Origin of the sequence: Yersinia alsatica (assembly GCF_025133195.1) — a bacterium.
Lineage (GTDB): Bacteria > Pseudomonadota > Gammaproteobacteria > Enterobacterales > Enterobacteriaceae > Yersinia > Yersinia alsatica.
In genome coordinates this window covers 2133844-2249186 of record NZ_CP104006.1, presented here as the reverse complement: position 1 = coordinate 2249186, position 115343 = coordinate 2133844, and the positions used below count along the sequence as shown (strand labels likewise).

Sequence of the window (115343 nt, the reverse complement as noted above, 5' to 3'; positions counted from 1 at the left end):
AGTGTTTCATGGTAGAGGTTCTTGATATCAATTAATTTGCGCCACTCTTCCGCTGACTGTATCCGCCCCCAAGCCACATCTTTTGCCGGGAAACCTTCATAATATTGCAGCATGAAAGCATCAGAGGCACCGGTACCCAATTTCAGTGGGCCAGTAATACCCGGTTCTTTATTCTGCACTAATACAATCTCAGTCGGCTGGGTGCTCCAATCACATTTTTTATCGACCAGACATGCCGGTGAGTTTTTATAATCCAGAATCTTAGAGAGTAAATCATAATTAGGCTGTAGCCGTTTATTTAAACCCTCGACCCCGCCCGGCCCTGCATGCTGGTTAATAGAGGCCAATGCTTTTTCTTTAAATTCAGGCGTCACATCCAAGGTGATAATCGGGTTAAAGACCGGATCCATCTTGCCGATCTCTTTTTGGTGAGCAACAGGGACATTACAACCTGGGAAAGCGCCGAAGAGGAAATGCTGTGCGGTATCAATCGTTCTTGGCAAGCTGTTGGCATAAGTAAACACGGTGGTCGGTGCCGGGCATCCTTTTGATTTCAGTAACTTGGTCTCTGCCAACCACTGGCGGAAATACCCGCCCATCATCGACTCAAGCTCCGCGCCTTTTGGCGTCAAGTAGCCTCCTGGAGTGCTCCATTCTGGCCATTTATCCGGGGTTGCACTGGAAAGCATATCGCCATAATTCACCAGAGGTGCACGTATACCGTGCCGGCTCATCACTAAAACCTGTTCAAGCTTATAATTGCCGCTTTTATCCTGAGCCACTACCTTATCTTGAGCCGCAATATTGGCCGAAGCAGGTAAGAGTATTGCCAATAAGGTCAGGGTATAGGCCGTCTTTACTTTTATCATCCCAAACTCCATCATCCGTTGGTGGCATAAGTAGTAAATAGACTTTCGATTGCTACAGATTTGTTACAACAGAGATAATAGACGCAAGGGAGAGGTAAAAGTGGAGTCATATCACAGTTCCACTTATTATTTTATGCAGATGAATCTTGATATTACCGCAGATTTGGATGGTTATCCCCGGTCAGCACTGACTCTTGTGGAGTGCCAAGTTCAGTGCTAACGCTATTGTCTGTTAAGCGATTTTTATCCAATGAATTAAATTCTGACAACTCAGTGATTATTTCCTGCCCGGCATATCAGGAATGATCAGATCCCCGCGCAGTGCATATGAACCAAGCACACTTTCGGTTTTCTGATTGAGCCACGTCACTATTTTTGCCGCCATCGCATCCATAGAATATTCAATTGCTGGAATTGTCGGGATCCCCGGATAATGTAATGAGCCGGCAAGACTGAATACCATGATGTCATCTGGAACCGATTTATTAAATGCCTGTAGCTGCGGAATGACACTCTGGGCTTCCTGCTCATCAGCCACCAGCAGAGCATTAAAATTGAGTGTTGCGCTGCTATTGAGCAAAACTTGTAATGCAACCGACGAAGAGGATGAATCCATAAAAATCAGATCGCGGTTAAAGGGCAAAAAGTTATTTTCCAGCGCACGCTTATACCCTAACAATACATCATCCACATAACCGCTGGTGTCAGGATTAATTAAAGCAATTTTCCTTCTACCCTGCTTTATCAAATAATTACAGGCAGTCTCTGCGGCAAATGCATGGTCGAACTGGATACTGTTAGTGGCATCGGCGTCCATACAGTCAACCAGAATAATACTGTCGTCCGCGAGATTAAGAGGAAAACGGGCACCAATAATCAACACGTCATCGCACAGCCCGCAAGTTAATTCATCAAGCGCCTGCATAACTTCAGCTCTGTTGTTGGCAAAGCGCAATAACAAATGTTTTTGATGCTGGCTCAGGTGCTTTTCAAGGGCATATAAATAACCCGTTGTTTGGTTAATATTCTCTTGTGCACAGATAACACCAATACAGCCAGTTGACTGGCTTAATAGTGATTGCGCGATAACATTTGGCCGATAATTCAGCTCTTCTACCGCTTTTAGTACGGCAAGACGGCTAGCTTCCTTAACGCCGCGCGAACCACTCAACACCCGTGATACTGTGGCTTTAGAAACCCCAGCTAAACGTGATACATCGTTGATTGTAGACATGATTCTCTCCTAGCAGGCTTTAGTCCTTGCCTGTCGTTCCTCAATACAGCTTAGGCCCATCTATTGCAGCCTCCTTGAGTATAATCGTTTCCATTTGGCATGGAAACCGAATTTCCATCCTTATCCGAAATAGTTATCCAATCATCAAACCTGTGATGTCCATCAAATAAATAATCCCTATATATACTGGACTTTGATGGCTATCACAGTTCCACTCACTACGGATGGAAAACGGTTTCCGTATGATATCCAATAATCGCCGAAACAGCCGCTTTGATAAAATGGAAAACGGTTTCCGTGCAGTATCAAAACGTGATGAGCAAGGTATCAAAACGTTATTCGCCATGATTTTTTTATTCTGAGGATGGTTGTAGATGTTCAAGATTATGTTGTGTTGTTCCGCCGGTATGTCAACCAGCATGCTGGTTAGGAAAATGCGGACCGTTGCCGAAGAAAAAGGCATACCGGTAGAGATTGATGCGTTTGGTGTATCTGAATTTGATATTCAGTTTCCGCGCTATCAGGTCGTTCTGCTCGGGCCGCAGGTGAAATACATGTTAGGTATGCTCGCAGAGAAGGCTGCGGTTCACGGTATTCCCGTTCAGCCCATCGATATGATGGACTACGGCATGCAGCGTGCCGATAAAGTCCTGGACTATGCACTGTCGCTCATTGACGCGACCCACTAAGAAGGTATTCACATGAGTTCTTTATATCAATCAATGGTTGCTGTTATTGAACAATCAATTACGCCGCTAGCCGGGCGTCTGGGACAGCAAAAATACGTTATTGCTATTCGTGATGGTTTTACCGCTGCACTGCCTTTCATGATCATCGGCTCATTTATGTTGGTGTTTATTTTCCCTCCCTTCTCGGCCGAAACCACCGTAGGATTCGCCCGAGCCTGGCTGGATTTCTCTCAGACCTACCGCGCACAACTGATGTTGCCTTTTAACTTGAGTATGGGAGTGATGACATTATTCATTTCTGTCGGGGTTGGGGCGAGTCTGGGGCGACAGTTTAATCTCGATCCCGTGATGACTGGCCTGCTGGCATTCATGGCATTTATGCTTGTCGCCGCGCCTTATGCTGATGGCAAAATCTCTACCCAGTATCTTTCTGGTCAAGGGATCTTTACCGCGCTGATTACCGCGATTTATTCCACCCGTGTTTATGCCGCACTGAAACAACACAATATTACGATTCGCTTGCCGAAAGAGGTTCCGACGGGTGTCGCACGCTCTTTTGAAATACTGATCCCGGTATTAGTCATCATTGGTACCCTGCATCCACTCAATTTATTTATTGAGTCACAAACTGGCATGATCATTCCAGAAGCCATTATGCATTTACTGGCACCATTGGTATCTGCATCAGACTCTCTGCCGGCGATGTTACTGTCAATATTGCTGTGCCAGATTTTCTGGTTCTCAGGCATTCACGGTTCAATGATTGTCACTGGCATTATGAGCCCGTTCTGGATGACCAACCTGGCAGCAAACCAGGCAGCATTAGCTGCTGGAGCCGCCTTACCACATATCTATCTACAAGGTTTCTGGGATCACTATCTGCTGATTGGCGGCGTGGGTTCTACATTGCCACTGGCTTTCCTGCTGCTACGGAGCAAAGTTACTCACCTACGTACCATTGGTAAATTAGGCATTGTGCCGAGCTTCTTCAACATTAACGAACCTATTTTGTTTGGCGCACCAATCATTATGAACCCAATCATGTTCATACCTTTTATTGGGGTGCCAATGGTTAATGCCATTCTGGCTTACACCGCCACCAAATTTGGCTGGTTGGCGCAAGTGGTTTCCTTAACACCATGGACAACACCAGCACCTATCGGTGCTTCCTGGGCGGCAAACTGGGCCTTTAGCCCGGTGGTTATGTGCCTGATATGTATGGTGGTTTCCGCTCTTATCTATCTGCCATTCCTGCGTGCTTATGAGCATTCCCTATTAAAAATTGAAGGGGAAAAAAGCCTCAATAACGCCCCATCGCTTTCAGATACCGTCCGTAGCAACTGATAACGACAAGAGAAAAAACGAATGAAATACCAATTTCCAGAAAACTTCTGGTGGGGGAGTGCCAGTTCGGCACTGCAAACCGAAGGCGAAAGTCTGCAAGGTGGCAAGAGCCCCACCACTTGGGATGCCTGGTACGCCAGCCAACCTTCGCGCTTCCACCAGCAGATTGGCCCGAATAACACCTCAACATTCTATCGCAACTGGCGACAGGATATTGCGTTGCTCAAGCAACTTAACCATAACAGTTTTCGCACCTCGCTAAGCTGGGCACGGTTAATCCCAAATGGGGTCGGTGAAGTCAATCCAGAGGCTGTTAGCTTTTATAACAATGTGATAGACGAACTTTTGGCGCAAGGTATTACGCCATTCATTACCCTATTCCACTTCGATATGCCGATGGCGATGCAGGAGATTGGCGGCTGGGAAAACCGTGCAGTGATCGATGCCTGGAAGCACTATGCCGAAGTGTGCTTTGAACTGTTCGGCGATCGAGTTGAACATTGGTTTACCTTCAATGAGCCAATCGTGCCAGTAGAAGGCGGTTATCTGTATGACTTCCATTATCCTAATGTAGTGGATTTCAGACGCGCGGCCACCGTGGCCTACCATACCGTGTTGGCACATGCGACGGCGGTGAAAGCCTATCGTGCGGGTCGGTATAAAGGCGAGATTGGTATTGTGCTTAACCTGACACCATCTTACCCGCGTTCGCAAAACCCGGCGGATCTGCAGGCGGCGGAATATGCAGATTTACTGTTTAACCGCAGCTTCCTTGATCCGGCATTGCGCGGTGAATATCCGCAAGAGTTAATTGATTTATTGTGTGATTACGACCAAATGCCAGTGCGCCAACCAGGGGATAAAGCGCTGATTGCGGAAGGTAAAATTGACCTTTTGGGGATTAATTACTATCAACCGCGCCGAGTAAAATGTCGTGACGCTGCAGTCAATCCACAAGCTCCTTTTATGCCCGAATGGCTGTTCGATGCTTACGAAATGCCCGGAAGGAAAATGAACCCTTACCGTGGTTGGGAAATTTATGAAGCAGGGATTTACGACATCCTCACTAATTTACGTCTTAATTATGATAACCCGCGCTGTTTTATTTCCGAGAATGGTATGGGTGTTGAAAATGAAGAACGTTTTTTACAGGATGGAATAATTAACGATCAGTATCGAATAGATTTTGTTTCTGACCATTTAAAATGGCTACATAAAGGTATTAGTGAGGGTTGTCATTGCCTTGGTTACCATATGTGGACGTTTATCGATAATTGGTCATGGTGTAATGGCTATAAAAATCGTTATGGTTTTGTTCAATTAGATTTAACCAGCCAGAAACGTACCATCAAGAAAAGCGGCGAATGGTTTACCACGACTGCGGCTAATAATGGCTTTGATTAACGTCAATGGTTTTAATTAATGTAGGAATAAATAATGGTTGAGTTAGAAGAAGCAGTAATGGAAATTATTGTTAATGCTGGGCAATCTCGTAGTCTTTGTTTTGAAGCACTTCAGGCGGCACGCAAAGGCGACATTGACCGAGCCAAAGGCTTGCTGTTAGAGGCTGACGACTTTGCCCGCCAGGCACACCATATGCAAACCAAGCTGATTGAGCAAGATGCCGGTGAGGCCAGACAACCGATGACATTAATTATGGTGCATGCTCAGGATCATTTAATGACATCTTTATTGGCTCGAGAATTATCGGAAGAAATTATTCATCTTTATCAGCGTTAATATTAGAGAAAATAAATATAGCAATATTATCCATTTTCAACGGAGAGATTATTACGCAAAAATTTAAATGACACTCAATAAAATACATTATAAAAACAACCTTACTTTGGTGATGGCATAATTATCCTGTCTATACCCAATAGATTTCGAGTTGCAGGTAGGCGGCAACGGAATGAACTCAAGCAGTTGAGATAACTCAATGGCTTGGGTGAATGATGGTAGCCAATACCCCTGCGGCTGGAAAGATGACGGGTATAATTCGAACGGGATAATTATTATCTAAATAATACCTTATTAAATTGAGATAGCGATGAAAATACTTAAGCAGCTTCCATTAACAATGGCGGTTATCGCCGCGCTTTGCCCTATTTCTGTATTTGCTCAAGGAGCGACACAAACAACACAGGAATTAATTACACCTGAACAATTAAATAAAATTGTTGCACAGGCTGTGGAAAAAGCACTGGCAGAGCGCCAGGAAAAAATAGACTCGGCACTGGTTAAAAAGAAAAATATCGATATCGTTGATACCTCAGCAATCAAACCATCGCCAGAGACGGAAATTCCTTATGGCCTAAAATTTAATGCTTATGCCCGTTACGGTGCGCATTTCCAAGCGGGCGACCAAAAATATATTGGCGTGGATGGCTCCTATAATGGTTCTTCAGCCATTGGTCGTCTGGGTAATGAAGGTAATGGCGGGGAATTCCAACTGTCCAAAGCCTTTAAAGGCAGCAACGGCGCACTATGGGATGTGGTGGTCATGCTTGACCACTGGGGTGATGAAGTTAACCTGAAAAAAGCCTATGCCGGTGTCACTAACCTGTTTGAATCTCAGCCGAATGCCTATTTATGGGCCGGTCGTGATTTCCACCAGCGTCCACAGCAAGGTATTAACGACTACTTCTGGATGACCCATGATGGACAAGGTGCCGGGATTAAAAACCTGGATCTTGGTGTTCTGCAACTCGATGCAGCAGCTGTAGGTTCAGTACAATCCTGTAGCCCGCAAGTGGTTGCAGACCAAACTAACCCATCACGCATTACCTGCACCGGCGGTTCTGGAACAGGCGACAGCGGCCACTATGCCCTGACATCAAAAATCCATGGCGTGAAGATGGGGCCGATCGATTTTGAACTGTATACCAACTATGGTTTTGATTCTAAAGCTATTGAGAGTGAAGAAAAACTGAAAGCCTGGCAGACCGCTGTGGTGCTAAGCCACAAGGGTACCAATATCGAAAACAAATGGGTTACCCGTTATTCAGACAACTCAGATAATAGCGTCTACAACAAAACCAGCGACCTTCGCACGGTTTATACCAGCCTTGAAGGCACCTATAAATTCACACCACAGACATCTGTCACTTATCTCGCGGCGTTCCATGATTACGACCGAAGCAATCATAATGAAGACAACCGCCGCAACTATGGCGTAATTGTTCGTCCGATGCACTTCTGGAACGATGTCCACTCGACCTGGCTTGAGGCGGGTTATCAACGGGTAGATTACGATACAGGCGGTGACAACAAAGGTTGGAAACTGACGCTATCTCAGAATATCTCTATCGATATGGGTGCCGATTTCAGACCAATGCTGCGCTTCTATGTCACTGGCGGCGAAGTCGACAACAAACATACCGCCACCACCACCGACACAGAAGATACCCGTCTGGATTCCTTCAACATTGGGGCCATGTGGGAAGCCTGGTTCTAGTCCTGCTCGCTCAGGGTAGCCGCTTCGGCGGTTATCCTGAGGCAATATCACCTCAAAGAAATCCTATCCAGTCGTTATAAGCCTTGGTTGTCTTACTGCATATCTGGCTGTTATCTTGATATTCACATGAAATAATTCGCCCATCAGCAAACGACACTGGATAGGAATAATAATGAAAATTTTGGGTCTTATTGGCGGAATGAGCTGGGAATCAACTATCCCTTATTACCGAATGATTAATCAGCAGGTTAAAGAGCAATTAGGGGGATTACACAGCGCCAAAATTATCCTCTACAGTGTCGATTTTCATGATATTGAACAGCTGCAAGCTAAAGGTGATTGGCCAACCGCTGCACAGCTGTTGTCTGATGCTGCCGTGTCACTAAAACGTGCTGGGGCTGAGGTTATCGTGGTATGTACCAATACAATGCATAAAGTGGCAGACGAGATTGAAGCTGCCAGTGGACTACCTTTGTTGCATATTGCCGATGCTACTGCGGCACGAATTAAGCAGCAAGGGATCAGTAAAATCGGTCTGCTGGGTACCCGCTATACCATGGAACAAGATTTCTACCGTGGCCGCTTAACAGAGAAACATAATATTGAAGTGATTACGCCAGACAGTGCTGATCGCGAAATCATTAATCGTATTATTTATGAAGAGCTTTGCCTCGGTATCATCAATGAAACTTCTCGCCAGGAATACCGCCGTATTATGGGTAAATTAGAGCAACAGGGCGTGCAAGGCATTATTTTCGGTTGCACCGAGATTACCTTGTTGGTTAATGCGCAAGATGCCAATGTACCAGTGTTCGATACCACGGCGATACATGCCAAAGCAGCTGCCGAATATGCACTGAAATTCCAATAACTTTGTCCAAAATGATTGCCGCTGCAACCTGGCGGCACAAACGAAGAATATTAGCCGCTAATAATATTCTTGCCGGCGGCTTTCGAGCTATAGAGCATTCTGTCTGCACGAAGTAATAATTGCTCCTGTGCCTCATTCGCCTCTAACTCAACTACGCCCAAACTCATTGTCACATTTATATTGCCATCCACCGGCATTATCTCAATGAGCTGCCTAATTTTCTCAGCAATATTTTTAGCCTCAGCTAATTGCGTATTTGGTAAGACAATCATAAATTCATCGCCTCCCCAGCGGCCTAAAATGTCAACCTCTCTAATATTATTCCTAATCACATCAACAATATGTGTCAGGGCTAAATCACCAACGGAATGGCCGTATCTGTCATTGATTGATTTAAAGTCATCTAAATCCAGGGAGAGTAATGATAATGGCTGACAAAAACGCTTAGCACGGTGATATTCATGCTTAAGTACTTTCTCCAGCAAATAACGATTTGCGGCTGAAGTTAATACATCCGTCTCTGAAAGAATCTTTTTGATATCTAATTGCTGCTTCAACTGAAAGTTGGTTTCACGTAGCTCAGCGGTTCGCTCCTCGACTAATGCCTCTAACGATTTATTCTTTAATTCTAATTTTTCAAGAAGATGCTTTCTATCATGAATATTCCGGTGAGCGCCGATCATCCTTGATACCGAACCATCACGGTTACGTTCGACCACCTTGCCACGATCCTCAATCCAGATATAACTGCCGTCATGGGTGCGGCAACGATATTCTGTTTGGTATCTCTCGGCCTGATTACTAATATAAGCATCAAACTGAAACATTACCCTTTCAAAATCCTCCGGATGGATAATTTTCTCCCAGGTATGTACAGTATTTTCAAAAGCATGGGCCGGATAGCCCAGCATTTCATACCAACCGGTATTACGGTAAACAAATCCAGTGTTTGCATTCCAATCCCAGATACCATCACTTATCACTTCGAGAATTTCATGAACAACGCGCTCGTTTAAATCGGCAATCTTAATTTTCTGATCACTTTGATTATGGCTCATTGAACTACCCTGCTGTGTAGTAAATTAAAAGGTAGAAATAAATTTGTTTAATTATTGTTTTAATATTGTGAATTAACGTTTTTGGGCAGGCAAGGGTTTTTTAGCTTTAAATTTGACTTTAAAAGAATATAAATGCATTAAAAACAGAATGAATTTGCGTTAATGCGTTAGCATTCAATCACCTACTTTCTATGCCGTTATTTACTTGGGTTATTTAGTATAAGATATTTTTATGAATAACAAGTGATCAACTAACACTCTTTTATAGAAAGAGATGAAATTAACAAAAAAGAGATGATTCTCTGATGATTGCACTATTTTTTCGCAATTGTGTTTATTTTATAGCGAATAAAAAAGCCCGCGATCACTCGCGGGCCTTATTATTAAGCATCAACTAGCACAAATAGCTGCTTATGATCTTATTTCTGGTATTTACGCATAACCAAAGTGGCGTTAGTCCCACCGAAACCGAAGCTGTTAGACATAACAGTTGTCAGTTCACGTTTAGTTGGCTCAGTGATGATATTCATCCCCTCAGCCTGCTCATCCAGTTTTTCAATATTGATGCTTGGTGCGATAAAGCCGTGTTCAACCATTAACAGGCTAAAGATAGCTTCGTGCACACCTGCGGCACCCAGAGAGTGACCGGTCATAGCTTTAGTTGAAGAGATAGCTGGGGTGTTATTACCAAACACTTCACGAATCGCGCCCAACTCTTTCACATCACCAACCGGGGTAGAAGTGCCGTGTACGTTCATGTAGTCGATTGGGGTATCAACGCCCTGCATAGCCATCTGCATGCAACGCACTGCGCCTTCACCTGATGGAGCCACCATATCAGCACCATCTGAGGTCGCGCCGTAGCCAACAATCTCAGCATAGATATGTGCACCACGAGCCAGAGCATGCTCAAGCTCTTCAACCACGACCATACCGCCACCGCCTGCAATTACAAAACCATCACGGTCTTGATCGTAGGTACGGGAAGCTTTAGTCGGGGTTTCATTGTATTTGGTAGACAATGCGCCCATAGCGTCAAACTCACAGGCCATTTCCCAGCATAGCTCTTCACCGCCGCCTGCAAACACAACGTCTTGCTTGCCCAGTTGGATCAGTTCCACAGCATGGCCAATACAATGTGCGGAAGTGGCACAAGCAGAGCTGATGGAGTAGTTAACACCTTTGATTTTAAACGGTGTTGCCAGACAAGCGGATACACCGGATGCCATGGCTTTAGTCACCATATAAGGGCCAACGCCTTTCAGGCCGCGCGGAGTACGCATAGCATCGGAGCCAGCAACCTGGTTGCGAGGTGAACCACCACCGGAACCAACAACCAGCCCACTGCGGAAATTAGAGACTTGATCTGGAGCCAATTTAGAGTCTTCAATCGCTTCTTGCATCGCAAGATAAGCATAAATTGAGGCGTCGCTCATAAAACGCAGCACTTTGCGGTCAATAAGGTCTTTTGGCTCTTCCGCCAGCTTTACATCGCCCCATACATGGCTGCGCATACCTGCGTCTTTAAATTCCTGAGCGAAAGTAATGCCAGAGCGGCCTTCCTGCAAAGATGCCAGAACTTCCTGCTGGTTATTACCAATGCTGGAGACAATACCCAAGCCAGTAATTACTGCACGCTTCATTCAATACCTCTTCCACTTATTTTACATTCGGGATTTTGCAACGCACTTTAGCGTACAGTTGTACGCCGAACAAGTCCGATCAGCGTAATATACCCAGATAATTTTACGATTTGCACGCGGCGGGTCACATAGTTAGAATCGCCCCACCCCTTGAGATACGAGTCTTTAAACGTGAGTAATCCCCCAATCCAAACGGCAACCTTGAGCTGGAATGAACAGGGTACACCTGTATCGGAACAGTTTGATGACGTCTATTTTTCCAATGAAGATGGGCTGGAAGAGACTCACTACGTTTTTCTTAAGGGCAATGGCTTCCCCGAGCGCTTTGTTCAACATCCGCGCGAAAACTGCATTTTTGCCGAAACCGGCTTCGGTACCGGATTGAATTTCCTGACATTATGGCGTGACTTCGCCCATTTCAGACAACAGAATCCAGCAGCAAAACTTCAGCGATTACATTATATTAGCTTTGAAAAATACCCACTTCAGGTCGCCGATTTAGCCGCTGCCCATGACCGCTGGCCGGAATTGGCCGTTTTTGCTGAGCAGTTACGGGCGCAGTGGTCATTACCGCTTGCGGGATGCCATCGTATTTTGCTGGCCGAGGGCGCCATCACTCTGGATTTGTGGTTTGGCGATGTCAACACTCTGCTGCCACAGTTGGATGCCAGTTTGAACCATCAAGTCGATGCCTGGTTCCTTGATGGTTTTGCTCCGGCTAAAAACCCGGATATGTGGAATGACACGCTGTTCAATGCCATGGCGCGCATGGCAAGAACCGGGGGAACATTTGCCACCTTTACTGCCGCCGGATTTGTGCGTCGTGGATTGCAGCAAGCTGGATTTGAAGTGGCGAAAGTCAAAGGTTTCGGGCAAAAACGTGAAATGCTGACCGGTATTTTACCGCAAAGTCTCGCAACCCAATCTGCGCCTTGGTATCACCGGCCGGCTGCAGCCCATTGCAATGACATTGCGATTATTGGTGGTGGAATAGTCAGTGCGTTAACCGCTTTGGCCCTGCTACGCCGTGGTGCCAAGGTGACACTTTATTGTGCTGATGCACAACCGGCACAAGGGGCTTCAGGTAACCGACAAGGGGCACTCTACCCGCTGCTGAATGGTAAAAAAGATGCACTAGAGACCTTTTTCACCAGTGCCTTTACCTTTGCTCGCCGGCAATATGATCAGTTAATTGAGCAAGGAATCCACTTTGACCATCAGTGGTGCGGCGTCAGCCAATTGGCGTTTGATGATAAAAGCCGCGGCAAGATTGATAAGATGCTGCAAATAGACTGGCCACCACAACTCGCCGAAGCCATGAGCCGTGAACAACTCAGTTCACTAGCAGGGTTGGATTGTGCTCACGACGGCATTCACTATCCGGCGGGTGGCTGGCTTTGTCCATCAGACCTCACCACCGCGCTCATCGCTCTGGCACAGCAAAATGGCATGACCTGCCATTATCAACACGAGCTGCGCCAGCTAGAGCACATTGACGGACGATGGCAGTTAGTTTTCCAGCAACCACTGCCCGCCCAACAGCATGCCACTGTCGTGCTTGCCACCGGCCACCGTTTGCCGGAGTGGGAGCAAACTCGCCATCTGCCGCTGTCTGCAGTGCGTGGGCAGGTTTCGCACATCCCCACCACGCCAGAACTCAGCCAGTTGCGTCAGGTGCTGTGTTATGACGGCTATCTGACCCCCGTCAACCCTGCCAATCAACATCATTGTATTGGTGCCAGCTATCAGCGCGGTGATGTCGCCACCGATTTTCGCGCCGAAGAACAGCAAGAGAATCGGGATCGTCTGCTGCGTTGCCTGCCAGAAGTGAGTTGGCCGCAGCAAGTTGATATCAGTGATAATCAGGCGCGTTGTGGGGTGCGATGTGCTATCCGCGACCATTTACCGATGGTGGGTGCGGTGCCAAACTATGCCGCTACGTTAGAGCAATATCAGGATTTGCCGCGTAAAATTCAGCAAGGCGAAGAAATAGCACTCGCCCCAGTGTGGCCGGAGTTGTTTATGGCGGGGGCACTAGGCTCACGCGGGTTATGCAGCGCACCACTGGTGGCTGAAATTCTGGCGGCACAAATGTTTAGCGAACCGTTGCCATTGGATGCAACAACACTGGCAGCACTCAATCCTAACCGCTTTTGGGTACGAAAATTACTGAAAGGTAAGCCGGTGCAACATCGTGCTCCGGCAGCTTCTGAGGCAAATATCAGTCAGTGATTCGAGTAAGTGAACGCCGCTAACAACTCTGTGATTTCAAGGACAAAATAAATGCCCAAAGTCATTGGAGTTGCAGGTAGGCAGCAAGCGAACGCATCCCGATGAGCTTACACTAGTAAGTGATTCGGGTAAGTGAACACCGCTAACAACCCTGTGGTTTCAAGGACCAAAGAAATGCCCAAAGTCATTGGAGTTGCAGGTAGGCAGCAAGCGAACGCATCCCGATGAGCTTACATTAGTAAGTGATTCGGGTAAGTGAACGCCGCTAACAACCCTGTGATTTCAAGGACCAAAGAAATGCCCAAAGTCATTGGAGCTGCAGGTAGGCAGCAAGCGAACGCATCCCGATGAGCTTACATCAGTAAGTGATTCGAGTAAGTGAACGCCGCTAACAACTCTGTGGTTTCAAGGACAAAATAAATGCCCAAAGTCATTGGAGTTGCAGGTAGGCAGCAGGCGAACGCATCCCGATGAGCTTACATTAGTAAGTGATTCGGGTAAGTGAGCGCCGCTAACAACCCTGCGGCTTCAAGGACGAAGGGGATTTTGGGCTTGTTCGAGCAAGCGATCCCACAACCCCAAAACTAACACCTGATCTGGCGGCGACAATTCACCCGCCTTGATGGCCTTGTCTAAACTATGCTGGACACGCGCATGTAGCTGCTCGGCGGACGTTTCACCGTGCTCTTCGGATTCCGCCACTGCTAGCGTCAAATGGCCGCGTAGATAGCCACCCGCAAAGAGATCATCATCACTGGCGTGCTCTACCATGTCGTCAATTTGCGCTAAAATATGCGTTTCGAAATCTGCGATCATTACTTTTCCTCAATAACCCGTTATCTTTCAAACCACAGCGTATTGGCTGCTTTCGCTCATCCGAATCACTGACATATGTAAGCTCATCGGGATAAACTCTTTCGCCGCCTGTCTGTGGTCTGAAATTTATCGGGTATATATTCTATGTTCTGCATCCGAAGCCATTGCTCTCGAAGGATAGCAACCCTGCGGCTTCAAGTTCCAAGGATGGGGTTAAACTCAATCTTCCGGGTAAGGGAAAAGTTCGGCTGCCAGCGGCGGCGTATTGTAGAACGATTGTAGCGCCTGAATAAAGCCCGCAGGTCGTGGGGATATTCCGTTTTCCAGATGCCACAGCACCTGTTCACGTACTTTACGCTGGAAGGTTATCCGGTCTGGTTCACAATCGCCTTCCAAATTGTCGCAACTGACATTGAAAGGAAAACCGGCCGCAACACAAAACATCCACTCCAGTGCCTGGGGTTTTATCTCGACAACTTCAAACTGGCTCTGAGTTAATGCATCGCGCCCATCAGGGCAATACCAATAACCAAAATCCACCAGCTTGCGCCGCTCTTCACCAGCGATACACCAATGAGAAATTTCATGCATGCCGCTGGCATAATAGCCATGAGCAAAAATGACCCGATGATAAGCAAACTGGTCGTCGGCGGGCAGATAGATAGGTTCGTCGTCACCTTTTACCAATCGCGTATTATATTCATCACTGAAACAAGTATTAAAAATGTCGATTAACTGCTGGTAGTCATGAGTCATGCTGGGGTCCGTAAGAGCGGTATCGGCAAGGAGGCAACTTCACTATTGCCCCAGATACCTTAAGTTATGCGAAAACGTGTAATCCTAGCCAGGAGGAGATCTCGACACCGTGGCTGTCGTACAGTAGCTTGCAGCTCATTACGAATGACACCACGACAATCATTGGGCGAATTAACTTCTGGCCTTTGGTCAATACCATATGCGCGCCCAACCGAGCGCCTAAAACTTGCCCCACCAGCATCACCAGCCCAATGCCCCACACCACTTTGCCGCCAACGATAAAGAAAATCAGGCTGCCTAAATTAGAGGTGAAATTGAGCACTTTGGCATGAGCAGTGGATTTAGCCAGATTGAAGCCGCATAGCGTCACAAAAGCCAATGCATAGAATGAACCGGCACCTGGGCCAAAGAAACCATCGTAAAAACCGACACCACCGCCAGCAATCAAGGCAAAGGGTAAAGCCGACAAACGCCGCTGCTGATCAACTTCGCCGAGCTTGGGAGTGACCAGAAAATAGACGCCGATCCCAATCACCAGCAGCGGCAGTATCTGCCGTAACAGGTCCGCGCGCATATGCTGGACCAAAATAGCCCCCAACATCGACCCCACCACAGTTAGCGCAATGGTTAGCCGTTGCTCCTTTAGATTCACCGCGCCGCGCCGAATAAAATAGAGGCTGGCGGAGAATGATCCGCCAACGGATTGCAATTTATTGGTGGCTAACACCTGTGCGGGAGGGAGCCCTACAGCCAATAGCGCCGGAACAGTCAGTAACCCGCCGCCGCCAGCAATAGAATCAATAAAACCGGCCAGCAGAGCAACTAAAAACAGTATCCCCAAAACCGCAGGACCAAGGGCAAACCAATCCATGATTTATTCCGCAGCGAAATGATTGTCCAGCAAAGCCTGACAGGAAGGTGGCAATGGTGGCGGTAAGGTTTTGCCCGGCTTAGCACTTGGCTGATGAGGCTGGAACCAACTTTCTAACTCTGCACCACAACCATCACCGGGTGGCGGTGTATCTTGATCCAAACATTCCAGACTATCTGCTGGGCAACGTAAACGCACATGCATATGGGCACGATGACCAAACCATGGGCGCACTTTATGCAGCCAATTGCGATCTGCGCCAGCATCCAGACAAAGCTGCTTTTTAATCGCTGGATTGACAAAGATGCGTGTCACTTCATTATCATTTGCCGCCAGTTTTATCAAACTTTCAACTTGCGGTTGCCACAATGCAGGAACCACTCGTTTACCGTCGGCTGCAACCAAATCAATCGGTTGCGGTTTTAGCAATTGTTGCTGACTCCAGCGCTGTGATGGCAGTTGCAGCCAAATATCCACATCCAGCCCCGACTGATGGCTGGCATGACCGCTACTAAAGCGCCCGCCAGCAGGCATTGCCATATCGCCAATCAGCACCGTTCCTAACTTATTTTGCTGGGCTTTAGCACTGAGACGATGAATAAAATTCAATAAATCAGGATGACCAAAATAGCGGCGCTGATCCGCTCGCATTACCTGATAGTCGGCTGACTCAAGCGGTAAAGGCATGGCACCAATCACACAACCATTGGCGAAACCACCAATGGCCTGCGGAGCACCCGTCACCGGGTGGGTAATTTGCTGCCAAGGGGTCGCTGCCATGGCCGGGCCAACAGCAATCAGTGCCGCCAAGGTCATGACCCCTGCAATCCATTTGTTCATTGTGTCTACCAACGCGGAACGTCAGAAACCACATCACCACACTGGGCGCGTTGGCGCAGCAAGTGATCCATTAATACAATCGCCATCATGGCTTCAGCAATCGGGACGGCACGAATACCAACGCAAGGATCATGACGGCCACGGGTAATCATCTCAACCGCTTCACCCTGCCGGTTAATAGTTTGCCCCGGCACTGTAATACTGGAAGTAGGTTTTAGCGCAATATGCGCCACAATCGGCTGCCCGCTGCTGATCCCACCCAAGATGCCACCGGCATGATTGCTTTGGAAACCTTGCGGGGTAATTTCATCGCGATTTTCGCTGCCCCGTTTGGTTATCACCGCAAAACCATCACCGATTTCCACCCCTTTCACCGCGTTGATACTCATCAGCGCATGGGCTAAATCAGCATCTAAACGGTCAAATACCGGCTCACCTAACCCCACTGGCACATGCTCAGCCACCACGGTGATTTTGGCACCAATCGAGTCACCGGCCTTTTTCAGCTCACGCATCAAGGCATCCAGTGATTCTAATTTACTGGCATCTGGGCAGAAGAATGGGTTTTGCTCAACCAAATCCCAGTCGATTAACTCACAGCTGATATCACCGATTTGTGCCAGATAGCCACGCACCTGCACGCCAAATTTCTGAGCCAGATATTTTTTAGCAATGGCACCAGCAGCAACCCGCATTGCGGTTTCACGGGCAGAAGAGCGGCCACCACCACGGTAATCACGCACACCATACTTCTGTTCGTAGGTGTAATCAGCATGCCCTGGGCGAAACACATCTTTTATGGCGCTGTAATCTTGTGAACGCTGGTCGGTATTTTCAATCATCAACCCAATACTGGTACCGGTGGTCACGCCTTCAAACACACCAGATAGAATCCGCACCTGATCCGGCTCACGACGTTGAGTGGTATAGCGCGAGGTGCCGGGGCGACGTCTGTCGAGATCCAATTGAATATCGGCTTCAGTGATAGGGATGCCCGGTGGGACGCCATCGATAATACACCCCAAGGCAATGCCGTGAGATTCACCAAAAGTGGTGACGCGGAAAAACTGCCCAATACTGTTCCCAGCCATCACGGTTCCTCTAAGTCATTAAGTTCGCTGCCAGCATAATATTAACCGGTTGGCAGTTTTAAAAGTGATGATTAATCACGATACATGCTGAAATGTGATGAGCAGTCAATAAGTTGCTGTTTAGTCAGCATAAAGACGCCATCACCACCATTGTCAAACTCCAGCCAAGTGAAGGGTACGTCGGGATACTCATCCATCAAATGCACCATGCTGTTGCCCACTTCGCAAATCAGCACGCCGTCATCCTGTAAGAAATCAGGTGCACAAGCCAGAATTCGGCGCGCCAGCTTCAGGCCATCACTGCCCGCAGCCAGCCCCAGCTCAGGTTCAAAGCGGAACTCTTGCGGCAAGTCAGCCATGTCTTCGGCATCAACATATGGCGGGTTAGTGACAATCAGGTCATATTTGATTGGCGGTAAATCACGGAACAGATCAGAACGAATTGGCGTGACCTGATGCTCCATCCCGTGCTGTTGGATATTATGCTCAGTCACTGCCAGCACATCGTTAGAGATATCAACGGCATCCACTTCGGCTTCTGGGAAGGCATAGGCGCAAGCAATCGCAATACAGCCACTGCCGGTACACATGTCCAAAATATGCTTAGGTTGATAACGAATAACGCCATCAAAGCGGTTGTTGATCAACTCACCAATCGGTGAACGTGGCACCAGCACGCGCTCATCGACATAATATTCCATGCCGCAGAACCAAGCTTTATTGGTCAGATAAGCCACTGGAATACGTTCATTAACACGGCGAATAACCCGCTCAACAATGCGGTGACGCTCACTGGAAGTCAGCCGCGCATTGCGCATATCTTCTGGAATATCAATCGGCAAGAATAGGCTTGGGAAAACCAACTGCACCGCTTCGTCCCACGGATTATCAGTACCGTGACCATAAAAAATATTGGCCGCATTAAAACGGCTGACTGCCCAGCGCAGCATATCCTGAATGGTGTGCAGCTCATTTACTGCTTCATCGACGAAAATCTTGTCCAAAATATTCTCCAGCGGGTACGTAAAATCATTATCTATCTGCCTAGTTTGCCATGAAGCCCGCCACAAATCAGCAGCAATACATCAGTTGCATGATAACCAAATAATGAAAGACACATTTAAGACAGATTAAAGTGGTTAATCTCCGCGGGACATTAGGTAAACTGGGGAAAATGAATAAGCACGATGAATAGACAATGAAAAATAAATATCACCTGACAACTGATGAATTACAGCTGTTTAAAGAGTCGATCGCTGGGGCGAAAAAGCTGAAACAAGACACGATTGTTCACCATGCGCCGCCTAAGCTGGGTAAAAAAATTGCGCCAGAACGATTGCTGCAAGAACAGGTCGATGCCAGTTATTATTTTTCCGATGAATTCCAGCCGCAATTGGATACCGAAGGCCCGACGCGCTATGTGCGACCCGGCGTTGACCATTTTGAAGTTAAAAAGCTGCGTCGTGGCGACTACTCGCCCGATATGTTTTTGGATTTGCACGGATTAACGCAAAAACAAGCCAAGCAAGAATTGGGCGCGCTAATTGCGGCCTGCAAACGTGAGCATGTGCACTGTGCCTGCGTCATGCATGGTCACGGCAAACATGTGTTAAAACAACAAACCCCGCTATGGTTGGCGCAACATCCTGATGTGCTGGCATTCCATCAAGCCCCTAAAGAGTGGGGTGGCACGGCTGCATTACTCGTGTTAATTGAGCTAGCTGAATAAGTAAGATTTATTTTTTTGTATTTTAGGCTACAGCTTTATTTTGTTAGTGCCTCTTAGTCCTGCTTAGCGTTGCGCGATTATCTCTGTTCATTGATCTAGCTTGAATGTGGAATTACTCGTACTGCTAAACTGACTAAGGAGCTATCAATATGATGAAAAATACCCCTATATCAAGCCAAAATACTTATCTAGACGCGGTATCAAACACCCGCGGTGGTAATGATTACACTTATAATCTGGGGGATGGTAACAAAGAGCTCAAACTCCCCCGAGGGTCTCGCGATAATACCCTAATATTGGGTGCTGGCATTGCTCCAGAAATGCTGCATTTCGAAGTCATTAGAGGCGGTTTCATCCCTCAAACGAAAATCACCATTAAGGGCGCCAACCCTAGCAACAGCTTAATTATTAATGAAAATCTTAACTCGAAATTCTCAGGCTTTAATTCGCTGAAAAATATAGAAGTTGGTGGTGTAAGTCTGTCAATGCGGGATATCCATGCAGCTCTGTTCCAACAGCAGCAACCTGTATTCCCGAAGATCCCGACAGAGGCAACCAAAAGGGAAAATATAAAACAAGAGTCTCTGTACTCCTTAGAGATTACTCCCGTCACACCGGATGCAATAGTATCATTCGGTGCTGAAAATGAGCTACAACCAACTTCCTGCCATTGCAATCCTGCAATAACTGTCAGGCCGTTGGGTCATGGTATCATTGCGGCGGCATAGTCTTAATCAGACTTCGTAAGATTCTCAGTAATAACATTTGATAATGGCAGCTTGCTTCAATACGGGCAAATCAAAAAGGGCGCAATAACAATTGCGCCCTTATCGGTTCATATTTATATGTTATAAATCAACCGTGGCAAGCCTTCGCCAGAAGCTGTGTTGGACTCACCTGCCAGTCAAAAGTCCCCTTGCCTGTCTCGCCATTCAAATCAACACAGGCGATTGCCGAAGTTGCAAACATCGGCGGGCATTGCCCCGGACAAAGTTCAGCCACCAGATACCCAACCAGTGGCAAGTGCGAGATAACCAGCACCGCCGCACAATCTTCTTTTGCCAGCGCCTGCAAATAACAGCTGACAAAAGCGGCATCCCCACCGGGCGTTAATTCTGGCATCACTTCTTGTTGTGGCGGCAGTGTCAACACTTCGCGCACCACTTCCAATGTTTGCCCTGCACGTAAATAAGGGCTGACCAGAACCTGATCAACATCGACTGACTGGTCATTTAGCCAGCTTGCTATCTGACGTGATTCATCCTGACCACACAGAGTTAGAGGCCTTTGCGCATCACTTGCTGCATCAAGAGCCGCGTCACCGTGACGCATAATGAAAACTTGCATATTGCACCGTTTTTGTTAACAAAATAACGCTATACAGAAACGCTTTGCGTGCTGTACCGCCGAAACCTTTGCTCATTAGCAAAGAAACTTCATAACGATAACGCGCCGTCTCTCTATGGCGGCCGGGCATTTTGCCTGAAACTTAAGGTAAAGAAAATGGCTGTTTTTTACACCGAGGTATCAACAGCCGCCCCTGATTGGTTACAAATTAACCATATCAATAGCTTAATCTAAATTCTATCACCTGCACAATAAGTGGCTATGAACTCATTCTGGCACGAATAGTCACTTAACGTGATTCTGATTTAAGGTAGCGCGGCTTGTTCCCGCTGTACAGCCACCTTATCCCTTAGAGTTGCAGGCGGTGATCCTGCTCACACTGTTAATTATAGAGTGTTGACCTGCACAAAAATGGGTGAAAAAACACGCTGAAAGCATTTTAGTGCCTCTAGCTGCTGGCACTATCCTTGCTCTGATCTTCGTTCACTTGGCTTTCCTGCGGGTAAAATTTCTGCTGTTGTTCCGCCATCGTAACCAGCCGTTGGCAAGGAGCAAAACGCTCACCGTATTTCTGTGCCAGCAAATTAAGTGTTTTCACCACTTTTTCAGCCCCCAAGCTATCCATATAGCGGAATGGTCCACCAAGGAATGGCGGAAAACCTATGCCGAACACCGCGCCAATGTCACCATCTCGTGGTTGACGAATAATAGATTCATCGAGGCAGCGAGCGGCTTCATTCAACATCATCATCGTGCAGCGCTGTGCGATTACCGCTGATTGAAGGTGGGCCTTGGGTGTGACGCCAAGCAAGGTATAAACACTGGTATCAACTTGCTTACCCGAGTCTCTTTTCCACTTAAAACCGGTACTTTTAGCCGGATACAAATAGAAACCACGGCCATTTTTACGCCCTTTACGCCCATCCTTCAAGATGACATCAAATGAAGCGGGTGCCGCGAAACGTGGCCCTAACTGCTCCACCAGAATTGGCATTATCTTGGTACCGACGTCAATTCCTACTTCGTCCAGCAAGGTAATCGGGCCAACTGGGAAGCCGAAATCTACTAAAGCTTTATCGATAGAATCAATAGGTTCACCATCCAGTAAGCAGCGCGCAGCTTCATTGATATAAGGTGCTAGAATGCGGTTTACATAGAACCCGGCACAATCCGCTACCACAATAGCTGTTTTCCCTTGTTTACGGGCTAAAGCAACTGTGGTGGCAATGGTTTCTTCACTGGTTTTGGCATGAGGGATAACTTCAACCAACGGCATTTTATCCACCGGGCTGAAATAGTGCAGGCCGATAACATTCTCTGGCCGTTGTGCCTGTGCCGCAATCTGACTTATTGGCAGCGATGATGTATTCGAGGCAAAAATAGTGTGCTCGGTAGCAAAGTTCTCAATATCGGCAACCATTTGTTGCTTCAGGGATAAATCTTCAAATACCGCTTCCACAACAATATCAACATTGCTGAAACCACAATAATCCGTGCTGCCGGAAATCAACATCATCTGCCGCTGCCGTTCAGCTGGACGCATGCGTTTACTGCGCACCCGCTTGCCTAAAACATCCCAGGTATATTTCAGTGCCTGATTAATGCCCTGTGGATTGATATCTTTGATACGCACAGGCAGGCCCGCACGGGTCGCGGTGACATTAGCAATGCCGCCGCCCATTAAGCCGCCGCCTAATACCCCGACACGATGAATAGCACGAGGTTGCGCGGCACCACCGGTCTCTTTTTTCAGTGAGGTGGTCGCAAAAAACAGACTGCGCAAAGCCGCCGACTGAGGAGACATCGCCAGCTCACCGAAAGCTCTGGCCTCGGCTTCATAACCGGCAGGGCCGCCGTGATCCAGCCCTTTGCGTACCACGTCAATAATGCGCTCAGCTGCGGGATAATGGCCTTTGGTCTTCGCCAGCGTTTTTTTGCGCACAATGCTAAACAACAGTGCCTTACCTAGCGGGCCGCTGAGTAAGCGCTCCTGCCATGGCAATGTCGGCCTATCAAGCCATCCTGCTTTTGCCCGTTGGAGAGCCACATCCAACAAGATATCCTGCGGTACGATATCGTCCACCAGCCCCATTTTAAGCGCCTGACGCGCACGAACCTGTCTGCCGGTCAATATCATATCCAGCGCCTTGCTCACCCCTACCAAACGCGGTAGGCGCTGTGTCCCGCCCGATCCTGGCAATAAGCCAAGCTGTACCTCCGGCAGACCCAGGACAGTTTTATCATCCAGAGAACAAATGCGGCTATGACAGGCCAGTGCCAATTCCAGACCGCCGCCCAGACATGCGCCATGAATAGCCGCCACCACTGGCACCGGAAATGCGGCAATTTGCGCCAAAATAGCCTGCCCTTTTTGCGCCAAAACGCGAGCATCCTGTGCAGTACAGCAAGCCGCTATCATGGTGATATCAGCACCGGCAATAAAAGAGTCTGGCTTGCCAGAAATAATCACCAGCCCCTGCAATTGGGCCAAAGCCTGTGCTTGTTGCAGTATCTCGGCAATTTGTTCTGCGAATTCAGCCTTTAGGGTATTCACCTTATCACCCACAACATCAATGGTGATAACGCCGATATTGTCGGGCCGAACACTGAGGGTAAATACCGAATGGGCTGGAGCAATCATATCCACGATCACTGTTTCGTCACTGCTCTTGATGACCTTCTCCTGATTCATTACTCCACCTCCAAAATCATTGCGGCACCCAAGCCTCCCGCCGCACATGCCGTGGTTAACCCTAGTCCACCACCACGGCGACGCAATTCATTAAGTGTTTGAGTAATCATACGCGCCCCGGTTGCAGCAAAGGGGTGCCCATAAGCAATAGAGCCACCTAATACGTTGAATTTACTCATGTCGACTTCACCAATTGCCTGGCTTCGGCCCAGTTTTTCACGTGCAAAACTGTCGCTGGCAAACATTTTCAGGTTAGCTAATGTTTGCGCGGCAAATGCTTCATGCATATCGATAAGAGTCAGGTCAGCTAAGGTAATTCCAGCGCGATCCAGCGCCAGTGGCGTGGCATAAGATGGGCCTAACAGCATATCTTGCCAGACATCAATGGCAGAAAATGCAAAACTGCGCAGATAGCCCAGAGGCGGTAAACCCAACTCTTTGGCCCTTGATTCACTCATCATCATGACTGCGGCGGCACCATCAGTCAGTGGTGTGCTGTTCGCCGCCGTAACGCTGCCATGTTTGCGATCAAACGCGGGGCGTAATTTGGCATATTGCGCCATTGTGGAGTCTTTACGAATATTGTTATCTTCGACGATAGTCTCACGATAAGGTGGAATATAGGCAGTCATTACCTCATCTTGCAATAACCCCTGCTGCCAGGCTTGCGCCGCCATTTGATGGGAACGCAGTGCTAAAGCATCTTGATCCTCACGGCTGATACCATAGGTTTTTGCCATCTGCTCCGCGGTATCGCCCATGCGCAGACCGGTTGAGTATTCGGCTACCGCGGGCGCAACAGGGAGTAAATCGCGCAATTTCAACCGACTGAATAACTTCAATCGCTGGGATAACGTGCGAGCTTTGTTCACGTCAACCAAGGTTCGCGCCAGTGCTTTACTGACGCCAATGGGCAAGACGGAAGAAGAGTCAGCGCCGCCGGCGATCACCACAGTCACCGAACCGGCAATAATACTTTCCGCGACATTGGCTACGGCCTGAAAGCTGGTCGCACATGCGCGGGAGACACTGTAAGCATCGGTATGCACACTCATGCCGGTTCCCAGCACGATTTCGCGGGCTATATTGGGTGCTTCAGGCATTTGTACCACCTGACCAAACACCAGTTGGTCAATTAATTCAGGAGCAACACCACTTCTGGCCAATAACTCACTGACCACAATTTTGCCCAAATCGACAGCGGGCACGCCATGATAAGCAGTTGCCTGCTTGGCAAAAGGGGTCCGCAGGCCGCTTACGATTGCAATGCGATCGCCCTGACGCGTCACTAGCGGTAATGGCTTACTCATAAACGCTCCTGATAAATAAAATGGCTTCTATTAAAGCATAACAAATAACAGGTCAGACCTGATCTAATGATTGTTAACCAAACATTTACATTTGGTAAACCTATAGAGCAGGAAAGTGAGAGCAGGAGCAACTTTTAAGAATAAAAAAAATGGGCGGCAGAGTTGAAGAGTGAAGAACCGGTGTGGGGATGATTAATCTAAGGTAATAAATTTACAGAGGAAATAGTACCAAAAGAAACGCGAAGCAAAAAGCTCCGCGTTTGATAGTGATTTAGCTTACCTGAGTAACTCAACAGCAAGGCGCAAATTAACGCAGACCTAACTGGAAAATCATGGTCTCTGCCTGGCAAGCAAAGGTGAAATCGATAGTCAGGCGTACACCGCCTTCAGTTTCTTCCAGCTTATGTTCGATAAGGCAAGGTTCGGACTCAACAGCGCGCGCTTTTTCAGTCAGCATTTTCAGCATGGCTTCAGCTTCAGCACGATTTTCGAATACGCAACTGTAGGATGCGGTGCAGTCAGTATTGTCCATGACGGTGCCAACATCTACACAACAGCAAGCCGCAGTTTCTTCAGCACTACAGCGATTAATTGCATCTGACATCTTCAATTCTCCTCAACGGATATTTCAAAATAGGTGCAAATTGCCTATCTGGTAGCGCAAACAGCACAAAAATAAGACATAAAACAAAAATAATTTCTCTACCCCTTATTTTACTCTCGTCGGTCACTTGGAACTAGAACTTACTGTTTAAAGGCCTATTAAGTGATGGAAATCACAGTCAAATTGATTGTTCGCTCATCAATATTGTATCAATTGCTATTAAATTGTGAGTTTTTTGTTAACTACGTCTATTTTTTGCAATCAAAACTGAACAATTTCTAAAACATGCTTGCAACACTGATACAGGTCGGACCTATACTTCAGCCACTGGTCTGCTTTGTCTGACCGATAACGGACCCTACAATCCCGCATTCTCTTGTTACGGTATGTAACATTAATTAAAACAATGAGGTTTTGGTCATGAACCAGAAAAACCTGTTTACCCGATCAGCTCTGGCAGCTGCAGTAGCATTAATTTCATCAAACGTTTCTGCGGCCGGTTTTCAGCTGAATGAATATTCAGCAGCTGCATTGGGCCGCTCTTTCTCTGGTGAAGGCGCTGTTGCTGACAATGCTTCTGTTGGTAGCCGCAACCCCGCCGCAATGACTATGTTCGACCGCCCGTCTTTCTCTGGTGGCTTCGTCTATGTCGATCCAAACGTTGATATCAGTGGAACATCTCCCGTTAGCGGGAGAAGTACTAGTGCCAAGAACATCGCGCCATCAGAGTGGATTCCCAATATCCACTTTATTATGCCGCTGAATGAGCAATGGGCAATTGGTGCTTCTGGTACCTCAAACTACGGTTTGGCGACCGAGTTTAATGACGACTATATTGCGGGTTCTTTGGGTGGTGAGACTGATCTGAAAACCGCTAACCTGAATCTGAGCACTGCTTATCGTCTGAATGAAAACTTCAGCTTCGGTCTGGGCTTTAATGCTGTTTATGCTGATGCGAAAATTATACGACATATCGGTGAAGCCGGTCGTGGGGTTATACCAAACAGCACCGAAGTCACCCGTATGGAAGGGACCAAGTGGGGCTATGGTTGGAATGCCGGTGTCCTGTATGAAGTGGATAAAGAAAACCGTTACAGCTTCACTTACCGTTCAAAAGTAAAAATCGACTTTGATGGTGACTTCAGCAGCCAACTGCCACCACCAAGCGGTACCGGTGGCACAGTTATTCCAGGTGCGTTGACCCTGAATCTGCCAGAAGTATGGGAAGTGTCCGGCTACAACCGCGTGGCACCACAGTGGGCGATTCACTACAGCATGGCCTACACCAGTTGGAGTCAGTTTAAAGAGCTGAAAGCCACCGGAACCAACGGCCAAACACTGTTCGAGAAGCAAGAAGGCTTCAAAGACGCTTACCGTATCGCGTTGGGTACCACCTATTATTATGATGATAACTGGACATTCCGTACCGGTATCGCCTTCGATGATAGCCCGGTTCCTGCGGATAACCGTACCATCTCAATCCCAGACCAAGACCGTTTCTGGATCAGTGCTGGTACCACTTACGCCTTCAACAAAGATGCCTCTGTTGACGTTGGTATTTCCTATATGCACGGCCAGAACGTTCATATTACTGAAAAAACCCCAGCAGCATTGGGTGGTACGACCTATGAGTTCGACTCTAAAGGGACTGCACTGCTGTACGGCGTGAACTTCAACTACGCGTTCTAATCACCAGTTTGGCAAGACTTTTGCCCACAAAAAAAGCGCCTTGCGGCGCTTTTTTTATATGGCTATCGGAGGTCAACTATCAGTTAGCTGAATCGATGCTTTCCAAATCGCCTTGTATGGCTTGAGCATTGGAATTCACTTCTGGTTTCAGCTGACCGCCGCTTGCCAGGAAGTCATTACGTTGGAAGTAAGCCTCGCGCACCATCAGATACGGGTCAGAAGAGTTACGTAACAAACCATCGGAATCCAACAGCTGTGCACGGGTTTCAACCCCTTCAAGCGCCCATTTACCTGCTGACATCCAGAAGGTCAGATAGCTCAACACTGGATAGACGTAATCAGCCGCATTACCCCCATCTTCACGAATCGTAAAGCTGCCATAAGCAGGTAGAACCACATATGGCCCGTAGCCCACATTATAGTGACCAAGTGTAGAACCAAAACGATGAGGAACTTGCTTCGCCAGTTTCGGGTTCGCCATGCTGGCCACATCAATTAACCCCCCCATCCCCAGAATCGTGTTCAGGAAGAAACGGTTAAAGTGCTTCATCGCATTGTACGGGTCACCCACCAAGAAGCTGTTAAGCATGCTGGCCGGCTCTTCAAGGTTACTTAAGAAGTTGCTCGTCCCATTACGTGCTGGCTGTGGCACGTAATCGCGCCAGACAACCGCAACCGGGCGCACAATATAAGGGTCAAGAACCTCATAGTTGAAATTGAACATTGCCCGGTTAAAACCTTCCAGTGGATCTGAGCGGCCCTGCTCCATGTGATCCGGTGAGCTACTGGCGCACCCTACTAACAGTACGGTTGCAAAAGTTAGCCCAATCAGGCGGTAGTTCATATTTTTCTCCATGAAATTCTTTCCAGTCCCTTATATTTAAGGGATCTGTTTGTTTATCTGAACATGAATAGTCTGAGGTTGCTCTTTCCCGCCAAAATCCTGCACATCGCTTTCACCAAACCAGTCACCCGGTTGCGAATTGGCGGTGCCATCCAGCGAGATACGTGCGCGCACCTTCACCTGCTGCAAAGATGAGAGCAACCGCTCGGGCATCATTGCATTACTGTCATCCAGCATCACGGATAGCGGGAATCGGCTCAACGGCAGTTGTTTTACCGCAACCGGTATCGGATTTGCCCCATCAGTTACCGATATAATCAGCATTCCCTGTTGCGGCAACTTCTGGGCGGCATCAGATGAGAGTGAAACCTCTATTCCCAGTGTAGCTGTTTCCTGCCCTGCCTGTGATTTAGCTTGTGCAATACTGCGTTTTATCACTTCTATCCGAGAATCACCAGCAGGCAGCAATTTTAGCATAACTTCCCACGCGCCAATGGCTTGTTTAAAATCGCCCTGCTCAAAAGCATTAAAAGCTAATAAACTCATCGCGCGCAAATTGCTGTGATCCTGACCCACCATCGTGCGCAGCATCCGAGCACCCAGCTGATTATCCTGTGGATCATTGGAACGTGTCAGCACTTCAGCATAGCCAAACCTGACATCGTCATTATCGGGTGCCAGCTGGTAAGCTTTAGCAAAAGCTTGGGTGGCCGTGGTGGCATTATTGAGTGCCATTCCGACTCGGCCCAACATCATCCAGTCATTAACGTTGCCGGGGTCTTGCTGTAAGGATGTGCGTAATCCCAACCCCAGACGCGCAACTTCCTCCATAGTCAGAGGCTCTGCCCGCTCATTGGCAACACGAGCGCGTAGTTCCGGCATTTGTGCCTCAACTTGATGCCACGCCTGTACTTGAGATAATCCGCCGGTTTTCAGATATAGCCCCACCGAGACCACAACCAGAATCACCACTCCGGGTAATAACACCCAACGGTTGATCGGGCTGGCATTTTCAGATGATTGCTGCGGGATATCTGTTAGCAGGTTCTGTTGCAGCTCCTGAATCAATTCAGGTCGCTGCTCGACCACGCCCTGCGCTTCATCTTCTGCCAATTCAGATAGACGATCTTGATAAATAGCCTTATTCAGCTCATCACGCGTCGTCGCCTGGAGGTTGGTCTTTTGTCGCATGGCCGGAATGACCAACAAGGCACCCGCAACCACCAGTAAAATAATCACTACTAGCCAAAAAGCCATTATGGTTGTTTCCTGTTAGTCTTTGCTTGTTGATTCAGCAGAGTTTTATCCTCTGAAGCCAATAGGCTTTGTAACCTTTGCTGCTCCTGAGCTGAAAGCGGGGCTTCTTTCTCTACCCGCCGCCGGGCGCGCAATATCACCACCGCTGCACCTATCAAGACAAACAATGCTGGTCCAACCCATAGAATTAACGTGGCAGGGGTGACCGGCGGCTCATAAGTGACGAAGTTGCCGTATCGGGCCACCATATAATCAATAATTTGCTGTTTGGATTTACCCTGCTGTTGCAGTTCATACACTTTGCCGCGCATATCAGCGGCAATAATGGCATTAGAATCCGCGATGCTATTATTTTGGCACTTAGGGCAACGTAGCTGCTCGGTCAATTCACGATATTGCTGTTCTTGCGCCACGGAGCTAAAAGTGTAGGTATCGATGGAGGCAAATGCACTCCAGCTTAATATCAGGCCGAGCGCCAAACTAAAGAGCCTCATGCGCCCCCCTGATACTTTTTATAGAGCGGCAGGATTTCTTGCTGCCACACCCGATCATTGAGATCACCGGCATGGCGGTAACGGATAATGCCCTGACCGTCGATCAAGAAGGTTTCCGGTGCGCCATACACGCCAAGATCCAGGCCCAGCATGCCATCGCCATCATACAAACTGAGGGCATAAGGGTTGCCTAGCGAGTTGAGCCACTGCACCGCTTTGCTACGATCGTCTTTGTAATTTAAGCCAACCACGCGGATGCCCTGTGCCGCCAACGTATTCAAATATTGGTGCTCAGCACGGCACGTGGGGCACCAAGTCGCCCAGACGTTAAGCAGCATCGGCTGACCATCATGCAATACCGCCTGATCAAAGGTTTTCCCCGGTTGTTCCAGCGATTCCAATTTAAAGGTTGGCACCGGTTTGCCAATCAGCGCCGACTCCAACATCGTGGGATCGTCACCATTGGCATTACGGGTTAATTGCACTAAAAAGGCGATAACCAGCAGTAAAAACAGCACCAACGGAATAAACATCAACTTATTAAATGAGGATTGAGGTTTCATTATTCAGCCTCCGATGCAGCGCCGCGTTTTAACTTCTTACTCATCCGATACCGCGGATCGAACATACAGAAGATGCCGCCAATGGCCATAAACACCCCGCCATACCAGATCCAGCGGACAAATGGCTTGTAATACAAACGCACAGCCCATGAACCGTCATCTAATTCTTCACCTAAGGCGGCATACAAATCACGGGTCAAACCGCCGTCAATAGCTGCTTCGGTCATCATCGAGCGGGCCACCGCGTAGTAGCGTTTTTCTGCATGTAAAGTGGCTTCTGGCTTACCATTGCGAGTGACATCAATAATGCCGACACCGCCGGTATAGTTTGGCCCTTTAATATCGTGAACATCGCGGAATATGAAGTGATAATCATGGATATCAATGCTATCACCGGCCTTCATGCGCACATCGCGCTCCACACTGTAATTCTGGCTAAAGGCGATGCCAATCACGGTCACGGCCACCCCAAGGTGCCCCAGCACCATGCCCCAATGGCTACGGGAAAGGTGCTGCAAACCTCGCCAGAAACCATGGCGATGGGTAGCACGCTCGTGCAACTCCATCAGAGTCAGGATAATCACCCAGATAGCCATCATCAGCCCCACCACCGTCATACCGGCAATGGTATCTTGCAGCAACCACGGCACCAATATTGACAATAGCAAGGTAACTACCAGCGCGACGCCCAAACGCTTCCACAATTTGCTCGGCTCATCACGACGCCAACGCACCAGCGGCCCAATCCCCATTAATAGCGCCATTGGAGCCATCAACCAGGTAAACATAGTATTAAAGAAGGGTTCGCCGATAGAGATACTGCCCAGCCCCAACTGTTTGTGTACCAGTGGCAGCAATGTCCCCAGTAGCACCACCAGCATGGCGGCAATCAACAACACATTGTTGCCGAGCAAGAAAGTCTCGCGCGAGAAAACCTCATGTTGAGTACGGCTGCGCACCTGCGCACCTTTGACGGCATACAGCAGCAAAGAGCCGCCGATAACAATCACCAGATAAGCCAGAATAAACATGCCGCGTGCCGGGTCAGAGGCAAAGGAGTGCACCGAAACCAGCACGCCAGAGCGCACCAGGAAGGTGCCCATCAAGCATAAAGAGAATGCAGTGATCGCCAGCAATACTGTCCAGGCCTTAAAAGTCCCGCGTTTTTCAGTCACCGCCAGTGAGTGAATCAACGCCGTACCTGCCAGCCAAGGCATAAAGGAAGCATTTTCGACTGGGTCCCAGAACCACCAGCCGCCCCAACCGAGTTCATAATAGGCCCATGCCGAACCAAGCACGATGCCCATAGTCAGGAACACCCATGCTGCTTGAGTCCACGGGCGTGACCAGCGCGCCCAGGCACTGTCGAGTCGCCCAGCCATTAAGGAAGCAATAGCAAAAGCAAATGCCACCGAGAACCCGACATATCCCATATAGAGCAGCGGTGGATGGAAAATCAGCCCCACATCCTGCAACAGTGGGTTCAAATCGTTGCCATCAATCGGGAAGTCCGGCAAGGTGCGGTTGAATGGATTTGAGGTCAGGATAATAAACAGCAGGAAGCCGCCAGTAATCATTCCCAGCACAGATAACACGCGAGCTACCGCATCATCCGGCATAGAACGACTAAACAATGCCACCGCCAATGACCAGCAACTGAGCAGTAATACCCACAACAGCAGTGACCCTTCGTGTGCCCCCCAGCTTGCGGCAATCCGGTAGTAAACCGGCAAATGTGAATTCGAGTTTGCCGCCACATAAGAGACAGTAAAATCATTTACCACAAACGCATATATAAGACATATAAATGACAGCGCGATAGTGGCAAACATTCCGTAGGTCAATGGTCTGCCGGTCGCCATCATCCGGGCATCCTGACGCGCGGCTCCCCACTGCGGGTACAGGCTCAGCAATAGCGAGATGGCCAGCGCCAGACACAATAAAAAACTGCCGATTTCAGGCATCATGAGGCATTGCCTCCGCCATTGGCACTACTGTAGGCCTCTGCCGGGCGGGTATGGTTTTCTTTCATTGCCTCTTTCACTTCCGGTGGTGTGTAATTCTCATCATGCTTTGCCAACACTTCTTTCGCGTTGATGGTATTGCCTGCGGCAAATACCCCTTGTGCGACTACGCCCTGCCCTTCGCGGAACAGGTCAGGCAGAATGCCGGTGTAGGTCACGGTGACAGCACCGCGTGCATCGTAAACTTTGAAGCTCATTTCCAGTGTTTTATCATCGCGTTTCACTGAACCCGGCATCACCATGCCGCCAATACGTAAACGCTGGCCGATTTCCGGCTTCTCATGGCGCTCACCTTTGCCCTGCAAAATTTCACCTGGGGTATAGAACAGATCAATATTTGAACGCAGTGCATACAACACCAGTGTGACGGTCAGACCGATACCGATCAGCACCACAATCGCCAGATAGAGTCGGCTTTTTCTACGTGGATTCACTGTTGTTTCTCCTGCGGACGGGCAACACTTTTGACGTAATCTGATTGGGAATGATTTGCCTGCTGAATGCGTTTTTCTCGAGCCTCACGACGCTGAATATCCGCAAGTAATTGCTTATGCTGCCACCTGGTATGGGCCCATAAGCCCAGCAGTGATAATAATGTCGCCGCAACCGCCAGCCAGACATAAAAGGCATAACCGCCCATGGCAAAAAATTCTGCCCAAGAGTTAAAGGCCGGATTCATACGCGTGGCTCCTTACGCAATAGAGCAGCAACCCACGGACGATGGCGCTCTTGCTGCAAAATCAGATTGCGCAGTCGCATTAATGTCAGTGTGGCGAAGAAGAACAGATAACCAAAAATCGCCCAACGAAGCGGGGAACGCATACTCGGATCAATGCTTTGCTGCATATTGGTCGAACCTTGATGCAAGGTATTCCACCAAACAACAGAGAAATGAATGATGGGGATGTTGACCACGCCGACCAGCACCAGAATGCCCGCTGCGCGCCCAGCCAACTTACGGTCTTCGAAGGCATTATACAGAGCGATAACCCCCAGATAGAGGAATAACAACACTAACTCAGAGGTCAAGCGTGCATCCCAAATCCACCAGGTTCCCCACATAGGCTTACCCCACGCCGAGCCGGTAACCAACGCGATAAAGGTAAACACTGCCCCCACCGGAGCCATGGCAGCCAAGACGTTATCGGACATTTTCATTTGCCAGACTAAACCGACAAATGCCGCGATAGCCATCGACATATAGATACCCATCGACCAGATCGCTGCCGGGACATGCAAATATATGATACGGAAACTGTCACCCTGTTGGTAATCTGATGGAGCGAAGCCAAAACCCCATACCCAGCCCACGCTCAAGCAGATAACTGCCGCCAAGCCCAGCCACGGAATAAATCGCCCACACAGCTGATAGAGCCGTTCGGGTTTAGCGAATTGATGAAACCATTTCCACATTTTTCATTGCTCACGTTGAAATTGGACCGGTATCACCCTATGGGTTACCTCGGTGCAGGGACGGCGCACAATCTGCTGTAATCTGCGTTGGCTACCGCGCTTAAGCTTATGAAAATCTTTACTCTTTTGACTGATATTTTTTACACGCACTTTTTAACGGATAGCCTATTGTGGCCTGCGATAATGAGCTAGTGCACACTCACTCTCAATGCCGCCGCGGTAGCAAAAGGTGCCAGTGTGGCACTCCCTGCCAACATCGCCCCCAGAATAGCCAGATAACCATCAATCGGCAGCGCCATCGACGCCGCATCAATAGCCGCAGTGGCAAATATCAACACCGGGATATACAGCGGCAGAACCAATAAACTCAGTAGCACCCCACCTTTGCGCAAACCCACAGTCAACGCGACACCAATAGCCCCGATAAAACTTAAGGTCGGCGTCCCCAGCAGCAGTGTCAGCGCCATCGCCATCGCCGTATTACTGTCGAGAGACAGCAACAATGCCACCAATGGCGATAAGATCAGTAAAGGCAACCCGGTAACAACCCAGTGAGCGCACACTTTGCCTAACACCGTGAGTGCTAGCGGGCTGGGTAATAACAGCAACTGCTCCAGAGAGCCATCGTGGAAATCATCACGGAATAGCCGCTCCAGCGATAATAACGACGCGAGCAATGCGGCAACCCAGACGATACCTGGCGCAATACGCGCCAACAGTTGCGGTTCCGGGCCAATACCCAACGGAAACAAGGTGATAACAATCAGAAAAAACCAGAGTGGGTTAACGATTTCTGCGCCTTTTCTGAAGGCTATTTTTAATTCACGGCGCAACACGCTGATAAACATTAATTCTCCTGCGTGTTGGTTAAGCGGATTTTACGCACCTGCTGGCTGACGCCATCTAAATCCTGATGCGTGGTGAGCAACACCATGCCCCCCTTGGCGGCATGTTCCACAAATAGGGCCAACAATGTGCTGACGCCCTGCTTATCAATTGCGGTCAGAGGTTCATCCAGAATCCATAACGGTGCCCGACTTAGCCACAATCGGGCTAAAGCTACCCGCCGTTGCTGACCGGCAGATAACTGCGATACCGGCAAATCTTCATAGCCCACCAGCCCAACCAGCGACAAAGCCTGCCAAATGGCGGCGCTATCCACTGGCTGAAATACCGACTGGTAGAAGGCCAGATTTTCAAAAGGTGTCAGTACCGATTTGATCCCCGGCTGATGGCCTAAAAACAGTAAATCCTGATGATAACGGGCGCGATCACGGCGAATATTCTCACCCAGCCAGTTCACCTGCCCAACATCGGCATCAGCAAGCCCAGCTAAAATGCGCAGCAAACTGGTTTTACCCGCCCCGTTTTGCCCCTCAATCTGCACAATCTCCCCCGCAGCCACACAGAAACTGAGCTGTTGAAACAAGCTTCGTTCATCTCGGACGCAAGTTAGATTTATAGCTTCCAGCATGAGGGATTGCCTTCCATAGGAGGATTGCCAGTTCGTGAAGACTAAATGATAACATAAGGCTTAATCCTTACGTAGCATGGGTCTAATGCGATCTCTACCCTTATCGAGGTAATATTCGGGTTAAGATCAAATTTCTGAAGAAAAAACCAGCAACATTAGAATTGGATAACCTCGTGGCTGCAATTCTCACCGACAAAAAAATCGCGGACAGTCATTAACGACTAAGCTTATTACTTTGTTATTTTCCTGCACCCAGCCAAAACAACCATTTAATCGACCAACCAGGAAATCCCCTATGAGTGATGAAAAAATGTCCCCAGATAAGGATGAACTGAAAGTGGAAAGTGATGAGCAGCATGAGGGAAAAGAGATTGAAGTAAATGAAAAGAACCTGCCTTCCAAAGCGGCGGCAATTCATGAAATTATCCGCCTCGACGGGGAAAAGGAGTTAGAACGCGATAGCTTTGCATTATTATGGTCGGCTATTGCGGCTGGCCTTTCCATCGGAGCATCACTGATTGCCAAAGGTATCTTTCACGCAAAATTACCTGATACCCCGGCCAGTTTTCTGCTGGAAAATATCGGTTATACATTCGGTTTTATTATTGTCATTATGGCCCGCCAACAGTTATTTACTGAGAATACAGTCACGCCGGTGCTGTCAATCATGCAGAAACCTAGCCGCCAAAACTTCATTCTATTATTTCGTCTTTGGGGGCTGGTGCTACTAGGCAACCTGATCGGCACGGCTATCGCGGCCTATTCCTTTATTCATATGCCGGTATTTGATGATGCTACACGAGCAGCATTTGTCAGTATTGGACAAAGCGTGATGGATAACTCATCAGGTGAGATGTTTGCTAACGGTATATTTTCTGGCTGGATCATTGCCACCATGGTATGGATGATGCCTTCTGCGGGAGGCGCCAAGATTTGGGTGATCTTTCTGATGACCTACTTAGTGGCATTATGCGACCTGACTCATATCGTGGTCGGCTCAGTAGAAATCTTCTATCTGGTGTTTAACGGCTCACTACCTTGGCAGCAATTTATTTACCCCTTCGCCATCCCAACACTCGCAGGCAACATTATCGGCGGTACTTTTATTTTCGCCCTGATAAGCCATGCACAGATCCGCAGCGATATGCCCCACCGACCGAGAAAAAACCGCTAAGTGGAGAACCGCTCATCACCAGCACACCGATAGCCGCCTTCATCTGATTGCGGTGTGCTGGTGTTTTTGCACATAGAGAGCACTTATTCACTGCACATTGGTGACAGAGTAACCAAACAGACAGCTAACTGCTTATTATTTGGGTCAAAATGCGTATAATGCTCCGGCAGTCCACTTTATCGGCAGTAACCCTGCCAATAAAAAAGGTCCCCGTAGTTAAACGGATATAACAAGCCCCTCCTAAGGGCTAGTTACTGGTTCGATTCCAGTCGGGGACACCATTAGCACTTCTCAGTAAGTCTAATAAAGTCTAAAAATCCTTTTAAAACAAATACATTAAAAAACTCACATCCAAAGAAATCTCAAAAACACCCATAACAGCCACGCAAAACTTGTATAGAAAGTTGTATAACGCTAGGTTCGATCTTACGGTTATACAAAAATGCGGCTAAATGATTTCAAAATCTGCTCCGCCAAGCCGTCAGACAAAACTTATACACATCAATGATGGCAAAGGCTTATCCCTTATCATTTCCCCTAATGGGGTGAAAGGCTGGCGTTTCCGTTATCAATTTGGCGGCAAGGCCTTAGCGATCCTTGAAAAACTCGAGGTGCTGACAGGGAATTATAAATTGGTGTTCCCCGGCCGCAATGATGCCAGTAAGCCAATGAGTGAGGCGAGTATCAATAAGGTGATCAAGATGCTGGGTTATCACGGCAGGGCCACCGGTAACGGCTTCCGGCACACCATGAGCACTATCTTGCATGAGAAAGGCTATAACAGTACATGGATTGAAACCCAGCTTGCGCCCGTTGATAAAAATTCCATCCGTGGAACTTATAACCATGCGCAATATCTTGAAGGACGTAGGGAAATGTTGCAGTGGTATGGGGATTACACCATAAATGTGAAGAATTATAAAAATCAGACCTCTTATAATTGAGTAAAATAGAAACCCCACGGAAACGGCACTACACCGCACCCACCTGCACACTTTGCTTTATAAACTTATTTCAGTGTTAAATTTCTACAAACCCTAGTGCCGGCCGCGCCGTGGCTGGGGTTCTGGCTGAAAATTCCAACTGAAAAGATTGAAAAGAATTTCACTAAATTTCAGTTTCTCTTTTTCTAACCTTGCCACCAAAAGTTTTAATTATATGATTTAAAATAAGTATTCTATTTTACGTGGTGAGGATGGGGAAAATTAGGTGAGAGAATAGCGTGACGGAAATGTTGAAACCCTTGCCGGGCGCGGCTTCGCGGGGCAAGGTTATTTTGGCTAACAGAAAAACACAGCACAAGAGCGGGAAGAAAATCGAGCGCCGCAGTGGTAACACCGGGCTAACGGTTGGCATTTTCTCATGATAAAGAGCGAATATCCCTTCACCTGCACCTATTAAATAGCGCTACTTATCCGCTATTTTAAACTCCGAGGACAATATAATGAGAAAAACATTAAGGGTTAAGATTATTCAGATTTGCGATGAGAAAATCGAAAGAAAGGGAGATAACGTCGGGCTCTCTTTTTATGCCTTTTTTGCGAACAAAAATAATGATCCGGACCTGTTAATGGAAGCTGCCAGTTGGTGGATTAAAGAAATGAAATTAGATCATTTTGAGAAGGCGACCAAAATAAAAGCACTGGTTGAATCTATGAGTTGCTCATACTAATTTGGTAAATCCCCCAATAAAACCACTTAGCTAAGTTAATCTCTCTTGCATCCATCAAAGTGCGGGAAAGCATATTTTATCGCAGATAAGAATGATAGTTTCGAGCTAAAAAACCTGTCTTTAGTGGCCTGAATACTGCACCTGACTATCATTTAATACAATAAAAAGTGTAAAATATGTGGTTATCAGTATAGCAGTCTTCTATTTGTCATTTTTTTAATTTATTTAGATTAATTTCAAGAGGTTAACATAATGAATTTACCAAACTGTCCAAAATGTAGTTCTGAATACACATGGCAGGAAGGGGAAAAACTCAATTGCCCAGAATGTGGTCATGAGTGGTTGGAAAACAGTGATTCAGCAACTGCCGAAGAGGGATTAGTGGTACGTGATGCCAATGGCAATCTGCTCGCGGATGGCGACGCAGTGACAGTCGTTAAGGATCTGAAAGTAAAAGGCAGCTCTTCAACACTGAAAATCGGTACTAAAGTAAAAAGCATCCGCTTGGTTGAAGGTGACCACAATATTGATTGTAAAATCGACGGATTTGGTCCGATGAAGCTGAAATCTGAATTTGTTAAGAAAAGCTAACGGCTTAAGCGGTAATTCCCCCTCCCAGCAAAGACACTGACACTATAGGCTTGTTCGCATAGTCCACGGTATAAGCTTAGGGAGGGTACTCATCACTCCCTCTTTTTATCTCTTCCCTTTATCTCTCCTTTTTCACCGTCTGCCTCTCATCAACAGATTCTGTCGCTGTGTTCATTTAGATATATCTTTTTTTTGCACCACCCTCTTGCAAACTTCGATATATCGATTTAGATTAGATATATCGAAATTGTTTCGATATATCTAAAGGAGAGTTCTATGTTTGATTTTTCAAAACGTGGTCACCGCTGTGGTGATGGGCACCATGAAGGGCAGCGCGGTTGTGGTGAGAGAATGCATCGTGGCGGTCGCCACCATATGGCAACTGAAGGTGCCGATGCACCAAGAGGCGGTAGACGTGGGCGCGGTGATAAAATGCATCGCTTGTTTGAACATGGTGATTTACGCGTCGTTCTGCTGGCGCTGCTGGATAAAAAACCCAGCCATGGCTATGAGTTAATTAAGGCTATTGAAGAAGCATCTTCAGGCCTGTATGTACCCAGCCCGGGGGTTATCTACCCAACGCTCACACTGTTGGAAGAGCAAGATTTTGTTACGCCAGTGGCAACCGGTAATGGCCGCAAAAGCTACCAGATAACTGAAACCGGTAAAGCTGAATTACAACAAAATCAGCAAATGGTCGATATTATTTTCTCCCGATTGGCACAGGTAAATCGCCGTCCTGAGGGGAATTTGGCTGAAGGCATTTCTGACGCAATGCACCGCTTACGTCATATTTTGCGCAGTAATATGGTGCGTTCAGATGTCACTCCTGAGCAGGTAGTACGCATTAATGCCGCCTTACTAACAGCGGTAGAGGCCATCGAGAAAGAGTTAACACCGCCATCGGCAACTCCTGATGCAAATGAGCAGGAGAAAAAATAATGCCCGGTTACCGTTATCGTATCACCATTGAACCGCTGACCGATCGCAAGGGTGAAGCCATTGATAAAGCACCGGTAACTTTCGAAGCCGAGAATCATGACGATATTCTCGGCATCATCGAACGGTTGCAGGCACGTGAAGATTTGGGCTTCGGTAAAGAGAAAACGGCGGCATTCGCATTGGGCTTAAAACTGTTTTCAGAAACGATGATGGAGAATCGTAAGCACCCAGTGTTTGCCCCTTTGCGTACGGCATTTATGGATTTCATGACCAATTTAAAGAAGGGTTCGCCCCGCGATCGTAGCGACAATGCCGAGTAATAACTGATAACTATAAAATTAAAATAACCCATATCCGTATTACATTACTCGCTGGGAATATCAGCAATAACCGCTATTCCCAGCGAATTATTTAACTTAAATCAGCGCCATTGCTGGCAATCACTTTTTTATACCAATAGAAAGATTTCTTCTTCTTACGCGCTAAAGACCCCTTCCCTTGATCATCGCGATCTACATAAATAAAACCGTAGCGTTTACTCATTTCACCAGTCGAGGCGGAGACTAAATCAATACATCCCCATGAGGTATAGCCCATAACTGGAATACCATCATCAATGGCCTCTGCCATTGCTTTAATATGTTCACGCAAATAGCTGATGCGATAGTCGTCCTCAATCTCCCCTTGGGAATTAATTTCATCCTTCGCGCCCAATCCATTTTCAACCAAAAATAGCGGTTTTTGATAACGGTCATACATCATATTCATGGTGATACGTAGACCTAAAGGATCAATCCCCCAGCCCCATTCACTGGCCTGAATATGCGGGTTTTTCAGCGATTTTACGATATTGGCCGCGCTGCTATTCTGTTCATTCATATCCGCCGAGGCACAACGAGAGGCATAATAACTAAAGGAAACAAAATCCACGGTATGTTTGAGAATATCGTCATCTCCCGTTTCAGTCGTAATTGAAATACCTTTCTCTCTGAACAGCCGTCTGGTGTAGGCCGGATAAGCCCCGCGCGCCTGCACATCAATGAAAAACAGATTTTCGCGGTCTTTTTCCAACGCCGCCCAGACATCTTCAGGTTTGCAGGTTCGAGGGTAGAAATTCCCTCCCGCCAGCATGCAACCCACCTGATTCTGCGGATTCACCTCATGCGCAATTTTTGTTGCCAGTGCGCTGGCGAGCAGCTCGTGATGCGCCGCCTGATATTTTACCTGCTCCTGATTCTCATGTGGTTCAAATACTAAACCCGCACCAGAAAACGGACTGTGTAGCAGGATATTAATCTCGTTAAATGTGAGCCAGTATTTCACCAACCCATCAAATTCCTCAAAGCATGTCCGGGCATAGCGAGTAAAGAACTCCACCATTTTGCGGTTGCGCCACGAGCCATATTCAGCAACCAGATACATGGGAACATCAAAATGGCATAGCGTCACCAGCGGCTCAATGTTGTGCTTTTTACATTCGTTGAAGAGGTCGCGGTAAAAGGCAATCCCCTCGGCGTTAGGGGTTATTTCATCACCCTTGGGGTATATCCGACTCCAGGCAATTGATGTGCGAAATACCGTGAAACCCATTTCAGCCATTAGCGCGATGTCATCTTTATAGCGATGATAAAAATCGATTGCCTGATGGCTGGGGTAAAACTCATCATCTCTTAGGGCAAAGCGCTTCTCCTGCCCTAACTTCACTGCCAAACGATGGGGTCCATGAGGAATCATATCCACCGTTGTCAGCCCTTTCCCACCTTCAAAGCACGCACCTTCGGCCTGGTTTGCGGCTAATGCGCCGCCCCATAAGAAACCGTCGGGAAATGTTGTTGCTGGCATTAAGTACCTCTTTATCTAGTTAATTTTTACTGCGCTGTGCGGAGTAACCGAGTCAGTCGAATGGTTACTGGCACTTTCATTATCTTCAACAGGAATATCTTCAAATCCCAACAGTAATGTCATGACGAATGAGATAACTATCGCCAAAACCATGACGCCAAATACCCAAACAATGCTCATTGGATTTGCTGGGTCGAAGAACTGAACACTGGTAAATAGCCCGGGAGAAGCCATTGAGTGACTGGCTAGCCCGCCAATTCCCGCCACTGCACCACAAATAAATCCACTGATAAGGCTGGCAATCAATGGGCGCTTGAGACGCAAGGCAACACCATAAAGTGCTGGCTCAGAAATACCGGCAACAATGGCGGAGGCCGCAGCGGCCAATGCTGTTTGGCGTAATTCAGGATTTTTGGTTCGCCAGGCGACCGCCAGTGAGGAACCGCCAAGAGAAAGGTTGGCACCAATTTCTGACGGCATAACCATGCCCTCTTTCCCAGTTTCTGCAATGGTTTGAATGATAGTGGGCGTAAATACGCGGTGCATGCCGGTCATAACCAGTAGCGGCCAAAGTGCGCCCATAATCGCCACAGAGAGCCAGCCCAGATAATCATGAACGGTATAGACCAGAGAGGATATTCCGCTACCGATCCAGATCCCCAGAGGGCCAATGAACATAATCGCAATAGGCGCTGAAATCAGCACAATCAACATGGGCTTAAGGAAGTTTTTAGTGACCGCCGGCGTAATACGGTCAACCCATCGTTCAATATAAGAGAGCAGCCAGGTCATGCACAGTGCCGGAATCACGGTATACGTGTATTTCACCGCTGTCACGGATACACCCATAAAATCAACCTGTTGGCCTTGCGCGGCCTTAGCCATCAAGTCAATAAAAGCTGGATGAACCAACACCCCGGCAATAGCAATGGCCAGCGACATATTGGTTTTGAATTTTATCGCTGCAGAAGCGGCCACCATCACCGGCAGGAAGAAGAAAGCACCGTCACCAATAACATTAAGGATAATAAGAGTTGATGAGCCTTTCTCAAAGATACCGGTCATATCCAGTATCATCGCCAGCAATTTCACCATCGAACCACCGATAATGGCTGGAATCAAAGGTGACATCGTGCCAATCAGCGCATCCAGTATCCCTGCGCCAATGCGTTTTAAGGTGATTTTGTTTTTCTGCGGCAATGCATCGGCAGGTAATACCCCCTCAGGGAGCAATTTGATCACTTCGGCATAGGCAGAGGAAACATTATTGCCAATGATAACCTGACACTGATTTTCACTGCGCACGACACCCAACACACCAGTGATGGATTTCAATTTAGCCAGTTCAACCGCACTGTCGTCCTGGAGCACAAAACGTAAACGCGTCATGCAATGGGTTACTGCCACCACATTACCCGCCCCACCAATGGCATCGACTATTTGTCGAGATACTGCGGCAAAATTTTTTGACATGAGTAGCAACTCCCCGTAATCGCACGCCGAGCTATGCGAACTCTTTGCGGTTTAAGGAAACTGCCCTCACCAGCATAAATTCACAATTAGCTATTAAATTCATATTGTTATAATTTGATTGCCTACGAAAAACCATTCTATCTTGTCATTTTCAACTGCGTAGGTAACCGGTTCCACATGAGAATCTTAAAAAACGGCATGGAATTCAATAGATGAGTTTATTCAATTTTGATTATGTGACAATGATCGCCATTGATGAAGAAATTGATCTTATGTGACAGTCACAAAGTGACATATCAAGCCAATCATGGAGCTTTGGGAGATTTCCTACACAGAAAAAGGCATTTCCTAAATAAAACCGGGAAGAATCATTCCATTATATATTCACTAGGGTCAACCTGACGCATATTAGGGATAATCACAAATGCATAACCATTTATGGAAGAAATTATTCAAGACACCCAATGACCAGCGGTTACTGTCTCACATTCACATTCCGTTGCTAAAAACAAAACCCATGAACTTAATTAAAATCCTGCACAGAACATTTACTCCTTTAAAATTCTCTTTTAACAGCACTCACCACAATCTAATTTACTAAAGTTAATTAATCAGTATGGCGATTATATTTTTAGCATCAAAAAATAACATTATATTGACAATATAAAACGCAATGCATTTCAAGAAAAATAAATATTACATCAAGAAAAACAATACAATTAAAATACTGGTGTTTTTGTAATTCTTTATCATTAAATATTTTACAGTATCACTTACCTTCTTAGAGAATAAGCAACTCATAAATTTTCCTGACTTAGGAAATAAAAATCACTATGAGAAAATTTAAAACATTAGCGGTGTTAAGTTATCAACCCGCTTTGCATTATGGAATTTCGGGGCTTATTTTTCTATTGAGTCTCGCTGTCGCACAAGCGGCTCCTATTATCATTGATGGAGGAGCAACCCGTAACGAAGTGGGTAGCTCACCTCCGTCGATCAACAACGATATGGTAGATGGACAGAATTTAGCAATTGAAGAATATAAATCAAAAGGGATAACAGCATCAGTAGAAAGCGGCTATACCTTTAAGATAGGAGAGAATACAGCGAAAAATGCGACGTACTTTATCCAGCCTAAAGGGCAGGTTACTTGGATGGACATCAAAGCAGACGACCACATAGAAGCTAATGGAACTCACGTGTCTGGCAAAGGTAATGGCAATATCCAGACCCGTCTGGGTGTGAAAACCTTTATGAGCGGCGATGCCGATCAAGATAGAGATATCCAACCATTTATGGAGACTAACTGGGTCCATAACACCAAAAACTTTGGTACCACAATGGATGGTATCAGAGCATTCTCTTTCTGACTGAATTAGGTTGTTGCCAGCTAACTCCTCACAGGAAGCAACACACAGTGGAGAATATGATGTGATACAGCCGGCGTTTAGAAATGGCAATGCTTTACGCGTTAAATAAAATGATGCAGCAAGTCCTCATGTAGTCGACATACCGTTCAGCAATGGACAAGATTTTTCATCAATTCAGTGAGAATACCATGAGAGAATTACCTAAAATAAACCAACTGAAAAACCTGAGGGCAATTATTCAGTATGGCAGTATCCGAACGGCTGCTCTGGCGTTACACCAGACACAGCCAGCGATGACAAGAAGTATTCAAGAATTGGAGAAAATACTCGGCGTTTCACTATTAGTCCGCGGGGTTCACGGTGCTGAATTAACAGAGATGGGAAGAGTATTTGAACCCAGGATGAATCTGGTACTAAACGAATTAGAGCGGGCATTAGATGAATTAGAACAAATTGAACGCTCTTCTGAAGGTTTAGTCACATTTGGTTGTTCTCATTTACCTGCATTAACTTTTGTGCCAGGGGTCATAAAAAATTTTCAAGAGTCTTACTCTACTGCGCGAATTACTGTCGCTGAAGGTCAACTTTCCGAATTACTGGCCTCGCTACGCCTTGGTCGATTGGATTTTTTTATTGGTATAATTTCTCCTGATATATCACTACGCGAGTTCGTTAATGAACATTTAGATGTGACTCAATTTGCGGTCATTGCCAGAAAAGGACATCCACTAGCAAACAGTACTTCATTAAGTGAGCTACGGGGAGCTAAATGGTATTTACCAACAGCCAGAGCTGGATTCTATAATGATATAGAATCGTTAATATTTCCTTATGGTAGAGAGCCTGAGTCTTCGGTTATTTTTGGCAATTCAGCAACTATCGCAGAGCACCTTATTTTAAAAGAAGATTATCTATTTGTTGGGCCAAAAATGATGGTGACTGTACCCTACTTACAGCAGGTCGTATCTATTATTCCAATAAAAGAAAAATTACCGGATGGCCATTACAGCTTAATCTACCGAAGGCAACAGTCATTAACACCCATGGCAAAAAAGTTAATGGACGATATTCGTTTTGCCTATTTAGAGTTAGTCAATCGACAGGTAATCTAAGCAACTGACGGGGGAACGTCGACTACTGGAAAGCCACTTAATGCAGCAGAGAAAACACCTTGTAGAGTTAATTATCACATAAACTTATCTTGATGATTTTTATCCTTATGTTTTATATGGCTTTTTGTTGGGGGTATGATATTTAAGCATCATATGAAAATAAAAGTGACTTTTCAACCGCAATAGTTTTTTTTATAGTGCGATCAGAGTGAAAGAATAGCGAAATGGGTCGCAAAAATGTATTCCCAGTAAACAGTATTTATTAAGGTTAAAGTTAACATACAAACTGTTATTCCTTTACTTTTCACATACAATTAACCCTTTTAATATGAATTTATTTTCCCTTTGCATTAGCTTCATTCCTGCTAGTCGCCGCATAAAAACGTGATTATTTCAGGGTTAATATAAGGTGTTAATGAAAGAGACCGCTATGAATAACGTTATTATTTTCAGCAATTATGACTTAGTTCGCTTTTTTTTAAAGCGAACAATAGAAAATATTACCATTATGCGGCCTAAACGAGGCAATGTCGCTATTAGCGTCTGTTACTCCTTATCTGAATTAGAAAACAGCATTCTAACTTTAGATAATCCAACAATTATATTTGATATTGATGACGTGTCGAAATTTGAACAGTTCCGACTCTTTAAAATTGCTAAAGGTAAAGTAAAACAAGATCGCCTTTTTCTATTTACTTCTGAGCATGAAAAGTCCGGAAGCTATACAATGTTAATGCAAATATCATCATTTCTACTCAGTAAAACTGCGCTACAAAGTCAAATTGAGGCCATGTTTTATCACTTGATTTTTCGCTCTAATAATCCTCCTAAAGCAAAAGTGCTAATGCAGGCAAGCTCAAGCTCTTCTGATAGAAGAGAAAGAATAGGGCTGACCCAACGAGAAAGTGAAGTGTGTCGCCATCTGCTGTCTGGGCTATCAAATAAAGATATTAGTATATTGCTCGGCATCAGTAACAAAACCGTCAGCTCCCATCGAACAAACATATACAGCAAGTATCAATCCAAGAATCTGCTTGAGCTTTACTCACGATTAAAGGTTTAACTTTAAATAACAACAAGTTGGTCTGATACCACCAAAATAGTAAAGTGACCAAGATGGCAACGGTCTGCCTGCTATCCTCTTGGACACCGGACAACATCAGTGAGATTCACCCTACTTCAACCTCGCTCCCCCTGCATTTTCAACGACGAAGAGTATAGAATAGCAATAATTTTCAATGAGTCAGGAAAGGCCTATGTCTACAATGCAAGAAGTGGCAAAGAAAGCTGGGGTGTCGAAAGCCACTGTTTCGCGCGTGTTGTCAGGCAAAGGCTACGTCAGCGAAGCGACTAAAGAGCAGGTATTTAAGGCTATTGAAGAAACGGGATACCGTCCTAATCTACTAGCGAGAAATCTGGCAACAAACAAATCGGAATGTATCGGTCTGGTCGTCACCAACACCCTATATAACGGTAGCTACTTTAATGAAATTCTTTCTCAGGCAGCGCAAAAATTAGAGAGTAATGGCCGTCAATTGGTGTTGGTTGATGGGAAACACAGCGCCGAAGAGGAGCAAGAAGCCATTCAATTTCTGCTCGATTTACGCTGCGATGCAATAATAATCTATCCCCGTTTTTTAACCGTGGATGACATGGATATTATTATTGATAGATATAAACAGCCCATTATGGTGGTCAACAGAAAGCTTAGAAAAAATCATAGCCATTGTATTTTCTGCGATCATAAAGGGTCTAGCTATAATGCAACTAAATATCTTATTGAGCGGGGCCATCAAGATATTGCATTTATTACTGGCTCACTTGACTCACCGACAGCAATAGAACGCCTTGCAGGGTACAAAGCTGCATTAGAAGCATCTTCGCTACCGGTTAGAGATAAGCTGATTGCACAGGGAAAATGGACACCGGCCAGTGGCGCATCGGCAATCGAATATCTGTTAAACAGTCAGTTACCTTTCAGTGCGATAATCGCCAGTAATGATGACATGGCCATCGGTGCAATGAAAAAGTTAAATGAAGCTGGTATGAAAGTCCCGGAGAATATCTCTATTATTGGCTTTGACAATATTCCTATCGCACCTTTCCTGCTGCCGCCACTATCCAGTATAAAAGATCCCGTCAGCGGGATGATAAATGAAGTTATTAATCGCCTGATATCAATGTTGGATGGCGGATATTTATCAAATGAGAACCTATTTCAATCCGATCTGATCATTAGGGACTCGGTTGCTGATGGGCCTTTTTTAGCCCGATGAAAGCTCACTAACCTGTGGTAAATATCCAGTAAAAAAGGAGCCAAGGCTCCTTTCCATCAAACTGTTAGTCGTGCTAGTAAATAAAAGCTATTTAGCTCGCACACCTTCGACCGACAGAATCAATTCAACGTCCTGTGACGCTGGACCTAAGTCGGTGGTGATATTAAAATCTTTCAGCTTAATATTACCATTGGCCTCAAAACCTGCACGATAACCACCCCATGGATCATTGCCCTGGCCGGTTAGTTTGCTTTCTAGCGTCACCGGTTTAGTCACACCATTTAATGTCAGGTTGCCAACTACGGTATACCCTTCGCCATTCTTCTTCACTTCAGTAGACTCAAATGTCGCCTGCGGGAATTTACCGACATTCAAGAACTCTTTGCTGCGCAAATGCTTATCACGCTCTGCATGGTTAGTGTCTACGCTGTTGGTGTTGATCACGACGTTAACTTTGTCGGCAGCCGGATTCTTCTCATCAAAAGTGAAAGAACCATCGAAATCTTTAAAACTGCCGTATAACCAGCTATAGCCTAAGTGTTTAATCCGGAATTCGATAAAGGCATGCTGACCTTCTTTATCGATTTTATAGTCGGCGGCTACGGCGCTGCCTGCGGTAAACATCAGTGCGCCTACAGTCAGGCCCAATAGGGTCTTATTAAACATACTTAATTCTCCATAATTCAGTTGGTTAATCGGTGCTACGTCCCAGCATCCGTTTAAGGGTAATATCACCATCAATAAAGTGGTGCTTAATCGCGGCCAAGCCATGTAATAGCGAAAGAACTACAACCGCCCAAGCCAGATAAAGATGCACAGCACCGGCGGTATCAGCCTGATCGGGTAAACCGGTAAATGTTGCCGGTAAGGAAAACCAGCCAAATACATTGATTGGTTGCCCATCAGCTGTTGAGATCAAATAGCCGCTGAACATAATGCAAAATAAAACAATATATAAAACCAGATGGGCCAATAGTGCACTTAATCGAGTAAAACGACTATAACTTGATAATGGTTTAGGTGGTGGTGAAATAAAGCGCCATACCACCCGAAATAACATCACAGCAAAGAGTATGCATCCGATACTCTTATGTATTTCAGGAGCCTGATGATACCAACCATCGTAATAGCCAAGAGTCACCATCCACAGCCCTAAAGCAAACAGTGCATATACAGTTAATGCTACCAACCAGTGGACACTAATAGTGATGCTGCCAAACTTCTCCCTGGTATTTTTCCAAAGCATAATGATTCCCTTTTGCTCAATTCATAGAACAATAGTCAAACATTATGAAACATAAAATCAACACTTATTTGATATAAGATATATTTCAACCTTTGCGGTCAGTTATTTTGCAAAAGTTTATAATTACTCAATCAGTATAATTGTTGGACTTTACTTAACCTGACATAAGTACAGTAAGCAAGCAGATGGATATGACAAAAAACAATGCCATTATAAAATCTATAATGGCATTAGAGGAGGTCGGTGTGAGCTACTTTTATCTGACAGAAATACCCAATACTATGACGTTATACTGAAAAACCGAGATAGAGATAAATGGCCAAGACAATACTCGCGGTGGCAATAGCATAGGGCATCTGTGTTCGAATATGCTCAATATGGTCACAATCAGTAGCCATAGATGCCACGATAGCATCACCCGAAATAGGCGATGTCATGTCCCCGAAAATAGACCCCGCAATGGCTGCACCAATCATATATTCTACAGGTATCCCGACCGAGACTCCCAGTTGAACCCCGATTGGAATCATGATGGCAAACGTCCCCCATGATGTTCCCGTAGCAAGCGACATAATGGCACTGATAATAAATATAAAGCCAATAGAGAAGCCCGGGGAAATTACACCGGAGGTTATCGTTGCAATATATTGCCCTGTATTAAGATCAGCCGAGACATTCCCCATCAAAAATGCCAATACCATAATTGAGCTGATCTTTACCATGCTGGCATAGCCGACATACAGTTCTTTAAAGAAAGATTCTATATTCAGAATTCGCCGACCACAGAACCAAACAAAAGATACGGTGGTGCCAAACATCACGGCACTATAGACCGACATAGAACCGCTACCTTTAGTAAAATCACCGTCTCCTGTGACATACAATGCAACCGGAACAGCAATGACGGTCGATAGAATGGGGATTAGGAAGTTAAGCAATGAATGACATGCCGGATGATCAATAACTTCATCTTCTTCTTTCTCAACATGTAAGTCTTGCTTGCTGACGAAATTCACTTCAGCTTTCTTCATTGGCCCCCAAGATGCGCCTGAGAAAATATAGAACAGCACCGAAGCTAACGAGAACCACGCCATCAAATTCCACACCATTGATCTGGCCAGAATTTCAAATGGCTGACCATCGATGTATCCTTTGGCTATCTGCACACCGATAACCCCCATCATTGCCGCCCCCCAGCCATTAATCATGGCCGAGGAACAGACAGATACACATGAAGTTTGCACAATGTAAGACATTTTTTCCGGTGACAGACCGTATCTTTTGGCCAGATCTTTGGTTGATGCCCCGGCAATAAGTTGGTTAATCGAACTTTCAATGAAAATAATTGAAGTAATTACCATTGCTAACAGCTGAACAGCTTTTTTATTAGTCACAAATTGGGTCTTTTCTGTTAAGGCCCGAACTAAACTTCTTACGCCACCGGTAACAACAATTAAACGCATTATCCCGCCAATCATTACCATAAAGATAACGGTGCGTGTATTCCCAGGAGAGGAGAAGGTGTCAATAATGCCATTTAAAGTACCACTAATACCATGAATAATATTGTGATCATTGATCACCGTAAATCCAACAACTATCCCCATTAACAATGACAATATTACCTGCCGGGTAAATATTGCCAAACAAATAGTCACTAAAGGAGTAATAATTGTCCAAACGCCATAATCATGCATATGACTACCCTATTTAATTATTGTATAAAGGAAAGGGCTTGCTCTGCGTCTTCTATTAAATCATTAATATCTTCGATGCCTATTGAAAGGCGTAGTGTTGTATCGTATATGCCAATATTCTCCTTCTCTTCTTTAGACATAGAACCATGAGACATTGAGGCCGAATGGTTAACCATACTTTCAACCCCTCCCAGTGATTCGGCCAGGACAAAATAATTTAACTTGGCAATAAAAGTTTTTACCTCTGTTATATCGCCTTTCAGCCGGATACTGACTACCGCACCACCTGAGCGCATCTGCTTTTTACATAACTGATGTTGTGGATGCGACTCCAGCCCTGGGTAATGAACATCGAGTACCTTAGGATGTTGTTCTAAGAACTGAGCGATTTTTAACGCATTACTGCATTGGCGCTCTATACGTACATCAAGCGTTTTCATGCCACGCAGTGCCAGATAGGCATCAAATGGAGAGGCGATAGCACCAACAGTGGTTTTACAAAAATCCAATTGCTCTGCAATATCCTGAACATTAGTAATAACTGCACCGCCAATCAAATCAGAATGTCCGCCAATATATTTACTGGTAGATAGCATGACGATATCAGCACCCAAGGTGAGAGGACGTTGGTTCCAGGCGCTGGCAAAGGTGTTATCCACGCAGGTCATAATCCCTTTGCTTTTGGCAACCTGACATACAGCTTCAATATCAACTAATTCCAATAGCGGATTAGTTGGAGTTTCAATCCAGATTAGGCGGGTATTTTCTTGAATATGATTATTTGCTGCCGCGAGGTCATTCAGATCGACATAGCTGAAAGTGGTCCCTGATGTTTGTTTTCGTAACCGTTCAAACAACCGATAAGTACCACCGTAAACCCCTTTCATCACTAAGACATGAGAGTCTTTAGGGAGTAACTCCAAGATGAGCGCTGTGGCGGCCATCCCAGAAGCTGTTGCCGTCGCATAGACTCCACCTTCTAATTCAGCCAAGGCGGTTTCATAGGCATACCTAGTTGGGTTACTGCATCGGGAATAACAAAACTCCCCTTCTTCACCTAAATTTGGCTGAATGAAAGAACTGGCGGTGGTAATAGGTGGAAAAATAGCATTATTACCACGGTCAACTTGATCTCCCGCGTGGATCACCAGAGTCGCAATTGATTTTGTCTTTTTCATTATTTGTTCCCTTAAATTTTAACGATAGCTAGCCGTTCATTATAAATAATGATGCTCGGCCCCACTGTTAAACAGTAATGCTTATTTTATTTACGCGTCATTATACTGATAATTTCTTTATCTGTTTGCCTCATTGGCAATAACACTAATTTACATAAATTATTGATAGAGCCCTCTACGTCGCAGGACACAATACCATCACGCTCTCCAGCAACACTATTCTGTTGTGCCATTAAAACTGATTTAAATGCACAGGCTGTTGCGGTAGAAACTTTCATGGCACAACTGTTTGATGCTCCATCGCAAATAATGCCACTGATATCGCTTATCATGTTACTAATAGCATAAGAAATAGTCTGATAGTTCTTGGTCAATAACCAACTCATTCCCGCCGCCGCCCCCATTGCCGCCGTAGAAGCCGCACACAATGCCGATAACCGGGTATAACGCATATGGATTGAAATAGCGGCCAAATGAGCTAACGCTAATGCCCGGGCCAGTGTTTCATCATTAACGGCCAGATGTCGGGCAAGAGTCACTACCGGCATTGTCACAGTAATTCCCTGGTTACCCGACCCATAATTGGACATAGCCGGTAAGGGTGCGCCCCCCATACGGGCATCTGACGCCGCAGTCGTATTAATTAGCATTTGACTCAGTAAATCTTGGCTAATAAAGCCATTTTTTCTCGCCTGAGACAGCGCGCCGCTGACGTTTAAGCCATAACTTTTCCTCTGCCCCTCGTTAGAGAGGGCTGAATTAATTTCGGCACTTTTCAACATAAAAATGATATCTTTTGCCGCGACATGCGTAATAAATTCAAATGCGTCATTAAGAGAAAATTCGGGTAATTTGGTCCCCGGTTCATTACCTGCAATTAAGTTTTCAGTTACAACTTGCTTAATATTATTAATATAAACATCAGTCACATTTGTATGACTACCTTGAATAACAACCCGACACTGATCACCAGGGCCATGCAGTGTAATATCAAGATAAATAAAATCGACTGACTCAACTGCCGCTAAACATACTTGGCCTGATTCATTGAGCTGATAAGCTTCATTAATTTGTTCAGCCGTAATATCTTTTAACACTTCCAATTCAGCATCGGCATTACCCGCAATAGCGCCTATTGCCGCGGCTAACGTAACCCCAGAATAATTTGTCCCTGGGATAGTGACCCCCATCGCATTCTTATACAGGTTCTCAGATATATTTCCCGTAATCTTCACTATTGGTGCATTAAGATATTTTGCTGCCACCGCAGCAGCGTATGCAATAGCAATAGGTTCCGTGCAACCTAATGAAACTTTAACTTCTGCTTTCAACCAACCAAGCAATTGTTGATGAGTAATTTTTGGCATTTTTAATCATTATTCAGTGATGTTATTTATTTTTATCTTATGGTTTTGTAGGGAGAAATACTTTTCATTATTTCCTGTTGTTTTTGATGTGTAGAGAATTTCGTTCTCTTTGCTAAAAAGTACAAATACAGATTTAAATTAATAAAAACAGTTTAAATACATAGAGATATGCAATCAAATATCTATTATTAGGATACTCAATGAGATACTAGTCACAAAACAATAAAGAGAATAATTTCCCCCACGCCTCAATTTTTCATTAAAATTACTCGGCAGCCCTGTTTTAGCGCTCCTTAGAGGTGATGAGCAATACTGTCTGTAGCGATGCCAATCTGTGCCCAAATGGACGAACAGTGGGAGAAAATTAATACAGATAGGAAAAACATTTAACTGAAGATTCATTTGAGCTTTTCTTGATAAGAAAAAAGCTTGCGCGGGTTCCACAAGAAATTATCTATTTGAGTTAAAAACCAATAAAATAGAGCGCCAGCCACACCTGAATCAACAAGGCGAGAATGCCTGAGCAATCTCGCCTAAATATAAAAACGGCATCAAATATAACCTACCCGGCTATTTAAATAGCCCACGTAAGTTATGTGGTTCACAACGTAAATACTGAGGGGCAACTTTAATTGTGGCACCTAATTTAGCTGCGGCATGCCATGGCCAGCGTGGGTCATAGAGAATACCGCGAGCCAGTGCAATAAAATCAGCCTGACCTGTCGCAATAATGGCTTCTGCCTGTTCTGGCTCCGTAATCAGCCCAACCGCCATCACCGGAGTTTTAACCGCCTCTCGGACTTTCTGCGCCAGTGGCACCTGATAGTTAGGGCTGACCGGGATTTGTTGCTCTGGCGATAATCCACCACTGGAGACATGAATATAATCGCACCCTAACATTTCCAACTGTTTTGCCAGCACAATGGACTGCTCGGTATCCCAACCCCCATTGACCCAATCAGTGGCAGAAATTCGCACCCCGACGGCAATCTTTTTATCAATGGCAGCACGTATTTCACTGAATATTTCAAGCACCAGCCGCAGGCGATTTTCAAGCGAACCACCATAATTATCATCACGCTGATTTGATAACGGCGATAAGAATTGATGCAATAAATAGCCGTGCGCGGCATGAACTTCAATAAGCTCGAATCCCGACGCAACAGCACGTTTGGCCGCAGCAACAAATGCGGATTTTATCTCGCTGATACGTTCAAGAGAGAGAGCCTGCGGAGGATGGCGATCGCCGAAAGGCAATGCTGATGGCGCAACAGTTTGCCAACCACCTTGTTCAGCGCCGAGTTCATCGCCACCTAACCAAGGCAAGTTAGAGGAGGCTTTGCGCCCTGCATGCCCTAACTGAATGCCCAGTTTTACCGGTGAGTAACGGCGGATAGCTTCAACGACTGGCCGAAGTGCCTGTGCATGCTCATCGTCCCAAATACCCAAGTCTTTATCGCTGATGCGCCCTTCTGGCTCGACCGCCGTGGCCTCAAGGATCAGCAAGCTGGCCCCCGATAACCCCAGATTACCCAAGTGAATCATATGCCAGTCGGTCGGAAAACCCCATTGTGCCGAATACTGGCACATCGGGGCCACTACAATCCGGTTTTCCAAGGTTAACTCACCCAGTTTTGCCGGGGAAAATAATTGGCTCATACCTTTTACCTCTAGATTAGCAATCCCCTGCGCTTACTGAGGAGACTGTTGCAGTGTCCAGTTCAGTACTTGTGTGGCCAACTGATTGCTCGCTAAGCCAAAAGCGTCAACCACTTGATTCATCTCTGAGCCCTTAATCGGCTGGCGGATTTCAAAATGACGCGTCGCAATAATTCTACGGTCTGAAATCCTGACCAAACGGGCATCAAAGCGAATTAGCACCTCACTGCTCCCCGCCTGATATACCCCTTGGAACGCCGACAAATCGCCGCTCAACTCAACATCCGCCTGAAGGCTATCATCGTCACTGCTGACCGCCGGGATGCGGCCATCGGTGCGGAATTCCTGAATCAGACGATTACGCAGCAAAATAGGTGCCGGGTCAGTCCAACGTGAGTTTTTATAGACCGCAATTTCTTGCCCTTCGGGCTGAACCGCAATTCGTGAACTATTAATGAACTGATTAGTCGCCGGTTGTGAAACCCGCAGTGACCAGTTGACTGTCTGTGCGCGCGGCGCATTCGCCGCTGGCGGCACCGGCAGCAAATAGACCTGTGATACTGGCGCACTAGGCAAAATAGTACAGGCTGACAGCAACATAACCAGCAGTGATGCCGTCAATAGCCGCCCTTGGCGGCCTACAGCGTGCATTAGCTTAAGAGATATCATCGAGGCGTAAACTCCTGTGTTCTTTCACGGCCACGCAGCAGAGCCGCAGGGTTTTCTTCTAAACGAGAAACAGCGGCACGCAATGTCGCTAATGTTCTGCGCAACTCATCAACCGCTGGCCCCAGTTCATTCATCCCTTGCATGCCATTATTGAGTGAGGTTTTGTTTTCATTGACTAATTTATTCAGGATTATGCTGGTATTTTGTAGCGATGCCATGGTCTTCGCTGCATCACTCATTAATTGTTTCCCCTGCCCATCCATTAAGCCATTAGCATTGCGTAGCAGATGATTAGTCTGCGCCAGTGTCTCATTGGCTTGCTTACTGGCCTGCGCCAGCTGCTGCAACATGGTTCGAATATCCTGACGTTGATCAGCCACGGTTTGGGTAACTAACGCAAGGTTATCCAAGGTGGTGATCAGGCGCTGCTGGTTATCGGGAGCCAAGAGTTGGTTCAGGCGCACCAATACTTCATTGGCATTGGTCATAAAGTTCTCACCGTTCGCCAGCAACTGACTCATCGGCGATGGTGTGGCGATAATCACCGGCACTTCGCCATCTTTACTTTCCAGTAACGGGCTTGATTGGCTGCTACTACTGAATTGAATATTTGACGTTCCGGTAATTCCGGCGACAGTCAGTCGGGCTTGCGTGTCCTCGCGGATTGGCGTGGATGCCGACACACGAATACGCGCCCAGACCTTACTAGGATTATCCCGGTCCAAGCGCAATTGTGTAACTTCACCGACACGGATACCGCTGTATTGCACGGTACTCCCCTGCGACAAGCCGCTGACCGGCTCATTGAAGACGATATCGTACAACCTAAACTGCCGGTCAGATCCAGCCCCTGTTAGCCACAGGCAGAATAACAATGCGGCGCTGACCACAATGAGAGTGAACAAACCAATGACAACATGGTGAGCACGGGTTTCCATTTACAACCTCTCTTCACTATTAGTAGTCGTTGCCGCTTGATAAGCAGCCCGGCCACGTGGGCCATGGAAATAGGCTTGAATCCAGTCATCATCCGTCGCGGCGACCTTATCCAAGCTATCAACCACCAGCACTTTTTTCTGTGAAAGCACCGCCACACGATCACAAAGGGTATAGAGCGTATCCAGATCGTGTGTCACGAGAAATACCGTCAGATTCAGCGCATCACGCAAGGTGCGGATCAAACTGTCAAACGCTGCTGCCCCAATGGGATCGAGGCCCGCCGTCGGTTCATCAAGGAATAGAATATCAGGGTCTAATGCCAGCGCGCGCGCCAGAGCAACACGTTTTACCATGCCGCCTGATAACGAAGCTGGATATTTACTGCCCGCCCCCGGCGGCAACCCCGACAGCGCCAGTTTAACCTGTGCCAGATGCTCGGCCTCTGCCCGTGGCAAACCCGCATTCTCGATTAACGGCAAAGCCACGTTCTCAGTCACGGTCAGGGAACTGAATAATGCGCCACGCTGGAACAACACGCCAAATCGCCGTTCTACCATTGAGCGAGCGTTGCCCGTTAGCGTCATTAAGTCCTGACCAAAAACGTGGATCTGCCCATCCGTTGGGCGACGCAACCCGACGATACTGCGCAATAACACTGATTTGCCCGTGCCTGAACCGCCCACAACACCCAGAATCTCGCCGCGCTGAACATCAAGATTCAGGTCTTGGTGCACACATTGTTTACCAAAGCAGTTAACCAGATTACGAATTTGAATAATTGGCTCTTGCGTCATGTGGCTTACCATCCCATTTCCATGAAAAACAGCGCCGCAACGGCATCAAGCAGGATCACCACAAAGATAGAGTGCACCACACTGGTGGTAGTATGCACCCCCACCGATTCTGCACTGCCGGTCACTTTAAACCCCTCCAGACAGCCAATGATGGCAATCAGGAAGGCAAAAATCGGGGCTTTACTTATCCCCACCAGAAAATGCTGTAATCCGTTACTGTTTTGCATAATCGACAAAAACATCGTCGGCGAAATATTGAGTGTCAAAGCACACACCACCATCCCGCCGAAAATACCGCAAACCATGCCAATAAAGGTCAGCATCGGCAATGAAATCAATAGCGCCAGTACCCGTGGCAAGACTAACAATTCAACCGGGTTTAAACCTAATGTTTGAATAGCATCAATTTCTTCATTAGCTTTCATCAGACCAATTTCGGCGGTGAAGGCACTGGCGGTACGCCCGGCCATCAAAATGGCTGTCAACAGGACGGCAAATTCGCGCAGAAAAGAGAATACGACCAGGTCGACGGTAAAAATACCCGCGCCAAAGGTGGTTAATACGGTAGCACCGAGGAAAGCAATGACAGCCCCGACCAAGAAAGTCAGCAGCATAATGATGGGTACGGCATTCAGGCCAATTTGCTGAATATTGGCGATCAGCGAGGTCATGCGCCAGCGGGAGGGGCGAAATACCGTGCCAAATAGAGCCTCAAGTGTCAGCCCGACAAAACCCAGTAACGATTTGAAATCTTGCCATAAATTGTCCATAGAACGGCCGGTATTCGCCAGTAACTCCAGCCAAAACGACGGCGGTTTTTCTGATGATTCGGGTTCTACGTCAGGCAAAACATGGCTAACTGTTTCCAGTAAGACTCGGCGTTCTTGCGGCAGCTTAGGTGCCAGTTCACGCAGTTTACTAATACGTTCTTCACCGAGAAGCTGAGCTAATAAAGTTGCTCCAGCGGTATCCAAAGCCCCTAGCTGATTAAGATCAAAGACCACCGCGTGGGGCAAGTTGGCGCGCAATTGCGTGACTTCTGGCTCCAAAACGCGGTAATGCGCCAGCACCCAATCCCCTTTGACTGAGACCCGGACAGGCTGGACTGAGCTGTTGATATCGAGTTGTGCTGCGAACTGCCGCTCTGCCATAGAGGAAGCCTTACTCTTTATTAAAATACGGTTTTGACATCATTTACATATCAAAAACCAAGTCACCACCTTAAATAGGTATATCACACACTTTACTAAGAGTAATGACTAAAGAGTAAGGACTTAACAGCAAAAACTGGCTGTTTACTGCGGGTTAAGGTTTCGAGAGCTCATCAGCGACATTGTGGCTCCCTGAATTTCCCCACTGCGCGGCCTTCTTCCCCGGCATTGCGCACCAAACGACAGTGGCAAGCAGGATTAATAAAACGCTGGCGGTGCCTAATACCAAACTGTGCGAAGTTGAAAAAGCGAGCTTAGCACTGGTTAGCAACGTATCGTCTCCACCAAGGCTATTAACCACCTGAATAGTTTCACTGATAGAGGCGCTCGCCTTTTCAGCTAAATCAGCGGGTAAATCCTCCGGTAACACAATAGAGGCGGTATAGGCTCGCGATAGCATCAAACCAAAGATGGCAACCCCCAATCCCGCCCCCAGTTCATAAGCCATGCCCTCCACTGCCCCGGCGGCACCGGCTTTTTCCGGCGGTGCGGCACTCATGATGGCGGCGGTAGAAGCCAATAATGACGCTTCAATACTAAACCCCAGTAATATCATCCATCCCCATGCCAGATAAGCTTGAGTGGCAAAATCAGTCCAGGCCAAACCGAGAAAACTCAGTGAACTCAATGCAATTCCCGCACTGGCTACCGCCCGCAAGCCCAGTTTAGCCACCAACCACCCAGAGAGCGGCCCACTGACACCACTGGCAATCATTAGCGGCAGCAAGAACAGACCCGCCTCGAGCGGACTTTTACCTAAAACAAACTGCAATTCTTGGGTCAAGAGTAACTCAAAGCCGACCAGAGTAATCATTGCCGTCAGGGCCATGACCATCCCAACGGCGATAACCCGCTGACTTATCAAGCGAAAATCAATCATCGGGGCCGATGTGGATAACTGATGGCGAACAAATGCCAATAACATCACGCCGCCCACCAAGGCTGTCAGGGCAGTCACCACTGGATCTCCACTCCCTCGCAGCCCGGTTTTAGCAGAATAGACCAACATCAAGATGGCCGTAATCAGTACCAGCGCCGGGGCCAGTTTCCACGTCTGCTCAGTTCGTACTGGCTGATTGGGGATGACCAGCAGCGTCGCAATCACGACGGCAATAATAATAGGAATATTAATCAGGAATACTGACCCCCAATAGAAGTATTCCATTAGCAATCCACCGACCAGCGGCCCCATCGCCGCCCCCATCGTGCCGATGGCGACCCAAATCCCCAGGGCCATGGCGCGTTCACGTTCATCGGTAAAAATATGACGAACCGCAGACAGTGTTGCCGGCAGGATCATCGCCGCGCCAATCGCCAAAAAGGCGCGTGCAGCAATCAATACCGCGACTGAAGGCGCTAATGCAGCGGCCAGTGACGCTAATCCAAACAATACCGAGCCTAACAAGGCCAGCCGTTTAAAACCAATGCGATCCCCCAGCGCCCCCATCGGCAGCAATAAACACGCCATGACCAATGAGTAAATATCGATGATCCACAACAGTTCACTCCCCGTGGCAGACAGGGCAATACCCAGCCGTGGTGCCGCCACATGAAGTACAGTTGCATCAATAGAAACAGGGAGATACATCAGAATAATAACGTAGAAAATTATCCACTTTTTAGACATACAGACACGCTCAGATTAGGCATAAATTAATGTTGAACACCTGTTCAATATTGCCATAATAGCGGAAAGTTGAACTAGCGTCCAATTCATCACATAATGACGAAAACACCAATGAGTCAGCTAAAGGAGCCGTTTTGGCCTATTTGAACCGTGAAGAGCGGCATAACACCATTTTGCAGGCGGCAATGCAGGTGGCGATAACCGAAGGATTGACCGCCACCACTGTGCGGCGAGTCGCCAGTGAAGCAGGGGTTGCTGTCGGGCAAGTGCATCATCACTTTGCGTCAGTGTCACAACTGCGGGCTGATGCTTTTCTCCTGTTAGTGAAGCACTCATTGGCTGCTTTTGCACTGAATAGCCAAGAGGTGCCCGCTCATCAGCGGGTGCTACAGGTGCTCGGCTATCCGCAAGATGAAATCGGTCAACGGGAAACCCGTTTGTGGAATGAAGCTTCAATATTAGCTGAGCGGGATGAGCTGATTAAAAAAGCTTATGCTGCCTCAATGTCAGATTGGCATCAGGCCACCATGGCAGTGATTGATTCAGGAATAGCCAATAATGAGTTCCGCTCAGATATCATCGCTAGTGATATTGCATGGCGCTTAATTGGTCTGGTTTGTGGTCTGGATGGATTAACTCAGTTTACTGAACTGGGCTTTTCAGAAAGCGAAATTCTGCGCCACCTGACCGCGATGATGGAAACCGAGTTACTCGACCAGCCATCAAATTAACTGTATTTATAAAACCTGCCGCAACCAGCATCTCACTCCGACGGTTTTTGCCGGAGATAAAAGCTATAATGGCAATTTGACCCCTCTTTATCCCCGCCAATTTATTGATGTTGTGCTCGGGATACTTTGCTTTGGGAACCGAGCATGACTCAACAATCTACTGTCGCCGATGTTATTTACTACAACGGCACGATTTACACCGCAGATGCCAATAACCAGGTATGCAGCGCCATCGCTATTGCCCAAGGCTATATTCTCGCCACAGGTGGCGATGAACTTACCCAGCAATTTGCCTCCCCGAAGACTCGTCTGATTGATCTGGCTGGCAAATTTATGATGCCCGGCCTGATCGACAGCCATATGCACCCATTTTGGGGCGGGAAGCAGCTGATCGGTTGTAACCTTAATTATGCCGCACTGAGTGTTGAGCAGACGCTGGATATTATTCAACAGCATCTCGATAACGATCCTTTTAAAGGCGAAAATGACTGGCTGACGGTCCGGGCCTGGCAACGTCAGGCCATGACGCCAGTCGGGGCGGATATGAGCCGTAACGCACTGGACTCACTGAATACTCGCCGCCCGGTGGCGCTATTCTCTAATGACTGCCACACACTGGCCGCCAACAGTCGCGCACTCGAGTTATTGGGCATTGACGAAAATACCCCAGTGCCGCCAGACGGCAAAATAGCCCGCGATGCACAGGGTAAACTCACTGGCATTTTAGAAGATGCCCCAGCGATGCGGGCTTTTGACAGCATTCCCGCCGCAACTGCGGAAAAGAATGTGCAAATTGCCGCCCACGTACAGCAAGTGCTGAATGCTCAGGGGGTCACGACAGTGATGGATACCCGTGTATTTGCCGAGCAATTGTTAGCATTCCGCCAGTTATATGAGCGCAATGAACTCACTTTGCGGGTGCTGGGCGCGAAAGAAGTGACGCCAGACAGTTTGCAGGGGCCAGAAGATGCCGCGCGCGTGGTGCAGGAAGTGGCGGAGTTTGCTCGCCAGTGGGGCAGCGACGAATGGACTCCAGCACCGGGGTTTGCCGTCAACCACTTAAAACTGTTTATCGATGGAGTGTTACAGCCGCCGACCATGACCGCCGCCCTACTGGAGCCTTATCGTGCTAACCGTGGCACGCCAGATAAGCCAGACTGGCAAGATACTGACCATTATGGCGATCTCTACTTTAGCGCATCGGTAGTCAATGCCGTGATTCTGGAATGCGCACGAGCGGGTCTGCATCCCCATACTCACACCGTGGGTGATGGCGCCATCGAGATGGTGCTGGATGCGGTGGAGCAGATGCGCGCTGCAATGCCGGGCAAAGATATCCGGCCGGGATTGGCGCACAACGAGCTGGTCGCCGCCCATCAATATGACCGTTTTGCCAAACTGGGGGCAACTGCGGTGCTCTCTTTCCAGTGGGGTGGCCTACCGGGCGTGCTGATTGATGAAGAGCGCGAAATGCTAGGCGAAACTCGCTTCCAGCACATGGAGCCGGCGGCGCGCTTCCTGGATGCGGGGGCGCGAATTGCTTATGGCAGTGACTGGCCGATTGACCGTCTGGATGAATGGTACAACCTGCAAGTGGGGATGACCCGCCGAGCATGGGATCTTGATGGCAATCCAGCCGGCCCTCGTCTGGATAATGACCGCGACCTGACACTGATTGAGGCATTGCGCTCAGCCACCATTGATGCCGCATATATGATTGCTAAAGAGCACTATATCGGCTCTCTGGAAGCAGGTAAATTTGCCGACATCATCATTCTGAAGAATAACCTGTTTGAGCAACCGCCAGAGACGATTTATCAGACCCAAGTGGAATGCACCTTGATTGGCGGAAACGTGGTTTATCAGGGTTGATAACCGCCAGTTAATCAGGTTCTGGCTCACTGAGTTAAATCGGTGGGCCAGCAAAATCAGTGCAATCGTGCCACACAAATGCCACACAAGTAGGAAGTGATTGGCGTTACTCCAGACCTTGTGTCAAAATCCGCTCCTTTATGTTTTACAGCTGCATAAAAATGCAGCGCAACGGTGCTTGTTTACACCAGGAGATGATAGGGTAATGCCACAAAATATTCAGCTACGCAGAGTGCTTAAAACCCCCGCGCTCGTTGCTTTCGGGCTTGCCTATATGGTGCCTTTAGGCGTTTTTACCACCTATGGACAGGTGACTGTATTAAGTCAGGGGCACTTACCTATTGCCTATCTGGTCACTGTTGCCACCATTCTGTTTACCGCCCTAAGTTACTGTCGGATGACCAGCGCCATGCCGCTATCAGGTTCCGCCTATTCTTATGTGCAACGCAGTTTTGGCGGGAAAACCGGTTTTCTGGTGGGTTGGGCACAAATTTTGGATTATCTGTTCCTGCCAATCCTTAATTATCTGGTGTTAGGCATTTTCTTGCATGAGGCGTTTCCGGCGATCCCTGCGCCGGTATTTATTATTGCCTCCATCGTCAGTGTCAGTCTGTTAAATATTCTTGGCGTACGCCTACTCACTTCGGTAAATTTCACCCTGATCGCCGCGCAGATGGTGTTTATCGTCTTATTTATTGCGCTCTCTTTCAGCCAGGCAGATTTAAGCCCTGAGGCATTAATGAAGCCTTTACTGGTGGATGCTGGCGACTTCTCTGGCTTGCTCTCCGGTGCCGCAGTGCTCTGTCTGGCCTTCCTTGGCTTTGATGCCATCGCCACGATGGCAGAAGAGGCACATGATGCTAAACGCACCTTGCCGCGTGCCATTTTATTTACCGTGATCAGTGCCGGAGCCATCTTTATTGCCGTCTCCTATGCCGCGCATTTGGCGTATCCGGATTGGCAGTCATTAATTCCCCATCAGGATACCGCCAGCCTGATTATCTCCGAGCATGTCGGCGGTAAGTGGATGTATAACTTCTTTATGGCCACTTATCTGACCGGTGTTTATGCCTCGGCAATGACTGCGCAAACCAGCGTGTCCCGCATCTTCTATGCCATGGGGCGTGAAGGGGTATTACCCCGCAAAATATTCTTCCATCTGCACCGTAAATTCCACACGCCGTGGAGAGCAATTTTGTTCGTGGCCACTATCTCGTTACTGGCCCTGTTCCTTGATCTGAACTTAGTGGTGTCGATGATCAGTTTTGGTGCGCTTGGCGCATTCACCTTTGTTAATTTGAGTGTAATTAAGCACTTTATTATCAATGAGAAACGTCGCGGTTCCGCCGCCATGTTCAAATATGGACTATTGCCGATGATGGGGTTTGTGATGTCGGTATGGCTGTGGGTTCATCTTGAACAGCGCGCGCTGGAGGTGGGTTTATTGTGGTTGTTGGCAGGTTTTATCTATCTACTTTGGTTAACCCGTGGCTGGCGAAAATCCCCACCATCGGTTAATCCAGATGACATTTCACACCTAATGTGATGAATAATGTTGCAGTAAAAATGGCCACTCAGTGTGGCCATTTTTATGTGATTCAAGCAACTCTGTGCAGTCGACCAAATACCCTATAGATTTCTTGCCCGACCGACTGCCTCCCCCAACTGCCAAACGGCCATGGCGTAGTGGGTGCTGTGGTTATAACGGGTAATCGTGTAGAAGTTTGGCAAACCGTACCAATATTGATAACCGGAACCAACATCAAAGCGCAGTAGACTTGCTTCTTGATATTCACCCAGTGAACTGGTTGGGCTTAGCCCCGCGGCAGACAATGTTGATACCGGATATTTGGTTTTAAAGCCATTGTCGAGATTAGGCGCTTGCCCACTCGCGGGTATCGCCACCGCCGCCCCTTTGGTCCAGCCGTGAGACTTGAAATAATTGGCTACACTGCCAATCGCATCCACTGGGTCCCACAGATTAATATGCCCATTACCATCAAAATCAACAGCATAACTCTTGAACGATGAAGGCATAAATTGGCCATAGCCCATCGCACCGGCATAAGAACCGCGCAGACTGAGCGGATCTTTACCCTCAGCACGCGCCATCAACAGAAAGGTTTCCAACTCACCAGTAAAGTATTCAGCGCGGCGCGGGTAAGCAAAGGAGAGCGTTGCCAAAGCATCAATGATGCGGGTCTTGCCCATCACCCTGCCCCAGCGGGTTTCAACCCCAATGATCCCGACGATAATTTCTGGCGGAACCCCGTATTTCTCATAGGCGCGTTGCAGCGCATCTTGGTGTTGATTCCAGAAATTTACGCCATTCTGCACATTATCTGGCGTAATGAACTGATTGCGATAGCGGTTCCAGGCCCCATTAGGGCCGGAGGGGCGACCAGAAGTCGGCGCTTGCTTATCCATCAGGCGGATAACCCAATCCAGCTTTTGGGTTTGAGCCAATACATCATGCAGTTGCTGACGTTCAAAACCGTGTTCACGCACCATTTTATCCACAAAACGGGCAGTATCCGCATTATAGGCAAAATCACCGTTTTCCAAATGGCCCATATGTTGCGGTTCAAGTAAAAAACCGCTCTGTATCAGGCCATCTGATGGCGTGGCAGCAACAGGAGGCGTCGGCTTGCTGCTACAGGCAGAGAGCAAAGTGAGTAAAGGAAGAATGACAGCCAAGTGACGCATCGGATACCCATAAACCATGCAAAAAGTGGTAGCTATGTTAAGGCATAGTCTGATTAGCACAAACAGGTAAATGCAGCACTACCACCGGTTATTTATCAGAAACTGGACAGCGCATAAATCTGTTGCCCAGAGATGAGCATATTAACGCCCTTGAACTGTAAGGTTTTACCTCGACTTGAGTGAAACATTTAGTAGCAAATAACGCGAATGCTTTTCACTATCATTACTTTTTTCTTTCTATAGAATCGAGCTGTTTGGCTCTCTCGTTTTCTTCTCTGACCCGCTAAAGGATCTTTTTATGAAGTTACGTTTTTCTGCTCTCGGCCCTGTTGCACTATTAGCATCCTCAATGATATTGGCGTTTTCTGCCAATGCCGCATCCAGTGATGAAGGCATTGTGATTTATAACGCTCAACACGAAAATCTGGTGAAATCTTGGGTTGACGGTTTTACCAAAGATACCGGCATTAAGGTAACTCTACGGAATGGCGGAGACAGCGAATTAGGCAATCAACTGGTTCAGGAAGGCAGTGCTTCGCCCGCAGATGTGTTCCTGACGGAGAACTCCCCGGCCATGGTTTTGGTAGATAATGCCAAACTATTCGCCCCGCTGGATGCCGCAACACAAGCTCAAGTTGCTAAAGAATATCGCCCTGAGCATGGCCGTTGGACCGGCATTGCCGCTCGCAGCACGGTGTTTGTCTATAATCCGGAAAAAATCAGTGCCGCCGAGCTGCCTAAATCCATTATGGATCTGGCAAAACCTGAGTGGAAAGGCCGTTGGGCTGCATCACCATCAGGTGCCGACTTCCAAGCAATTGTCAGTGCCATGCTGGAACTGAAAGGCGAAAAAGCCACCTTGGAGTGGTTAAAAGCGATGAAAACCAATTTTACTGCTTACAAAGGCAATAGCACCGTGATGAAAGCGGTGAATGCTGGCCAAATTGATGGCGGGGTTATCTATCACTATTATCGCTTTGTTGATCAGGCCAAAACCGGTGAGAACAGTGGTAAAACCCAGCTGCACTACTTCAAGCATCAGGATCCAGGGGCATTTGTCAGTATTTCGGGCGGCGGCGTACTAGCCTCCAGTAAACACCCGAAAGAAGCTCAAGAATTCGTCAAATGGATCACCGGCAAATCAGGTCAGGATATCTTGCGCACCAATAATGCGTTTGAATATGCCGTTGGCGTCGATGCAGCATCTAACCCTAAATTGGTGCCACTGAAAGATCTGCAAGCGCCTAAAGTAGAACCGTCTAAACTGAACAGCAAGAAAGTGGTTGAATTGATGACTGAAGCTGGGCTGCTGTAACCCCGCAATCTGCAAATAAAGTGTATTTTTAGCCCGTCATGCTCTTTGCCTGACGGGCGTTTAACCTTCGAGCGTCTTTACTATTATGGCCAATATAAATATCGATGTTATCCCTGTGCCACAGAGTAAAGCTGCACAACGCCAATTTAGCCGCCGGCCAAGTTCTGGGATTGTGGCTATTGCTGTGATGCTTTCGTTACTCTCCCTGCTACCGCTGGGGTTTGTCATTGGCATCGCCATTGATACCGGTTGGCCGACGGTCAAGGCACTCGTTTTTCGCCCGCGGGTGGGTGAATTACTGCTCAATACCGTATTACTGGTGGTTTTCACCTTACCGCTGTGTGCCATTATTGGCGTATCACTGGCCTGGTTAACCGAACGAACTGCCCTGCCCGGCAGACGGATATGGTCCCTGCTAGCCATCGCGCCGCTGGCCGTCCCTGCCTTTGTACAAAGTTATGCATGGATTAGTCTGGTGCCCTCAATGCATGGGCTGAGCGCGGGCGTATTTATCTCTGTTCTCGCCTATTTTCCTTTTATCTATCTGCCAGCGTCAGCGGTATTACGCCGCCTTGATCCCGGCCTTGAAGATGCCGCCGCCTCATTAGGTAGCACGCCCACTGCGGTATTTTTCCGCGTGGTATTGCCGCAATTAAAATTAGCTGTTTGGGGTGGTTCAATCCTGATCGCACTGCATTTATTAGCGGAGTATGGGCTCTACGCCATGATCCGTTTCGATACCTTTACCACCGCCATTTTTGACCAGTTCCAATCCACATTTAATGGTCCGGCCGCCAATATGTTGGCGGGAGTTCTGGCGTTATGTTGTCTGGGATTATTGCTAATCGAAGCGACCAGCCGAGGCTATAACCGCTATGCCCGAGTCGGGTCGGGCAGTGCAAGGGGGCAAACGGCTTACTCAATGAGCCCCGCCCTCAACTCACTGTGTTTACTGCTGCCGCTAACCATGGTCGCCCTCGCGCTGGGAGTGCCATTTATCACACTCACGCGTTGGCTCTATCTCGGGGGGATAGAGGTGTGGTTGAATCCTGAGCTGCTCCCTGCTTTGAGGCAAACACTGACATTGGCATTGAGCGGCGCGCTGCTTATCACGCTGTGTGCTGTGCCGATGGCCTGGTTATCGGTGCGCTATCCGGGGCGTTTACACCGGGTCATGGAAGGCTGTAACTATGTCACCAGTTCGCTCCCCGGTATCGTGGTCGCGCTGGCGCTGGTGACAATCACTATCCGGATTGCCAGACCACTGTATCAAACCGAATTTACGCTGTTGCTGGCCTATTTATTGATGTTCACACCCCGGGCCTTAATCAGTTTGCGTGCCGGTATTGCACAAGCCCCTGTTGAGTTGGAAAACGTGGCTCGCAGCTTAGGCAAAACCCCCACTCAGGCCATTTGGAGCACCACCATGCGTTTGGCCGCTCCGGGCGCGGGCGCAGGGATTGCATTGGTCTTTCTGGCTATCTCCAATGAGCTGACCGCGACTTTGCTACTGGCCCCCAATGGCACCCGCACACTGGCGACCGGCTTCTGGGCATTGACCAGCGAAATAGACTATGTTGCCGCATCACCTTACGCACTGCTCATGGTGGCACTTTCCCTGCCGCTGACCTGGCTTCTTTATTCTCAATCTCAACGTACAGCAGGATTATGAGCACACTTGAACTGCAACAAATAAGTAAGTCTTATCAATCGGTAACGGTATTAAACGGCATTGACTTACAGGTGCCAGCAGGTAGCCGAACGGCGATTGTCGGCCCATCTGGTTCGGGTAAAACCACGTTACTGCGGATTATTGCCGGTTTCGAAATACCGGATAGCGGCAAGGTGATCCTGCAAGGCAATCCGCTCTTTGACAGCTCAACTCCGGTGCCGGCGCATAAAAGAGGCATTGGCTTTGTGCCACAGGATGGCGCGCTATTTCCCCATTTTACTGTCGCGGGCAATATTGCTTATGGATTAAAAGGCACCCGGCAGGATAAAGCCCGGCGGGTGGATGAATTAATGGAGATGGTGGCGCTGGACCGTCGCTTGTCCTCGCTTTGGCCCCATGAGATATCCGGTGGTCAGCAACAGCGAGTTGCTCTCGCCAGAGCACTGGCACAGCGGCCGGTGCTGATGTTGCTGGATGAGCCATTCTCAGCTCTGGATACCGCCTTGCGCGCATCAACCCGTAAAGCAGTGGCTGAGCTATTAGCACAAGCTAATATTGCGTCTATTCTGGTCACCCACGACCAAACTGAAGCGCTGTCATTTGCCGATCAGGTGGCGGTGATGCGTGGGGGCAAGTTGGCCCATGTCGGCCCGCCACAAGAACTGTATTTGCGACCGGTTGATGAGCCGACAGCCACATTTCTGGGCGAAACCCTGATTCTCTCCGCCCATATTGATGCCGGTTGGGCTGATTGCGCATTGGGCCGGGTTAAAGTTGATGATGCAAAACGCCGTGGACAGACTCGCGTCATGCTGCGGCCGGAGCAAATCACTATCACCCCATTACCCGCCGATCATCACTATACCACTCACTGTCTGGCTAAGATTATTGGCATTGATTTTGCTGGTTTTATTTCAACACTCAGCTTATCTATTGACGGGCGTGATGAAGTTATAGAAATCAAAACCATCAGTCGGGAAGGTATCCATGTTGGCTTAATGGTGGATTTGACGATAGTGGGTCAGGCGCATATTTTTGCTGACTGAGTGACATAGTGCACATTTTTGCCATGGTTTTGTCATAAGCACACCATTGACTCTGTTTGCCACCACAGATTGCATTATGCTGCTGAAATTGCTACTAGCGGAGCACTCCAAATGGATGAAATGCATGTCATTATCGTGACCGTCGGGCTATTTGTGCTCACCTTTATCAATCCCGGTGCCAATTTGCTGGTAGTGGTGCAAACCAGTCTCAGTTCCGGTAAAAATGCCGGTTTAGTGACCGGGCTAGGTGTGGCATTAGGCGATGCAATTTATTCGGGATTAGGACTATTTGGCATGGCGGCTCTGATTGCTGAAGGCGGAATGCTATTCTCAGCCATTAAAATCGGGGGCGGCTTATACCTGCTCTGGTATGCCTACAATATGGTGCGGCATCGTCAGGAACTGCATATGGGGATTGCGGCGGTAGCCACCACAACAATGACACCTTGGCATGTGTTCTTCCGCCGTGGCCTGCTAACTGACTTATCAAATCCACAAACCGTGTTGTTTTTTATCAGTATTTTCTCGGTTACTCTCACCCCGACAACCCCCGCATGGGCCAAAGTGCTTGCCTGGCTGGGTATCGTGCTCGCCTCAGTTCTTTGGCGGTCATTACTCAGTATGGCGTTCTCCCGCCCTGCAGTGCGCCGCGCTTACGGTAAGGTTCAGCACCTACTCAGTGGCATTATCGGCGTCGCGGTTGGGGCTTTTGGTTTGCGCCTCATTTATGAAGGTATCACCCGCCGCTGATATTTCCATTCAATCAATAGCACGCAGGCCTTTTTGATCGCGGCGTAACTGCCGATACTCCAGCACGGTCAGAACGATCACAATGAGATCCAGCAGTGTTATCAAGATCAACAACACGGAGTGAGTAAAGGTGTAGCGATAAACTTGATAGACAATAAATAAGCTAAAAATTACGATTGCCGCAGGGTAATAACCCAGTTTTTTACGCCACAGTCCAATAATGACCCATAGCTTAACCACGCCGTGAATAAGCAGATAAAATGCGGCGAAATGCAGGCTGCTAATGGAAAGACTTTGCGCCGCATGCAGCAAATAATTAGCCACGACATCGCCACGATCCGCAATAAAATCAACCTGTGTAATACGATGCAGCACATTAAGTAAAAATTGTGGCGTAACAAAATAGGTTAAAATACCGGCAACAATTTCCATGATTGCCAATATGGCTTTCAGTAGCAGACTGACTTCAAAAACAGCATGGATATTTTTCTCACCGAAAAGATTATGACGATCAAAGCGGTTTTTCATATTCAACATCGCGCTGGTTCCCTGCGGGTAAATACAGTGAAGAGTATCGATACCCAATAGAGTAGCAGCTTACGTGGTGCCGATTAAAGCACCACGTTTTTATCTATTAGCCCTACATCTGTGGCAGTTTAGAAAGTAATCACCGTTTTTAATCCGGTGACCCATGCATCTTGTGTCTGACTCACCCCTGCTGGCGAGTGCCAATATTGCAAATCAGGTTGTAATTCCAACCATGAAGTCACGCGGAAACGATAATAAAGTTCCGCAGTCACTGAATATCCCGGTACCGGTGAATAACTGGGATTAGCATAATCGGAGACATTATTGATTTGATTCATATAGCGTTGATTATCTTTATAATGATCACTGAGCTTAACCATTGATACGCCTAAACCCAGCCAGTCTTGAGGTCGGCTATCAAATAAGCCGCGATAGCGAATACCGGTCGCAGCGGCATAATGCATATAATTCGTCCGTTGATCGGCCAGCGACATACTGTAAAACACACTTAAACCACGGCTGGCGTCATCTTGATGCTTGGTGACCTGTTGATTAAATCCGCCGTAGAAGAACCAGGTATTATTATGGTAACGATAGCCATTGGGATCAGTAGCACCGGCGGCACCAGACACCCCAGTATAAAGATCTCGTTGCTCCGCATTGGTATATAAAACCCCTAAATTATAAATACCGGGCAAGTCTGTAAAGGCATTAGTTTTTAATTCCAGCTCCAGCGGCAGTAATATGCCCTTGCTGCCTTTAGTTGACCAACTCCAAGCCCGACCGCGGCTAGGAGCATCTGGGTTTTGCTCCATAACCCCAGTTTTTAAGGTTAAGCCGTCAGTGAGCTTATATTGCAGGGTGGTGCCCCAATAATGGACATTCCAGTTAAACCAGGTCAATGAGTTGGCTGATTTACCGCCACATAATCCTAACGTCTGAAAATCGCAGGGAATAATTTGGTCAAAATCCTGCACTTTATTCATCAAACCAATGCGCCAATGTAATTTTTGATCGGCAAAACTACGCGCAAAGGTTAACCATCCCAGACGCGTTATAGACTGACCACCAAAACTTTCCTGCGACAGATCGGTTATATTCACACGCGGGTCTTGTAACCGGTCGCGAGTCAGACTGTTATCATGATTTCGATTAACAATATTCCCTTCAATAACCGCATCTGGAATACCGGTATATAATTCGAGATCTTGTTGGAATGTTAATGAGAACTGGTCGATATAAGAAGCTTGTTTATCATGATTATAACCGCCACCCGCGTTATATGATAATTGGCTTAAATAACCGAGCGAGTAATTAAAACCATGCTCCGATAGAATAGGCCGAATACCCAGCATATCCCCCAGAAGCCCTTCTTGCTGCGGTTCAAACCCTAATGCTATTCCCTGCCATTTTGGTGTCGGCTGCTCAATATATTCACCACTACCGGTTAAACCATCACTTAATGCCGATGATGAAAATAAAATTGTAGAGGTCAGTAAATAAAATGCAGCAGAATTCATCTGACGAGTCAGATATAAAATTGGTTTCATTATTTTCCCTTTTTAGAATAATTAGCGCATCTGATGTAAAATAGATGCGCTATACAACGTTAAATGTCGCTGAATTAACGTTTCAACTTCCCACCATTACTCTGAATTACATCGCGATACCAATAGAAACTCTTCTTACGGCGACGTTCCAATGTGCCATTACCGTCATCATCACGATCCACATAAATAAAACCATAGCGCTTGGATAATTCCGCTTTTGAAGCACTGACCAAGTCAATCGGCCCCCAGCTGGTATAACCCATAACCTCAACACCATCAGCAATCGCTTCGCTGACCTGAACCAAATGGTCATTGAGATATTCGATGCGGTAATCATCCTCAATATTGCCATTGGCATCCGGCTTATCTTTCGCGCCCAATCCATTTTCCACAATAAACAGAGGTTTCTGATATCGATCCCACAATTCATTGAGCAGAATACGCAGCCCTTCAGGATCTATCTGCCATCCCCATTCAGAACTGGCAAGATGCGGGTTTTGTACCATGCTGAGAATATTGCCTCTGGCCTTACGGTTTAATTCTTCATCCGCAGTCACACAGCCACTCATGTAATAGCTGAAGGAAATAAAATCGACGGTTTCTTTTAATGCCGCTTTATCTTCTGCTGTAATTTCAATGCTGATATCGTGCTGCTTAAAATAGCGGGTCATATACGATGGGTAATAGCCCCGAACCTGCACATCGCCAAAGAATAGCCATTCACGATTTTGTTGCAGTGTTTCCAGAACATCGGCGGGCTTACAGGTTAGCGGATACATCAATCCCCCCAACAGCATATTACCGATGCGGCCATCAGGAATAATTTGATGTAATGCCGCAACCGCTTTAGCACTGGCGACTAACTGGTGATGAATAGCCTGATATACCTCACTTTTACTGCTTTCCTGCTCTAACCCTACGCCAGTGAACGGCGCATGTAGTGACATATTGATCTCATTAAATGTCAGCCACAATTTGACCTTATGCTGATAACGCTGGAATACCGTGCGAGCATAATGTTCAAAGAAACCTATGGTTTTACGGTTGCCCCAGCCACCATAATTTTTTACCAATCCGTAAGGCATTTCATAATGAGATAATGTCACCAGCGGGGTAATATTATATTTTGCCATCTCATCAAATAATCGGTCATAAAATGCCAGACCGGCTTCATTCGGCTGTTGCTCATCACCCTGTGGGAAAATACGCGTCCAAGCAATAGAAATGCGTAGGCATTTAAAACCCATCTCGGCAAATAGCGCAATGTCTTGCGGATAACGATGATAAAAGTCGATGGCGACATCTTTGACATAGCTGTCACCACTCACCCGCGGAATAATATCACCAAAAATACCGTATGGCTGTAAATCAGAGGTAGACAGCCCTTTTCCATCAGTAAGATAAGCCCCTTCTACCTGATTAGCCGCAATGGCGCCGCCCCAAAGGAAATTGTCTGGAAATGCATGTTTCATTGGTTCTCTCCTGAATCAGTATTAACGAATGACGGTTAATAACGGTGCTTGCTCAGTAATAGATGCTCCTTTAGCGCACAGGACATCCTGATAATCTTCACTATTGCTAATAATAATTGGCGTGGTTAGGTCATAACCGGCAGCGGTAATAGCTGCGCAATCAAACTCCAACAGTAAATCCCCGGCACTGACACAGTCACCAGCCTTAACATGGGCGGTAAAATATTGGCCTGCGAGTTTGACGGTATCGATACCTACATGGATGAGAATTTCAGTACCCGCAGCAGATTCAATCCCTATTGCGTGGTGAGTTTTAAACAATGACGCCACTACGCCATTAACCGGGGAAACTACTCGCCCACTTTGTGGAATAATTGCTATCCCCGCCCCCAATAAACCGCTGGCGAAAGTGGTATCACTCACCTCGGTTAATGCCAATAATTTACCCGTGATAGGGCTGAGGATAACTTCACCAAGGCCACTGTGGTTTTCTGCTATTACCGAGGTTTGAGATAAACTGTCTGTTTCTATTGTGGTTGTCGGGGCTGGCAGGCCAAAAAAGTAGGTGCTGATAGCGGCAAATATCAATGCTGTCAGGGTACCAATAATCGCGCCCCATACCGTGGCATCAATACCGCTAGCTGGGATTATCTGGGCAAAAGAGAAAATGCTGACCAGACCAAATGAATAAATATGAGCCTGGCTATATCCGACCACCACTCCCCCTATCGCCCCGCCAATACAGCCGAAGACAAAAGGTTTTTTCGACGGTAACGTCACACCATAAACCGCAGGTTCAGTAATACCGAATATCCCGGCAGTAAATGCCGAACCGGCCAATGCTTTCATTTTTGTATCACGGGTACGTAAAAAGACCCCGAGGGTAGCCCCTACCTGTCCCATTACCGCAGGCAACAGCAGCGGAGCCATGGTGTCATAGCCCAAGACACTCAGGTTATTAATCATCAAGGGGACCAAGCCCCAATGCAGACCAAAAATAACGCAAATCTGCCAAATCCCAGCTAATACCCCACCCGCAACCGGTGGGGCTGCGGAATAGATCATTTGGAAACCGGTGGCTAATAAATGACTCAGCCAAGTCGCCAATGGGCCAATCAGTAAGAAGGTGGCCGGAACGGTTATTGCCAGACACAGCAAAGGGGTGAAAAAGTTTTTAATGCTGCTGTGTAAAACGCGGTTAAAGCCTTTCTCCAGTTGGCAACTGACCCAAGCCGCTAATATGATCGGAATAACGGATGAAGTGTAATTGATGAAAGTGACCGGAATGCCCAAGAAATAAACTACCTCGGCCCCCGGTTGCTCGGCAGTATTAAAGGCAGCAAGCATCAGTGGGTGTACTAATGCTCCACCAATTGCCATGGTAATAAAGGGATTACCACCAAACTTTTTACCCGCCGTATAACCCAAGACCAGCGGGAAGAAATAGAACAGCGAATCACTGGCAGCAAATAAAATGATATAACTGCCGCTGGTGGGTTGTAGCCAACCACAAACCAGACTTAACGCCAGAAAACCTTTAAGAATACCGGAGGCAGCCATGACACCGAGTAATGGCGTAAAAATACCTGAGATAATATCAATGCAATGGCTGAGCAAACCCTCTTTCTGGTTACTCTTTAGTGGCCCATTCTCTTCTAAATCAGATAAACCGGCTTGTTGTAGCAGCGCTTTATAGACTTCACTGACATGGTTCCCAATAACCACCTGAAACTGTCCGCCACTCTCCACCACCATAATAACGCCCGGATTTTTTTTCAGCGCTTGTGCATCTGCCCGCGACGAGTCCTTGAGTTTGAAGCGCAAACGGGTAGCGCAATGCACTACGCTGTTGATATTGCTTTTGCCCCCTACTCCGGCGAGGATTTCGCTGGCAACCGTTGTGTATTGCATAATATGTTCCTTCGATGGCGCTATTATTTATTTGGATACCTAAATTCGGATAAATCAATTTGAGTAAGTCAGTTTGAGCAAATAAGTTCGAGCAAATAAGTTCGGGCAAATAAGTTCGGGCAAAAAAAAACCTGAAGACACTCCGTAGCGCGATTAAGCGATACAAGTGCATTCAGGTTTTGCCTGCCATCGGCAGTAACAATCCTCTGTTCCCCTTATGTCATCACCGGTGGGGAAACTGTCTTTGGGTTAGTCCATTAGTCTGGCAAGTTAAAACATTCCCGACGAACCCGTTCAATATGGATAGTCAAAAACATCAGTTCTTCTTTGCTCAGCTCCTGCCGATACTGCAATTTCATATGCTGCTGAATTTTACCGGCACAGCGGTAAGCTGCGGCATAATTCTCTTTTACCGCATCGTGCAAGGAATCATCATCACTGGTGACCCCATTGCGCCCAAGCATACGCTGGGAAAAAAACTTCAAATGTGTGACAAAACGGTGATAACTCAGCCCGTCTTCGTCATATTCCAATTTAAATTGGTACTTCACCAGATGCAGGATTTCTTGCATAACTTTCGTCACTTGCATCACTTCAGGCATTTCGCCATTCAATTGCGCATTCACTAAATGCAGTGCAATAAACCCGGCTTCGTCGTCTCGCAACTGTACACCGAGCCGTTGTTCAATGATTTGCAACGCTTCGCGGCCCAAAGCAAACTCTTTTGGATACAAGCGGCGAATCTCCCACTGCAATCCATTGGTGATATCCAAGCCCTGTTTATGTCGTTCAATCGCATAGAAACAGTGATCAGTGAGCGAAATGTAGAGGTTATCTTGCAGCTTACCCAATTTGGCCGTTGCCTGCGTGATGATGCAATCACAAGTAATCATTACTTCTAATGGAATGCAGCTCAGTAACTCACTTAATCGCGAAACCATTTCGTTATCTTTCAAAGCAAACACTTTTTCTATCAATGTGTTATCCAATGACTCTCCGGGGTGTTTTTGAAAGCCCAGACCACGGCCCATAATCACCTGCTCCTGACCATGCTGATCAAGGACAATAACCACATTATTATTAAGTATTTTAGCGATTTGCATGTGTTAGCCCTGAAAACAAAAAAACCCGACTCAGCAGCATTCATCTAGCTACTAAATCAGGTTTTGCCCGCCATTGACGGTAACAATCCAACTGCGAGTAAATTAGCATGTTAATACCGTACCGCAAGCGGGCAGAGATAAAAATCGTGATGGAGATCTCCTCTTATCTCATTTTAACCATTATTAATATGATGCTAATTCAACTAGCTGCTCATTTTATATCAATAAAAATTGTCGTTAAATAGAGATAAAAATCCATTGAGACTTTTCTCAAAACAATTAAGGGAAATTAAATTAAACTGATATCGCTATATAAATAATAATATAACCATTTCATTTGAGAGTGATTCTTTATTAACAGTGTCAGCCCGATAAATATATTAAATTTATGTATAGGGAATAGTTAATGCCTCGCAGTAAATCATTAATAACCTTCGATATGCTCACATAAATTAACGCTATATTTTCGTTATGCTGTCTTAATTGATTTATATCATATGCAAGTAACAAATTATTTCCTAAGGTGAGACATTACAGTTCTATTTTGCATTTTATTTTTATCAAGAACGCTTATTTTCATCAAAAAATGTATTCTGCAAAGGTAATGCCATGAATAACAATAAGAGACCTATCACAGCTTCACTCAGTCGCCGTGAATTTATTCAAACATCTGCCGCAGTGACCGGGGCTGCGGCAATTGCCGGTTCAATCACCCTACCTTTTTCAGTACAAGCCGCACCAGAGCCGGCAGCACCTGCGGCGAAGGAGACAGTTAAATACAGTGCTTGCCTGGTTAACTGTGGTAGCCGCTGCCCGCTAAAAGTACATGTCAAAAATGGTGAAATTATTAAAATTGCTAATGAAGCCATTTATGATGATTCCACTTTTGGTGAGCATCAAATTCGACCATGTTTACGTGGCCGTTCAGTCAGATGGAAAACATATAACCCCGACAGAGTAAAATATCCCATGCTGCGAGTAGGAAAACGCGGCGAGGGTAAATTCAAGCGCATCAGTTGGGATGAAGCCACCACTATTGTGGCGGATAATCTCAAGAAAACTATTGCGCAATATGGCAATGAAGCCATTTATTATCAATATGGTTCTGGCTCTACCGGCGCTAATTTACAAGGCCGCAATGCCTGTAAAAGAATGCTAAGTTTGCTGGGCGGTTTTCTGGATCAGCATGGCACCTACTCCACCGCGCAAATCAACACAGTAATGCCATACATTTATGGCGGTGCCGAAGAAACGTTACTGGATGAAATTAAAAACTCGGACTTAGTGGTCATGTTTGGTCATAATCTGGCTGAAACACGGATGTCCGGTGGCGGGCAATATATTGAAACTGTCCATGCGCTGGGGAAAAGTAAAGCCAAAGTTATTATTATTGACCCACGGATGACCGACAGTGTAACCACCCTCAATGCCGAGTGGATCCCGATATTTCCCGGTACTGATGCCGCACTGGTTGCTGCATTAGGTTATGTCTTAATTAAAGAAAACCTGACGGATGAAGATTTTCTGCAAGAATATTGTGTCGGTTGGGATACCGCCACATTACCCGCCTCCGCCCCTGCCAATGGTTCTTATAAAGATTATATTTTAGGTAATGGTGCCGATGGGGTAGAAAAAACGCCAGAATGGGCCAGTGAAATAACCGGGATTGACCCCGTTCGTATCATTCAACTTGCGCGTGAGTTAGGCAATGCCCGTGCCGCCTGGATTTCGCAAGGTTGGGGGATTCAGCGTAGTGCCAATGGTGAGCAGGCTGCACGTTCTATTATGATGCTCCCCCTGATGACTGGAAATATTGGTCGAGCCGGAACGAATACCGGCGCTTGGGGCGGCAACGTGAAATATCCCGTGCCGGGATTTAGTATTGCCAATCCGGTAAAAACAGCCATCCCTTGCTTTATGTGGACAGATGCCATTTTCCGTGGCACCGAGATGACAGCCCAAAATGCTCACGTGAAGAATAAAGATAAACTTGATACCAATATTAAGTTTATGTGGAACTACGCCAGCAACGTTATTGGCAATCAGCATTCCGACCTAAATAAAACTCACCAGATTTTACAGGATGAGTCGCTATGCGAGTTTATTTTGGTGTGGGAAAACCACATGACTAACTCAGCCAAATATGCTGATTTGCTCTTACCGGACGTCACGTGGGTCGAATCAAATGACTTGATTGATAACTCTTATGCCAGCGGGGCTTATCACTATGTCACGCGGCTACAAAATGCGATTGAACCCATGTGGGAATGCCGCCCTTCTTATGATGTTTTAGCCGAGATTGCCGCAAAATGTGGGATTGGCGAAGCCTTTACCGAAGGCCACAGCCAACAAGAGTGGATTGAAATCAGCTATAACAAAATGCGTGAGAAGAACCCGGCACTGCCGCCTTTCGAGCAAACCAACGACAAAGGTATTATTGACCGAATCTTTGCCGACAGCAGTCAATATATCGCCTTAAAAGAGTTTCGCGACGACCCGCTGAATAACCCGCTAAAAACACCTTCTGGCAAAATTGAGATCTACTCCGAAGCACTCGCTACATTGGAGAAAGAGTGGCAACTGGCACCGGGAGACCGCATTACTGCCGTCGCGGAATATTGCCCGACATTTGAAGGGGTCAGTGATGTTGACACCCTGAGAACCTACCCACTGCAAATGACTGGTTTTCATATCAAAGGCCATACCCACTCATCTTATTACAACGTGGCAATGTTGCGTGAAGCTGTGCCACACCAGTTCTGGATGAACCCGATTGACGCCAAAGCTCGCGGCTTGCAACAAGGCGATATGGTCGAAATTTTTAATGACCGGGGCCGCATCTTGATTGCAGTCAAAATCACCGAACGTGTATTGCCGGGGGTGATTACGGTGCCGCAAGGGGCATGGCGCAATCTCAACAGGGAGGGCATCGATGTGGGTGGTTGCATTAATACGTTAACGACACTGCGCCCATCACCGCTGGCGAAAGGCAACCCACAGCATACTAACCTCGTTGAAGTTAAACGCGCATAAGGAGTTGAAAAATGAAGCAATATGGTTTTTTTGTCGACTCCACCAAGTGCACGGGATGCAAAACCTGCCAAATCAGCTGCAAAGATGAGAAGAACCTGGAGCTAGGGCCAAAACTGCGCCGGGTATATGAATACGGCGGCGGCAGCTGGACTCAGCAAGGCAATCTATGGGTACAGAATGTGTTTAATTACTATCTGTCTATTGCCTGTAACCACTGTTCGTCTCCCACTTGTGTCACCGGCTGCCCTACCGGCGCCATGCACAAACGTGAAGAAGACGGCTTGGTGGTGGTCAATCAGGATCTCTGTGTTGGTTGCCGCTACTGCGAAATGCGCTGCCCCTATGGCGCGCCGCAATTTGATGCCAAAAAGAAGCTGATGACCAAATGCGATGGTTGCTATCAACGTGTTGCTGAAGGCCATAAGCCAGTGTGCGTCGAGTCCTGCCCACAACGTGCATTAGATTTCGATGACATTACGCTGCTAAGAGAAAAATACGGTGAAGAAAATGCGATTGCACCCTTACCGCTCGCGCATCTCACACAGCCTAATCTGGTGATCCGAGGCCATCGTGATGCCAGACCATCGGGCGATACATCTGGCAGTATTCAGAATCCGGCGGAGGTATAAAATGCATGAATTACCCTTGGTTTTTTTCACCGTTCTGGGGCAGACCGCCGTCGGGTTGTTTGCTTTAGTGTGGTTGAGTAACAAACTCGGCCTGACCACCGCACTGCAACTCAAACAAGCCAATATTGTCGGCTTGATTCTGATGTTGGTCGGCTTAATCATCGGCACTTTGCATGTTGGGCAACCTCTGCGGGCAATGAATATGCTGCTCGGTGTTGGCCGCTCGCCCATGAGCAATGAAATTCTGCTCAGCAGCCTGTTTGTGGCCATGGCTTGTGGCACAGTTTTTTTCTCAGTGATGGTGAAAAATACCGTGCTGGCCGCCCTGTGTAATGTGGCAACAGTGATCTTCGGGCTGGCCTTCGCCTGGTCAATTACTCAAGTCTATCAACTGGATACCGTACCTAGCTGGGATACGTCCTATACCGCTTTGCAACTGTGGATGACCGTATTGGTGGGTGGCGGTGCTTTTGCCATTCTCACCGGCGCACGTCAACTCGGGGCTTCGGCACTACTAATCGGCGCTATCATAACGCTGGTAAATAAACCGGGCTACCTCAGCTTCCTTGGGCAAAGCTCAATAGAACTGAGCAGCCAGCAGACGCTATTTTGGGGGATTCAGATTCTGCTGCTGACCTTAGGTATCTTTGTCGCCGCCGCCGCCTTACTGAAAGACAGAATTCCTCGCGCCACGTTGGCGGTTAGCGCGTCAGGACTGGTCATCGGTGAATTAGCCGGGCGTATTGCTTTCTATAATCTCTGGCAAGTGGCAATGTAATTTAGCCTGTTGATGTGATTAACCGATGAGCCGCCGTAGTTTGCGGCTCATCAAGACTAAATTAACCGGGCCTGAAGAGAGGACATTTTGACGTTACTAGACACGACTTTGCCGCGAATTCTGGGCGCCTGTTTTTATTACCCGCCACAATCCGCTACGGTACAGCGCCTCTGGCCCTTACTGCCGCAGATGGCTGATATCTTCCCCTGGCCGAATCCGGCCAAAATTGCACATTATTGCCAACAGATGCCCGCTATCTCTCCAGAGCAACTGGAATATGATTTTTCGGTGCTGTTTGAGGGGCAAGGCGAAATGCCCGCGCCACCCTGGGGATCGGTTTATCTGGATAAAGAAAATATCCTGATGGGGGCCAGCACACTACAATATCGTGAATTTCTCGCCACATTGGGGTTGGCAAATCAGAGCACTATCCACGAACCTGAAGACCAATTTGGCCTAATGCTCTTGGCTTGGGTCTATTTGATTGAGCAGCACCCGGTTAGTAGCCAGCAATCAAATAATAATCAACAAGATGGCGCAGAAATAGTGCTACTCACCGAGCATTTATTACCTTGGGCCTATCGCTACCTTGAGTTGGTTAAAAATGCACAGGTTGAGTATCCGGTTTATCCACTATTGGCAGCAATTACCGAGTGTTATCTGAAAACACTGCAAGCCGAGCTAGGTTTATTTCCTCAACCTTATGAGCTGTACCGGTGACCAAGAAAAATAGATGAATAGAGACGAGCGCTACTACAAAGCCTTTATGGAGAGCCGGGTTATCAGCCGTCGCGGGCTATTTCGTGGCTTATTAAAAGGTGCTACCGGTGATTCACCGCCTGCTCCGCACTCTACTGTCTCTCATCCCATGCTAAAAAACCCCTGTCAGAATACCTATATCTACTGCAATAGCTGCGCCGACTTTTGTGAAAAACAAGCGCTGCTCTGGCAACCCCGCCAGCCCCCCACATTAGTTGACGCGCAGTGTGACGGTTGCGGCGAATGTGTCTCCAGATGCCCGGCAATGGCGTTGGAAATGCAGTTAATCTCATAATCCCTCTGGCAATCCCCTCCTGATGAATGAATACACTAAATAGGTAACCCCGACTCGCTGATACCAGTACAATGCCGGTATCTTGCGTACTTTGTCCCCCACAGGAGTGACCACTTTGTTCCATTACCCAGCCAGTTATACGTTTGATGAAGCCAGCGGCGAATACCATATTCAGTATCGTGACTTTCCTGAATTGGAATCAGTGACTTACTCTCTGGAAGATATTGAATTAGAAGCACAAGATGGCATTAAGAATGGTATCGCAGCAGAGATGGAAGAGCGCCGCCCAGTTCCTGCACCGTCGGCTTTACAAGCCGGAGATATTGCCATTCATGTCCCGATTCTGGTGCGTTTGAAAGCAGAACTGCACAATGCCATGTTGGCGACCAACACCCGTAAAGCCGATATGGCGCGCAAACTGGGTTTGAATGCCGCGCAAATGGATCGTTTGCTTGATGTATATTACGCCTCCAAGGTTGAAGCGCTGGAACAAGCCCTGTATTTACTGGGATTTGAAGCCGAGGTGATGGTCAGAAAAATCAGCGGATAACATTGCGAAAAAAGTCATTGCTTAAATTTAGACCAAGATAGTAACAAATTGTTATTAGGCGATAATTTTAAAAAACGTTAATAGCGTCACACTTCAAGATATTAACTAACATCTCTGACTGTTTAGATGCAAAATTGTGATCTAATGCATAAAAATACAGTATTGAAAATCGCTCTCTATTGGGATTACATTAGCGCCATCAACTCGCAGACAGTGACTGAGTAACTCAGACTGGCGAGGTAGCTCCAAGGGGGAGTGGTTCAATGAAATATTTCTTTATGGGTATCTCAATTATGTTAGTGGTTTGGGTTGGCACCTTCATGATGATGGTCGAATAACATTCGCCCATACCATTTACGACAAAACATAATATCCATCAGACATAGCACAAAGGGCGCATTTGCGCCCTTTGTCATTGCTCGCTATATATCATTTTCCCGGCATCATTCTGCGTAACGTATCATCACGACGAATATAGTGATGATAGAGTGCCGCCAGCGCATGAGCGCCGAACACGAAATAGCCCAAGTTGGCGATTAACTCATGAGTCTGTTTTAGCCAAACCCGCGCGTCATCATTCGGTGTCACCCATTGTGGAACTTGCCAACCCAACAGGAACCAGGTTTTCCCGCCATAAGCCTGCGCCAAAACCCCCAGTATCGGTAATGACAAGAACATCAGATACAGACACCAGTGCAAAATATGCGCCCCTAATAGCTGCCAATCCGGCAATTTTGGCGTGATTGCCGGTGTGGCATAGCGATGACGCAACCAGAGTCGTGCGAGCATCAGTAACCAGACGGAAATACCAAAATTAAAATGCAGGTTTTTCACCAATGTCCGGTCTTCATCAGGCACTGAGTCGCTAAGTAACATTGCCGCATAGGTCAAAATAACCATCAACAACGTCAACCAATGCAGGGTTATCTGGGGTAATGAATAGCGATTTCTCATGGCTGCGCGCTCCGCTGCATAGCTAATTGATTAAACTGTTTCTCCCGTGGCTGGTTTCGGTTTCAGTAAACCATCAGCACGGAACATACTTTTAATCCCACGAACGGCCTGGCGGATCCGGTCCTGATTTTCAATCAGAGCAAAACGGACATGGGTATCGCCATAATCCCCGAAGCCAATCCCTGGGGAAACACAGACTTTCGCCTCTGATAACAATCGCTTAGCAAACTCCAGCGAACCAAGGTGTGCATAAGGCTCAGGAATTTTGGCCCAGACATACATTGATGCTTTCGGATTTTCGACCATCCAGCCCGCCTCATGTAGCCCACGAACCAAGGCATTGCGGCGCTGCCGATACTGCTCGGCGATATCACGCACACACTGCTGATCCCCTTCCAGCGCCGCAATAGCCGCAACCTGCAATGGGGTAAAAGTGCCGTAATCGTGATAGCTCTTAATCCGCGCCAATGCATTGACCAATTCTGGATTACCGACCATAAAACCAATCCGCCAGCCGGCCATATTGTAACTTTTAGAGAGGGTGAAAAACTCGACGGCAATATCTTTCGCGCCGGGAACTTGCATGATTGATGGGGCTTTCCAGCCATCGTAGACAATATCGGCGTAGGCCAAATCATGCACCACCAGCACATCATATTGCTTCGCCAGCGCCACTACCCGTTCGAAAAAGTCCAGTTCCACACATTGTGCCGTCGGGTTAGAAGGAAAACCGAGGATCATCATTTTGGGTTTAGGAATGGTTTCTCGAATCGCGCGCTCCAACTCACCGAAGAAATCAATTCCCTCGGTCAGCGGCACAGAGCGAACTTGCGCCCCGGCAATCACCGCACCATAAATATGAATAGGATAACTAGGATTTGGCACCAGCACGGTATCACCGTGGTCCAGTGTTGCCAGCATCAGATGCGCCAGCCCTTCTTTCGAGCCGATAGTGACAATAGCTTCACTTTCAGGGTCGATATCCACCTGATAGCGATCCGCGTACCAGCGAGAAATCGCCCTACGCAGACGCGGTATCCCTCGGGAAGTTGAATAACCGTGGGTGTCTTCACGTTGCGCGACACTGCACATTTTCTCAACAATATGTGGCGGTGTCGGGCCATCCGGATTACCCATACTAAAATCGATAATATCTTCACCACGCCGGCGCGCGGCCATTTTCAGCTCAGCGGTGATATTAAAGACATAAGGGGGAAGACGATCAATACGGGTAAAACGACGTTTAGCAGGTTGTTCAGACATAATTTCCTCGAGGATACGTTAGCGCCCGGACCGTCCGAGCGACGCTGACCAGTAAATGGTCTGTTTATGAACATATCCCAGTGCTGAATAGCTGTCGAGTGGCTGATAGTAAATATCTTACTCATCGGAGTTCAACGCTGTGGGTCAAACTCGCCAGCTAACAGTCCCAATACCCAGTCATCACACCATTGCCCACCAAGCTGATAGTTATCACGCAAGGTTCCTTCCAGTTGAAAACCGCAGCCCTCCAGCACGCGCCGTGAAGGATGATTCCCTACCGTGACGGTGGCTTTCATTTTATGAAACTGACATTGCTGAAAACCAAACTCCAGCACTGCCATCAGCGATTCTTTAGCAAAACCTTTGCCGTGATAAGACGGCAATATGGCATAACCCACTTCAGCTTGTTGTAGCGGTAACCATTCCGCTAAAAATCCGCTCAGTCCTATGGCCTCGCCGCTCTCTTTTTCGCGGATAACCAAGCATAGCCAATGGTTGGCGGTCTTCTCCCATGGCATCAGGCGAGATTCAAAGCGCGCATGAATCTCGGCAATATCCATCGGATCAGAAATATAACGCTGAACATCCGAGTCTTGGTATAGGCGTAAAAACAGTGGCCAGTCTTGCTCACTAAGACTGTCCATTGTTAACCGTGCTGTTCTCAGAGAGACTGGCGTGCGACTAAACATGGGAATCACAGGCACTGTTTTTCCTTTAATTTTAATAAGTTAATGATGAAAAGAAGATAAGAATTTAAAGAGGAAATTTTGCCGAAACCTCATCCCTTTATTCTTCTCCATTTTGCTTAAATAATGTTTACTTCAAGATAACAAAAAATAAACAAATGGTCAGCAAAGTGCAAACCATTACCGCGCCCTCAACCTACAGCTATCGGAGAATCAACCTTATGGCTTCATTACAAATAGACGATATTCCCGCAGCAATCAAAGCGGTGAAACAACAATTACGTCAGGCGCTGCCTGACTATCAGCAAGTATTCCAAGCCGTGGAAGAGAATATTCGCCAACAAGTCACCGAGATCCGCCGCAGTCTGGCTCAAGGTGAGAATCCAGTCCCACGTATTCATGCTGATGATATTATCAATGGCAAAGTGACTGATGAACAAAAAGCACAAATTAAACAACGGGGATGCTGTGCCATTCTCGGTGTATTTCCAAAAGAAAAAGCCACAGCGTGGAACCGTGAAATTGGCCACTATCTGGACAGTAACAATTTCGTCGAGCGGCTAAAAAATGCAGCGGAAGATAACTATTTCGGCACGCTGGCGGCCAGCAAACCACAGATTTACGGCATTTACTGGTCAACACCACAGGTTGAAGCCCGTCAAGATCAGCGCATGAATGCGGTGCAGGTATTCTTAAATAACCTGTGGCAAACCGAAAGTAATGGTAAGCAGCACTTCGATGCTAACCGCGTAGTGACTTATGCTGACCGCACCCGTCGCCGCCCACCAAAATCATCATCATTGGGTTTATCACCTCATGTAGACGGTGGCTCAATCGAGCGTTGGCTGGATGAGAATTTCCGCCATGTTTATCGCCACGTATTTTCCGGTGAGTGGCAAAAATATGATCCGTTCGCTGCCGAAGGACGCCCTGAAGTCCGGGAATTCCCTTCACCGGCAGTCTGTTCCATGTTCCGCACCTTCCAGGGCTGGACGGCGCTGACACCGCAGCGCACCCACGCCGGAACGCTAAATGTGATTCCAATTGCCAATGCCATGGCCTATATCTTGCTGCGAGCCTTGCAAGATGATGTGGCTGACGATGACTTATGCGGTGCGGCACCGGGTCGCGCGTTATCCGCTTCGGAGCAGTGGCATCCTCTTTTAATGGACGCCATTTCCCCTATTCCAGATCTGGAAGCCGGTGACACAGTATTCTGGCATTGTGACGTGATTCATTCAGTGGAAAACGAACATAATGGTGAGTTCGACAGTAATGTTATGTACATCGCCGCGGCACCTTGGTGTGAAAAGAATGCCGCCTATTTACCACGCCAATTAGCCAGTTTTATTGATGGCCGCTCGCCGCCGGACTTTGCGGCTGATGACTTTGAGGTAGATTTCACCGGTAGAGCCACTGCTGAGAATCTAACCGCCATCGGTAAGCAACAATTAGGTATGACAGAGTAATTTTCTCCCACCCAATAGCCTGTCGGAGCTGATGCCTCCGGCAGGCTTTTTTCTCACTCCTTGAGATAAAATGGCAGTCAGCCGCCATTCTCCTTATAATTAGCCGCTTGTTCGCCCTAGCACCCGATCATGCCTAATTTAAGATCGCCGGTTGTTGCCAAGAGAAAATAGTGTGCACCAGATATTTGAAATGCTACTGGCGGTGTTTGATCGCGCCGCACTGATGTTAATTTGCCTGTTCTTCCTGACCCGCACCCACCTATTTCGCCAGTTACTGCAAAAAGAGAAACACACGCCGTTGGAATTGGCGGCAGTCACCGCGATCTTCTCGTTGTTTGCTATTTTTGGCACCTATTCCGGCATTAATGTTGAAGGTTCTCTGGTTAATGTGCGGGTTATTGCCGTCATGTCGGGCGGAATTCTATTTGGCCCCTGGGTTGGGATCATTACCGGGCTGATTGCAGGTTCTCACCGCTATTTAATTGATATTGATGGTATTACCTCAGTTCCCTGTCTTATTACCAGCATTATTGCCGGTTTGATGTCGGGCTATATCAACCTGAAGGTAAAGAAAGAGCGGCAATGGAGCATCGGTATTCTGGCCGGTATGATTTGCGAATCACTGACCATGCTTTTAGTAGTTATTTGGGCCAAACCGACCGCGCTGGGGATTGATATTGTCTCTAAAATTGCGATTCCCATGATTTTAGGGGCCGTCTGTATCGGCTTAATTGTGCTGCTGGTGCAGAGTGTTGAGGATGAAAAAGAAGTAATTGCTGCACGGCAAGCAAAATTGGCCTTGGATATTGCCAATAAAACCTTGCCCTATTTTCGTCATATCAATGGCGAATCTTTACGCAGTGTATGTGAAATTATACGCAATGATATCAAGGCCGATGCTGTTGCCATCACCGATACCCAGACCATTTTAGCTTATGTCGGGGTGGGAATAGAAACCTATAATATCGGCCATGAAACTATCAGTGACATCACCAAAGAAAGCATTCAGCGCGGTAAAATTACCATTCGTAATAATGATGAAGTTCACCGCACGCCACAGATTCATTCACTTATTATTATTCCTTTATGGGAAAAAGGTGAAGTCACCGGCTCATTGAAAATCTACTATTGCCACGCCCATAAAATTACCTATTCATTAAAAGTGATGGCCGTCGGTTTATCACAGATAATCTCAACTCAGATTGAGGTTTCTCGCATTGAACAACTGCGTGAAATGGCGAATAAAGCCGAAATGCGCGCACTGCAAAGCAAAATAAACCCACACTTTTTATTTAATGCGCTGAATGCAATTTCCTCGTCGATTCGCATTAATCCAGATACCGCGCGCCAGTTGATCATCAATTTATCTCGTTATCTGCGCTACAACCTTGAGTTAAATGATGAGCAAATTGATATACGCAAGGAACTGCATCAAATTCAAGACTATATCGCTATTGAGCAAGCGCGTTTTGGCAGTAAATTAACGGTGATTTATGATATTGATGACGATATTTCGCTAAAGATCCCCAGTTTGCTGATCCAACCATTGGTGGAAAATGCCATCGTGCATGGTATTCAGCCCTACCGTGGTAAAGGTGTGGTGGTCATTGCCGTCAAAGACGGTGGTGATCAGATAAAAATTTCAGTGAAAGATACCGGCAATGGCATTAATCAGGAAACCATTGAGCGCGTGGCAAATAACGAAATGCCGGGCAATAAAATCGGTTTACTGAATGTGCATCATCGGGTGAAATTATTGTATGGCGAGGGTTTACAGATACGCCGTATGGAACCGGGTACCGAGATCTCTTTTTATATCAGCAAAAATGGCGGCAAGGTCCATGCAGAACCCAGTATTTCAGCCGGAGTTTAACCGATGAAAGCAATCATTGTTGAAGATGAGTTTCTGGCTCAAGAAGAGTTAAGTTACCTGATCCGCCAGCACAGCAGTATTACCATCGAAGCCACTTTTGAAGATGGGTTGGATGTGCTTAAATATCTGCAAAATCATCAGGTTGATGCTATTTTTCTCGATATTAATATTCCATCGCTTGATGGTGTATTGCTGGCGCAAAATATCAGCAAATTTACTCATAAACCTTATATTATCTTTATTACAGCCTACAAAGAGCACGCGGTAGAAGCCTTTGAAATTGAAGCTTTTGATTATATTTTAAAGCCTTACCATGAGTCGCGCATTGTCACGATGCTGCAAAAACTGGAAGCACTGCATAAACGTGACCGCCAGAATAAAGAACAAATCAGCAGCCCTAGCCAGCGTTCTGCCGCCCATACCATCAATCTGATGAAAGATGAGCGCATTATTGTCACTGATATCAATGACATTTATTATGCCGCGGCGCAGGAGAAGGTCACGCTGGTCTATACCCGGCGCGAAGAATTCATCATGCCGATGAATATAACTGAATTTTGTAATCGCCTGCCTGAAGAGTACTTTTTTCGCTGCCACCGCTCCTATTGTGTGAATTTAGCCAAAATTCGTGAAATCGTCCCCTGGTTTAACAATACTTATATCCTGCGACTCAGTGATTTGGACTTTGAAGTCCCGGTCAGTCGCAGCAAGATAAAAGAGTTCAGGCAATTGATGCGGCTTTAAATGCATTTCATTCCAGCTGGAATGCAGCTCATTCCCCTTTCGATCTATAGCTATTAGCCCGCCCGTATACTGGTTTCATTCGGCGGGCTGATAACACCTCAAGACAAGATGTTCGGTGCTCCATCAGCGCGTAATTTTTGGCAAACCGACGCTATTGCAACCCACAGCTAGATCCGCAATAGCTCAATTCGGGCCACATGCATTGATGTTTAAGGAGTCCGGCATGAGCAGTAAACCGGTAAATCGTTGGCTAATTGTTGTTGGTACCATCATTGTCCAGATGGGTTTAGGCACTATTTATACTTGGAGTTTATTTAATCAGCCTCTGGGAGAGAAATTCAGTTGGTCATTGGGGGCCGTCGCCACCACCTTCTCAATCACCAGTTTCTCTTTGGCGATTGCCACTCTGTTTGCTGGCCGCCTACAAGAACGTATTGGTATTCGTAAACTGACATTGATTTCCGGCATTATTCTCGGCCTTGGCCTGATTGCCAGCTCTTTTGCCACGTCATTGGGTATGATTTATCTGCTGGCGGGCATTGTGGTCGGTTTTGCTGACGGCACCGCCTACATCACCACCCTGTCGAATCTGATTAAATGGTTCCCAGAACGTAAGGGATTGATTTCAGGTATCTCTGTTGGGGCATTTGGTACTGGTAGCCTGCTATTCAAATATGTGAATGCCAGCTTGATCGCCAATCAGGGTGTATCACTGGCCTTCTTCTACTGGGGCATTATTGTGATGGTGCTGGTCGGCGCTGGCTCTTTCCTGCTGCGAGAAAAAATTGTCGCCCCGCAAACGGCTAACAGCCTGCAACTGGCAAGTGCTGGACGTGATTTTAGTGTCAAAGAGATGCTGGCAGTCAAAGAGTCTTACTTCCTGTTTATCATCTTCTTCACTGCATGTATGAGTGGCTTATATCTGATTGGTATCGTGAAAGACTTAGGGGTACAGCTGGCAGAGATGGACTTAGCTACCGCAGCCAATACCGTGTCGGCCATCGCCATATTTAACACTGCCGGGCGCATTATCTTGGGTGCCTTATCCGATAAAGTGGGCCGCCTGCGGGTCATCAGCTTTACCTTACTGGTCACTACCTTGGCAGTATCGGTACTGAGTTTTGTGCCGCTAACACATGCTTTATTCTTCCTGTGTGTTGGGGCGATTGCTTTCTGTTTCGGCGGCAACATCACGGTGTTCCCGGCTATCGTTGGCGACTTCTTTGGTCTGAAAAATCACAGCAAAAACTACGGGATTATCTATCAAGGCTTTGGTTTGGGTGCACTGGCGGGTTCATTTATTGCCGCGCGTTTAGGCGGTTATCACGCAACCTTTATCGTTATTGCGGTGTTATCAGTGATTTCCCTGTTATTGACTCTCATCATTAAGCCGCCAAAAGGCGCTGCTACCGAGACAGAAACGACATCAACTGCCCCAGCAGGCGTGACGGCCAGCAGCCATGCATAATAGTCCTTAGCTGAAACGCCCCCATAACTAACACAACTCAGCCAGAGTATGTAAAGTATGGGGGTCTTTTTGTACCATTCTAATCAGTAAGATAGCCTGTTTATTCGGTTTAGCGCGACCTTGTTCCCAGTTCTGGTAAGAGGCACAAAAAAGCAGAACCAAGGCTCTGCTTTTTTTATCAAGTAATATAAGAACTTATACCCAAAGTCATTGCCAATGAGTGTGCTCAAGGAGTGAGAGTCGCTAACCCCTTGAGGTTCAAGTTCCAAGGGCTAAAGTTCATGCCCTAACTTCTGACGCAAATAAGCGCCAGCACCCAGCAAGCCGGGCTGCTGATGCGTAATCATATAGACTGGGATATCCTGCAAGAAATCTTTGAAACGCCCTTTATCTTCAAAAGCACCACGGAAACCAGATGCTTTAAAAAACTCCATAAAGCGCGGCACGATGCCACCAGCAATATAAACACCACCAAAAGTGCTGAGATTCAATGCCAGGTTGCCGCCAAAGCGCCCCATAATCACACAGAACAGCGATAATGCCCGGCGACAGTCAGTGCAGCTATCTGCCAAAGCACGCTCAGTCACATCTTTAGGGGCCAGATTCTCTGGCAGACGCCCATCGGAAATCACAATCGCCCGATATAAATTGACTAAACCCGGCCCGGAAAGGACTCGCTCAGCGGAGACATGGCCCAGTTCTTGCCGTAATACAGCCAGAATTCGGTCCTCTTCTTCGCTATTGGGGGCGAAATCCACATGACCACCTTCGCCCGGCAAGCTTATCCAACGGCGATCAACATTCACTAAATGCGCCACTCCCAACCCAGTACCGGCACCATAGACCGCAACCGGTTTACCCGGCTGGGGCGACGTGCCGCCAAATTGCAGCACATCTTGCTCAGAGAGCATCGGGATCGCCATTGAGACTGCCGTAAAATCATTGATAATTTCCAGATGACTCAGCCCCAGGCTCTGTTGCATTGCTGCAATAGAAAATGCCCAAGTGTGGTTGGTCATCGCCACCCAATCCCCAGTAATCGGGCAGGCAATCGCGATACAGGCATCCGTGACTGTAACCTTATGCTCCGACAAATATTGCTTGATCACATCTTCCAGACTGTCATATTCCAGTCCTGAATATGTTTTTGCTTGTGATATCTCGCCCGTCGTCACAGCGCAGAGCGCCAAACGGGCATTAGTGCCGCCAACGTCACCCACCAGGGCATAGCTTGTCATCAGAAACTTCTCCGTTACAGGGATGCTTAACTTCAACTATGCCCACTGTAAAATCAGGTTGGGGAAACAACAATCTCAATGCTGTAAACCCTTTCGCTTTGCGATAAAGATCACAAAAAAACGTTTCAGCATGGGCAAATTAATGCGAACTGCGCCCTTTATCTGCTGCTGGAGTCAATGTGTTTGGCTGACGGGAACGAATAATTCGCATCCGCAAACTGTCATAAGCCCAGTTGTAACAGACGGTATAAGGCAGGAAGAACAGGAAGAAACCGATCTCCAGCACAAAGGCCTGTAACAGCGAAACTCCCAGCACAAAAGCAGCGATTGGCAAACCAATCAGGATAAAGCCACTTTCAAAACCCAAGGCATGAAGTACCCGCACCCAGGCGGTTTTCGCCACGCGGCTCACGGGCCAGAAGTAGTCAAATAAGCTGTTATAAATAATATTCCACAGCATCGCGACCGAAGAAAGAATAATGGCCAATGTCCCCATTTGCAGGATTGGGCGATCCAGCAGCCATGCCGCGACAGGGGCAGAAATGGCGACCGCAATCACTTCAAAACCAACAGCATGGATAACCCGCTCAGAAAAAGATCTATGATGAACTTGCATAAAACACCTACTCAATTAATCAATAACATATCGTTGGTGGTGATTATCATCGTTTTTTAAGATAGATTAAAATTAGAACCCATCGATAAAATAGATAGTTTATGCACTATTCCCCTGAGGCATTGATTGCGTTTGTTGAAGCTGCGGCGCTCGGCTCTTTCTCCGCCGCTGCCCGCAAATTACGTAAAAGTCAGTCAACCATCAGCACCGCCATCGCCAATCTGGAGGCTGATTTAGGGTTAACCCTGTTTGACCGGCAAGCGCGACAGCCAGTGTTAACTGACCACGGGCGTCGTGTGCTGTCTCATGTGCAGGAGATTTTAGCCGCCAGCGAACGGCTGGACAGCCTGTCAATCCGCTTGGCAGGTCAGGTTGAAACTCGGCTGACTTTTGTGCTATCCGACACCTATCAGCCCACACACCACGAGACCTTACTGCGCCGTTTTGAGCAGCGTTATCCTGATATTGAATTTGAATGTTTAATTGCCGAAGATGACGATGTCATTGACCTGCTACAACTGCGGCGGGCACACATTGGCGTGGTAGAAGTCCAGCAACACTACCCACCGGATATTGCTGCCAGCCGGTTAGCGGCTCAGACAGAAATGGCTATATTTGTGCAATCGGAGCATCCACTGGCGCAGTTACCCCAAGTCCGCCCTGAACAACTGGCCACCACCCGCCAATTACGGCTCAATACCTACAACCGCACCGAGCGCAATCAGTCACAAGGGCTGATGTGGTCAGCACCGAGCTATTTAATGTTGCTGGAAATGGCAGAGCAAGGTTTCGGCTGGGCCATTTTACCGCGCTGGTTGGTTGAACAATACAGTCATAAGAAACTGGTGGCCCTGTCGACGGTAGGCTGGCCGAAGATGATCTCGATTGATGCCGTTTGGTCGAAAAAAAGCCCACCGGGCCCGGCAGGCTATTGGTTACTGGATCAATTGACTGGCAAAATCTAGTTAGCTGAAATACCACGCCTATCGCAGAGCCGGTCATCATCAAACTGCGGTATTACGTGCCTGAAGAGATTTAGCCACATTATTAAGGAGCTCAGGGGTATCCATTTTCGGCAATATCACCTCAATAAAAGCCAACTGATCAATATTCTCGATTTGTGCCAATACCTGTTGCAATTGATCGACCTGCGTCACAGTACGTGTAAAGGATTGTTTACCCTTACCGAAGGCTTGTGGCAGTTGCGCCCAATTCCACTCAGCAATATCGTTATAGCGCTGCTCAGGTCCATTGATTATCCGCTCAACGGTATACCCTTGGTTATTCAAAAGAAAAATAATAGGATTCAGCCCATCACGCAGCATTGACCCTAGCTCTTGTATCGTCAATTGCGCCGCGCCATCCCCCGACAGCAATATCATCCGTCGTTGTGGTTGTGCTACTTGAGCACCATAGGTCGCAGGTAAACAAAAACCGATAGACCCCCATAATGACTGAGCGAAAAACGAACATCCTGTAGGTAAGATCAGGGTTGCCGCACCAAAGCATGAAGTGCCCTGATCAGTCACTAAAACATCATTCGGGCGTAGAAAATGTTGTATGTGATACCAGAATGCTTGTTGATTCAAAATGTTATCTTTTGGTTCAGCCAACACTGGAGGAGTTATAACCGGATGTTGCCATTCATCTTGTAGGGATTTACATAATTCATGTAGTGCCGCTACCGCTGCAGCCATTGGAATCTGGCTGAACACTTTTAGCCCAATGCGCGCCAGATTCGGCTGGATATCAATGCAATTATCCTGAGTAATTCTCTGGCTGAATCCCGCAGTAATGGTATCAACGAACCACACACCGACGGTGATAAGAACCTCCGCCTCTTCAATATATTCTTTGACTGAGGCATGACTGGCGGCACCCGCGTAAGTCCCGATAAACATCGGATGCGTTTCATCCAACACCCCTTTGCCCATTAGTAGCGTTGCATGCGGCAAATTGGTTTCTGCCATCCACTGATTCAAAGCTTGCTGGGCGCCAAAACGGTCAACCAGAAAATCAGCTAACAGGGCCACCCGGTGTGCCGATTGTAATTTCTCACGGGCAGCATCAATAAATTCCTGTAATGATGTCTGCGATAAGATAGGCCGCGGTAGGGATAATGCTCCAGAATGTCTGGCGACATCCGCCTGTGCAACATCGGCGGGGAGTTGGAGATAAACAGGACGCCGCTGACATAGCGCGGCCACCAGCAATCTATCAATTTCAGCCGTCGCATTCTCGGCGGTTAAACTGGCTTGCGCACAACTGACGACTTGCGCCATGCGCGAGAAATGTCCGAAATCGCCATCTCCTAATGAGTGATGCAGTAATTCTCCGGCTTTTTGCGCACGTAACGCCGGAGTGCCAACAATATGAATAACAGGAAGATATTCAGCGAAACTTCCAGCTATTCCATTAATAGCGCTTAATTCACCAACCCCGGTAACAGTCAGTAACGCCGCCGCAGGCATGACCCGAGCATACCCATCTGCAGCATAAGCAGCATTAAGCTCATTAGCACATCCCATCCATTCTATAACTGGATGATTAATAACATGATCGAGAAAATTAAGGTTAAAATCACCAGGTACACCGAACAGGTGCCGAATGCCCACTTCTGCTAAACGGTCCAGTAAATAGTCTGCCACTTTATAGCTGCTTACCATATCCACACCATCCTTAATGCTTATAATAGTGGAATAAGTATTAAGCAAAACATAAATAGATCTAATGTTTTTAAATTATTAATTAGCGCGCACTGTAATTATTTGCTGACATTCCCTACTCGGCGGCTGACACCATCTGATAAGACCAGAAAATAACGTGATCCCACGACATTACGTCAGTGATGAAAACGCATACACTAAAGTGTCGTTTACTCTCACCAATAAGGGTCATCATGGTCTACCAGGCAGCCTCCTCGCGCTATCAGGAAATGGAATATCATCGTTGTGGTCGTAGTGGATTATTGCTCCCAGCTATATCTCTTGGCTTATGGCATAACTTTGGTGATAGCACACTGTATGAAAATAGCCGCAACCTGATTCATCGAGCTTTTGATCATGGCATTACTCATTTTGATTTAGCCAACAACTATGGCCCACCGCCGGGTTCAGCTGAACTAAACTTTGGCCGTATCCTGCAACAAGACTTGCGCCCTTATCGCGATGAGCTAATTATCTCTTCCAAAGCGGGCTATACCATGTGGCCCGGTCCCTATGGTGACTGGGGTTCTAAAAAATATCTGGTGGCAAGTATCAATCAAAGCTTGCAACGGATGGGGCTGGATTACGTCGATATCTTCTATCATCACCGTCCTGACCCGAATACACCATTGGAAGAAACCATGGCGGCACTGGATCTATTAGTCCGCCAAGGTAAAGCACTGTATATCGGCCTATCTAACTATCCGGCAGCACAAATGCGGCAGGCTTGTGAAATTCTGGCGCAACTGGGGACTCCGTGCCTGATTCATCAACCCAAATACTCAATGTTTGAGCGTTGGATTGAAGCCGATTTGCAGGATACGCTGGATGAGTATGGTGTGGGGTCCATTGCCTTTTCCCCACTCGCGGGGGGGTTATTGACCGATCGCTATTTAGCGGGTATCCCGCTGGACTCGCGAGCAGCCAGTGACAGTAAATTCCTTAATCCCGAGCAACTTACGGCGGAGAAACTGGCTAAAGTACGCCAATTGAACGAACTGGCGTTAGATCGTGGACAGAAGCTGTCGCAGATGTCTTTAGCTTGGGTGTTGCGAGGCGGAAGGGTGACATCCGCCCTGATTGGGGCCAGTAAAGTTAGCCAAATCGATGATGCAGTCGGCATGCTGGCAAATACTGAATTCAGTGAAGCTGAAATAAAAATTATTGAAGATATTTTGGTGTAAACGTTTCCTTTTCCATCCCCAGACAGGGGACTCGTCTCCTGTTGATGACCATTCACCACTCTCTTATCATTCTCACAGATAATTCTGAAATCCTTATTTTACAGTTTTATCCGAATCCCAGCAGCGGCGACACTGTTTAAGATACGGTCATAGCCATAAGGCCAAATAAGGATGAATAATGTTAAAAGCGGCCATGTTGAAGCTGAGTGTTGTAAGACCGAGAAGAATAAAACCCCTGTTGCTGATCACTATATTAGCCTGGTTCCCCCTCATTCCCATGGCAAACGCTGAGAGTATTGAGTTACTGCCTAGTGTTTCATTACACATTGGTGAACAAGATCGTAGTGGTAATTATTGGGATGGATATGACTGGCGCGATCGGAAATGGTGGCAAAACCATCAGGGGCGAGATTTAGGTGAGCGTAATCGTCATGGTCATTACTGGGATGGCCATCGCTGGCAAGAGAGAGACTGGTGGAGAAAGAACTATTATTACCACGAGGGGCGCTACTGGAAATATGACAAGCACGCGAGAAAACACCATCGCGGCCACGGTAAAGGTCATGACCATCATCACGACTAAGCGATAATGATGTCTTGGCGGGTAACGAACCCTCACCCGCCTTATTATTCAATTATCTATGATTAAAGCAAACTGATCAGTAAGTAAGCATTGAGTCCAACCACAACCAGAACGATGAGTTTCCCCAAAATCTGAATCAATTTTGAGTTAACCATATCCCCCATTAATTCTTTATTGCCGGTAAAGGCTAACAGCGGCACCAACGCCAGCGCGATACCAAAACTCAGCAATACTTGACTCATTACCAGTATCCGCGTGGCATCCATCCCCGCCAAAATGACGATAAAGGAAGGCAGCATGGTGACCGTGCGGCGTACCCAAATTGGAATATAAAAACGGACAAAGCCCTGCATAACCACTTGCCCGGCTAATGTCCCGACCACAGTGGATGACAGCCCCGCAGCAACCAAACTTAAACCAAAGATAGTCGCCGCAGCATTGCCTAACAGCGGTTGCAACGTCAAATAGGCTTGTTCAATTTCAGCAATACTGCCGTAGCCGTTAAAATGAAAAGCCGCAGCGGCTGTCGCCATCATCGCCAAATTCACAAACCCGGCAATCGTCATCGCAATTGCCACATCTAGCTTGGTCGAAGCATAGCGATCGGCTTTAGAATTCTCACCTGCGGTTTGGGTTAATGATGAATGCAGATAGATAACATGCGGCATAATAGTGGCCCCCAACACCCCGGCGGCTAAAAACACTGCATCCCGATTAGGCAGGTCAGGCACCAGCATTCCCCGCCCCAGCGCGGCAAATTCAGGGCGAGAAAAGATAAGTTCAACAATATAGGCCGCAGCCACAAATAACAGCAGCCCACCAATCACCAGTTCGAGAGGCTTTTGTCCGCGTTTTTGCAGCATAAGAATGAGGAAAGTCGCAATGCCGGTCAGCACTGCCCCTTCTAACAGGGTCACTCCCAATAACAATTTGAACCCAATCGCCGCCCCAATAAACTCAGCCAGATCAGTGGCCATTGCGATGATTTCGGCTTGCACCCAATAAGCCCATACCGCTGGGCGGGGGAAACGATCACGGATGTGCTCAGCCAGATTTTTACCCGTCGCAATACCGAGCTTGGCAGAAAGTAATTGGATAAGCATGGCCATGATGTTGGCCCAAACGACCACCCATAATAAGGTGTAGCCGAATGAAGCACCCGCCTGAATATTGGTCGCGAAGTTGCCGGGGTCGATATAGCCGATGGCTGCGATAAAAGCAGGCCCCATCAGGGAGAGCTTAATCCTCCTTGATGTACGACGGGTTGTATCGACGGCACGACTATTCAACATTCAGTATTACCCTTGGGAAATTTGCGTCTATTCTCTTATCACCAATAATAGTTAAATGATAATAATTATCAAGCGCATTTAGAGCGACAAAACTTATCTCTCTGATAGCTAATACCGTATAAATTGCCGTACAGTAATCGTTAGCAGTTTGTTTCTGAAAAATCCGGCTAAATGTTGCGTCACAATTTCCAAGACTAACAGCTACAATTATCCAAACTAGCATAGTTAAACTACCTTTGTAGCATATTATTAACATGCTATTTTTTGTGATCAACCCCACTAATTTGTTTGCATTTATGAAAGTGAATTTCTATATTTGCAGCCTACGTCTCGTTTTTAATGTAGCCGTTACATAAAATGTCCACGAAAATCTAGCCTGCCTCAAATTTGGAGCACACATGTCCCATATACTGCAGTTTGCGTTGGCCTTAGTCGTGGTGGCCATATTAGCTCTGGCGATCTGTAAGGATCGTAAAAGCATCCGCATTCGGTTTGTTATTCAATTGCTGGTTATTGAAGTTTTGTTGGCGTACTTCTTCCTCCATTCAGAAGCTGGATTAGGTTTTGTGAAAGGATTCGCCGGTCTGTTCGACAAATTACTTGGGTTTGCCGCTACCGGTACCGATTTTGTCTTCGGCAATATGGGGGATAAAGGCCTCGCCTTCTTCTTCTTAAGAGTGCTGTGCCCTATCGTCTTTATTTCTGCCTTGATTGGTATTTTGCAATACATCAAAGTGCTGCCAGTGGTTATCCGTATCATTGGTACTTTACTGTCCAAGGTGAACGGCATGGGCAAGTTGGAATCTTTCAACGCCGTCAGTTCATTGATTCTGGGTCAGTCTGAAAACTTCATCGCTTATAAAGACATTTTGGGCAAAATGTCTGAAAAACGCATGTACACCATGGCAGCAACAGCAATGTCGACAGTTTCCATGTCAATTGTTGGTGCTTATATGTCAATGCTGGACGCGAAGTTTGTGGTTGCAGCGCTGGTGCTTAACATGTTCAGCACCTTTATCGTGTTGTCGTTAATCAACCCGTATAAAGCCGATGATGAAGAAGAATTGCAGCTCAGTAACCTGCATGAAGGCCAAAGCTTCTTTGAAATGCTGGGTGAATACATCCTGGCCGGTTTCAAAGTGGCCATTATCGTTGCGGCGATGTTGATTGGTTTCATCGCATTGATTGCTGCGGTAAATGCTTTGTTCAGCCTGTTATTCGGTATTAGCTTCCAGGGGATCTTGGGTTATGTCTTCTTCCCGTTTGCCTGGGTTATGGGCGTTCCTGCTCATGAAGCCTTGCAAGTCGGTAGTATCATGGCAACCAAACTGGTTTCTAACGAATTCGTGGCGATGATGGACTTGCAGAAAGTCGCATCAGAACTGTCGCCACGCAGTGTGGGTATTCTGTCGGTCTTCTTGGTTTCATTCGCGAACTTCTCTTCCATCGGTATCGTAGCCGGTGCGATTAAAGGCCTGAATGAGCATCAAGGTAATGTGGTTTCTCGCTTTGGTCTGAAACTGCTGTACGGCTCTACACTGGTCAGCGTGCTGTCCGCTTCGATCGCGGGTCTGGTACTCTAATCACCAGAAAACAATCACGAAAAAGGCGCTACGGCGCCTTTTTTTATGTCTGCAATTTCAACTCGCAGAATTCCCCAAAGTCATTGGCGTTGCAGCAAGGCAGCAAGCGAGCAAGTCCCGATGAGCTGACTCCAGTCAGTGATTCGGGTGCGCGAGTACCGCTAACACCGCTGCAATTTCAACACGCAGAATTCCCCAAAGTCATTGGCGCTGCAGCAAGGCAGCAAGCGAGCAAGTCCCGATGAGCTGACTCCAGTCAGTGACTCGGGCGCGCGAGTACCGCTAACACCGCTGCAGCGTCAAGGACAAAGGGGAATTACCAATCAATACCTTTCTGCGCCTTAATCCCAGCATCAAAAGCATGCTTAACTGGCCGTAACTCGCTAACGGTATCTGCCAGGGCGATGAGATCACGATGGCACGCCCGCCCGGTGATGATGACACTTTGGTTCTTGGGCCGATCTTTTAGCGCGGTAATGATTTCATCTAACGCCAAGTAGCCGTAGGTGACCATATAAGTCAATTCATCCAGAATCACGAGCTGGTAAGACGGGTCGGATAACATGCGACAGCCTTGTTGCCATACTTTCTTTGCTGTTTGGGTATCGGCGGCTTTGTCTTGTGTATCCCAGGTGAAGCCGGTCTTCATAATATGAAACTCAACTCCATTGCGGCTGAGCAGGTTATATTCGCCGTTTTCCCATGTTCCTTTAATAAACTGAACCACCCCAACTTGCCGACCATGACCGACAGCTCTTGTTGCTGTACCAAAAGCTGCCGTGCTTTTTCCTTTACCATTGCCAGTAAATACAATGATGATGCCACCGGTTTTGGTGGCATCTGCAACGCGCGTCTCAACTTGTTCCTTTAGATGTTGTTGCCGCTGCTGATACCGTTCTTCACTCATAGTGATATCCTCGCGCAAGATCTATTGATTACAGCCAGCACATGCCTTCATCTGAATCTGGTCAAAGAATGAATTACCTTTGTCATCAAGCAAAATAAAGGCTGGGAAATTCTCAACGTCCATTTTCCATACCGCTTCCATTCCCAGTTCTGGGAACTCGATACATTCCAGACTTTTGATATATTCCTGCGCCAAAATAGCCGCAGAACCGCCGATGCTGCCTAAATAGAATCCACCGTGTTTCTGACAGGCTTCGGTGACCTGCTGGCTACGATTACCTTTTGCCAACATCACTAAACTGCCGCCATGGGATTGGAAAAGGTCAACATACAGATCCATACGCCCTCCAGTTGTTGGCCCCATTGAACCGGAAATAAACTCTTCTGGCTTTTTCGCTGGCCCCGCGTAATAGACCGGGTGATCTTTCATGTACTGCGGTAATTCCTCCCCCTGCTCCAGCCGCTCTTTTAATTTGGCGTGGACAATATCGCGAGCCACAATCAATGAACCATTAAGTGATACGCGGGTAGAAACAGGGTAACGAGAAAGCTGTCGACGAATTTCATCCATCGGTTGGTTAAGGTCGATATTAACCACCGTTCTTTCGTGATTAACTCGCATACTTTCGGGGATATATTGCTCAGGATGCCGCTCTAATTTCTCTAGCCATATCCCTTCTTTGTTTATTTTTGCTTTAATATTTCGGTCAGATGAACATGAAATTGCCATGCCTATCGGGCAGGAACCGCCATGGCGCGGTAAACGAATAACCCGAATATCATGAGCAAAATACTTTCCGCCAAACTGGGCACCTAAGCCAAACTCACGCGAGGCTTGAAGTAACTCGTGTTCCAGTTCAATGTCGCGGAAAGCTTGCCCATATTGGTTACCTTCGGTGGGCAGATTGTCATAATATTTCGTCGAAGCCAGCTTCGCCGTCTTTAACGTCAATTCAGCCGATGTTCCGCCAATTACAAATGCAATATGGTAAGGGGGGCATGCGGCGGTTCCTAACCCTCTCATTTTCTCAATTAAAAAAGCTTTTAGCTTTTTCGGTTCCAACAGCGCTTTTGTCTCTTGATACAGCGCGGCTTTATTTGCTGAACCGCCCCCTTTATTGACAAACAGGAAGGAATATTGCACTCCAGGGGTAGAGAAAATATCAATTTGCGCTGGCAGGTTAGTTCCCGTATTCACTTCGGTATACATGTCCAGAGCAGCATTTTGCGAATGACGCAAATTATCGTCGCGGAAGGTGTTATAGATACCACGGGATAATGCTTGCGCATCATCGATATCCGTCCAAACGCGCTGGCCCTTTTTGGCAATAATAGTGGATGTGCCGGTATCTTGGCAGTTGGGTAAAATACCTTTAGCTGAAATTTCTGAGTTTCGTAATAGTTGGAGCGCAACATATTTGTCATTTTCGCTTGCTTGCGGGTCATGTAAAATAGCCGCAACTTGCTGTTGATGTGCTGGGCGCAGGAAAAACGAGGCATCATGGAAAGCTTGCTGAGATACCAATGTTAGGGCTTCAGGTTCAATTTTTAATATTTCTTTCCCATCAATTTCAATGGTAGAAACATACTTATTTGTTAATAAGTAATAATCTGTTTCATCTTCAGAAAGAGGGAATAGCTCTTGGTAAAAAAACTCTTTTTTATACATTATTTCCACTCTATTAGCCAAAAGGTAAATAGCAGGCAGAACTCACTAAACATTTATATTAAAAAATGGGTTAAGGGATAATATTTCCACATGCTATATGCATTACGCCACCATTATTGATAGGATAAAATAAAAAGCAATTGTTCTATCTGCAACACATAGTGCTGATTGGTGAATAAGTATCTATAAAGGTACAAATTATATATATTCTTTTGAAATTCAGTTAACCCATGTCCTTTTTAGTTCTTCTTCTTTGGATTTTCCATGGACCCAGCGGCTAAATTTTTGCAAACTCCTTAATCCTCTCTTACCGTCTTTATAAGTCAGAACAAAATGGTTGCCCGTGCTCATTGGCAAGTCGCAAGGAATAACCATATCGCCATTTTCTAAATCTTTATGAATGGCAAAACGCGGTAATAACGCCACCCCAAGATTAGAGCGCACAGCTGAGATCAACATTGATAAAAGATCAAAACGTGGCCCCATGCGTACCTGTGGATTATTGACTCCCGAAAGTGCAAACCAATCATACCAAGAGTCTAAACGGGTCGTCTGATGCAGCAATGTGAACTCATCCATTAATTGTTCCGCACGCATCACCTTTTTGTCATCACGCCACAACATACGGCTGCATACAGGCACCAGTTCTTCTTCAAATAGATGCTCATTTTCAGCCCAAGGGCTGCTGAAATCTTCACGCATAATCGCCGCATCATATTTCAGATTCAAAAAATCAGCGGGGGTAGTGAGTGCAATTAAATTAAGGACAATTTCTGGATGATTCTCGTGAAAATCACTGAGATTTGGAATAAGCCAATGTGTACTAAATGTTGGTGTCACCGCCAATTCCAACACTTGCTGAGTAGACTGATAGGACATAATACTTTGTGTATCTCGCTCCAATTGTTCCAAGGTGTCTCTGACTAAACCTAGATAATAGCGCCCGGCGTCATTGAGAAAAATCCGCTTACGTACATGATGAAACAATGAAACATTAAGTAACTCTTCCAGTGCCGTGATCTGGCGGAAAACGGCACTTTGTGTCAACGCCAGCTTCTCTGCGGCTCGCGTATAGCTTTCATATTGAGCAACTGCTTCAAATGTGACTAATAAGTCTGTTTTAGGAATTTTGCACCGCATTGTAACTCACCCATTATTTCATAAAACCATTGATTAGATAGCCTGCTATGCCTAGATATTTATATTAGATATTTAATGCTGATAGAAAGTTACTGCTGGATTTTATTTGGTTTTTAACATACACAAATTTATTTATATAAACACAGCCCTCGGCTGTTTTTGTGATAGCCCTCATAATTATCAATAACAAATGTAATATTGAAGTTAAAAAAACAAAGTAATGAATAAAAACATAATTAATGACAATGCAAAAAATTTAAATAATAAATTTCAAATAAAAATTAAATGTCATATATTCTGAAGAGTTCATTCCAAAAAATGATTAAATAATGAGAGCATGGTCAAGTAACTTATTTTTCTGTTCATGGATAATGAGGCCGCACTTAAATCATATTTTATTTTTACATGCTATTTTTTGATGATTAATTTTAAAAAATTTTATGCCTTCTCTGTTATATAAAGGTTGCTCTAATGAGTATAGGAAAAGTGTTATTAGTAGGAGCGGGGCCAGGGGATGCATCATTAATCACCGTAAAAGGGCTACTTGCTATCCGTGAAGCCCAAGTTATCGTTCATGACCGTTTAGTTAATCTTGAGCTCATTGCTCAAGCACCCGCAAATTGCCAAATTATTAATGTCGGAAAAAACTCAAATCACCATCCAGTTCCGCAAGAACATATCAATCAAATTCTCATTGATCACGCTTTAGCCGGTAAAAATGTCGTGCGCCTTAAAGGGGGGGATCCCTATGTATTTGGCCGTGGGGGAGAAGAAGCTGAATGCCTGGCACAGCACAATATCCCGTTTGAAATCGTGCCGGGCATTAGCTCTTCCATCGGCGGATTAGCCTACGCGGGGATCCCGGTCACACACCGTCATTTTGCTTCCAGTTTTCATGTTGTCACTGGACATATGTGTCAGGGAAATGAACCACAGAATTGGAATGCACTGGCACAGTTAGATGGCACGCTGATCGTGCTGATGGGAATGAGCCGACAAGAAGAGATTTGCCAGCGACTGATTAAGGGGGGCAAGTCACCCGATACACCTGCCGCGGCAGTGATGTATGCCAGTCAGCAACAACAGGAAATGGCTAAAGGAACACTTAGCACGCTAAAAGATGAAATTGCGCGGAAAAAGATCCATGCTCCGGCGCTGCTGGTCATTGGAAATGTGGTTAATCTTAGTGATGTACTGGCTTTTACCTCTCATCCAATCGATATCAATCATGAGCCACTGTTGCAGGCAATATAATGTATTGTCTACAAAAGGATTTTTATTATCGGGATGCTGCTCATGGCTGAAGCCTACTGCCCTGCTTCCTGCGGTGAATTGCTCCAGGGATGGATTATGGGTGGAGAAAAGCTTATCTCCTGCCCAATAAATTGGTATAGCAAAGTGTCGGTTACCCAAGGAAAACCCGGCCGATGTGAGCGACCACGCATGCGCCAAATGGTTAAGCAAGTGTTAGTGCATTTTGGCCAATCACCGCGACTTGCCAACAATATTTGCATCGAATTTGAATCGACCATCCCTGTGGCAAAAGGGCTCGCCAGCAGTACCGCAGATATTGCCGCCGCCGCTGTTGCCACCACCCGGTTACTGGGACAATCACTGAGTGATGAATCACTGGCTAAACTCTGTGTGGCAATTGAGCCCACCGACAGCACCATATTTAAAGATCTCACCCTTTTTGATCACCAGACGGCACGAACTCGTCAGCCATTTCCCTGGCTGCCTGACATCGACATTTTGCTATTGGAGAGCCCACAGACATTACTGACAGAAGAATTCCATCAGAGAAACCACCATTCATCTCTGCTGAAACAAGCCCCCAATTTGGCTAAAGCGCTGCAACAGTTCCAGTTAGCGCATGAAAAACAGTGTTGTCATAAGCTTGGTGAAGCAACCACACTCAGTGCTATTGCCAGCCAGTCGGTGCTACCGAAGCCCAAGTTTCGTCAATTATTAGATCTTGTCGAGCACAGTGGTATATATGGTTTGAATGTTGCCCATAGTGGCAGCGTTATTGGGCTGCTATTTAACCATCGACAACATGATATTGAGTGTCTTCTCAGTGTGCTACAGCAAAAACAGTTAATTAAATATTATCCGCAGACACATTTAGTCAAGATGGTTGCTGGTGGAGTACGTTAATCAATGTAAGAAAAGAGTCACTATATCTTATAGTGGCTAATGTGACCTTTAGGATGAATAAGCACCATTTCATATTTAATGCAGCAAAATCAAAATATGAACCTCATCACAGTATGGGAATAAAAGGATAATCAAACATTGGTCACAGTTTCTCCATAAATATTATCTATTTTAAAAATAACATTCATACAATATCATTAACAAAATAAGATTACTTATTTTATAACCTTGATTTTATTAGATTAAAAAACAATATTAGTGAGAATAAAAATAAAAAAAGTCACTTTTAATTTTTTATCAAGACCTCCTGATAATAAATCAATTGTACTTTATTTATCTGAGAAGCACATTAAGCAGCAATAAAAACCCTAACAGAGAATGATAATTTTTTTGGCCAGAGGGAATGAAGCTCGTTATTAAAAAATAAAAATCACTCAGAAATAAAATAGTTTCGCGTAGGAAGTTAAATGCTTATTTGACTTCCCACCTACCAAAAAAAATATATGGAACGTAATCTACATAGAGGGCTTAACATGCAAAACCCAACAATTGTTATTGGCGTCATTGGTGCTGATTGCCATGCTGTTGGTAATAAAGTGCTAGACCGAGTATTTACCATGCACAATTTTAACGTAATTAACCTCGGTGTGATGGTGAGTCAAGATGAATATATTGATGCCGCCATTGAAACCGGTGCTCAGGCCATTGTCATTTCCTCTATTTATGGACATGGTGAAGTCGACTGTATTGGCATGCGCGAGAACTGCGTTGAACGCGGAATAGGTGAAATATTGCTCTACGTCGGCGGGAATCTGGTTATTGGTAAACATGATTTTTCAGAGATTGAAACCAAATTTAAAGCGATGGGTTTCAACCGTGTCTTCGCACCAGACACGGATCTGGAATTAGTTTGTTCCCTTATGAAGCGCGATATTGACCATGTGATACAAACAGAGGAAACAGCTGAGGGCATGCAATGATCAGCGTTTCTATCGATATTGGCTCCACTTGGACCAAAGGAGCAGTGTTCGAGGTTGGGGATAATGACCAGATTGAAGTGAAAAACTATGCATTATCCCCCACGACACCACAACATTTAGCCGATGGGTTCTTTTCAGTCTTGAATAAGATCCTGAATGTGAGTGATGCCCGACCACTGTTGGCCTCTGGGAAGGTCAAAATTGATTACTCCTCTTCGGCTAAAGGGGGGCTTTCTGTTGCGGCTATCGGGTTGGTGCCCAATATTACCCTCGAGTCTGCCAAAGTTGCGGCGCACTCTGCCGGGGCCAAAGTGTCACAACATTTCTCCTATAACTTGAATAAATCAGATGTCCGGGCTTTGGAAACATCACCGCCAGATATCCTGCTATTTACCGGCGGTACTGATGGTGGCGACTGCAATCACGGCTTATTGAACGCCAAATTATTGGCTCAATCGGACCTTGAATGCGCCATTATTTATGCCGGAAATCGTGACCTGGATGATGATGTACAGGAGATCCTCGCTAATAAAGATTTAACCATTGTCGATAATGTTCTGCCCAATCTTGATAGCCCTAACCCTTATGGCGCGCGTAAAGCTATTTGTGACATTTTTCTGCACAAAATTGTGAAAGGGAAAGGTTTAGACGTCATCGTCAATCAAACCGGTGAAGAACCATTACCAACTCCTTATTCAGTCTTTGAATTAGTTCAGCAAATTCGCCTGCATGTCCCCGAGTGGGAAACATTTATGCTGATTGATATGGGAGGGGCAACGACAGATATTTATTCCTCCTATAACAATCACTTAATGCCTGACACCGTCATGCATGGCATCCCAGAACCGCTGATTAAGCGCACCGTAGAAGGCGATTTGGGCATGCGGGTTTCGGCCCTTAATGCAGGCGAAACCGGCATGCCAATGATTGAGCACTATTTCGCCCATCAACAGAGCAAAATTGCCGCTTTTCATGCCTATTTAAAACATATCACTGCACATCCAGGTTATTTACCGCGCACCGATGAAGAGTGCGTGTTTGACCAATTGCTGGCGGGGATTTGTGTCGGATATGCCTCTGAGCGCCATGCGGGCACCAAAACACAGGTCTGTACCTGTACTGGCAATGTTGACCTGCAACTTGGCCGTGATTTAAGTCTCGTGAAGAAAGTCATTGGCACCGGAGGATGGCTCTCCAGAGCAGAGTCATTCGATATCCATAACTGGCTGAAATATCGTGATTTTGATGATAAAGGCAAGCAAGTGCTGCTCCCCAACCAGTTTGAATATTACAGAGATACACAAGGTTTACTTCCCCTGCTCGCTAATGTCGCTCGTCGCTTTCCTAAAGCTGCCGCCCAGACTGGCGTTCGAATTTTGAACAAGTGAAAATTGGAGTCATGATGGAACTTCGAAACAAAAAAATATCTTTAGACGACTTTATGTCTGAGCGCTTTCAAGTATTAAAAACTTGGCACACCGGCAAGGATGTTGAGAATTTTGAGGATGGAGTCAAATACCAGCAAAGCATTCCTGAGGCAAAAAACTTTGCCCGGGCCCTGTTTGAAGCCGACCGCCAAGGGATCACGCTGAGCCAACCTCGTGCGGGAGTGGCCTTAATCGAAGAACATATCGAGCTATTAAAAACACTCCAAAAAGACTGCGATCTGTTACCGACCACCATCGATGCTTATACCCGCCTCAATCGCTATGAAGAGGCAGCGGTTGGTATCCAAAAATCTATCGAAGCGGGCACATCCAAGCTCAATGGGTTACCCGTGGTTAATCATGGCGTCACCGCCTGTCGCCGTATTACCGAAACTTTATCTAAACCACTGCAAATTCGCCACGGCACCCCCGATGCCCGCTTATTGGCCGAAATTGCCATGGCTAGCGGATTTACCAGCTATGAAGGTGGCGGTATCTCTTACAACATCCCCTATGCAAAACGTGTGACGCTGGAGAAATCCATTCGCGATTGGCAGTACTGTGACCGTTTGATTGGCGTATATGAAGAGCACGGAATTCGTATCAATCGCGAACCCTTTGGCCCATTAACCGGTACCTTGATCCCGCCTTTTGTTTCCCATGCCGTGGCCATTATTGAGGGGTTATTGGCTTTGGAGCAGGGCGTGAAATCAATCACCGTCGGTTACGGCCAAGTGGGTAATGTGGTGCAAGATATTGCAGCTATCCGCTCTCTGCGCGAGTTAGCTGATGAATATTTCCATGCCAATGGCTATGAAAATTATGAGCTTAGCACGGTATTCCACCAGTGGATGGGGGGCTTCCCAGAGGACGAATCTCGTGCATTTGCGGTTATCTCTTGGGGAGCCGCTGTCGCAGGGATGGCCGGGGCTACCAAAGTTATCACCAAGAGCCCACATGAAGCCTATGGTATTCCAACAGCCGAGGCTAATGGTCAAGGTTTGAGAGCATCAAACCAAATGCTGAATATGGTGCGTGACCAAAAATTCCCGCCTTGTGTCGAAGTTGACCGCGAAATTGAGCTGATTAAACGTGAAGTCCGCGCGGTGATGAACAAAGTGCTGGAGCTGGGCCAGGGCGATATTGCTATCGGCACTGTCCGAGCCTTTGAAGCCGGTGTTCTTGATGTGCCTTTTGCGCCCGCGACCTGTAACTCCGGCAAGATGATGCCAATCCGTGATAACCACGGCGCTATCCGCGTGTTTGATCCCGGTTCCGTTCCACTGCCTAAAGATGTTTTGGCGCTCCACCATGATTTTGTTGCTGAGAGAGCCAAAGAAGAAGGCCGTACCCCGTCATTCCAAATGATTATTGACGATATTAACGCCGTATCCCACAGCAAATTAATAGGAAGACCATAATGAAAATCAAACAAGTACTGTTCACTGCCGGTAATTCATCTTTCTACTTCGATGACCAGCAGGCAATAAAAAACGGCGCTAAATTGGATGGTTTTATCTATCAGGGCCAACCTGTAACTGATGGTTTCACCTCTATTCGTCAGGCTGGTGAATGTGTAAATATCCAATTAATTTTAGAGAATGGTGCCGTCGCAGTTGGCGACTGTGCAGCAGTACAATATTCCGGAGCTGGTGGCCGTGACCCTCTGTTTATTGCCGCCAACTTCGTTCCTTTCCTGGAAAAACATATCAAACCACTGCTGGAAGGGCGTGACATTAGTGAGTTTCGCCAAAATGCGCGCTTCTTTGATGAAGTGACGATTAATGGCAAGCAGCTGCACACCGCCATTCGTTATGGCCTGTCCCAAGCATTGCTGGACGCCACCGCATTAGCCACTGGCCGCTTAAAAGCGGAAGTGGTATGTGATGAGTGGCACCTGCCGCTGGTGGCCCTGCCTATCCCGCTGTTCGGGCAAAGTGGCGACGATCGCTACATCGCCGTCGATAAAATGATCCTCAAAGGTGTCGATGTCCTGCCACACGGCCTTATCAATAATGTTGATGAAAAACTGGGGCGTAATGGGGAAAAACTGCGTGATTACGTGAGCTGGCTGGCTAAACGTGTGTCTGACTTGCGGGTTGATCCCAATTACAAACCTAACTTACATATCGATGTTTACGGCACTATTGGCCTGATTTTCGATATGGACCCAATGCGGTGTGCCGAGTATATCGCCAGCTTACAGGAACAGGCCGGAGAGCTTGATTTGTATATCGAAGGGCCGGTGGATGCGGGGAATAAACCCGACCAAATTCGTCTATTGACCGAAATCACCCGTAATCTGGAAAAACTCGGTTCTTCCGTCAAAATCGTGGCCGATGAATGGTGCAATACCTACCAAGATATCATCGATTTTACTGATGCACGCAGCTGCCACATGGTGCAGATCAAAACTCCAGATCTGGGCAGTATCCACAACATTGTTGATGCCGTGCTTTACTGCAATAAAAAAGGTATGGAGGCCTATCAGGGCGGAACCTGTAACGAAACGGATATCAGCGCCCGTACCTGTGTGCATGTCGCTATTGCTTCCCGCCCAATGCGCATGCTCATCAAGCCGGGTATGGGCTTCGATGAAGGCATGAACATTGTGTTTAATGAGATGACTCGGACCATCGCACAACTGCAAGCAAAGGCGAATTAATATGTCTAAAACCTTTAAAATCCTCTCGCCAACAGCCATTCTGGGATATGGATTTCCCGAAGAGAGCTTTATGAAAGCGCTGGAGGAATCACCCGATTTAATCGCCGTTGATGCAGGTTCCTCCGATCCCGGCCCCCATTATCTGGGTTCCGGCAAACCTTTTACCGACCGGGCTGGGGTTAAACGGGATTTGCGTTACATGATAACGGCCGGTGTAAAACAAGGTATTCCTGTCGTCATAGGTACGGCAGGAGGTTCTGGCGCTGCACCACATCTGGAATGGTGTCGTCAGATCATTTTGGAAATTGCCCAAGAGGAATCACTGAGCTTTACCCTGGCGGTTATCCCAGCCGATGTGAGTAAAGAAGTGGTTCACGCTGCTCTTGATGCTGGCAAGATTCAGTCGCTGGACTTTGTGCCGGAACTCACCCATGAAGCTATTGATGCAACCACGTATATCGTGGCACAGATGGGGGTCGAGCCTTTCCAGGAGGCATTGCAAGCCGGGGCGCAAGTGGTGTTAGGCGGCCGAGCTTATGATCCTGCCTGCTTTGCCGCATTACCTATTATGAAGGGGTTCGATGAGGGTTTGGCCCTGCATTGTGGCAAGATTCTGGAGTGTGCCGCCATTGCCGCAACACCGGGATCAGGTTCCGACTGTGCCATGGGTATTCTGGATGAAACTGGCTTTACTTTGAAGACTTTCAACGAAAAGCGCCAATTTACTGAAACCTCGGCAGCAGCACATACATTGTATGAGAAATCAGATCCTTACTTCTTACCCGGCCCCGGTGGTGTATTGAATCTGACCGCTTGCCAGTTTAAGGATGCGGGTAATGGCCAAGTTCGCGTTAGCGGCTCAGTGCATGAAAACACCCCCTATGCCGTGAAGTTAGAAGGGGCTCGCCCGGTGGGTTATCGCACGCTGAGCATTGCTGGCACCCGTGACGCTATTATGATTGCGGATATTGATAATATTTTGCTCGAAGTGCGCAAAAGTGTAGAGAAAAATCTGAGTATCGCGCCTGATTCGGTGCAACTCAATTTTCATCTGTATGGCAAAAATGGCGTCATGGGGAAAATGGAGCCGGAGCCAGATACCACATCTTATGAATTGGGTATTTTGCTTGATGTTGTCGCCCCTTCTCAAGCAATGGCAGACAGTATTTGCTCCCTCGCGCGCTCGACCTTGCTTCATTATGGTTATACCGGGCGAATTGCTACTGCCGGTAATTTAGCATTCCCCTTCTCGCCTTCTGATATTCGGGCAGGTCTGGTTTATGAATTTTCTATTTATCACTTAATGGAATATACACCAGAAATTGCATTTAAGTTTAAGCTGGAAAATATCACAGCAGAAGGAGTGATGGCATGAAAATGTCTATTATAGAATTGGCTCATGTCGTCAGATCAAAAAATGCGGGGCCATATGAATTAGTGTTGGATATTTTATTCAAGAATAAAAGCATTTATTCTAACATTAAAGAATCCGGCCAATTCCAAAAAGAGTTGATAGCCAATATTTATAAAGTCGAGCCTAAATTCGTCTCGCGTATTATTTGGTTTGATCCCGCCAATGCGGTCAAAATAGTGATGCCACGCCATCTGGTGTCAGGTGCCGTAGGTGATACCGATGTCTATGGTGCTCAACAACACGCACCATTATTAAAGCTCGAGTTCAATATTTAGTTTTTAATCAGCTGTAACGATAGAAAAACATCCGAATAACCCGGTGCATTGTGCTGCCTGATGCACCGTTTTTTCTATAGAAAATAAAATACAACATCGGTGAAATTATTAAATATTTTATAAAAACAATGCCACCCTACTTATAAATGGAATCATTATGAAATCAAAGAACTTGACCACAATGATCATCTTGGGTTTGATAATAGGTATTATTGTCGGGTTTTTAATAAATTCCTTTAGCAGTCCTGACTTTGCCAAATCATACTCATCTGAAATATCCATCTTTACCGATATTTTTCTGCGTTTAATTAAAATGATTATCGCGCCATTGATTATCTCAACCTTAGTGGTCGGGATTGCCAAAATGGGTGACGCCAAAACGTTAGGGCGCGTTTTCTCCAAAACGCTGTTCCTGTTTATTTGCGCGGCATTCATTTCAATTCTGCTTGGCTTGGTGGTGGTTAACCTCCTCAGACCGGGCGATGGCATCAATTTCGTGGCAGCAAGTGCCAGTGCTGTTGACGGTATTGCTCCAGTTCCTTTCTCCGCTAAAGTGTTTATTTCGCATGCCATTCCGACCAGTATTGTTGATGCAATGGCGCGCAATGAAATCCTGCAAATTGTTGTTTTCTCTATTTTTATGGGGATTAGCCTTTCCGCTATCGGAGAGAAAGCGCAACCTATCGTTGCTGTGCTAGATTCGCTGGCGCACCTGATGTTGAAACTGACCGGTTATGTCATGTTATTTGCGCCACTGACCGTATTTGCTGCTATCTCAGCGATGATTTCTGAGCGCGGGATGGGCGTATTAGTCAGCGCCGGTATCTTTATGGGTGAATTCTATTTCACTCTGGGATTGCTGTGGCTCATTTTAATTGGCTGCTCAATTGTGCTGATTGGCCGCTGTACACTTCGATTAATAAAAGGTATCAGCGAACCAGCACTGTTAGCCTTTACCACTTCAAGTTCCGAAGCGGCTTTCCCCGGTACACTGGAGAAACTGGAGGAGTTTGGTGTTTCTAACAAAATTTCCAGTTTTGTTCTGCCTATTGGTTATTCGTTCAACCTGGTCGGCTCCATGGCATATTGCTCATTTGCCGTCATCTTTATTGCTCAAGCATGCAATATACATCTGAGTATGGGCGAACAAATCACTATGCTATTAATCCTAATGCTGACATCTAAAGGTATGGCTGGTGTTCCTCGTGCATCATTAGTGGTTATCGCCGCAACTTTGAGCCAATTTAATATTCCGGAAGCGGGTTTAATTCTATTAATGGGCGTTGACCCCTTCTTGGATATGGGCCGTTCGGCAACTAACGTAATGAGTAATGCAATTGGTGCGGCACTGGTTGGGCGTTGGGAAGGAGAACATTATGGCGAAGGTTGCCGTGGTATTGCCAAGGTGAGTGCTGAAGAAGAATTAATTGAGACAGAAACTCTGCTTGCTCAAGAGGCTTTCACTCTCGAAGCATCCGCGAAATAGCACCACAAATATATTTGCATCACGCGAGCAATATCAAAAGCCCGGGCTGAAGTCAGCTTGGGTTTTTCATTGTGTAGTATGCAATTTCTGTATTTGAGGGGAGTTACTGAGGCACTTGATATAATGGTGGGTCGTGCGGGATTACTCGTCCTACGGACTCGCCCTTCGGGTCAACGCCGCGCGTTGCTGTCTCGCTTCGCTCGGCTCGAACCTGAACGCAGGTTACTCATATCATACTGATACTCGCCCTTCGGGCCAACGCAAGCGTTGTTCAAAACTGACATGCAGTTTTGTCTCACCCACACGTTTTGTGTAGTATGTGATTCTGGTTTTGAGGGAGCTACTAAGGTATTTGATATAATGGTGGGTCGTGCGGGATTACTCGTCCTATGGACTCGCCCTTCGGGTCAACGCTACGCGTTGCTGTCTCGCTTCGCTCGGCTCGAACCTGAACGCAGGGTCTCACCCACACGTTTTGTGTAGTATGCAATTTCTGTATTTGGGGGGAGTTACTGAGGCACTTGATATAATGGTGGGTCGTGCGGGATTCGAACCTGCGACCAATTGATTAAAAGTCAACTGCTCTACCAACTGAGCTAACGACCCATTATATAACTGAGAGTAAGAGAAGTGGTGGGCGATACCAGATTCGAACTGATGACCCCCTCCGTGTAAAGGAGATGCTCTACCAACTGAGCTAATCGCCCACTTCTACTACTTTTAATACTTTAAAACCAATGAGAGATGAGTGGTGGGCGATACCAGATTCGAACTGATGACCCCCTCCGTGTAAAGGAGATGCTCTACCAACTGAGC

General features: G+C 46.9%; 102 protein-coding genes, 4 tRNA genes, 2 other RNA genes and 3 pseudogenes (2 of these 111 only partly in view). 52 read left to right on the top strand and 59 right to left on the bottom strand.

Annotated features, from left to right (window positions below):
* Positions 1-869: the 5' portion of a bifunctional glucose-1-phosphatase/inositol phosphatase gene (gene agp / locus N0H69_RS10000; RefSeq protein WP_050106062.1), read on the bottom strand. It extends 451 nt beyond the left edge of the window; only the first 869 of its 1320 coding nucleotides appear in the window; its start codon is at positions 867-869; its stop codon lies beyond the left edge, outside the window.
* Positions 870-1146: 277 nt separating this feature from the next.
* On the bottom strand, positions 1147-2103 hold the full coding sequence (locus N0H69_RS09995; protein WP_050120818.1) for a LacI family DNA-binding transcriptional regulator: 957 nt from the start codon (positions 2101-2103) through the stop codon (positions 1147-1149).
* A gap of 374 nt (positions 2104-2477) precedes the next feature.
* On the opposite strand from N0H69_RS09995, the gene N0H69_RS09990 reads away from it, so the two are divergent.
* The 6 genes from N0H69_RS09990 to N0H69_RS09965 all read left to right on the top strand — a co-directional run bounded on the left by N0H69_RS09990 (position 2478) and on the right by N0H69_RS09965 (position 8464).
* Positions 2478-2792, top strand: a complete 315-nt coding sequence (locus tag N0H69_RS09990; RefSeq protein ID WP_050106060.1) for a PTS sugar transporter subunit IIB — start codon at positions 2478-2480, stop codon at positions 2790-2792.
* A 12-nt stretch (positions 2793-2804) separates the two neighbouring features.
* Positions 2805-4136, top strand: a complete 1332-nt coding sequence (locus N0H69_RS09985; RefSeq protein WP_050145461.1) for a PTS sugar transporter subunit IIC — start codon at positions 2805-2807, stop codon at positions 4134-4136.
* 21 nt (positions 4137-4157) lie between these two features.
* Positions 4158-5540 carry a 6-phospho-beta-glucosidase GmuD gene (gmuD, locus tag N0H69_RS09980; protein WP_050150961.1) on the top strand — a complete coding sequence of 461 codons (1383 nt, stop codon included), beginning with the start codon at positions 4158-4160 and terminating at the stop codon, positions 5538-5540.
* Positions 5541-5573: 33 nt separating this feature from the next.
* Positions 5574-5876, top strand: coding sequence for a PTS lactose/cellobiose transporter subunit IIA (locus N0H69_RS09975; RefSeq protein ID WP_050106057.1), 303 nt, complete (start codon positions 5574-5576; stop codon positions 5874-5876).
* Positions 5877-6186: 310 nt separating this feature from the next.
* Positions 6187-7593, top strand: a complete 1407-nt coding sequence (locus N0H69_RS09970) for a carbohydrate porin (protein ID WP_050150958.1) — start codon at positions 6187-6189, stop codon at positions 7591-7593.
* A 172-nt stretch (positions 7594-7765) separates the two neighbouring features.
* Entirely contained in the window at positions 7766-8464 is a 699-nt protein-coding gene (locus tag N0H69_RS09965) for an aspartate/glutamate racemase family protein (RefSeq protein WP_050106055.1), read from the top strand.
* 50 nt (positions 8465-8514) lie between these two features.
* Here N0H69_RS09965 and N0H69_RS09960 read toward each other — a convergent pair whose 3' ends face one another.
* On the bottom strand, positions 8515-9522 hold the full coding sequence (locus tag N0H69_RS09960; protein WP_050106054.1) for a sensor domain-containing diguanylate cyclase: 1008 nt from the start codon (positions 9520-9522) through the stop codon (positions 8515-8517).
* Between the two features lie 419 nt (positions 9523-9941).
* Entirely contained in the window at positions 9942-11165 is a 1224-nt protein-coding gene (fabB, locus tag N0H69_RS09955; protein ID WP_050132917.1) for a beta-ketoacyl-ACP synthase I, read from the bottom strand.
* 171 nt (positions 11166-11336) lie between these two features.
* Between fabB and mnmC the strand changes: the two genes are divergently transcribed.
* Positions 11337-13397: a bifunctional tRNA (5-methylaminomethyl-2-thiouridine)(34)-methyltransferase MnmC2/FAD-dependent 5-carboxymethylaminomethyl-2-thiouridine(34) oxidoreductase MnmC1 gene (gene mnmC, locus N0H69_RS09950; RefSeq protein ID WP_050150955.1), complete on the top strand. Its 2061-nt coding sequence runs from the start codon at positions 11337-11339 to the stop codon at positions 13395-13397.
* A 528-nt stretch (positions 13398-13925) separates the two neighbouring features.
* Here the strand turns inward: mnmC and N0H69_RS09945 are convergent.
* The 6 genes from N0H69_RS09945 to prmB all read right to left on the bottom strand — a co-directional run bounded on the left by N0H69_RS09945 (position 13926) and on the right by prmB (position 18775).
* On the bottom strand, positions 13926-14213 hold the full coding sequence (locus N0H69_RS09945) for a YfcL family protein (protein ID WP_050101560.1): 288 nt from the start codon (positions 14211-14213) through the stop codon (positions 13926-13928).
* Between the two features lie 219 nt (positions 14214-14432).
* On the bottom strand, positions 14433-14969 hold the full coding sequence (locus tag N0H69_RS09940) for an elongation factor P hydroxylase (RefSeq protein WP_050120808.1): 537 nt from the start codon (positions 14967-14969) through the stop codon (positions 14433-14435).
* 64 nt (positions 14970-15033) lie between these two features.
* Positions 15034-15840 carry a sulfite exporter TauE/SafE family protein gene (locus tag N0H69_RS09935; protein WP_050151396.1) on the bottom strand — a complete coding sequence of 269 codons (807 nt, stop codon included), beginning with the start codon at positions 15838-15840 and terminating at the stop codon, positions 15034-15036.
* A 3-nt stretch (positions 15841-15843) separates the two neighbouring features.
* Positions 15844-16680, bottom strand: coding sequence for a penicillin-insensitive murein endopeptidase (gene mepA / locus N0H69_RS09930; protein ID WP_050151971.1), 837 nt, complete (start codon positions 16678-16680; stop codon positions 15844-15846).
* 5 nt (positions 16681-16685) lie between these two features.
* Entirely contained in the window at positions 16686-17771 is a 1086-nt protein-coding gene (aroC, locus tag N0H69_RS09925; RefSeq protein ID WP_050151970.1) for a chorismate synthase, read from the bottom strand.
* A 71-nt stretch (positions 17772-17842) separates the two neighbouring features.
* Positions 17843-18775 (bottom strand): 50S ribosomal protein L3 N(5)-glutamine methyltransferase, encoded by a 933-nt coding sequence (gene prmB / locus N0H69_RS09920; RefSeq protein ID WP_050109484.1) that lies wholly within the window; start codon positions 18773-18775, stop codon positions 17843-17845.
* A 194-nt stretch (positions 18776-18969) separates the two neighbouring features.
* On the opposite strand from prmB, the gene smrB reads away from it, so the two are divergent.
* The gene (gene smrB / locus N0H69_RS09915) at positions 18970-19500 is read left to right on the top strand and encodes an endonuclease SmrB (RefSeq protein WP_050151969.1); all 531 of its coding nucleotides are present in this window, start codon (positions 18970-18972) and stop codon (positions 19498-19500) included.
* Between the two features lie 149 nt (positions 19501-19649).
* Positions 19650-20228 carry a hypothetical protein gene (locus N0H69_RS09910; RefSeq protein ID WP_050151968.1) on the top strand — a complete coding sequence of 193 codons (579 nt, stop codon included), beginning with the start codon at positions 19650-19652 and terminating at the stop codon, positions 20226-20228.
* Between the two features lie 127 nt (positions 20229-20355).
* Here the strand turns inward: N0H69_RS09910 and sixA are convergent, their stop codons facing one another.
* The 4 genes from sixA to N0H69_RS09890 all read right to left on the bottom strand — a co-directional run bounded on the left by sixA (position 20356) and on the right by N0H69_RS09890 (position 25453).
* On the bottom strand, positions 20356-20847 hold the full coding sequence (sixA, locus tag N0H69_RS09905; protein WP_050109481.1) for a phosphohistidine phosphatase SixA: 492 nt from the start codon (positions 20845-20847) through the stop codon (positions 20356-20358).
* 448 nt (positions 20848-21295) lie between these two features.
* On the bottom strand, positions 21296-23539 hold the full coding sequence (gene fadJ, locus N0H69_RS09900) for a fatty acid oxidation complex subunit alpha FadJ (protein WP_050151967.1): 2244 nt from the start codon (positions 23537-23539) through the stop codon (positions 21296-21298).
* Positions 23539-24849, bottom strand: a complete 1311-nt coding sequence (gene fadI / locus N0H69_RS09895) for an acetyl-CoA C-acyltransferase FadI (RefSeq protein ID WP_050151966.1) — start codon at positions 24847-24849, stop codon at positions 23539-23541. Before fadI ends, fadJ begins: the two co-directional genes overlap by 1 nt.
* 307 nt (positions 24850-25156) lie before the next feature.
* Entirely contained in the window at positions 25157-25453 is a 297-nt protein-coding gene (locus N0H69_RS09890; protein WP_004708926.1) for a YfcZ/YiiS family protein, read from the bottom strand.
* A gap of 420 nt (positions 25454-25873) precedes the next feature.
* Between N0H69_RS09890 and fadL the strand changes: the two genes are divergently transcribed.
* Positions 25874-27142 (top strand): long-chain fatty acid transporter FadL, encoded by a 1269-nt coding sequence (gene fadL, locus N0H69_RS09885; RefSeq protein ID WP_050109478.1) that lies wholly within the window; start codon positions 25874-25876, stop codon positions 27140-27142.
* Between the two features lie 79 nt (positions 27143-27221).
* On the opposite strand, the gene mlaA is transcribed toward fadL, so the two are convergent.
* The 10 genes from mlaA to ccmA all read right to left on the bottom strand — a co-directional run bounded on the left by mlaA (position 27222) and on the right by ccmA (position 35211).
* The gene (mlaA, locus tag N0H69_RS09880; protein WP_072077651.1) at positions 27222-27986 is read right to left on the bottom strand and encodes a phospholipid-binding lipoprotein MlaA; all 765 of its coding nucleotides are present in this window, start codon (positions 27984-27986) and stop codon (positions 27222-27224) included.
* Between the two features lie 36 nt (positions 27987-28022).
* Positions 28023-29243: a c-type cytochrome biogenesis protein CcmI gene (gene ccmI / locus N0H69_RS09875; protein WP_050151964.1), complete on the bottom strand. Its 1221-nt coding sequence runs from the start codon at positions 29241-29243 to the stop codon at positions 28023-28025.
* Complete coding sequence (locus N0H69_RS09870) at positions 29243-29737, bottom strand: cytochrome c-type biogenesis protein (RefSeq protein ID WP_050151963.1); 495 nt, start codon at positions 29735-29737, stop codon at positions 29243-29245. Before N0H69_RS09870 ends, ccmI begins: the two co-directional genes overlap by 1 nt.
* Positions 29734-30300 (bottom strand): DsbE family thiol:disulfide interchange protein, encoded by a 567-nt coding sequence (locus tag N0H69_RS09865; RefSeq protein ID WP_050109474.1) that lies wholly within the window; start codon positions 30298-30300, stop codon positions 29734-29736. The genes N0H69_RS09870 and N0H69_RS09865 overlap by 4 nt, the downstream gene beginning before the upstream one ends.
* Positions 30300-32267 (bottom strand): heme lyase CcmF/NrfE family subunit, encoded by a 1968-nt coding sequence (locus N0H69_RS09860; protein WP_050120792.1) that lies wholly within the window; start codon positions 32265-32267, stop codon positions 30300-30302. The genes N0H69_RS09865 and N0H69_RS09860 overlap by 1 nt, the downstream gene beginning before the upstream one ends.
* Complete coding sequence (gene ccmE, locus N0H69_RS09855) at positions 32264-32758, bottom strand: cytochrome c maturation protein CcmE (RefSeq protein ID WP_050109472.1); 495 nt, start codon at positions 32756-32758, stop codon at positions 32264-32266. Before ccmE ends, N0H69_RS09860 begins: the two co-directional genes overlap by 4 nt.
* Complete coding sequence (gene ccmD, locus N0H69_RS09850) at positions 32755-33003, bottom strand: heme exporter protein CcmD (RefSeq protein WP_050151962.1); 249 nt, start codon at positions 33001-33003, stop codon at positions 32755-32757. The genes ccmE and ccmD overlap by 4 nt, the downstream gene beginning before the upstream one ends.
* Positions 33000-33737 carry a heme ABC transporter permease gene (locus N0H69_RS09845; protein WP_050109470.1) on the bottom strand — a complete coding sequence of 246 codons (738 nt, stop codon included), beginning with the start codon at positions 33735-33737 and terminating at the stop codon, positions 33000-33002. The genes ccmD and N0H69_RS09845 overlap by 4 nt, the downstream gene beginning before the upstream one ends.
* Before the next feature lie 188 nt (positions 33738-33925).
* Positions 33926-34585 carry a heme exporter protein CcmB gene (ccmB, locus tag N0H69_RS09840; RefSeq protein WP_050109469.1) on the bottom strand — a complete coding sequence of 220 codons (660 nt, stop codon included), beginning with the start codon at positions 34583-34585 and terminating at the stop codon, positions 33926-33928.
* A complete protein-coding gene (gene ccmA / locus N0H69_RS09835) occupies positions 34585-35211 on the bottom strand; it encodes a cytochrome c biogenesis heme-transporting ATPase CcmA (protein ID WP_050109468.1) in 627 nt (208 codons plus the stop codon). Before ccmA ends, ccmB begins: the two co-directional genes overlap by 1 nt.
* Before the next feature lie 295 nt (positions 35212-35506).
* On the opposite strand from ccmA, the gene N0H69_RS09830 reads away from it, so the two are divergent.
* The 7 genes and pseudogenes from N0H69_RS09830 (at position 35507) to N0H69_RS09800 (ending at position 39910) form a co-directional block, all read left to right on the top strand.
* A complete protein-coding gene (locus N0H69_RS09830; RefSeq protein ID WP_050151961.1) occupies positions 35507-36385 on the top strand; it encodes a formate/nitrite transporter family protein in 879 nt (292 codons plus the stop codon).
* A gap of 206 nt (positions 36386-36591) precedes the next feature.
* A tRNA-Arg gene (locus N0H69_RS09825) sits at positions 36592-36666 on the top strand.
* Positions 36667-36966: 300 nt separating this feature from the next.
* Positions 36967-37329: pseudogene (locus tag N0H69_RS09820) on the top strand (tyrosine-type recombinase/integrase); the annotation flags it as partial.
* 500 nt (positions 37330-37829) lie between these two features.
* Positions 37830-38057 carry a DUF6500 family protein gene (locus N0H69_RS09815; protein WP_050151959.1) on the top strand — a complete coding sequence of 76 codons (228 nt, stop codon included), beginning with the start codon at positions 37830-37832 and terminating at the stop codon, positions 38055-38057.
* 249 nt (positions 38058-38306) lie between these two features.
* The gene (locus tag N0H69_RS09810; protein ID WP_172665467.1) at positions 38307-38648 is read left to right on the top strand and encodes a zinc ribbon domain-containing protein YjdM; all 342 of its coding nucleotides are present in this window, start codon (positions 38307-38309) and stop codon (positions 38646-38648) included.
* Positions 38649-38924: 276 nt separating this feature from the next.
* Positions 38925-39590, top strand: a complete 666-nt coding sequence (locus N0H69_RS09805; protein ID WP_050109463.1) for a PadR family transcriptional regulator — start codon at positions 38925-38927, stop codon at positions 39588-39590.
* A complete protein-coding gene (locus N0H69_RS09800; protein WP_050109462.1) occupies positions 39590-39910 on the top strand; it encodes a DUF3861 domain-containing protein in 321 nt (106 codons plus the stop codon). The genes N0H69_RS09805 and N0H69_RS09800 overlap by 1 nt, the downstream gene beginning before the upstream one ends.
* A 91-nt stretch (positions 39911-40001) precedes the next feature.
* On the opposite strand, the gene N0H69_RS09795 is transcribed toward N0H69_RS09800, so the two are convergent.
* Both N0H69_RS09795 and ascF read right to left on the bottom strand, forming a co-directional pair.
* Positions 40002-41432 (bottom strand): 6-phospho-beta-glucosidase, encoded by a 1431-nt coding sequence (locus tag N0H69_RS09795; RefSeq protein ID WP_050151958.1) that lies wholly within the window; start codon positions 41430-41432, stop codon positions 40002-40004.
* 15 nt (positions 41433-41447) lie between these two features.
* Positions 41448-42905 carry a PTS cellobiose/arbutin/salicin transporter subunit IIBC gene (gene ascF / locus N0H69_RS09790; RefSeq protein WP_050151957.1) on the bottom strand — a complete coding sequence of 486 codons (1458 nt, stop codon included), beginning with the start codon at positions 42903-42905 and terminating at the stop codon, positions 41448-41450.
* Positions 42906-43906: 1001 nt separating this feature from the next.
* On the opposite strand from ascF, the pseudogene N0H69_RS09785 reads away from it, so the two are divergent.
* From N0H69_RS09785 to N0H69_RS09770, 4 genes and pseudogenes are all read left to right on the top strand, one after another.
* Positions 43907-44257 (top strand): annotated as a pseudogene (locus N0H69_RS09785) (autotransporter outer membrane beta-barrel domain-containing protein); the annotation flags it as partial.
* Between the two features lie 206 nt (positions 44258-44463).
* Positions 44464-45387, top strand: a complete 924-nt coding sequence (locus tag N0H69_RS09780; RefSeq protein ID WP_050109493.1) for a LysR substrate-binding domain-containing protein — start codon at positions 44464-44466, stop codon at positions 45385-45387.
* A gap of 430 nt (positions 45388-45817) precedes the next feature.
* On the top strand, positions 45818-46450 hold the full coding sequence (locus tag N0H69_RS09775; protein WP_172665461.1) for a helix-turn-helix transcriptional regulator: 633 nt from the start codon (positions 45818-45820) through the stop codon (positions 46448-46450).
* Positions 46451-46643: 193 nt separating this feature from the next.
* A complete protein-coding gene (locus N0H69_RS09770) occupies positions 46644-47663 on the top strand; it encodes a LacI family DNA-binding transcriptional regulator (protein WP_050120774.1) in 1020 nt (339 codons plus the stop codon).
* An 87-nt stretch (positions 47664-47750) separates the two neighbouring features.
* Here the strand turns inward: N0H69_RS09770 and N0H69_RS09765 are convergent, their stop codons facing one another.
* The 11 genes from N0H69_RS09765 to N0H69_RS09715 all read right to left on the bottom strand — a co-directional run bounded on the left by N0H69_RS09765 (position 47751) and on the right by N0H69_RS09715 (position 60050).
* The gene (locus N0H69_RS09765; RefSeq protein WP_050120772.1) at positions 47751-48329 is read right to left on the bottom strand and encodes a YceI family protein; all 579 of its coding nucleotides are present in this window, start codon (positions 48327-48329) and stop codon (positions 47751-47753) included.
* Between the two features lie 25 nt (positions 48330-48354).
* On the bottom strand, positions 48355-48909 hold the full coding sequence (locus N0H69_RS09760) for a cytochrome b (RefSeq protein WP_050120770.1): 555 nt from the start codon (positions 48907-48909) through the stop codon (positions 48355-48357).
* 287 nt (positions 48910-49196) lie between these two features.
* Positions 49197-50606, bottom strand: a complete 1410-nt coding sequence (locus N0H69_RS09755) for a Na+/H+ antiporter NhaC family protein (protein ID WP_050109454.1) — start codon at positions 50604-50606, stop codon at positions 49197-49199.
* Between the two features lie 17 nt (positions 50607-50623).
* Positions 50624-51784, bottom strand: a complete 1161-nt coding sequence (locus N0H69_RS09750; RefSeq protein WP_050151955.1) for a trans-sulfuration enzyme family protein — start codon at positions 51782-51784, stop codon at positions 50624-50626.
* Between the two features lie 86 nt (positions 51785-51870).
* Positions 51871-53151: an L-cysteine desulfidase family protein gene (locus N0H69_RS09745; protein ID WP_050109452.1), complete on the bottom strand. Its 1281-nt coding sequence runs from the start codon at positions 53149-53151 to the stop codon at positions 51871-51873.
* 570 nt (positions 53152-53721) lie between these two features.
* Complete coding sequence (locus N0H69_RS09740) at positions 53722-54810, bottom strand: NADH:flavin oxidoreductase/NADH oxidase (protein ID WP_050120766.1); 1089 nt, start codon at positions 54808-54810, stop codon at positions 53722-53724.
* A gap of 33 nt (positions 54811-54843) precedes the next feature.
* Positions 54844-55479 (bottom strand): ABC-type transport auxiliary lipoprotein family protein, encoded by a 636-nt coding sequence (locus N0H69_RS09735; protein WP_050109450.1) that lies wholly within the window; start codon positions 55477-55479, stop codon positions 54844-54846.
* Positions 55476-56417 carry an MlaD family protein gene (locus tag N0H69_RS09730; protein ID WP_050120764.1) on the bottom strand — a complete coding sequence of 314 codons (942 nt, stop codon included), beginning with the start codon at positions 56415-56417 and terminating at the stop codon, positions 55476-55478. Before N0H69_RS09730 ends, N0H69_RS09735 begins: the two co-directional genes overlap by 4 nt.
* Positions 56418-57224, bottom strand: coding sequence for an ABC transporter ATP-binding protein (locus N0H69_RS09725; RefSeq protein ID WP_050151954.1), 807 nt, complete (start codon positions 57222-57224; stop codon positions 56418-56420).
* Positions 57218-58363, bottom strand: coding sequence for an MlaE family ABC transporter permease (locus N0H69_RS09720; protein WP_050120763.1), 1146 nt, complete (start codon positions 58361-58363; stop codon positions 57218-57220). The genes N0H69_RS09725 and N0H69_RS09720 overlap by 7 nt, the downstream gene beginning before the upstream one ends.
* Positions 58364-58517: 154 nt before the next feature.
* On the bottom strand, positions 58518-60050 hold the full coding sequence (locus tag N0H69_RS09715; protein ID WP_072077644.1) for an MFS transporter: 1533 nt from the start codon (positions 60048-60050) through the stop codon (positions 58518-58520).
* Positions 60051-60184: 134 nt separating this feature from the next.
* Here N0H69_RS09715 and N0H69_RS09710 point away from each other — a divergent pair, with 134 nt between their 5' ends.
* The 3 genes from N0H69_RS09710 (at position 60185) to N0H69_RS09700 (ending at position 64199) form a co-directional block, all read left to right on the top strand.
* A complete protein-coding gene (locus tag N0H69_RS09710; protein ID WP_050109446.1) occupies positions 60185-60781 on the top strand; it encodes a TetR family transcriptional regulator in 597 nt (198 codons plus the stop codon).
* A gap of 144 nt (positions 60782-60925) precedes the next feature.
* Positions 60926-62653: an amidohydrolase gene (locus tag N0H69_RS09705; RefSeq protein ID WP_050151953.1), complete on the top strand. Its 1728-nt coding sequence runs from the start codon at positions 60926-60928 to the stop codon at positions 62651-62653.
* Positions 62654-62858: 205 nt separating this feature from the next.
* Entirely contained in the window at positions 62859-64199 is a 1341-nt protein-coding gene (locus N0H69_RS09700) for an APC family permease (protein WP_050109444.1), read from the top strand.
* An 83-nt stretch (positions 64200-64282) separates the two neighbouring features.
* Here N0H69_RS09700 and mltB read toward each other — a convergent pair whose 3' ends face one another.
* Positions 64283-65359 carry a lytic murein transglycosylase B gene (gene mltB, locus N0H69_RS09695; RefSeq protein WP_050145489.1) on the bottom strand — a complete coding sequence of 359 codons (1077 nt, stop codon included), beginning with the start codon at positions 65357-65359 and terminating at the stop codon, positions 64283-64285.
* A 298-nt stretch (positions 65360-65657) separates the two neighbouring features.
* Between mltB and N0H69_RS09690 the strand changes: the two genes are divergently transcribed.
* The 4 genes from N0H69_RS09690 (at position 65658) to N0H69_RS09675 (ending at position 70142) form a co-directional block, all read left to right on the top strand.
* Positions 65658-66674 (top strand): iron ABC transporter substrate-binding protein, encoded by a 1017-nt coding sequence (locus tag N0H69_RS09690; RefSeq protein ID WP_050109439.1) that lies wholly within the window; start codon positions 65658-65660, stop codon positions 66672-66674.
* Between the two features lie 85 nt (positions 66675-66759).
* Positions 66760-68346 carry an ABC transporter permease gene (locus N0H69_RS09685; RefSeq protein ID WP_050120758.1) on the top strand — a complete coding sequence of 529 codons (1587 nt, stop codon included), beginning with the start codon at positions 66760-66762 and terminating at the stop codon, positions 68344-68346.
* Positions 68343-69392 (top strand): ABC transporter ATP-binding protein, encoded by a 1050-nt coding sequence (locus tag N0H69_RS09680; RefSeq protein WP_050151952.1) that lies wholly within the window; start codon positions 68343-68345, stop codon positions 69390-69392. Before N0H69_RS09685 ends, N0H69_RS09680 begins: the two co-directional genes overlap by 4 nt.
* 111 nt (positions 69393-69503) lie before the next feature.
* On the top strand, positions 69504-70142 hold the full coding sequence (locus tag N0H69_RS09675) for a LysE family transporter (protein ID WP_050132868.1): 639 nt from the start codon (positions 69504-69506) through the stop codon (positions 70140-70142).
* 9 nt (positions 70143-70151) lie between these two features.
* On the opposite strand, the gene N0H69_RS09670 is transcribed toward N0H69_RS09675, so the two are convergent.
* The 5 genes from N0H69_RS09670 to licT all read right to left on the bottom strand — a co-directional run bounded on the left by N0H69_RS09670 (position 70152) and on the right by licT (position 76706).
* Positions 70152-70679: a DUF2127 domain-containing protein gene (locus N0H69_RS09670; RefSeq protein WP_050151951.1), complete on the bottom strand. Its 528-nt coding sequence runs from the start codon at positions 70677-70679 to the stop codon at positions 70152-70154.
* A gap of 119 nt (positions 70680-70798) precedes the next feature.
* Positions 70799-72220, bottom strand: coding sequence for a carbohydrate porin (locus N0H69_RS09665; protein ID WP_050109430.1), 1422 nt, complete (start codon positions 72218-72220; stop codon positions 70799-70801).
* A 74-nt stretch (positions 72221-72294) separates the two neighbouring features.
* Entirely contained in the window at positions 72295-73692 is a 1398-nt protein-coding gene (locus tag N0H69_RS09660) for a glycoside hydrolase family 1 protein (RefSeq protein ID WP_050109429.1), read from the bottom strand.
* Between the two features lie 21 nt (positions 73693-73713).
* On the bottom strand, positions 73714-75603 hold the full coding sequence (gene bglF / locus N0H69_RS09655; protein WP_050132861.1) for a PTS beta-glucoside transporter subunit IIABC: 1890 nt from the start codon (positions 75601-75603) through the stop codon (positions 73714-73716).
* 257 nt (positions 75604-75860) lie between these two features.
* The gene (licT, locus tag N0H69_RS09650; RefSeq protein WP_050109426.1) at positions 75861-76706 is read right to left on the bottom strand and encodes a BglG family transcription antiterminator LicT; all 846 of its coding nucleotides are present in this window, start codon (positions 76704-76706) and stop codon (positions 75861-75863) included.
* A gap of 609 nt (positions 76707-77315) precedes the next feature.
* Between licT and N0H69_RS09645 the strand changes: the two genes are divergently transcribed.
* The 7 genes from N0H69_RS09645 (at position 77316) to ypdK (ending at position 83088) form a co-directional block, all read left to right on the top strand.
* A complete protein-coding gene (locus N0H69_RS09645) occupies positions 77316-79739 on the top strand; it encodes a DmsA/YnfE/YnfF family dimethyl sulfoxide reductase (protein WP_259705581.1) in 2424 nt (807 codons plus the stop codon).
* 11 nt (positions 79740-79750) lie between these two features.
* Positions 79751-80368 (top strand): DMSO/selenate family reductase complex B subunit, encoded by a 618-nt coding sequence (locus N0H69_RS09640; RefSeq protein WP_050120751.1) that lies wholly within the window; start codon positions 79751-79753, stop codon positions 80366-80368.
* Between the two features lies 1 nt (position 80369).
* Positions 80370-81146 carry a dimethyl sulfoxide reductase anchor subunit family protein gene (locus N0H69_RS09635; protein ID WP_050145494.1) on the top strand — a complete coding sequence of 259 codons (777 nt, stop codon included), beginning with the start codon at positions 80370-80372 and terminating at the stop codon, positions 81144-81146.
* An 87-nt stretch (positions 81147-81233) separates the two neighbouring features.
* Positions 81234-81866: a TorD/DmsD family molecular chaperone gene (locus tag N0H69_RS09630; RefSeq protein WP_050109422.1), complete on the top strand. Its 633-nt coding sequence runs from the start codon at positions 81234-81236 to the stop codon at positions 81864-81866.
* 13 nt (positions 81867-81879) lie between these two features.
* Positions 81880-82200: a 4Fe-4S binding protein gene (locus N0H69_RS09625; protein WP_050109421.1), complete on the top strand. Its 321-nt coding sequence runs from the start codon at positions 81880-81882 to the stop codon at positions 82198-82200.
* 115 nt (positions 82201-82315) lie between these two features.
* Complete coding sequence (locus tag N0H69_RS09620; protein WP_050145495.1) at positions 82316-82750, top strand: type II toxin-antitoxin system HicB family antitoxin; 435 nt, start codon at positions 82316-82318, stop codon at positions 82748-82750.
* 263 nt (positions 82751-83013) lie between these two features.
* Complete coding sequence (gene ypdK / locus N0H69_RS09615) at positions 83014-83088, top strand: membrane protein YpdK (RefSeq protein WP_098057507.1); 75 nt, start codon at positions 83014-83016, stop codon at positions 83086-83088.
* Positions 83089-83179: 91 nt separating this feature from the next.
* Here ypdK and N0H69_RS09610 read toward each other — a convergent pair whose 3' ends face one another.
* From N0H69_RS09610 to N0H69_RS09600, 3 genes are all read right to left on the bottom strand, one after another.
* Entirely contained in the window at positions 83180-83704 is a 525-nt protein-coding gene (locus tag N0H69_RS09610; protein WP_050151949.1) for a cytochrome b, read from the bottom strand.
* Positions 83705-83734: 30 nt separating this feature from the next.
* Complete coding sequence (gene alaC / locus N0H69_RS09605) at positions 83735-84967, bottom strand: alanine transaminase (protein WP_050120747.1); 1233 nt, start codon at positions 84965-84967, stop codon at positions 83735-83737.
* 131 nt (positions 84968-85098) lie between these two features.
* Positions 85099-85611: a GNAT family N-acetyltransferase gene (locus tag N0H69_RS09600; RefSeq protein WP_050109415.1), complete on the bottom strand. Its 513-nt coding sequence runs from the start codon at positions 85609-85611 to the stop codon at positions 85099-85101.
* A 263-nt stretch (positions 85612-85874) separates the two neighbouring features.
* Between N0H69_RS09600 and N0H69_RS09595 the strand changes: the two genes are divergently transcribed.
* From N0H69_RS09595 to N0H69_RS09580, 4 genes are all read left to right on the top strand, one after another.
* Positions 85875-87122 carry a DUF1479 domain-containing protein gene (locus tag N0H69_RS09595; RefSeq protein ID WP_050132852.1) on the top strand — a complete coding sequence of 416 codons (1248 nt, stop codon included), beginning with the start codon at positions 85875-85877 and terminating at the stop codon, positions 87120-87122.
* 172 nt (positions 87123-87294) lie between these two features.
* Positions 87295-88995 carry a sensor histidine kinase gene (locus N0H69_RS09590; RefSeq protein ID WP_050109412.1) on the top strand — a complete coding sequence of 567 codons (1701 nt, stop codon included), beginning with the start codon at positions 87295-87297 and terminating at the stop codon, positions 88993-88995.
* Positions 88996-88998: 3 nt separating this feature from the next.
* A complete protein-coding gene (locus tag N0H69_RS09585; protein ID WP_050109411.1) occupies positions 88999-89739 on the top strand; it encodes a LytR/AlgR family response regulator transcription factor in 741 nt (246 codons plus the stop codon).
* A 223-nt stretch (positions 89740-89962) separates the two neighbouring features.
* Positions 89963-91207 carry an L-lactate MFS transporter gene (locus N0H69_RS09580; protein ID WP_050120743.1) on the top strand — a complete coding sequence of 415 codons (1245 nt, stop codon included), beginning with the start codon at positions 89963-89965 and terminating at the stop codon, positions 91205-91207.
* Positions 91208-91234: 27 nt separating this feature from the next.
* Here the strand turns inward: N0H69_RS09580 and N0H69_RS09575 are convergent.
* The 3 genes and pseudogenes from N0H69_RS09575 to N0H69_RS09565 form a co-directional block, all read right to left on the bottom strand.
* A pseudogene (locus N0H69_RS09575) lies at positions 91235-91348 on the bottom strand (helix-turn-helix domain-containing protein); the annotation flags it as partial.
* 131 nt (positions 91349-91479) lie between these two features.
* The gene (gene glk / locus N0H69_RS09570; RefSeq protein ID WP_050109408.1) at positions 91480-92445 is read right to left on the bottom strand and encodes a glucokinase; all 966 of its coding nucleotides are present in this window, start codon (positions 92443-92445) and stop codon (positions 91480-91482) included.
* Positions 92446-92584: 139 nt separating this feature from the next.
* Complete coding sequence (locus N0H69_RS09565; RefSeq protein WP_050151948.1) at positions 92585-93061, bottom strand: multidrug/biocide efflux PACE transporter; 477 nt, start codon at positions 93059-93061, stop codon at positions 92585-92587.
* Positions 93062-93162: 101 nt separating this feature from the next.
* On the opposite strand from N0H69_RS09565, the gene N0H69_RS09560 reads away from it, so the two are divergent.
* Positions 93163-94026 (top strand): LysR family transcriptional regulator, encoded by an 864-nt coding sequence (locus N0H69_RS09560; protein WP_050109403.1) that lies wholly within the window; start codon positions 93163-93165, stop codon positions 94024-94026.
* Positions 94027-94065: 39 nt separating this feature from the next.
* Here the strand turns inward: N0H69_RS09560 and N0H69_RS09555 are convergent, their stop codons facing one another.
* A complete protein-coding gene (locus tag N0H69_RS09555; protein ID WP_050151947.1) occupies positions 94066-95727 on the bottom strand; it encodes an alpha-keto acid decarboxylase family protein in 1662 nt (553 codons plus the stop codon).
* Positions 95728-95960: 233 nt separating this feature from the next.
* Here N0H69_RS09555 and N0H69_RS09550 point away from each other — a divergent pair, with 233 nt between their 5' ends.
* Together N0H69_RS09550 and N0H69_RS09545 are read left to right on the top strand one after the other, a co-directional pair.
* A complete protein-coding gene (locus N0H69_RS09550; protein ID WP_050109400.1) occupies positions 95961-96950 on the top strand; it encodes an aldo/keto reductase in 990 nt (329 codons plus the stop codon).
* 178 nt (positions 96951-97128) lie between these two features.
* A complete protein-coding gene (locus N0H69_RS09545) occupies positions 97129-97533 on the top strand; it encodes a DUF2502 domain-containing protein (protein ID WP_050151946.1) in 405 nt (134 codons plus the stop codon).
* 62 nt (positions 97534-97595) lie between these two features.
* Here the strand turns inward: N0H69_RS09545 and N0H69_RS09540 are convergent, their stop codons facing one another.
* Positions 97596-98825 (bottom strand): Nramp family divalent metal transporter, encoded by a 1230-nt coding sequence (locus N0H69_RS09540; protein WP_050109392.1) that lies wholly within the window; start codon positions 98823-98825, stop codon positions 97596-97598.
* A 398-nt stretch (positions 98826-99223) separates the two neighbouring features.
* Between N0H69_RS09540 and N0H69_RS09535 the strand changes: the two genes are divergently transcribed.
* On the top strand, positions 99224-100408 hold the full coding sequence (locus tag N0H69_RS09535) for a NupC/NupG family nucleoside CNT transporter (RefSeq protein WP_032911652.1): 1185 nt from the start codon (positions 99224-99226) through the stop codon (positions 100406-100408).
* A gap of 316 nt (positions 100409-100724) precedes the next feature.
* Here N0H69_RS09535 and cobO read toward each other — a convergent pair whose 3' ends face one another.
* From cobO to N0H69_RS09520, 3 genes are all read right to left on the bottom strand, one after another.
* Positions 100725-101315 (bottom strand): cob(I)yrinic acid a,c-diamide adenosyltransferase, encoded by a 591-nt coding sequence (cobO, locus tag N0H69_RS09530; RefSeq protein WP_050151945.1) that lies wholly within the window; start codon positions 101313-101315, stop codon positions 100725-100727.
* Between the two features lie 21 nt (positions 101316-101336).
* Positions 101337-102983 (bottom strand): fumarate hydratase, encoded by a 1647-nt coding sequence (locus N0H69_RS09525; RefSeq protein WP_050151944.1) that lies wholly within the window; start codon positions 102981-102983, stop codon positions 101337-101339.
* Positions 102984-103202: 219 nt separating this feature from the next.
* Entirely contained in the window at positions 103203-104123 is a 921-nt protein-coding gene (locus N0H69_RS09520; RefSeq protein ID WP_050120730.1) for a LysR substrate-binding domain-containing protein, read from the bottom strand.
* Positions 104124-104594: 471 nt separating this feature from the next.
* On the opposite strand from N0H69_RS09520, the gene cobA reads away from it, so the two are divergent.
* The 9 genes from cobA to N0H69_RS09475 all read left to right on the top strand — a co-directional run bounded on the left by cobA (position 104595) and on the right by N0H69_RS09475 (position 114527).
* Entirely contained in the window at positions 104595-105377 is a 783-nt protein-coding gene (cobA, locus tag N0H69_RS09515) for a uroporphyrinogen-III C-methyltransferase (protein WP_050151943.1), read from the top strand.
* A gap of 42 nt (positions 105378-105419) precedes the next feature.
* Complete coding sequence (locus tag N0H69_RS09510) at positions 105420-106280, top strand: GHMP family kinase ATP-binding protein (RefSeq protein ID WP_050152028.1); 861 nt, start codon at positions 105420-105422, stop codon at positions 106278-106280.
* Positions 106281-106813: 533 nt separating this feature from the next.
* On the top strand, positions 106814-107260 hold the full coding sequence (gene glmS, locus N0H69_RS09505) for a methylaspartate mutase subunit S (protein ID WP_050109378.1): 447 nt from the start codon (positions 106814-106816) through the stop codon (positions 107258-107260).
* Positions 107257-108648, top strand: a complete 1392-nt coding sequence (gene glmL, locus N0H69_RS09500) for a methylaspartate mutase accessory protein GlmL (RefSeq protein ID WP_050109377.1) — start codon at positions 107257-107259, stop codon at positions 108646-108648. The genes glmS and glmL overlap by 4 nt, the downstream gene beginning before the upstream one ends.
* A gap of 14 nt (positions 108649-108662) precedes the next feature.
* Positions 108663-110108, top strand: coding sequence for a methylaspartate mutase subunit E (locus N0H69_RS09495; RefSeq protein WP_050109376.1), 1446 nt, complete (start codon positions 108663-108665; stop codon positions 110106-110108).
* Entirely contained in the window at positions 110108-111352 is a 1245-nt protein-coding gene (locus tag N0H69_RS09490) for a methylaspartate ammonia-lyase (RefSeq protein WP_050151942.1), read from the top strand. The genes N0H69_RS09495 and N0H69_RS09490 overlap by 1 nt, the downstream gene beginning before the upstream one ends.
* Before the next feature lies 1 nt (position 111353).
* Positions 111354-112727: an acyclic terpene utilization AtuA family protein gene (locus N0H69_RS09485; RefSeq protein ID WP_050109374.1), complete on the top strand. Its 1374-nt coding sequence runs from the start codon at positions 111354-111356 to the stop codon at positions 112725-112727.
* Positions 112724-113041 carry a DUF4387 domain-containing protein gene (locus N0H69_RS09480; RefSeq protein ID WP_050109373.1) on the top strand — a complete coding sequence of 106 codons (318 nt, stop codon included), beginning with the start codon at positions 112724-112726 and terminating at the stop codon, positions 113039-113041. The genes N0H69_RS09485 and N0H69_RS09480 overlap by 4 nt, the downstream gene beginning before the upstream one ends.
* 157 nt (positions 113042-113198) lie before the next feature.
* Positions 113199-114527: a dicarboxylate/amino acid:cation symporter gene (locus tag N0H69_RS09475; RefSeq protein ID WP_050109372.1), complete on the top strand. Its 1329-nt coding sequence runs from the start codon at positions 113199-113201 to the stop codon at positions 114525-114527.
* A 124-nt stretch (positions 114528-114651) separates the two neighbouring features.
* Here the strand turns inward: N0H69_RS09475 and N0H69_RS09470 are convergent.
* The 5 genes from N0H69_RS09470 to N0H69_RS09450 form a co-directional block, all read right to left on the bottom strand.
* Positions 114652-114778: non-coding RNA, RtT sRNA (locus tag N0H69_RS09470), on the bottom strand.
* A 110-nt stretch (positions 114779-114888) separates the two neighbouring features.
* Positions 114889-115013, bottom strand: a non-coding RNA gene (locus N0H69_RS09465) — RtT sRNA.
* 44 nt (positions 115014-115057) lie between these two features.
* Positions 115058-115133, bottom strand: a tRNA-Lys gene (locus tag N0H69_RS09460).
* 25 nt (positions 115134-115158) lie between these two features.
* Positions 115159-115234 (bottom strand) — tRNA-Val (locus N0H69_RS09455).
* Between the two features lie 42 nt (positions 115235-115276).
* A tRNA-Val gene (locus N0H69_RS09450) sits at positions 115277-115343 on the bottom strand; it runs 9 nt beyond the window's last position.

Excerpts from the sequence above, each read along its gene's own strand:
- N0H69_RS09995 (WP_050120818.1), bottom strand. The coding sequence starts at position 2,103 with ATGTCTACAATCAACGATGTATCACGTTTAGCTGGGGTTTCTAAAGCC.
- N0H69_RS09990 (WP_050106060.1), top strand. The coding sequence starts at position 2,478 with ATGTTCAAGATTATGTTGTGTTGTTCCGCCGGTATGTCAACCAGCATG.
- N0H69_RS09985 (WP_050145461.1), top strand. The coding sequence starts at position 2,805 with ATGAGTTCTTTATATCAATCAATGGTTGCTGTTATTGAACAATCAATT.
- gmuD (WP_050150961.1), top strand. The coding sequence starts at position 4,158 with ATGAAATACCAATTTCCAGAAAACTTCTGGTGGGGGAGTGCCAGTTCG.
- N0H69_RS09975 (WP_050106057.1), top strand. The coding sequence starts at position 5,574 with ATGGTTGAGTTAGAAGAAGCAGTAATGGAAATTATTGTTAATGCTGGG.
- N0H69_RS09970 (WP_050150958.1), top strand. The coding sequence starts at position 6,187 with ATGAAAATACTTAAGCAGCTTCCATTAACAATGGCGGTTATCGCCGCG.
- N0H69_RS09965 (WP_050106055.1), top strand. The coding sequence starts at position 7,766 with ATGAAAATTTTGGGTCTTATTGGCGGAATGAGCTGGGAATCAACTATC.
- N0H69_RS09960 (WP_050106054.1), bottom strand. The coding sequence starts at position 9,522 with ATGAGCCATAATCAAAGTGATCAGAAAATTAAGATTGCCGATTTAAAC.
- fabB (WP_050132917.1), bottom strand. The coding sequence starts at position 11,165 with ATGAAGCGTGCAGTAATTACTGGCTTGGGTATTGTCTCCAGCATTGGT.
- N0H69_RS09945 (WP_050101560.1), bottom strand. The coding sequence starts at position 14,213 with ATGATCGCAGATTTCGAAACGCATATTTTAGCGCAAATTGACGACATG.
- N0H69_RS09940 (WP_050120808.1), bottom strand. The coding sequence starts at position 14,969 with ATGACTCATGACTACCAGCAGTTAATCGACATTTTTAATACTTGTTTC.
- N0H69_RS09935 (WP_050151396.1), bottom strand. The coding sequence starts at position 15,840 with ATGGATTGGTTTGCCCTTGGTCCTGCGGTTTTGGGGATACTGTTTTTA.
- mepA (WP_050151971.1), bottom strand. The coding sequence starts at position 16,680 with ATGAACAAATGGATTGCAGGGGTCATGACCTTGGCGGCACTGATTGCT.
- aroC (WP_050151970.1), bottom strand. The coding sequence starts at position 17,771 with ATGGCTGGGAACAGTATTGGGCAGTTTTTCCGCGTCACCACTTTTGGT.
- smrB (WP_050151969.1), top strand. The coding sequence starts at position 18,970 with ATGAAAAATAAATATCACCTGACAACTGATGAATTACAGCTGTTTAAA.
- N0H69_RS09910 (WP_050151968.1), top strand. The coding sequence starts at position 19,650 with ATGATGAAAAATACCCCTATATCAAGCCAAAATACTTATCTAGACGCG.
- sixA (WP_050109481.1), bottom strand. The coding sequence starts at position 20,847 with ATGCAAGTTTTCATTATGCGTCACGGTGACGCGGCTCTTGATGCAGCA.
- fadJ (WP_050151967.1), bottom strand. The coding sequence starts at position 23,539 with ATGAATCAGGAGAAGGTCATCAAGAGCAGTGACGAAACAGTGATCGTG.
- fadI (WP_050151966.1), bottom strand. The coding sequence starts at position 24,849 with ATGAGTAAGCCATTACCGCTAGTGACGCGTCAGGGCGATCGCATTGCA.
- N0H69_RS09890 (WP_004708926.1), bottom strand. The coding sequence starts at position 25,453 with ATGTCAGATGCAATTAATCGCTGTAGTGCTGAAGAAACTGCGGCTTGC.
- fadL (WP_050109478.1), top strand. The coding sequence starts at position 25,874 with ATGAACCAGAAAAACCTGTTTACCCGATCAGCTCTGGCAGCTGCAGTA.
- mlaA (WP_072077651.1), bottom strand. The coding sequence starts at position 27,986 with ATGAACTACCGCCTGATTGGGCTAACTTTTGCAACCGTACTGTTAGTA.
- ccmI (WP_050151964.1), bottom strand. The coding sequence starts at position 29,243 with ATGGCTTTTTGGCTAGTAGTGATTATTTTACTGGTGGTTGCGGGTGCC.
- N0H69_RS09870 (WP_050151963.1), bottom strand. The coding sequence starts at position 29,737 with ATGAGGCTCTTTAGTTTGGCGCTCGGCCTGATATTAAGCTGGAGTGCA.
- N0H69_RS09865 (WP_050109474.1), bottom strand. The coding sequence starts at position 30,300 with ATGAAACCTCAATCCTCATTTAATAAGTTGATGTTTATTCCGTTGGTG.
- N0H69_RS09860 (WP_050120792.1), bottom strand. The coding sequence starts at position 32,267 with ATGATGCCTGAAATCGGCAGTTTTTTATTGTGTCTGGCGCTGGCCATC.
- ccmD (WP_050151962.1), bottom strand. The coding sequence starts at position 33,003 with ATGAATCCGGCCTTTAACTCTTGGGCAGAATTTTTTGCCATGGGCGGT.
- N0H69_RS09845 (WP_050109470.1), bottom strand. The coding sequence starts at position 33,737 with ATGTGGAAATGGTTTCATCAATTCGCTAAACCCGAACGGCTCTATCAG.
- ccmB (WP_050109469.1), bottom strand. The coding sequence starts at position 34,585 with ATGTTTATCAGCGTGTTGCGCCGTGAATTAAAAATAGCCTTCAGAAAA.
- ccmA (WP_050109468.1), bottom strand. The coding sequence starts at position 35,211 with ATGCTGGAAGCTATAAATCTAACTTGCGTCCGAGATGAACGAAGCTTG.
- N0H69_RS09830 (WP_050151961.1), top strand. The coding sequence starts at position 35,507 with ATGAGTGATGAAAAAATGTCCCCAGATAAGGATGAACTGAAAGTGGAA.
- N0H69_RS09815 (WP_050151959.1), top strand. The coding sequence starts at position 37,830 with ATGAGAAAAACATTAAGGGTTAAGATTATTCAGATTTGCGATGAGAAA.
- N0H69_RS09805 (WP_050109463.1), top strand. The coding sequence starts at position 38,925 with ATGTTTGATTTTTCAAAACGTGGTCACCGCTGTGGTGATGGGCACCAT.
- N0H69_RS09800 (WP_050109462.1), top strand. The coding sequence starts at position 39,590 with ATGCCCGGTTACCGTTATCGTATCACCATTGAACCGCTGACCGATCGC.
- N0H69_RS09795 (WP_050151958.1), bottom strand. The coding sequence starts at position 41,432 with ATGCCAGCAACAACATTTCCCGACGGTTTCTTATGGGGCGGCGCATTA.
- ascF (WP_050151957.1), bottom strand. The coding sequence starts at position 42,905 with ATGTCAAAAAATTTTGCCGCAGTATCTCGACAAATAGTCGATGCCATT.
- N0H69_RS09780 (WP_050109493.1), top strand. The coding sequence starts at position 44,464 with ATGAGAGAATTACCTAAAATAAACCAACTGAAAAACCTGAGGGCAATT.
- N0H69_RS09775 (WP_172665461.1), top strand. The coding sequence starts at position 45,818 with ATGAATAACGTTATTATTTTCAGCAATTATGACTTAGTTCGCTTTTTT.
- N0H69_RS09770 (WP_050120774.1), top strand. The coding sequence starts at position 46,644 with ATGTCTACAATGCAAGAAGTGGCAAAGAAAGCTGGGGTGTCGAAAGCC.
- N0H69_RS09765 (WP_050120772.1), bottom strand. The coding sequence starts at position 48,329 with ATGTTTAATAAGACCCTATTGGGCCTGACTGTAGGCGCACTGATGTTT.
- N0H69_RS09760 (WP_050120770.1), bottom strand. The coding sequence starts at position 48,909 with ATGCTTTGGAAAAATACCAGGGAGAAGTTTGGCAGCATCACTATTAGT.
- N0H69_RS09755 (WP_050109454.1), bottom strand. The coding sequence starts at position 50,606 with ATGCATGATTATGGCGTTTGGACAATTATTACTCCTTTAGTGACTATT.
- N0H69_RS09750 (WP_050151955.1), bottom strand. The coding sequence starts at position 51,784 with ATGAAAAAGACAAAATCAATTGCGACTCTGGTGATCCACGCGGGAGAT.
- N0H69_RS09745 (WP_050109452.1), bottom strand. The coding sequence starts at position 53,151 with ATGCCAAAAATTACTCATCAACAATTGCTTGGTTGGTTGAAAGCAGAA.
- N0H69_RS09740 (WP_050120766.1), bottom strand. The coding sequence starts at position 54,810 with ATGAGCCAATTATTTTCCCCGGCAAAACTGGGTGAGTTAACCTTGGAA.
- N0H69_RS09735 (WP_050109450.1), bottom strand. The coding sequence starts at position 55,479 with ATGATATCTCTTAAGCTAATGCACGCTGTAGGCCGCCAAGGGCGGCTA.
- N0H69_RS09730 (WP_050120764.1), bottom strand. The coding sequence starts at position 56,417 with ATGGAAACCCGTGCTCACCATGTTGTCATTGGTTTGTTCACTCTCATT.
- N0H69_RS09725 (WP_050151954.1), bottom strand. The coding sequence starts at position 57,224 with ATGGTAAGCCACATGACGCAAGAGCCAATTATTCAAATTCGTAATCTG.
- N0H69_RS09720 (WP_050120763.1), bottom strand. The coding sequence starts at position 58,363 with ATGGCAGAGCGGCAGTTCGCAGCACAACTCGATATCAACAGCTCAGTC.
- N0H69_RS09715 (WP_072077644.1), bottom strand. The coding sequence starts at position 60,050 with ATGTCTAAAAAGTGGATAATTTTCTACGTTATTATTCTGATGTATCTC.
- N0H69_RS09705 (WP_050151953.1), top strand. The coding sequence starts at position 60,926 with ATGACTCAACAATCTACTGTCGCCGATGTTATTTACTACAACGGCACG.
- N0H69_RS09700 (WP_050109444.1), top strand. The coding sequence starts at position 62,859 with ATGCCACAAAATATTCAGCTACGCAGAGTGCTTAAAACCCCCGCGCTC.
- mltB (WP_050145489.1), bottom strand. The coding sequence starts at position 65,359 with ATGCGTCACTTGGCTGTCATTCTTCCTTTACTCACTTTGCTCTCTGCC.
- N0H69_RS09690 (WP_050109439.1), top strand. The coding sequence starts at position 65,658 with ATGAAGTTACGTTTTTCTGCTCTCGGCCCTGTTGCACTATTAGCATCC.
- N0H69_RS09685 (WP_050120758.1), top strand. The coding sequence starts at position 66,760 with ATGGCCAATATAAATATCGATGTTATCCCTGTGCCACAGAGTAAAGCT.
- N0H69_RS09680 (WP_050151952.1), top strand. The coding sequence starts at position 68,343 with ATGAGCACACTTGAACTGCAACAAATAAGTAAGTCTTATCAATCGGTA.
- N0H69_RS09675 (WP_050132868.1), top strand. The coding sequence starts at position 69,504 with ATGGATGAAATGCATGTCATTATCGTGACCGTCGGGCTATTTGTGCTC.
- N0H69_RS09670 (WP_050151951.1), bottom strand. The coding sequence starts at position 70,679 with ATGTTGAATATGAAAAACCGCTTTGATCGTCATAATCTTTTCGGTGAG.
- N0H69_RS09665 (WP_050109430.1), bottom strand. The coding sequence starts at position 72,220 with ATGAAACCAATTTTATATCTGACTCGTCAGATGAATTCTGCTGCATTT.
- N0H69_RS09660 (WP_050109429.1), bottom strand. The coding sequence starts at position 73,692 with ATGAAACATGCATTTCCAGACAATTTCCTTTGGGGCGGCGCCATTGCG.
- bglF (WP_050132861.1), bottom strand. The coding sequence starts at position 75,603 with ATGCAATACACAACGGTTGCCAGCGAAATCCTCGCCGGAGTAGGGGGC.
- licT (WP_050109426.1), bottom strand. The coding sequence starts at position 76,706 with ATGCAAATCGCTAAAATACTTAATAATAATGTGGTTATTGTCCTTGAT.
- N0H69_RS09645 (WP_259705581.1), top strand. The coding sequence starts at position 77,316 with ATGAATAACAATAAGAGACCTATCACAGCTTCACTCAGTCGCCGTGAA.
- N0H69_RS09640 (WP_050120751.1), top strand. The coding sequence starts at position 79,751 with ATGAAGCAATATGGTTTTTTTGTCGACTCCACCAAGTGCACGGGATGC.
- N0H69_RS09635 (WP_050145494.1), top strand. The coding sequence starts at position 80,370 with ATGCATGAATTACCCTTGGTTTTTTTCACCGTTCTGGGGCAGACCGCC.
- N0H69_RS09625 (WP_050109421.1), top strand. The coding sequence starts at position 81,880 with ATGAATAGAGACGAGCGCTACTACAAAGCCTTTATGGAGAGCCGGGTT.
- N0H69_RS09610 (WP_050151949.1), bottom strand. The coding sequence starts at position 83,704 with ATGAGAAATCGCTATTCATTACCCCAGATAACCCTGCATTGGTTGACG.
- alaC (WP_050120747.1), bottom strand. The coding sequence starts at position 84,967 with ATGTCTGAACAACCTGCTAAACGTCGTTTTACCCGTATTGATCGTCTT.
- N0H69_RS09600 (WP_050109415.1), bottom strand. The coding sequence starts at position 85,611 with ATGGACAGTCTTAGTGAGCAAGACTGGCCACTGTTTTTACGCCTATAC.
- N0H69_RS09595 (WP_050132852.1), top strand. The coding sequence starts at position 85,875 with ATGGCTTCATTACAAATAGACGATATTCCCGCAGCAATCAAAGCGGTG.
- N0H69_RS09585 (WP_050109411.1), top strand. The coding sequence starts at position 88,999 with ATGAAAGCAATCATTGTTGAAGATGAGTTTCTGGCTCAAGAAGAGTTA.
- N0H69_RS09580 (WP_050120743.1), top strand. The coding sequence starts at position 89,963 with ATGAGCAGTAAACCGGTAAATCGTTGGCTAATTGTTGTTGGTACCATC.
- glk (WP_050109408.1), bottom strand. The coding sequence starts at position 92,445 with ATGACAAGCTATGCCCTGGTGGGTGACGTTGGCGGCACTAATGCCCGT.
- N0H69_RS09565 (WP_050151948.1), bottom strand. The coding sequence starts at position 93,061 with ATGCAAGTTCATCATAGATCTTTTTCTGAGCGGGTTATCCATGCTGTT.
- N0H69_RS09560 (WP_050109403.1), top strand. The coding sequence starts at position 93,163 with ATGCACTATTCCCCTGAGGCATTGATTGCGTTTGTTGAAGCTGCGGCG.
- N0H69_RS09555 (WP_050151947.1), bottom strand. The coding sequence starts at position 95,727 with ATGGTAAGCAGCTATAAAGTGGCAGACTATTTACTGGACCGTTTAGCA.
- N0H69_RS09550 (WP_050109400.1), top strand. The coding sequence starts at position 95,961 with ATGGTCTACCAGGCAGCCTCCTCGCGCTATCAGGAAATGGAATATCAT.
- N0H69_RS09545 (WP_050151946.1), top strand. The coding sequence starts at position 97,129 with ATGTTAAAAGCGGCCATGTTGAAGCTGAGTGTTGTAAGACCGAGAAGA.
- N0H69_RS09540 (WP_050109392.1), bottom strand. The coding sequence starts at position 98,825 with ATGTTGAATAGTCGTGCCGTCGATACAACCCGTCGTACATCAAGGAGG.
- N0H69_RS09535 (WP_032911652.1), top strand. The coding sequence starts at position 99,224 with ATGTCCCATATACTGCAGTTTGCGTTGGCCTTAGTCGTGGTGGCCATA.
- cobO (WP_050151945.1), bottom strand. The coding sequence starts at position 101,315 with ATGAGTGAAGAACGGTATCAGCAGCGGCAACAACATCTAAAGGAACAA.
- N0H69_RS09525 (WP_050151944.1), bottom strand. The coding sequence starts at position 102,983 with ATGTATAAAAAAGAGTTTTTTTACCAAGAGCTATTCCCTCTTTCTGAA.
- N0H69_RS09520 (WP_050120730.1), bottom strand. The coding sequence starts at position 104,123 with ATGCGGTGCAAAATTCCTAAAACAGACTTATTAGTCACATTTGAAGCA.
- cobA (WP_050151943.1), top strand. The coding sequence starts at position 104,595 with ATGAGTATAGGAAAAGTGTTATTAGTAGGAGCGGGGCCAGGGGATGCA.
- N0H69_RS09510 (WP_050152028.1), top strand. The coding sequence starts at position 105,420 with ATGGCTGAAGCCTACTGCCCTGCTTCCTGCGGTGAATTGCTCCAGGGA.
- glmS (WP_050109378.1), top strand. The coding sequence starts at position 106,814 with ATGCAAAACCCAACAATTGTTATTGGCGTCATTGGTGCTGATTGCCAT.
- glmL (WP_050109377.1), top strand. The coding sequence starts at position 107,257 with ATGATCAGCGTTTCTATCGATATTGGCTCCACTTGGACCAAAGGAGCA.
- N0H69_RS09495 (WP_050109376.1), top strand. The coding sequence starts at position 108,663 with ATGGAACTTCGAAACAAAAAAATATCTTTAGACGACTTTATGTCTGAG.
- N0H69_RS09490 (WP_050151942.1), top strand. The coding sequence starts at position 110,108 with ATGAAAATCAAACAAGTACTGTTCACTGCCGGTAATTCATCTTTCTAC.
- N0H69_RS09485 (WP_050109374.1), top strand. The coding sequence starts at position 111,354 with ATGTCTAAAACCTTTAAAATCCTCTCGCCAACAGCCATTCTGGGATAT.
- N0H69_RS09480 (WP_050109373.1), top strand. The coding sequence starts at position 112,724 with ATGAAAATGTCTATTATAGAATTGGCTCATGTCGTCAGATCAAAAAAT.
- N0H69_RS09475 (WP_050109372.1), top strand. The coding sequence starts at position 113,199 with ATGAAATCAAAGAACTTGACCACAATGATCATCTTGGGTTTGATAATA.